Source organism: Longimicrobium sp. (assembly GCF_048594345.1).
Classification (GTDB): domain Bacteria; phylum Gemmatimonadota; class Gemmatimonadetes; order Longimicrobiales; family Longimicrobiaceae; genus Longimicrobium.
The window spans coordinates 1-88733 of the sequence record NZ_JBMDXM010000188.1; the positions used below are offsets into that span (position 1 = coordinate 1).

An 88733-nucleotide genomic window follows, 5' to 3' on the forward strand; every position below is an offset into this window, starting at 1 on the left:
GCTTTCGCACGCTGGACGACCTGCCGCGCAGCGAGGAGCTGCCGGTGGTGCTGGCGCGGCGGGAGCAACGGAAAGAGGCAGATGGCCAGGCAGCCGGGGTTTCTGAAGCGGGGTGAGCCGGTGCGGTTGCAGGCGTTCCTGGCACGGTCCGGGATCGCCTCGCGGCGCGCGGCGGAAGAGATGATCGTGCACGGCCGCATTGCGGTGAACGGCGAAACCGTCACCGCGATGGGGCTGACCGTCGTCCCCGGCGTGGACCGGGTAGAGGTGGACGGCGACGAGGTGAAGGTGGCGCCGACCATGTGGCTGGCGCTGCACAAGCCCAAGGGCTTCGTCACCACGCGCATCGACCCGTACGACCGGCGCACCGTCTACGACCTGCTGCCGGAAAAGTACCACGGCCTGTTCCACGTGGGCCGGCTGGACCGCGACAGCGAGGGGCTGCTGCTGCTGACCAACGACGGCGAGCTGGCCAACCGCTTTCTGCACCCGTCGTTCGGCATCACCAAGGAGTACGAGGTGGTGGCCACCGGCAAGCCCACGGACGCGGCGCTGCGGCAGCTGGTGGAGGGGGTGGAGCTGGAAGACGGCATCGCCCAGGCGGAGAGCGCCAGGCTGATGGGCCCCGCCGGCAACGGCCACTCGCGCCTCAAGCTGGTTCTGCGCGAGGGAAAAAAGCGTGAGGTGCGGCGGATGCTGGCCGCGCTGGGGCACGACGTCACCAGCCTGGTGCGCCTGCGCTTTGGACCTATCGAGCTGGGCGAGCTGCCCAAGGGTAAGTACCGCATCGTTCAGCCCGAGGAGCTTTCCCACGTGCGCACCCCGTCCAGCAAGAGCAAGGCGCGCGACACGCACGGCGCCTACGACGCCGAGTCCGAGAAGCCGCGCGGCAAAACCGGCAAGAAGGCTCCCGGCGCGAAGTCCGCCGCCGACCGTCCCGCGCGTTCCGGTGCCGCGGCTCGCGGCGGCGGCGCGCGCTCCGCCGCCACCACGGCGGATGGCGAGCGCCGTCCTCGCGGCAAGGCCGGAGCCGAGGATCGTCCGGCGCGCTCCGGCACCGGGGCGCGCGCCGGAACAAAGCTGGGCACCGGCTCTCGTTTCGATGCCGACGATCGCGCCAACAAGCGCCGTTCTGGCCAGGAGAAGCGCGGCCGTCCGGTGGATCTCGACGCGCCGCCCAAACGCCCCCGCGCTGAACCCGCGCGCAGCGACAACGAGTGGGATGACGCTCCCCCGCCGCGCAGCCGTCCCGATCGCGAGTACGAAGAACGTGGTCCCGCGCGCGGCGCCCGCGCCGGTGGCGCCCGGGCCGGCGGCACGCGCAGCGGCGGCACACGTCCCGCATTCGGTGGCGACCGCGGCCGCTCTGCCGATCGTGAGGATCGTCCCGCCCGCTCTGGCGCCGGCGGACGTGACGGATCGCGCGGCGGACGTTTTGCTGGCGAGGAGCGCGGCGGCGGCTCGCGTGGAAGCCGTTCTGCCGGCGAGGACCGCGGTGGATCGCGCGGAGGCCGTTTGGACGGCGAGGAGCGCGGCGGTGGTGCGCGCGGAGGTCGCTTTGGCGAGGAGGAGCGTGCCGGTGGCTCGCGCGGCGGTCGCTTCGGCGGTGAGGAGCGTGCCGGCGGCTCGCGCGGAAGTCGTTCGAGCGGTGAGGCGCGCGGCGGTGGCTCGCGTGGAGGCCGCTTCGGTGGCGAGGAGCGAGGTGGCGGTTCGCGCGCCGGCCGATTCGGGGGCGGAGAGCGCGACGGTGGATCGCGTGGGAGTCGCTTCGACGGTGGCCAGCGGGGCGGCGGATCGCGTGGGAGTCGCTTTGACGGCGAGGATCGCGGATCACGCGGCGTGAGGCCTGGTGCGACGCGCACGCCGCCTCCGGCTGATGGAGATCGGGACGAGCTGGACGAGTGGTCGACGGCGCCGCGGCGTACGCGCCCTGGCGCGACGGGCGGTGCGCGTGGCGGCCGGCCGGGGGGCGCGAGGTCCGGCGGCGCTGCCGGTGCCCGGGGTGGCGGAAGCCGTGCGGGCGGTGGCCGGTCCGGGGCCCGCGGTGGCGGCCGGCCCGGTGGAGCCCGCGACGCTGAAGGCGGCGGCGGTGCCGGCGGCGCGCGTGCCGGCGGCGGTCGTCCGGGTGGAGCCCGCGGTGGCGGCGGCAGGCCGGGTGGCGCGGGTGGTCGCTCAGGCGGCGGTCGGCCGGGAGGCGGTGGCCGTGGAGGTGGAGGTGGAGGTGGAGGTGGAGGTGGAGGTGGAGGCCGGCCCGGCGGTCGGTCGGGTCCGCGCGGCGGCGGTGGCGGACGGCGCGGGTAGCGGACGCGTCTCGGGAGGTTGCAGCCGTTGGAGAGTGGCGCGTTCCAGAGGAATGGGGCGCGAGTCCCCTCCAGGAGCGAATGAATTCGCCGCTGGAAATTCGCGAAATCCGCCTTCGCGGATTGTTGCCGCCGGTGATGAGTGTTGTCGGCCGGCCGCGAGCACGCCGAACCTGCGGAAACGTCGGTTGCTGACGCGCCGGAGGGTGGCGCGTTCAGGAGCATGGGGCGCGAGTCCCCGCCCAGGAGCGAATAAATTCGCCGCTGGAAACTCGCGAAATCCGCCTTCGCGGATTGCTGCCGCCGGTGATGAGCGTTTCCGGCCGGCCGCGAGCACGCCGAACCTGCGGAAACAGCGGTAGCGGACGCACCGGTGCATGGAGCTCCGCACACCGCCGGGCCGCCGAGTCCGCGCAGGCGGATTTTGCGATGTTGTAGCGGCGAATCCATTAGCTCCTGCGGCGGACTTCGTGTCGTTGTTGCCGCGAATTGATTCGCCCAGGCAGGCGGGCGCCGCGTTGGTTGTTTCGCGGTTCATCCGGCCTGACCGGCGACCAGGTACATTGCAGGGCGAAATCGGCCAGACCCCTGCTCCATCCGAACACAGCGGAGAGCGCGTCACGCGCTGAAGAAACCCGCCATGGCCACACCCAACACGCCCGGCCGCCTGCTCGTAGACCTCGCCAAGGCGTATGCCCTGAGCGAGTTCTACCCCCTCACGCACCCCACCCACACGCAGGCGGTGCTCAATCTGGCGCAGGCGCTGCTTTCGTCCGGCGAGCCGCTGGCCATGCGCTGCAGCCCCACCGGCATTCAGCTGGCCGGCGCCACTCCGCCGCGTTCCGGGCACGTGGACCGCTTCGTCGCGCGGCTCTGCGAGCACGGAGTAACCAGCGTCGTCCTGCGCCACGACGTGGGAAGCGAGTCGATGGGCCGCTTTCTCTCGGCGGTGACGCTTCCCGCGCGGGTGGTGCGGGCCGCGGGCGGGCTGAGCACGGCGCTGGCGGCGGCGGGCGCGGGGCGCGTTTCCATCGACGGAACGTGGGTGCAGCCGGCCTACGCGGCGCATTCCACGTTCGAGCAGGACACGTCGGGACGCGTCAGCGGGCTGGACAACGGCGGCATTCAGATGTGGAACGCGCACGACATGTACGAGCAGGTGCGCGACTCCGCCATCCGCGTGGAAAGCGAGGACACCGAGGAACTGCGCCGCCTGCTGCGCCAGGGGAGCGACGGCGAGCGGCTGACGGTGATGAACCGGCTGGAGTTTCTGGCGCAGTACTGCCTTACGCACGGGATGGTGGACCGCGGCATCGGCCTGGTGCAGGACCTTCGCCGCGACGCGGAAGAGATGCACGGCCGCAACCCCGCCACCCGCGCCATGGTGATGCTTGCCATCCACCGCGTGAGCACCCGCCCCGTCATTGAGGAACTGGTGCAGCGCCTGGGCAAGGCGCGCACGGAAGAGGAGCGCACGGGCCTGCGCTCCACCCTGCTGCACGTGGGCGCCGACACGGTTACGCCGCTGGTGCGCGAGCTGGTGGCCGCGACGGACGTCTCGGCGCGGCGGGCCTACCGCGACGCGCTGGTGGCGCTGGACCACGTGGGCGTGTCGCTGCTGGAAGACATGATCGGCGACGAGCGCTGGTTCGTGGTGCGCAACATGGTGGGCATCCTGGGCGAGATTCGCAGCGCCGACGCGGTGGAGCACTTTCGCCGCACCGTGGAGCACGGCGACGCGCGCGTCCGCCGGGAAACGATCCTGGCGCTCTCCAAGATCGGCGGCGAAGAGGCCGTGCCGCTGCTGGCGAAGGGATTGAACGACCGCGAAGCCAGCCTGCGCACCGCCGCCGCCCTGGGACTGGGGCTGACCAAGCTCGCCGTCGCCGTGGGGCCGCTGCTGAACCGCCTGCCGCAGGAGTCCGACGCGGAGGTGGAGATGGAGATCGTGCGCGCGCTGGGCCGCGTGGGTGATCCGCGCGCGGTGCCGGTGCTGGCGGAGCGCGCGGCCAGCGGCGGATTCTTTTCGCGCACTCCCACCGCCATCCGCGTGGAGGCCGTGCGCGCGCTGGGCGAGCTGGGCGGCGAGCCGGGCCGCGCCGTGCTGCAGCGCCTGCTGCGCGACCGCAGCCCCGAGGTGCGCGAGGCCGTGCTCAAGGCGCTCTCCCACGCCTGATCCGCCGGCCGCGCCGCCGCGGCATTCTTCTGGCGACGACTGGCGCCGCGGTCCGCACGGATCCGCGGCGCTTCGTGCATTCGCCGAAACATCTGCTACCGAAGCAGTGTAGGCGAGCAGCAACTTGGGGCTGGCGTCGGCGCGACTCGTAGGGGCCCTCTCCCCCGACCGGCCTTTTGCTCGTTCCTCGCAACGGCGGTCGACCCCTCCCCCAACTTCGGGGGAGGGGTGGTGGAGAACGCACGATCGCGTGTCGCAGCGGGATCGAATTCTCCCCTTTCTCCCGCGCAGCGGGGGAGAGGGGCCGGGGGAGAGGGGGCCGGTCGGCCGCCAGTTCGATCTTCGTCGACGAGCCCCGGATCCATCGGCAACGACCTCCCCTCTCCGCGAGGCACGAGCGGGGAGGGGCCGGGGGAGGGGCACCACGTCAGGCGCCAGTTCGATTTCCGTCGCCGAGCCGCCATCCGTCGGAAATCCCAACCTCCCCCAGGGGTTTTTGGGGGGAGGTGGGCGAGTGGTGCTCGCCCGGAGGGGGCGCCGCGGCGCGCGATGAAACACGCCACGCCGAGCGATGCCGGCGATCACATCCTGTCGATCCACCGAACCACAACCGATGACGCAGCCCTCGCCGTACGCCCCGCCCGCCGCGCCGCCGCGCGCGGATTTTCTGCAGCGCATCGCCGCGGAGGTGCACCGCCGCGTGGTGGGGCAGGACTACATGGTCGAACGGCTGCTCATCGGCCTGCTGACGGGCGGGCACGTGCTGATGGAGGGGCTGCCGGGGCTGGCCAAGACGCTGGCCGTGCGCACCCTGGCGGACTGCATCGACGGCTCGTTCCAGCGCATCCAGTTCACCCCCGACCTGCTCCCCGCCGACGTGGTGGGGACCACCATCTACAACCAGCGCACGGGCGAGTTCGTCCCGCACCGGGGGCCCATCTTTGCCCACATCGTGCTGGCGGACGAGGTGAACCGCGCACCCGCAAAGGTGCAGGCCGCGCTGCTTGAGGCCATGCAGGAGCGCCAGGTCACCATCGGCGGCGAGACCTTTCCGCTGCCGCAGCCGTTTCTGGTTCTCGCCACGCAGAACCCCATTGAGCAGGTGGGCACGTATCCGCTGCCCGAGGCGCAGGTCGACCGCTTCATGCTCAAGGTGCGCGTGGGCTACCCCACGCGCGACGAGGAAAAGGAGATTCTGCGGCGGATGTCGGCCGGCGCCGACATCCCCGTGTCCCCCGTCGCCACGCCGGACGAGATCCTGGCTGCGCGCGAGCAGATGGCGGGATTGTACCTGGACGACCGCATCGCCGATTACATCCTCGACCTCGTCCATGCCACGCGCGAGCCCAAGAAGTACGGCGCGGCGGAGCTGGCGCCGCTCATCGAGTACGGCGCGTCGCCGCGGGCCACGCTGGCGCTGGCGGCGTGCGCGCGGGCCCACGCCTATCTGCGCGGACGCGGCTACGTGGTGCCCGAGGACGTAAAGGCCATCGCGCCGGACGTGCTGCGCCACCGCATCCTGACCACCTACGAGGCCGAGGCGGAGGAGGTCACGCCGGACGACGTGGTGCGGCGCGTCCTCAAGGCCGTCCGCGTACCCTGAGCGTCCCGCCGATGCCGCTCTTTTCACGCTGGCGGCGTCCCGCCCCCGATGCCGAACCCGCCGCGCCACCCGGCCTGGCGGACGTGATGCGCCAGGTTCGGCGCATTGACCTGCGCACGCGCGGGCTGGTCGCGTCGCAGTTCACGGGCGAATACCACTCCGTCTTCAAGGGACAGGGGATCGAGTTCGTGGAGGTGCGCGAGTACGTGCCGGGCGACGACGTGCGCACCATCGACTGGAACGTGTCGGCCCGAACGGGCCAGACGTTCGTCAAGAAGTACGTGGAAGAGCGCGAGCTCACCGTCATCCTGGCCGTGGACCTTTCCGCGTCGCAGCGGTTCGGAACGCGCGGGCGCTTCAAGAGCGAGATGGTGCCCGAGGTGGCGGCCACGCTGGCGATGTCGGCCGTGCGCAACAACGACCGCGTGGGGCTGCTCGTCTTTACGGATCGCGTGGAGGCCTTCGTTCCGCCGCAAAAGGGGCGGCGCCACGCGCTGCGCATCCTCCGCGACCTGCTCGTCTTTCGCCCCGCGGGGGTCGGGACGGACTTGGCCGGGGCGCTGGAGCACACGCGGCGGGTGCTGCGGTCGCGCTCCATCGTGTTCCTGGTCAGCGACTTTCAGCTCTCGGGGGATGCGCGGTCCCGGTTTGAGCGCGCGCTGGGCGGCGTGGCCGTGCGGCACGACGTGATCCCCGTCGTGCTGGCGGATCCGGCGGATGCGGAGATGCCGGAAGTGGGCGTGCTGCGGCTGGTGGATCCCGAGACGGGGCGGATGACGTACGTGGATACCGACGCGGCCGTCGAGCGCTTCGGAACGTCGGCGAAGAAGGAGCGGGCGGAGCTGGCGCGCGTCTTCCGCCGGCTGGGGATGGACGAGATCGAGCTGCGTACCGATCAGCCCGTATCCAGCGCCGTCGTCTCCTTTTTCCGCCGCCGCGAGCGCCGGCTGCGGCGATGAGCACCGACAGTCATCGAATGGCGGAGGAGTGTGCTTCGACCAGCATCGAACTGCGCCCGCGGGGTGCCCCTCCCCCGACCCCTCCCCGCTCGTTCCTCGCGGAGAGGGGAGAATTCGATCCCGCTCCGATCAGGATCGAACTGCGTCCGCTGGGGCCCTCACCCGCTCGCTTAGGCTCGCACCCTCTCCCGCAAGCGGGAGAGGTTATAAACGTCACGTCTGCCTCCGGCGCGCGCTCCCGAAGCGGGCGTGGGGGTCGCGTCGGCCGCGATTCGATCCACGTCGCCGAGCCCCGATCTGTCGGCAACCCAACCTCCCCCAGTCTTTTTGGGGGGAGGTGCGAGCCTAAGCGAGCGGAGGGGGCGCTCCTCCGGATCTCCCGCAGCGCGCCCCTGCTTCTCCTCGCGCTCTTCCTCGTCCTCCCCGCCGCCGCGCAGACGGCCGACACCGTCGCGGTCGCCGGGATCAGCGTGTCGCCGGACACGGTGACCGTGGGCGACCGGTTCCGCGCGGCGGTGTTCGTGCGGGCGCCGGCGGACGCGCGGGTGGAACTGGTCGTGCCGGCGGCGGGGGATGGAAGCTACCAGACGACCGATTCCGCGCGCGTGTATCCGCCGGATTCCGCCGGGCTCGTCCGCATCGTGGCGACGATGGTGATGTGGGCGACGGAAGGCCCCAATGCGGCACGCGCGGAGACGCGGATCACGCTGGCGGATGGCGCCGTGCGGACGCTGCCGATCCAGCTTCCGCTGCCGTTCGTCCGCTCGGTGCTCCCGGCGGATTCCGCGCAGCCGCGTCCGCCAAAGGACATCATCCCCAACCCGCGCCGTGCGTGGCCCTGGGCGTGGATTGCCGCGGGCGTGCTGCTCGTGCTGGCGCTGCTCGCGCTGTGGTGGATGCGCAGGCGCCGCGGGCCGCGCGTCGTCATCGAACGTGATCCGCGGAAGCATGCGCTGGCGGAGCTGGACCGGCTTCGCGGCGCCGGCGTCATCCACCCCGACGGCGTGGAGGCGTTCAGCGCGGAGATCAGCCGCATCCTGCGCGAGTTCGCCGCGGCGGCGGACGCGCGGCTGGGGACGGACCTGACCACGGAGGAACTGGTCGATCTCCTGCGCCGCACGGGCGTACGCGAGGAGGACGTCGGCAGCGTGGCCGGAGCGCTGGCGCACGCGGACCTGGCCAAGTTCGCCCGCGCGCGCCCTTCCGCCGATCGCGCGCTGGAGGACTGGGAGGCGGCGCGGCGCTGGGTGCAGACCTTCCGCGCGGACGACGCCGAGCGTCCCGAATCGGTGGGGGCGGGGGGATGAGGATTGCCTTCGCCAACCCGTGGGCGCTGCTCCTGCTGCTGCTGATCCCTCTCTGGATGGTGTGGCTGCGCCGCGCGCGGCCGGGCGCGGTGGCGTTCGCGCGGGCGGACGCGGTGGCGGAGGCGTCACGGGGGCGCGGGCAATGGGCGGGTGCGATGCCGGACGTGCTGCGCGCGCTCAGCTTTGCGCTGCTGGTGCTGGCGCTGGCGGGGCCGCGGACGGGCGCGCGGGTGGTGGAGGAACAGTCGGAGGGGATCGCCATCGTGCTGGCGGTGGACGTGTCGCAGTCGATGCTGGCGGAGGACCTGCGCCCGCGGAACCGCCTGGGCGCCGCCAAGCAGACCGTCGCCCGCTTCATTGCCGGGCGCGACAACGACCGCATCGGCCTGGTCGCTTTCGCCGCGGAGGCGATGACGCGGGTGCCGCTTACGCGCGACTACGAGGTGCTGGCGGAGGCCGTCAGCGGGCTGCAGTCCGGCGGCCTGGGCGAGGGAACGGCGATCGGCGACGGGCTGGCCGCGGCCGCCGCCCGCCTGCGCAAGGCGGAGGAGCGGTCGAAAGTAGTCGTGCTGATGAGCGACGGTGCCAACAACCGCGGCGACGTGGACCCGCGCCAGGCGGCGCGCGCCGCCGCCGTGCTGGGGATCCGCGTCTACACCATCGCCATGGGGAGCGACACGGTGGCGCGCATCCCCGTCGCAATCACCCGCGTGGGTGTGCGCTACGCCGTCGCGCGCACCACGGTGGACGAAAAGCTGCTGGCGGAGATGGCGACGGTTTCCGGCGGCCGCTACTACCGCGCGAAGGACACCAACGCGCTGCGCGACGTCTGGACGGAGATCGACCGGCTGGAGCGCACCCCCGTCCGCGTGCGCCGCTACGTGCGCTACAGCGACTGGTATCTCCCCTTCCTTCTCGCCGGCGCCGTGGGGCTGATCCTGGAATGGCTCTTTCGCGCCACCCGCTGGGGGAGGGTGCCGTGACCGAGATCCGCTGGGAAGATCCCTTTCTGCTGCACCTGATCGCGCTCTTTCCCGCGCTGCTGCTGGCCGCGCTGCTGCTCTGGTGGCGCCGCCGGCGCGAGGTGGCGCAGGCGCTGGGCGACCCCGCGCTGGTGCGGCGGCTGACGGCGACGGACCTGCGCCGCTTTCCCCTGATCCGCGCCGCGTTCCTTCTCCCCGCCGGCGCGCTGCTGGGCGTTGCCGCCGCGGGGCCGCGCTGGGGAGCGGCGGAAACCGGCGCGCCCGGACGCGGCGACGTCGTTCTCGTGCTCGACGCGTCCAACTCCATGCTGGTGGCGGACGTGGCGCCGTCGCGGCTGGAGCGGGAGCGCGCGCTGGCCCGGGCGCTGGTGGATCGACTGGCCGGGTCGCGGGTGGGGTTGATCGCGTTCGGCGGCAGCGGGCACGCGCTCTCGCCGCTGACCTCCGACCGATCCGCCATCCACCTGTACCTGGACGCGCTTTCTCCGGAGATCGTGAACCAGGGCGGCACCTCGCTGGATTCCGCGCTGCGCCAGGCGCTTGCGCTCCTCGGCGGGGCGGGCGAGGGGGCAGGGCCGATCGGCGGCTCCATCGTGCTGGTGAGCGACGGCGAGGCGCTGGAGCCGCCGGAGCTGCTTGGCGCGGCGATCGGCAACGCGCGGCGGCGTGGCGTGCCGGTGCACACGGTGGGCATCGGCACGGCGGCGGGCGGGCAGGTGCCGGACATCAACCCGGAAACCGGCGAGCGCGAGGGCGTCAAACGCGAGCTGGATGGCACGCCCGCCGTCTCGCGGCTGGACGAGGCGACCCTGCGCCGCATTGCGCAGGAAACCGGCGGTACCTTCCGGTTGATGCCCGACGCGCAGGGTGTCGCCGCCCTCGCCAGCGCCGCCGCGCAGGGTGGGCGCGCGCAGGGCGGCCGTGGTACGTCGCTCCCCGACAACCGCTACGAGTGGTTCCTGGGCCTCGCACTGGTGCTGATCGCGCTGGATTCGCTCGCCGAACGCGGGCGGCGGAGGAGTGAGAGATGAGGGTGGACGAAAAGTGTTGCGCCAGGATGTCGTCCGCATGATTCTGAGGCCGTCCCGCGGATCCGCGTCGCCTTCATAATCGAAAGACATCCGATGCCCTTCAATGCCGTTCCGTTCGCAGTGTCGGTGGGCCCTGGAGACGCGATGGTCTTCTCTGACCGCGCGCTCTACCAGACGTACAACTTTCATGACCCGGAAGACCTGGACCGGCTGGCGGAATGGCTGGGCCGGGATGAGGACTGCGACGGTTCCGGCGTGGCGGTGGTGGCGGGACGGCCCGGCGCAGGCCGCGACTATGTCGTCCGCGCGGCGGCATGGCTCGCGGGGGAGCGGGGCGTCCGCGTACGGCACGCGCGGCTGAGCTTCGACGGCTTCGATCCCGACCGCGCGGGGTCGCTGGCGGAGTTTGCCGACCACCAACTGCGGATGCGCTTTGCGCCCGGCGGCGGCGACCTGCCGCCGAGCCTCTATGACCGGCGAGGGGCGCTGCTGGGGCTGGCCGGCAGCCTTCCCGCGACGTTCCTGTCCGCCGCCGGGCTGTCCTTCCTGGCTGCCGTCGCCCTCTCGTTCGTGGATCTCCCGGCGGTCCTGCGCTCCGGCGTGCCCGTCCTCGCTGGACCGCGCACCGCGCCCGAAGACCACCTTCGCGCCATCCTGGACTTCGCGACGCGCGCGGAGCGGCTGGTGCTGGTACTCCCGGCCGACGAGCTCCCCGAAACCATAGTGCAGTGGTTCGTCCACGAGCCCCGTCGCAACCGCCGGCTCTCCGTGGTGCTGGGGATGGCATCTGTGCCAGCTGCGGAAGCGCTCCATGGAGAGCCGCTGGCGCAGCGGGTGGAATTGCGGCAGATGACGCCGGAGGTGCTGCGGGAGCGTATGGACCTGCGCTTCGAGCCCAACGAATTTCCGGATCGCTTTTTCTCCGGGCTGTGGAAGCGCACACAGGGGGTGCCCGGGCAGGTGGCGCTGGCGATGGTCGACCTAGACCGGCTCGAGCTCGTCACGCGCGGCAAAGGCGGGGCGTGGCACTTGGCGGTTGCGGTGGACGACCAGCGCCTCGTGGAATATTTTGCCTCGCACTTCTACGATCAGCTCAACCAGATTCGCAATCAACGGGGCGCCATGGACCTGCACCTGGTGCGGTTCGTGGAGCTGGCCGCGCTCTGCGGCTCCATCGTGCCGCCGCGCCTGATCGCGGCGTACATGGGGCTGACCGACGCCGAGCGTGACGACCTGCTTGATTGCCTGGACGAGCTGTTGGACGCGGGAAGGGCGGTGTTCACCAGCCTGGACTACCGCCACCCCACCTTCCGCATCGAGCAGGACGCTCCGGAGCTGGTGTACCGGTTCGCGGATGAGAGCAACCGCCTGATCGTGCTGCGCCGGATGATTCACCGGGCGAAAGAGGCCAGGGGGTTGCTGGAATACCTGTCCTCCCGCGCGCACGTCCCTACGCGCGGGACGGCTGAGCTATTCGCGCAGCTTGTCGCGTATCTGCCGGAGGATTCGCGCGAGCGGGAGGTGTACACGCGGCCGCTGCGCTGGTGGACCACAGCGGAAGAGGTCGAGGCGCTTACGGAATTCCTTTCCGACGAGGTGCGGGCGCACCGCCTGGATGCGCAGACGCTGTGGGATGCGGTGCAGTATCATCCTGAATGGCCGCCGGTTCGCAAGCTGGCTCTGCTCGACGCGATGCTCGCGGCTTCCGAGGGCATACCGCTGGACCTTCTTCGCCTGTTCTATGCAACTCGCGGAAACCTTCTGACCGACATGGGCCGGTTCGCGGACGCGTTGCTCGACTGTCGCGCGGGTCTGAAGCTGGTGTCCGCGGACGACTACGCATCGCTGGCGTGGCTCCATGAGCGGGCGAGCTTCTGCAGTCTCTGGGCGTCGACCAAGGAGGACGTTCTGTCACACGCGCGCGAGAACTATCGCGTAACGCTGCTCCGATCCGGGCCCGACAGCCTGGACATCGGGCATGCCGCCGGCCTCGTGGCGAATGGTCTGATCGGGGTGGGAAACCGTGACGAGGCAGAGCGCTATCTCATGGAAGCAATGGTAATCGCTTCCCGGGAGATCAGTCCGACGGAGGGTGTTCATCAACGCAGTGTGTTGATGAACATCCTCGGCGTCATTCTCCAGCAGCTGAACAGGCACGACGAAGCCGCCGAATGTCATCAGCAGTCGCTGCGTCTCGACGACGAATCGGTAGGGCCGCTCGAACACAAAAGTCCGGCCCGGTTGATGAAGCTCTACGCTCTGGCCACGTCACTCGACGATGCCGGGCGCATCGGCGAAGCGCGTTCCCCTTTCGAAGCGGCGGTAAACCTGGCCACGGAGCTGTCCATCCCTGCTCATCCGGGCTACTGGGGAGCACTCCTCAGGCTTTTGATGATTGCGTTGAAGCAACAGGATGATGAAAAGGCCGAGGAGTGGGCAGAGTTGCTCTGCACGCTGGCGGGAACAGAATCCCCCGATCTTGCGTCGCGGGTGATCGCGAATGTGAGAATTCTCTACAGGAGCGAGCGCGTGCGGAACGAACCCGCAACGCTCCCCGCATCCGTACGGCAACTCCTGTGGATGCTGGAGAATTTCGATGAAGCGGAGCAGGATGAGCCCGGCCATGCTGATTCGTGACCTGCTCCCCTCCCGCCGCCTGCTCGCGCAGCTCACGGCGCTTGCCCTGATGATCGGTGGCGGGGGCGTGCTGGCGGATGCGGAGCGCGCGTACCGGCGCGGCGACTACCAGGCGGCGGCGCGGGGGTACGCGCGCGCGCTGGCGGAGGGCGATTCGTCCGCAGCCGTGCGCTACAACCTGGGGACCGTGCTGCTGCGCCTGGGCCGCCCCGACGAGGCGCGCCCGCACCTGGAAGCCGCCGCCCGCGCCCGCGCGTCCGCAGACACCCGCTTTCGCGCGGAGTACAACGCAGGCAACGCGAACCTGCAGCCCGTCGCGGCGGGGCGCGTCCCGGCGGAGCAGCGCCGCGAGCGGCTGACGCGCGCCATCCGCCACTACCGCGGCGCGCTGCTTCGCAATCCCGACGACGCCGACGCCAAGTGGAACCTGGAGCTCGCCAACCGCCTGCTCCGCGACCAGGCTGGCGGCGGCGGTGGGGATGATGAGGAGGAGAACGAGAGCCCCAGCGGCGGTGGCGGCCAGAACCCGCCCTCTCCCGCCACCCCGCAGCCCCGGCCCGCCGGCGGCGGCGAAGGCGCCGGGCGGCCGATGACCCCCGAGCAGGCGGAGCGCATCCTGGCCGGCGCCGAAGCGCGGGAGCAGCGCATCCAGCGCCAGCAGCTCAAGCAGGACCAGACGCGCATCCACGGTGTTCGCGACTGGTAGCGCAGCTGGTCCGGGCAGCGCACCGATCTTGCTCTACCGGCGCCGCATGCCGGCATCTCCCGCCTTCCCGCGCCGATCGTGCTGATGCACCGCGGCCTGCGCCGCCAGCTGCTGGCCGCGGACCCGGGCCTTCAGCGCACCCTCGTCGCCGGCCGCACCACGCTCGCCGTCGCGGCTGCGCTGGCGGCCGCGTTCCCGCTGGCCCGCGCCGCGGCGCAGCCCCCCACCGTGCCCCTGCTCGCCGTTTCCGTTGCCATGGTGACGGCCACCGCCATCGCCGGCGTCGGCCGCGCCGCCCAGGCGCGCGCGATGGGGCTGGCCGCGCTGGTCGCCGCCGCGGCGGTGTCGCTGGGCGCGCTGCTGGCCGGACATGCGCTGCTGGGCTTCACCGCGTTCGTGGGCGTGATGTCGATGGCGGCGTGGGCCGGCGGGTTCGGTCCGGGCGGGCGCGGGCTGGGGATGGTGGGATTCATGACCTTCTTCTTCGCGCTCTTCACCGCCGCGACGGTGGATCGCCTCCCGTGGCTGCTGCTGGCCGTCTGCCTGGGCGTCGCCGCCGCGGGGCTGATGCGCATCGTCGTCCTTGCCGACCGCCCGGAGCGCACGCTGCGCCACCTGCTCTTCGCGCTGCGCGCGCGCACGGAGACGCTTGCCGCGCACGCGGAGCAGGTGCGCGGAGGCGCGTCCGGGCGCGCGGACGCACGCGCGCGGCTGACCGACGATTCCACCCGCGTGGACGAGGTGGTGCTGCCGCTGCACGACCTGCTGCGCGACGCGCCGGGCACCATTCCCCGCGAACCCTCGTTCCAGCGGCACCTGTTCGCGGTGGTGACGCTCAGCCACCTGCTGGTGCTGCGCGCGCTGGAGGGTCCGGCCGCGCCCCGTGCCGCGCTCGCCGCTCCGCCGGTGGATCCCGCCGAGCGGCTCCGCGCGCACCTGGACGCGCTGGAAGCCGCCGCCGCGGGCCGACCCGAGCCGCCCATCGCCGGCGCGCGTGCGCTGGCGGAGGATGACGACGGGGATGAGCCCGAGCCGCCGCCCGCGGATGCCGAACCGGTGCCGCTCTGGGCGCGGGGCTCCGGCCGCACGGCGCTGCAGGTGGCCGTCGCGGGCGCCGGGGCCATCGCCCTGGGGCACCTGCTTTCGCCGCACCGCTGGTACTGGGCGGCCATCAGCGCCTTTATGGTCTTCGTGAACAGCGGGTCGCGCGGGGCCACGCTTCGCCGCGCGGTGGAGCGGACGCTGGGCACCGCGGCGGGGATCGCGGGGGGAATGCTGGCGGGCTACCTGCTGGCCGGGCGCAGCGCGCTGGAGCTGGCGGCCATCTTTCCCCTCCTGTTCGTGGGATACTGGATGCTGCAGGCGTCGCCCGTGGCCATGGTGGGGATGATCACCATCCTGTTCGCGCTGATGTACGACCTGATGGGGATGCTGACGCTGCACGTGATGCTGCTGCGCCTGGCGGAAACGGTCGTTGGCGCGGCGGCGGGCGCCGGCGCCGCATACTTTGTGCTCCCCGAGCGCTCCCGCACCGCCGTGGACGAGGCGTTCGCCGGCTACTTCAGCGCCATGGACACGCTGCTCGCGGCCGTCGCCGACGCGCCCTCGCAGCGCGGCGGCGCCGATCGCGCCATGCTGGCGGGCGTGCAGGGGCTGGACCGCGCCGTCGGTGCCCTGCGCGCCGGCATGCTGCCGCTGATCGCCGCCGTCCCCGGCGGCCGCGCGCGCGACCTGAACCGCCAATTGGTGCTGGCGCTCACGGCCCGCTACTGGGTGCACCGGCTGGTGGCGCGCATGCTCTTTCACCTGCACGCGGTGGATGCGGACGCGCTGCGGCGGCGGGTGGCGTGCGTGCGCGAGCGGATCGCCGCCCTCCAGGAGCGCCGCGCCGGCGACGAGCTTTCCGCCGCCGGCGCCATGGCCGACGCCGCGCAGACGGAGGAAGCCGCCCCGCTGGTGCGCGCCGAATCCGTGCTCGCCGAGCTTGCCCGCGCCCGCGCGCAGCTCACGTGAACAGGAGTCCGATCATCGGCGGGCGGGCTGAACCTGGGGATGAACCGTGCATCGCCACCTGTCATTTCGAAGGAGCGCCGCCCATCCTCGTACGTACGCCATGAACCCTGCGTGCGACTGATACCATTTCTCTCAGTTCGTTGTGCAATCAGAGGAACAACGGAAAAGCATCACGCGGAGCCGCGGAGGAACTGATGAGGCGCGGAGGCGTTTTGGGCGTTCCCTCCGCGCCTCTTCTGTTTTCTCCGCTCCTCCGCGTGAAAATGGTTCCCTTCACGGCACGGAACTCCGGGGATGGTATGAGAAGCCTGCCGTCGGCGTTTCCGTGGCCGGCTCGTGCGCGAAGGTGCCGCGGCTACAGTCCACGCAGGTGGACTTCGTGCTCTTCCAGACGCGATTTCAATCGCCCCAGACCCAGCGCCGGTGTCGCGCCTCACTCGCTCCTGCACGACAACCGCCCGCCGCCGGTTGACACGAGCCGGGGGGCGGGGCTAGATTACCGCGCGAAATTGCTGGAAAGTGGGGACCGGCGGGTCCTCCACCTGTTCGGCTCGGCGCCTTTCGGGGCCCGATGCTGCCAGGTCCGCGCGAGGCGCGAGCGGCCGTCCCCCGGGACCGGTCCGTTCGTGCAGCGCATGGACGGACCTGAACGAATGCTTCAGGTCCGTCTTTTTGTTTCCGGCACCAACCCGACCAAGGGAGAGCGGCGTATCAACGAGAAGATGCGTGTGAACCGGCAGATCCGGATCAGCCCCGTCCGCGTGATCAGCACGGATGGTGAGCAGCTCGGAATTCTGCCGATCGAACGGGCGATGGAGATCGCGGAAGAGCAGGGGCTTGACCTGGTAGAGGTCGCGCCGCTTGCCCGGCCGCCGGTCTGCCGCATCATGGACTACGGCAAGTTCAAGTACGAGGAGCAGCGTCAGGCGCGCGAGGCGCGCAAGAAGCAGCACCACGTGCAGCTGAAGGAAGTGAAGATGCGCCCGGGGATCGAGGAGCACGACTTCGACTTCAAGGTGCGCCACGCCAAGCGGTTCCTCGAAGAGGGGAACAAGGTCAAGCTCACCATGATGTTCCGTGGCCGCCAGATGGCGCACCCGGAATACGGGCGAAAGGTGCTGGACCGGGTGTTCCAGGAGCTGCAGGACGTTTCCAAGGTGGAAGCCCACCCCATGCTCGAAGGACGCAGCATGGTGATGGTGCTTGCCCCCGTGGCGGCCAAGCCGCAGCCGCAGCAACAGACCAGCCAACCCACCGCGGCCGCGACGGCCGCGGACGAAAGGTAGTATACGATGCCCAAGATGAAGAGCCATCGCGGCTCCGCCAAGCGCTTCAAGGTCACGGCCAAGGGCCGTGTGAAGCGTGGGAGCGCGTTCCACAGCCACATCCTGACCAAGAAGTCGCCGAAGCGGAAGCGGGCGCTGCGCGGCACCACCATGCTCGCCAAGGCCGACGAGAAGCGCGTAAAGCGCCTTCTGGCCTCCTGACCGCAACCTGACGACATCTGTAACGGGAGGCTGAAATGCCGCGTGTAAGCACCAACGTTGCGCGACTCAAGCGCAAGAACCAGATCCTCAAGCAGGCCAAGGGCTACTTTGGCCGGCGCAAGAACCTGTACAAGACGGCCAAGGAGGCCGTGGAGCGCGCACATAAGTACGCGTACCGCGACCGCAAGAACCGCAAGCGCGAGTTCCGCCGCCTGTGGATCATCCGCATCAACGCGGCGGCCCGTCAGAACGAGCTTTCGTACTCGCGCCTGATGGACGGCCTGAACAAGGCCGGCATCGAGATCGACCGCAAGGTGCTCGCCGACCTGGCGGTGCGCGATCCCAACGCGTTTACGCAGCTGGCCAGCGCCGCCAAGTCGCAGCTGGCTGCCTGAGCGCAGCACGCTCCAGACTTGCGCAAGCGGCGCCGGGGTTGATCCTCCGGCGCCGCTTTCGTTTGCGGGTAGGAGACGAGGGAATAGGGAGCAGGGAATAGGGAATAACCAACCTGCGTCGGGAGATCCGGGACGTGTCGGGGCTGGGGACCGCGTCTTTTTGTCCCCATGTCTACCTGTCCGCCTCCCTGCGGGGTAGCCAAAGCGGGGCCGGTTCGCTCAATTCAGAGGGTGCAGGGAACGCGCATTCATCCGGAACGAAGCATCATGCCGCGATCGCTCATCCTTCTGTCCATCCTGCTGTGCCTTCAAGCCGCGTGCACGCAGCCCGACGAAGGGGAATGGATCGAGCCCGGCGTTGCGGCTGCCGGGCGGACGGTGAACGGGGTGGGGATGGGGGAGATTCCCCTGGCGCAACTGGTACCGGACGTGGAGCAGGGCGAGTGCGAGATCTCGCACCGCCAGCCCAGCGGGTTCGGCATCGTGCAGATGGGCTGGCCCGCCGCGGAGGGTGACATGCGTACCGCCACGGTGATGCTGGATCGTGCCGGCCGGCTGATGAGCTATGGCGAGATGCGCAGGGCGGGGGCGGCCACCACCAGCGTCGTGGTGGACATGACCGACGGAACGGGCGGCGCCACCAACGTCACCGACGGCGGGGCGGTGATGACGATCGGGCGGGGAACGGCGGACGAGGCGCTGCGCAGCGAGGTGCTGGGCGTTCCCTCGCGCAGGATAGAGAGGATCCTGGCCCGCTGCGGGCGGCCGGGGACGAAGAGCCCACAATCCTGAACACGTACGGGGCGATGGCGGTCGACGAGCTGATTGGGCAGTTGAAGGCGCTTGAGGCGGAGGGGCTGGACGCCGTGCGCGCCGGCGGCGACGCCGCGGCGCTGGAGGCGCTGCGCATTGAGTACCTGGGCCGCAAGGGACGCCTTACCGGCATCCTGCGCCGCCTGGGCGAGCTCAGCGCCGAGGAGCGTCCCGCGGTGGGCGCGGAGGCCAACCGGGTCAAGGAAGCGCTCAACGTGCTGCTGGAGGAGCGCGAGGCGGGCTTTGCCGGCGCGGCGGACCAGGGGCCGCGCATTGACCTCACCCTTCCCGGCCGGCGGCGCTGGGAGGGCGGCGTGCACCCGGTAACGCTGGTGATCGACGAGATCTGCGACATCTTTCGCGACCTGGGCTTCAGCCGCGTGGCCGGCCCGGAGGTGGAGACGGTCGACTACAACTTCAGCAAGCTCAACACGCCGCTGGACCACCCCGCGGCCGACATGCACGACACCTTCTACCTGGCCGACGGCGTCGTCCTGCGCACGCACACGTCGCCCGCGCAGGCGCACGTGATGGAGAACTTTCAGCCGCCCGTGCGCGTGGTCGTTCCCGGGATGGTGTACCGCCGCGACCCGTTCGACGCCAGCCACGCGCCCGGCTTTGCGCAGCTGGAAGGGCTGGCGGTGGACGAGGGGATCACCTTCGCCGACTTCAAGGCGACCATCGGCGAGTTCGTGCGCCGCTTCTTTGGCGCCGACGCCAAGACGCGCTTTCGGCCGTCGTTCTTCCCCTTCACCGAGCCGTCGGCGGAGGTGGACGTGTCGTGCCGCATCTGCAAGGGCGCGGGGTGCAGCGCCTGCAAGCAGACGGGGTGGATGGAGATCATGGGGAGCGGCATGGTGCATCCCAACGTCTTCGAGGCCGTGGGCTACGATCCGGAGAAGTACACGGGATACGCGTTCGGCATGGGCCCTGGCCGCATCGCCATGCAGCGCTACGGTTTGCCGGACATCCGGCTGCTGTACGAGAGCGACATGCGGTTCTTGAAGCAGTTCGCGTGAGGTAGAAGAAGGGAATAGGGAATAGGGAATAGGGAATAGCCTGCAGGGGAAAACTGCACGGCATCCCTGATTCCCATCCTTATCCCTTGTTCCTGAGAGGCCGAAGCAACGACAAAAAACCGGGAAGGGGCAGGGACCCCGCGGACGCACCGAATCCATCGCCCGCTATTCCCTATTCCCTATTCCCTATTCCCTGTCAGTCATGAACATCTCCTATCGCTGGCTCCAATCCATTGCCCCCGGCCTGCAGGGCACCCCGCAGGAGCTCGCCGAACGCCTGGCGATGCTGGGCGCGCCCGTGGATGAGATCGTGGACCTGGGCGGGCAGATCGGCGACGTGGTGATCGCGCGCGTGGACGAGGTGCGCCAGCACCCCAACGCCGACCGCCTGCGCATCTGCACCGTCAACGCCGGTGGCGACGCGCCGCTGCAGGTGGTGTGCGGCGCGCCCAACGTGGAGGCGGGCGGGCTGTATCCGTTCGCGCCGGTCGGGGCCACGCTTCCCGGCGGGCTGGAGATCAAAAAGGCCAAGCTGCGCGGGGAGGAGTCGCAGGGAATGCTGTGCTCCGCGCGCGAGCTGGGGCTGGGGCGCGACCACGCGGGGCTGATGGCGCTGCGCGGCGACTTTTCGCCCGGCACCAACTTTCGCCAGGCGCTGGGGCTGGACGACTGGCAGCTGGTGGTGGACGTGACGCCCAACCGCGGCGAACTGCTGTCGCACCTGGGCGTGGCGCGCGAGCTGGCGCCCGGTGGCGAGGACGGCATCAAGCTGCCCAAGTTCCCCGGCGACCGCGGCCACGCGTGCCCCGTTAAGCAGGGGCGCCGCGAACTCGACGTGGGCGGGGTGGAGGTGCAGATCCAGGACGACCAGGGGTGCACGCGCTACATGGGCGCCGTCATCCGCGGCGTCGCGGTGGCGCCCTCGCCGGAGTGGCTGGCGACGCGGCTGCGCGCCGTCGGCGTGCGGCCGATCAACAACGTGGTCGATGCCACCAACTACGTGCTGCACGAGCTGGGGCAGCCGATTCACGCCTTTGACCTGGCGCTGCTGCGCGGCGGGCGCGTCGAGATCCGCGGCGCGCAGAACGGCGAGCGGCTGACCACGCTCGACGGCGTGGAGCGCGTGCTGGAGCCCACCGACGTGGTGATCGCGGACGGCGAGGGCGCGGTGGCGCTGGCCGGGGTCATGGGCGGCGCCAACAGCGAGGTCAGCGAGACGACGAGGGACCTGTTCGTGGAAGTCGCCCTCTTCGATCCAAAGGCGGTGCGCAAAGCGGCGCGGCGGCTGGGGCTGAACACCGACGCCTCGCACCGCTTCGAGCGCAGCGTGGACCCCGAGGGGCAGCCCGCCGCCATGAAGCGCGTGATCGAGCTGATCCTGGCCGTCGCCGGCGGGGAGGCCGTGGGCGCGGTGGACCTGGTGCCGCACCCCTTCGAGCGGCTGAAGGTGGGCGTGCGCGAGGAGCGGGTGGAAAAGGTGCTGGGCGTGCCGATCAGCGCCAAGGAGATCGCCGAGCTGCTGGAGCCGATCGGCTTCGAGGTCAACACGCGGCCGCGGCCCATGCGCGTGCTGGTTCCCGGATTTCGCCCGGATGTGACGGCGGAGGTCGACGTGATCGAGGAGATCGCGCGGCGCCGCGGCTACGGCTCGTTCCCCGAGGCCATGCGCCCCTTCCGCCCCACCGCCGTTCCGGAGCATCCGTCCGTCGCCGTCGAGCGGCGCGTGCGCGACCTGCTGGCGCGCTGGGGATTCCTGGAGTCGGTGACGACGGGGTTCGCGCCGGAGTCGCCGGGCGCGGTGCCGCTGCTGAACCCGCTTTCGGCGGAGGAGGGTTTTCTGCGGACGTCGCTGGTTCCCGGGCTGCTGCGGCGGCTGGAGCACAACCTGGCGCACGGCGTCCGCGACGTGCGGCTGTTCGAGGTGGGCACGGTCTTCACCGCGGGTGATGGCGGTGGGCTGCCGCGCGAGGAGCGGCGGGTGGCGGCGGCCTTCACCGGCACCAGCCGACCCGCGCACTGGTCCGGCCCCGCGCCGGAGTGGGACGCGTGGGACCTGAAGGGGCTGATGGAGGAACTCGCCGCCCAGCATCCGGGCGCCGTGGTGGATGCGGCGGATGGCCGGTTCACGGTTTCGGTGGATGGACACGACAAGGGCAACGGCCGCGCCGCCGCGGAGGGCGAGGTGGACGTGCCCGCGTGGGCGGGGACGGTGTTCGTGCTGGAGGTGCGGCTTCCGGATGCGGTCGCGTCGCGGCGGGCGGTGACGTACCAGCCGCTGCCGGTGCATCCCGGTTCCGAGCGCGACCTGGCCCTTATCGTCCCCACGACCATTCGTGGCACGGACGTGTCGGGGACGATCCGGCAGGCGGCGGGGGCGCTGCTGGAGGACGCGTATCCCTTTGACCTGTACGAGGGGAAGGGGATTCCGGAGGGGACGCGCAGCCTGGCGTTCCGGCTGCGGTTCCGGGCGCCGGAGCGCACCCTGACGGACGCGGAGGTAGACGGCGCCGTGACGAGCGTGCTGTCGGCGCTGGAGGAGCGGCACGGTGTCCGGCGTCGCTGATCCCCCCGTACTCCCCGCGGACGCGCCCGCGCCGGCCGAGACGCCGGCGTGGGAGCGGCTGGAGCACGCCGCCCGCGGTGCCGTGTCGGCGCTGGGCGAGTGGCGCCGCCGCGCGCTGGAGGCCGAGCACGAGGTGCAGCGCCTGCGCACGGAGCTGGAGCAGCTGACCTCGCTGGGCCCGATGCCCTCCGACGAGGCGGGGGACGAGCTGCGGCGCCTGCGCGCGGAGAACGCTCTGCTCACCAGCCGCGCCGCCGAGGCGCGGCAGCGAGTCAGCGGCCTGCTGGCGCGCCTGTCCGTGCTGGAGAATCGCCCGTGAGCCGCCGCAAGGCGCCGCCCCCGCGGCAGTCCGTTACGGTAGAGATCGCCGGAGAGCGGCACGTGCTGCGCTCCGACATGCCGCCCGAGTACACGCGCGCCGTCGCCCAGCACGTGGACGACACCCTGCGCGCGCTTCCCAGCTTTCCCACGCTGGAGCCCGTCCGCGCGGCAATCCTGGCGTCGCTCTCCATCACCGACGAGCTGTTCCGCGCCCGCCAGGAGGTCGACCGCCTCCGCGCCGAGATCGAGCAGAAGACCGCCGATCTCGCCGCGATCCTCGAAGAAGCGCAGACGCCGGGCTGATTTTCCTGCCTCACCTGACGTCGACTTTCGCTCCCCCGGGCCCCCACTGTCATCCTGAGGGAGCGCACGCCCATAACTTGCCTGACCACAGTAGCTTGCGCGCGACCGAAGGATCTTTGTCGGGTCGCGCGAGACCCAGCCCCCGGGAGCCGTTCAAGTGGCTGAGACGCGTAGGCAAGATTCTTTGGTCGGCGCCTCCCTCAGCCTCAGGAAGTCACGCTATTGTACGGTGTAGCAACACCCTCCGAGGACCCTGGGCGTAAGGCAGGGCTCGTCGCGCATCGGATAGAGATCCTTCGGTCGGCGCACGGGCTGCCGCGTGTCCCCGACAGTTCGGGAGGCGCCTCTCTCAGGATGACAGGTGGGGCGGACGGAGGTGCACGGAGAGGTGTTGGCAAGCTTCGCTTCCTCCGATTGAGGCACGCTGTTGTCGCACGGCAGGGCCCGGACCGAGAAGTACTCTCGTTTCTCCTGAACGGAGGGCTCGGGCCGAATCGGCGGAGTCAACCTCGTACGAACTCCGTTAACTCCGTTGACTCCGTGTGAGGCAATTTCTTCGTGGTTCCGGCCGGTGCACAGGGTCTGGTGCTCTTGCCACGGTCACGTAACTGAGCGTATGTTTTCCCGTTGCGGCCCTCTCCCGCCGCACGGCCTGAGCAGGGCTCAGCAGTCCAACGGTGGCGGGGTGATCGGGCTCGGCCACCGTTTTCATTTGCACCGGCCGCGGGTACGCCCGCGCTGAGAATAAAGACACACGATGGAGATTCTGCTGATCGTCGCCGCGGCCGTGGTCGCGGGCGCAGTCGGCTTCTTTGCAGGGAAGTCGGTCACCGATTCGCGTACCCAGGCCCGCCTGACCGCGGCGAAAGCCACCGCGCAGGACGAGGCCGGCCGCATTCTCGCCGCCGCCCAGCAGGAGGCCGAGAGCCTGCGCAAGGCCGAGGTGCTCAAGGGGCGCGAAGAGGCCATCCGCTCCCGCGAAGCGTGGGAGCGCGAAGAAGCCAAGCGCCGCGACGAGGTGGACCGCCTGGAGCGCCGGCTGCAGGAGCGCACCGAGACGCTCGATCGCAAGCTGCACCAACTGGACGAGAAGGGCGAGGCGCAGGAGCGCCGTGCGCAGAAGCTGGGCGAGCGCGAAAAGCAGGTGGAGCAGCAGTCCGTGGAGCTGTCCAACCGCATCGGCGAGGCGCAGCACCGGCTGGAGACGCTCGCCGGCCTGAGCGCCGACGAGGCGCGCCGGCAGCTGATGCACGACATGGAGGAGCAGGCCCGCGCGGCGGGCGCCCAGCGCGTCCGCGAGATCAAGGAAGAAGCCAAGCGCGACGCCGAGCGCGAGGCCAAGAAGATCATCTCGCTGGCCATCCAGCGCATCGCCGCCGACCACACGGCCGAGACCACCGTCTCCGTCGTCGCGCTGCCGTCGGACGAGATGAAGGGGCGCATCATCGGCCGCGAGGGGCGCAACATCCGCGCGTTCGAGCAGGCCACCGGCATCGACGTCATCATCGACGACACGCCGGAAGCGGTGGTGCTGAGCGGGTTCGATCCCGTGCGGCGCGAGACGGCGCGCATCGCCCTGGAAAAGCTGGTGTCCGACGGGCGCATTCACCCCGGGCGCATTGAAGAAGTGGTGGGCAAGGCGCGCAAGGAGGTGGAGAACGGGATGCGCGAGGCCGCCGAGGAGATCCTGTACGAGCTGGGGATCCACGGCGTGCACCCCGAGATCGTCAAGGTGCTGGGGCGGCTGAAGTTCCGCACCTCGTACGGGCAGAACCAGCTGCTGCACGCCAAGGAAGTGGCCATCCTGGCGGGCAACATGGCCGCGGAGATGGGCTTCGACGCCACGCTGGCCAAGCGCATGGGCCTGCTGCACGACGTGGGCAAGGGGATGACTCACGAGCACGAGGGCACCCACGTGGAACTGGGCTACAACCTGTGCAAGAAGTACAACGAGCCGGCGCAGGTGCTCAACGCCATCAAGGCGCACCACGACGAGGAGCCGCACCTGTATCCCGAGAGCTTCCTGGTCACCGCGGGCGACGCCATCAGCGGGTCGCGCCCGGGCGCGCGGCGCGAAATGTTCGAGACGTACGTCAAGCGGCTGGAGAAGCTCGAGGAGATCGCCACCAGCTTTCCCGGTGTGGAGCGCTGCTTTGCCATCCAGGCCGGCCGTGAGCTGCGCGTGCTGGTGACGCCGGAAGCCGTGTCGGACGAGGAGATGACGCGCCTGTCGGAAGAAACGGCGCGCCGCATCGAGGCCGAGCTGCAGTATCCGGGGCAGATCAAGGTCGTGGTCATTCGCGAAACGCGCGCGGTGGATTTCGCCCGCTGATCCTGGCCCTGACGCAGTGCAAGTTGGGCCCGCGCCACCCGATACAGGGAGCGCGGGCCCTTCGTGTCTGATTGTGTCCGATGGACAGCCGGAGGTGTTTCGGTTTATTTTCGGATAAGGGTCGCGCGAGCGGGCCTGGCGATGTAGACTTCGGCGCGCGGCGGGCGGGCCCTCTCCCCCGACCGGCCTTTTGCTCGTTCCTCGCAACGGCGGTCGACCCCTCCCCCAAACGGCGGGGGAGGGGTGGTGTGGGAGCGAGGTCTGTCGCGCGGGATCGAACTCTCCCCTCTCCGTGAGGAACGAACGGGGAGGGGCCGGGGGAGGGGCACCCCCGCGGACGCAGTTCGGTGCCTTTCGGCGACGCTCGTTACGTGCGGCGTCGCCTGTTCAGGTCTTCATCAACATCGAAAGATCACGTGCGGATTCTCTTCGTGGCGGACGTCATCGGCTCACCGGGGCGGCGGGTGCTCAAGCAGCTGGTGAGGCTGGTAAAGGCGGACGTGCGCGCCGACGTCGTCGTGGCCAACGGCGAAAACTCGGCGGGCGGGTTCGGCATCACGCCCGAGACGGTGGCGGAGTTCAAGGAAGCCGGGGTGGACGTGATCACCACCGGCAACCACGTGTGGGACAAGAAGGAGATCCTTCCGCTGCTGGACAAGGAGCCGCGCCTGCTGCGCCCCGCCAACTACCCGCCCGGAAACCCGGGGCGCGGATCCGTCGTCATCAACGTGGGGACGACGCGGCTGGCGGTGATGAACCTGCAGGGACGCACCTTCATGTCCCCCATCGACGATCCCTTTCGCGCCGCGGACGCCATGATCGCCGAGCTCAAGGACCAGGCGGACGTGATCGTCGTCGAGTTCCACGCCGAGGCAACGAGCGAAAAGCAGGCGTTCGCGCGCTACCTGGACGGGCGCGTGGCGGCCGTGGTGGGCACGCACACGCACTGCCAGACGGCGGACGAGTGGGTGCAGCCGAAAGGAACCGCGCGCATCACCGACCTGGGGCTCACGGGCGGGCTGGACGGCATCATCGGGATGAAGGCCGACATCAGCATCGAGCGGCAGCTCAAGGTGGCGCGCGGCGAGCGGATGCAGCCCGCCGACGGCGACCTGCACCTGCAGGGCGCGGTGGTGGATGTAGATGAGGCCACCGGACTTGCGCGCTCCATCGAGCGGGTAAACGTTCCCTACGAGCGGGTGCTCCAGGGCGAGTTCAAACGGAAATAGGGCATGGCGGCAAGGATCATCGATGGGGCGGCGGTAGCGCGCGACATCCGCGCCGAGGCGGCGGCCGAGGTGGCGCAGCTGCGCGCCGAAGGCACGGTGCCGGGCTTGGCCGTGGTGCTGGTGGGCAACGACCCCGCCAGCGAGGTCTACGTGCGCAGCAAGACGCGCGCGTGCCACGAGGCGGGAATGCACTCGCGCCTGGTGCAGCTTCCGGCGCAGAGCACCGCGGACGAGCTGTTCGGCACCATCGACGGGCTGAACGCGGACCCCGGGATCCACGGGATGCTCGTTCAGCTTCCGCTCCCCCCGCACCTGAACCCCAAGCTGTTCCTGGAGCGCGTCAGTCCCGCCAAAGACGTGGACGGGTTCCATCCCATGAACGTGGGCCGCGCCTTCGTGGGCGATCCCAACGGCTTTGTCCCCGCCACGCCGGAGGGGATCATGGAGCTGCTGCGGCGCGAGCGCATCGACACCCACGGCAAGCACGCGGTGATCGTGGGCCGCAGCCTGATCGTCAGCAAGCCGCTGGCGAGCCTGCTGATGGCGCCGGGGCCCAACGCCACCGTCACCCTGTGCCACCGCCACACCGCCGACCTCGCCCAGCACACGCGGATGGCCGACATCCTGGTCGTCGCCGTGGGCAAGCCGGGGCTGATCACGGGCGACATGGTCAAGCCCGGCGCCGCCGTGTTCGACGTAGGCGTCACGCGCGTGGACGATCCCGCGGCGCCCAAGGGTTACCTGATCAGGGGGGACGTGGATTTTGACGCGGTGTCGCAGGTGGCGTCGGCCATCACCCCCGTCCCCGGCGGTGTGGGGCCGATGACGATCGCCATGCTGCTGCGCAACACCATCACCGCGGCCCGCCGCGCGCACGACCGCACCCACCGCCGCACGCCGGCCGTCGCGCGGTGACCTGGGATCTGTTCTCCGCCGCCGCGGCTTCCACACCCGAGCCGCTGAACGAGACGCGCAACGAGGACGTGGCGCGCCTGGTGGCCGCGCAGCAGGCGGACGCGGGCTTTCCGGACGACCCCATCGAGGCGGTGGTGGAGTTGGAGACGCCCGCGAAGCCTGGTATCCTGGGCCTGCTCCCGGTCAAGCCGAAGCGCGGGAAACGTTCGGCGAGCAAGGCACAGGCGGAGGCGCCGGAGGGCGGATGGACGCCGTCGACGCTGAACTCCGCTGCGCGCCACCTGATCGAGGGGATGTTCCCCGCGCTCTGGGTCTCGGGCGAGGTGAGCAACTTTACCCGCGCGCGCTCCGGGCACTGTTACTTCAGCCTGCGCGACCGCGACGCGCAGATCCGCTGCGTGATGTGGCGCGAGGAGGCCAAGCGCCTCCCCACGCAGCCCGCCGAGGGGATGGAGGTGCGCGTCCTCGGCAGGTTGACGATTTACGAGGGGCGCGGCGAGTTCCAGCTCTCCGTTTCGGAGCTGGAGGCCAAGGGCGAGGGGCTGTTCAAGCTGGCCATCGACCGGCTGCGCACCAAGCTGGAGACGGAGGGGCTGACCTCGCCGCACCGCAAGCGGCCGATCCCGCCCCATCCGGCGTGTGTGGGGGTGGTCACCAGCTCTGCGGGAGCGGCGCTGCGCGACGTGATCTCCGTCATCCGCCGCCGCGCGCCGTGGACGCGCATCGTCCTCAGCGCCGCGCGGGTGCAGGGCGAGGGTGCCGCCGCGGAGATCGCGGAGGCTATCCGCCGCATCGGCGCGGCGGGGTGTGCGGACGTGCTGATCGTGGGGCGGGGCGGGGGATCCATCGAGGACCTGTGGGCGTTCAACGAAGAGATCGTCGCCCGCGCCATCGCGGAATCGCCGGTGCCCGTGATCAGCGCCGTGGGGCACGAGACGGATTTTACCATCGCCGACCTGGTGGCGGACCTGCGCTCGCCCACGCCCTCCGCCGCGGCGGAGGCGGCGGTGCCGGATGCCAACGCGGTGCGCCGCGAGCTTTCGGACCTGCGCGAGCGAATGGCGCGCTGCACGCGCGACCAGGTCGACCGCGGCCGCGATACGCTGTTCAACGCGCGCCTGGACCTGCGCGACGCAGGCGACCGCCTGATCCGCCGCCGCCGTGAGCAGGCTGCCTCCCTCGCCGCCCGGCTGAACGCGCTGTCGCCGCTCTCCACGCTGGCCCGCGGCTTTGCCGTGCCGCTGGACCCCGCCGGCCGCGTCCTGCGCCGCACCGCCGACTTCCGGCCGGGTGAGCCGTTCCGGCTGCGAGTGGTGGATGGGACGGTGGAGGCGCGGGTGGAGGGGATGGGGGGGACGGCGGAGGGGGTGGAGTAAGAGCAGGCGGTGGAGTGTTACCGCCGCGCCCCCTCCGGGCTCGCACCACTCGCCCACCTCCCCCAAAAAAGACTGGGGGAGGTTGAACTGCGATGCTGCGTGGTGGGGGCAGGTGTGGCGTGCCTGGCCAGCGCCCCCTCCGCTCGCTTAGGCTCGCACCTCCCCCAAAAAGGACTGGGGGAGGTTGAACTGCGATTCTGCGTGGTGGGGGGGCAGGTGTGGCGCGCCTGGCTAGCGGCCCCTCCGCTCGCTTAGGCTCGCACCTCCTCCAAAAACTGGTGGAGGTGAATCACGGTACGGTGCGGATGGAGAAATCCGATGCGCAGAACGATTCGTGGCACTTCGCGTGAGCTGGAGGAGGCGGCGCGCAGCATGCGTCGCCAGCCCACATGGCCGAAGAGGTGTTGTGGGGTGCGCTGCAGAAGAAACAGGTGGCCGGCCTGAAGTTCCGACGCCAGCACCCGGTGGACCGCTTCGTCCTGGACTTCTACTGCCCGTCGCACAAGCTGGTGATCGAAGTCGACGGCGGGGTGCATGACCAGCAGGCGGAGCGGGACGCGGAGCGAACGAAGGTGCTGCAGGCATACGGCTACCGAGTTCTGCGCTTCCGCAACGAGCAGGTGCTGCACGAACTACCGAAGGTAGTGCAGGAAATTGCGGCCGCCGCTGCATCACAAGTCCACACAGCGCAGCCTGCATAACCCCAACCTCCCCCAGGGTTTTTTGGGGGAGGTGCGAGCGGAGGGGGCGCGGAGGGTCGCGTTGGATTTGGCCCCTCGCACCAGACCGAATCAAATCGTCGTAGTAGAAGATATGACCATCACATCCCCATCCACCGACCCGCACGCCGGCTGGACGCTGGAGGCCGCGCTCGACCGCCTGAACGAGATCGTGGGGCGCATCGAGGGCGAGTCGCTGGAATTGGACGAGTCGCTGGCCCTGTTCGAGGAGGGCGTACGGCTGCTGCGCTTTGCCGAGGGCGTGCTGCAGGGCGCCGACGAGCGTATCCGCCAGCTGCTGGACGACGGCAGCGGCGGCTCGCGCCTGGAAGACTTTCGCGAAGAGCCGTGACCCCGCTCGCCGTGACCGATCCGCCAGCCTCGTTCGACGTGGAGGCGTTCCTGGGCGCCGAGCGCGGCCGGGTGAACGCCGCCCTCTCCGCACTCGCGTCGTCGCGCGTGGAGGGCGCGCCTACCGTGCTGCGCGAGGCGATGCAGTACGCGCTCGCCACGCCCGGCAAGCGGCTGCGCCCCGCGCTCTGCATTACCGCATACCGCCTGCTGCGGCCCGGGCCCGCGCCGGACGCCGTGTACCGCCTGTCGTGCGTCGTGGAGATCATCCACACCTACTCGTTGGTGCACGACGACCTGCCGTGCATGGATGACGACGAACTGCGCCGCGGCCGGCCTACGGTGCACGTGGTTTTCGATCCCGGCACGGCGGTGCTGGCGGGCGCGGCGCTCATCCCCGCGGCGGTGCGGGTGCTGGATGACGCCGCGCGCGAGTTGGGGCTGGACGCGCCGGCGCGCGGCCGCATGATCGGCGAGCTGTGCCGGGCCGGCGCTGCGCAGGGGATGGTGGGCGGGCAGTGGCTGGACCTGATCGGCGAGCAGCCCGGCGCGACGGTCGATGCGGACGGGCTGGAGCGCATCCACCGCCTGAAGACGGGTGCGCTGCTGGCCGTGTCGCTGCGCATGGGCGCGATGGCCGCCGGGGCGGATGAGGCGCGGCTGGAGGCGCTGACGGCGTACGGCAACGAGCTGGGGCTCGCCTTTCAGATCGTGGACGACGTGCTGGACGTCACGCGCACGGCTGAGGAGCTGGGGAAGACGGCGGGGAAGGACGTGGACGCGGGCAAGGCGACGTATCCCTCGCTCTTCGGCCTCCAGCGGGCGCGGGAGATGGCGGTGGAGCGCACCGGACACGCGGTGGATGCGCTGCGCGCGGTGGACATCCACTCGCCGGAGCTGGAGGCGCTGGCGGCGTACGTGCTGGAGCGCGGCCGGTGAACGCGCTGCGCGAGCTGTTCGCCCCGCTGATTGCGTGGAACCCGCCGCTGGCGCTCGCCTTTCTGGCGATGCTCACGGCGCAGGGCTTCAAGTTCATCCGTTCCATCTTCCGCCGCCGCCGGCCGGACTTTACCCGGCTGATCGGCACGGGGGGGATGCCGTCGGCGCACTCGGCGTCGGTTACGGCGCTGAGCGTGGGGGTGGGGATCGGGCACGGGTGGGGCTCGCCGCTCTTCGCGGTGGCGGCGTTCTTTTCCGTCATCACCATGTACGACGCCACGGGGATCCGCCGCGCGGCCGGCAAGCAGGCCCGCATCCTCAACCGCCTGGTCGAGGACCTGCACGAGCACCACAAGATCACCCCCGAACGCCTTGCCGAGCTGCTGGGCCACACCCCGCTCGAGGTGCTGGTAGGTGCGCTGTACGGCGCCGTTCTGGCGTTCCTGCTGCATCCGTAGAAGATCATCCCGCGGTCGTGGTGCGGCGACGGCACCATGACCGCCCGGAATCAACGGTGCCCGACAGGTTCTACGCGCACCGCGAGTCTGGCGGAGGTCGAGGCACTGGCGTTGCTTCAGGGACCTTCATTAAGCTTGTGATCGAACTACCCGCCCCCAGACCCAGGACACACCCATGGTTGCTCCGTCGATCGCCCCCGAACAGTTGAAAGACGCGCTGAAGGCGGCCCTTGTAGAGGTGCTCGAAGAGCGGTCCGACCTGCTGCGCGACGTGCTGGCCGAAGTACTCGAAGACTTCGCGCTTACGCGTGCCATTCAGGAAGGTGACACTGGCGAGCGCGTGTCCCGGGAGGAAGTGTTTCAGGCCCTGGACGCCCTGAAGTGAAGACGGAGTTCACGCCTGCGTTTCTCCGGGATCTCCGCAAGCTCCCCGACGCAGTCGTGGGAGAGCAGGTCCGTAATGCGATCCTCACTGTCGAGCAGGCAGTCGACCTGCGGAGCGTGCCAAACCTCAAGAAGATGACCGGCGTGGGACCCTACTACCGAATCCGCACCGGTGAATACCGGATCGGGCTGCGAGTAGAAGAGCAGACGGTCGTCTTCATTCGCGTCCTGCCTCGTGGCGATATCTACCGGTACTTTCCGTAATCGTCCCCCCTCACCCACTTGTCGATTCTGCGTTGTAGTTGACGCACAGGTGTCCGCTTTATACTATAAAGCGGAATCGCGCGGCGGTGTTACCGCTCTGCGCGACAGATGATTGGACGAGTGGCGCTCAGTGCGGTAAGTTGACGGTGGCGCGGACCATGCTGCCCCGCGCCTGGACACGAGTGGAACCGAGGACGAGCCTTGTCGCTTCTGGATACCGTCAGGACCCCCGAAGACGTGCGCGCGCTGCCCGAGGCGCAACTGCCGGAGCTGTGCGTGGACGTGCGCGACCGCGTGATCGACGTGGTATCGCGGCACAAGGGCGCGCACTTTGGCAGCAACCTGGGCACGGTAGAGCTTACCGTGGCGCTGCACCGCGTCTTCGACACCCCGCGCGACCAGCTGATCTGGGACGTGGGGCACCAGGCGTATCCGCACAAGATCCTCACCGGGCGCAACGAGCGGATGGACAGCATCCGCAAGCGCAACGGGCTCAGCGGTTTCCTTCGCCGCGACGAGAGCGACTATGACGTCTTTGGCGCGGGGCATGCGGGGACATCCATCTCCGCCGCCGTGGGCGTGGCCGCCGCGCGCGACCTGAAGGGCGAGGACTTCGAGGTCATCGCCGTCATCGGCGACGGATCCATGACGTGCGGGCTGCCGTACGAGGCGCTGAACAACGCCGGCCACACCGACCGCGACCTCATCGTCATCCTGAACGACAACGAGATGTCCATCTCCCCCAACGTGGGGGCGCTGCACAAGTACCTGGGCATCCACAAGACGCTCACCGACGTCCGCACCTCGTCGGTGTACAACCGGCTGCGTGAGGAGATCAAGAAGCTCATCCACGCGGCGCCCAGCCGGCTGGGCACCATCGGCGAGATGATGGAGCACTTTGCGGTGCGCGCGGACGACGCCATGAAGGGGATGTTCGTCCCCGGCATGCTGTTCGAGCAGCTGGGCTTTCGCTACGCGGGGCCGGTGGACGGGCACGACGTCAACGCGCTGATCCGCACCCTGGAGGGCGTCAAGAACATGAAGGGCCCGCGCCTGGTGCACGTGCTGACCAAGAAGGGCAAGGGCTTCGCGCCGGCCGAGGCGGACCAGGTGAAGTGGCACGCGGCGGCGCTCTTCGACAAGGAGACGGGCGCGCCGCTCAAGAAGCCGTCCGGCGCGGTCGCCATGCCGCGCTACCAGCAGGTGTTCGGCGAGGCGCTGACGGAGCTGGCGAACACGGACGAAAAGGTGGTCGCCATCACCGCGGCCATGGCCGGCGGCACGGGGACGGACATCTTTGAAAAGGCGCACCCCGGCCGCTTCTTCGACGTGGGGATCGCCGAGGGGCACGCGGTGACCTTCGCGGCCGGGCTGGCGACGCAGGGGATCAAGCCGGTGGTCGCCATCTACAGCACCTTTCTGCAGCGCGCGTACGACAACATCGTGCACGACGTGGCGCTTCAGGACCTGCCGGTGACGTTCGTGATGGACCGCGCCGGCATCGCGGGCGACGACGGGCCCACGCACCACGGCGGCATCGACATCGGCTACATGCTTGCCGTGCCGGGGATGACGATCACGGCGCCCCGCGACGCGGACCAGCTGATCGGGCTGATGCGGACGTCGCTGGGGCACACGGGCGGCCCCTTCTGCATCCGCATCCCCCGCGACGGCGTGCCCGCGCTGCCGAAGCCGGTGGCGGAGATCGAGGCGATCCCGGTCGGCACCTGGGAGACGCTGCGGCAGGGCAAGGACGTCGCCATTCTGGCCACGGGGACGATGGTGCTGCCGGCGATCGCCGCGGCGGAGGCGCTGCAGCGCGAGGGGGTGCAGGCGACGGTGGTGGACTGCCGCTACATCAAGCCGCTGGATGAGCGCACGCTGGAGCGGCTGTTCCCCGGCCACGGCTACGTGCTGACGGTGGAGGAGGGGACGGACGCCAACGGCTTTGGCGCGTACGTTCGCCGCTTCATCAACGACCGCTGGCCGGGCGTGCGCGGCGCGACGATGGGGCTGCCGGACGGCTTCGTGGAGCACGGCGAGCGCGCGGAGCTGCTGGCGGAGCTGGGGCTTACGGCGGAGGGGATCGCCGCGCGCGCCCGTGAGCTGCTGGGCAAGCCGCTGCGAAAGCTGGCCGAGACCGCCTGATGGCGGAACCGCGCCGCATCGGGGTCGTCGGCCACAGCAACTACGCAATCCTGGGCGAGACCGTCGCCCGCCTTCAGGCGTTCGCCGGGCGGGAGGCGGTCTCGCTATTCTTTGAGCCCGACCTGGCCGGGCACGTGGGCGACGGCGCGCACGAGCTTACGCCGGACATCTGCCGCGAGCTGGACCTGCTGGTGACGCTGGGCGGCGACGGCACGCTGCTGCGCGGGGCGCGGATGGTGGCGGCGGACGGGGTGCCGGTGCTGGGCATCAACCTGGGGCACCTGGGCTTTCTGACCAGCGCGCCGCCCGACGCGGTGGAGGAGGCGCTGGCGCACTGGCTGGCCGGCGACTTCGACATCGACGCGCGGATGGTGCTGGCGGTGCACGCGGAGGACGGCGACGGACGCGCGGGGAAGACCCACCTGGCGCTGAACGACGCGGTGCTGCACAAGACCGGCGCCGCGCGCGTGATCCGGCTGAGCATGCGCGCCCAGCGGGACGTGGTGGGCAGCTACAGCGCGGACGGGATCATCCTGGCCACGCCCACGGGCTCCACGGCCTACTCCCTCTCCGCTGGCGGGCCCATCGTCTCGCCGTCGGTGGACTGCATCATCGCGACCCCCATCTGCCCGCACACCCTGGGCGTGCGCCCGCTCATCCTTCCCGCGGACGAGACGATCACCGTCGAGGTGCTGTCGCCCACCGAGGAACTGATCCTGACCATCGACGGCCAGGAGCACGAGCGCCTGGTCCCTGGCCAGAAGGTCGTCGCCCGCCGCGCCGAGCAGCCCGTGCGCCTGGTACGCTTCGCCGGCCAGACCTTTTTCCAGACCCTCCGCCGCAAGCTCAAGTGGGGCGACCTGGCCGAGCGGGAGTAATAGATCCGCTACGTACCTCTAGGTAAAAACAGTGTCATCAGAATACGACAACTTCCCGGAGCATCGACAGTACCTTCCGGCTTTTCGGGCATTTGCTGCTGGTCATGTCGAGGAATTCATTGTAACTCGGAACAGAGCACAGACGCTGCTCGGGAATAAACAACCCTACATTTTGGGAGCTGCACGCGAGGAACTCGTCCGTGAGTTTTTACGAAAAGTCCTGCCCGCCGGTGTCGGAATTGATTCAGGAGTCGTATATGGGTTTGAGCGAAAGCCTAATAGTAAACAGATTGACGTGCTTGTTTGGGATGCTATACACTATCCAGCGGTATTTCGGGCAGAGTCGTTCGTGATAGTACCACCCGAGGCAGTGATTGCCGCTATTAGTGTCAAATCGGGTGCAGCCCGTAGGGACTACAAAGAAACTATCGACAATCTTCTTTCGCTCACAGAGCTTGATCTCGCATACCGCGAACCCGCAGATCTAGCACCAATTTATAAGTTCGGGCTCTTCTACGATGTGCCAAGAAGTCCCGGAAGCGTCCACCAGTTGATTGTTGACACATTGAGGAACAACTTGCTTGGCAGGATTGATTTGCATTCTCGGCTAGTTGAAGTCATGGAATCAATCGACCCGGGAGATCCCTCGACGGAGGCAACGTGGTATTTCGACCGGCTACTCCCGAAGTCGTTTGTTCATCTTAAGCCTAAGGCTTTGACGATTGGTCATAACTGGGGACCTCCGTTAGTTCCAGTTTACAAGGCCAATCGTGAACGGTTTAAGCGGCGTCCTTATATGTATCGGCAGCATTCGAACCTGACGTCATCTTTGGAAAAACTCGTTTACCGGCTCTTGGGTGCAACATTGAGGCACTTCGGTCGCCGGGGTGGTGCACTACTTTCTGCTTGGGGTGATTTCGATCCAGAGTACCACTATCGAGAGGGAGATGCTGAAGAACTGGATGAGCACACGGGCCTAGCAATTCTCCTTGAAAATGACTTCACCTAAAGCGGTAATGCGGGAAGTCTGCAGTACGCGTAGCCCCGTCATTCCTCCCCTCCCAGACGTCTCAACAACTCCGCTGGCACAGTGCCAAGCGCTTCCGCCAAGCGCACAATGTTCACCAGCGCTACGTTCCGCTCGCCTCGCTCCGCCCCACCCACATACGTGCGGTCGATGCCCGCTTTGGCCGCCAGCTTCTCTTGTGAGAGGCCGGCGCGCTGACGGTGCTCGCGGAGGGTATCGCCGAAACGCTTGAGGATCTCGGCTCGGGAGAGGGCGCCCAAGATACACCATCGTTGATAGTGGACAGAGTAGCGTCGCATGGAAGATGCGGCCCTTGACGACGATGTGTCCACGGACTATACGTATCGTACACTGATGACTATGAGCATCAACATACGATGAGAGAGACAGCTATGAGGATGGATGGATCGCCCGCGCGGCTGCTGGAGATGCTGTCGGACCGCTTTGCGGCGTTCGAAGCAATCGCGACATCCACGGTTAAGCTCGCCCGCTTCGTTCCGGAGGACGAGCTTGCGATGGAGCCGGGTGTGGCTGAGGCGGTGTTGGAGTTCGGAGAGGATTTGCGGGAGGCGGCGGCGTCGGCAGCGGAGTGGGCGCGCTCGGATGCGCCTGTCGCGACGTAGCCGCATCAGTTAGCGTTACACTTTGATGGCGGCGACGCTTCGCTCGCGGATTCACGAACCTCGAAGACAACCAGCCTCGCTCCGATGCACCGCATTCGTCACGAGGATCTGCCCCACCGGGGCAGTTCGCACCGCTTCGTCGGGGCGGATCAGGGGGACACCGGGATCTCCGTCTTCCTCTTCAACGGGCAACCGGGGAGCGGGCCGGGGCCGCATCGCCATCCCTACGACGAGGTGCAGTTCATCCAGTCGGGGCGCGGCCGGTATACGGTCGACGGAGAGACGTTCGAGGCCGGGGCCGGCGACATCCTGGTGATCAAGGCGGGCGAGGTGCACAGCTTCACGTGCATCGGCGATGCTCCCCTGGTGCAGATGGATGTGCATCTGAGTCCCGACTTCATCCAGGAGAACCTGGACCCGGAAAGCCCCTGACGTCGCGCGCATCTGGACTGTTCTACCCCACCCTCCCACCGCTACCGGGCACCATGTACCGTCTCCCGATCCTGGCCTGCGCCGCGCTCTGCATCGGCGCCTTGCCGGCCGCCGCACAGCAGCCCATGAACGACAGCACGCGCGTGGCGCTGAACCGCGTCTTCGCGGCGTGGAGCGCCGCCGACGGGCCGGGATGCGCGGTGGGCGTCAGCCGCGGCGGGATCCTCGTCTTTCAGAACGGCTACGGGCTGGCCAACCTGGAGACGGAGAGTCCCATCACCCCCGCGTCGGTTTTTCACGTGGCGTCCGTCAGCAAGCAGTTCACGGCGGCGGCGGTGATGCTGCTGGCGCGCGACGGCAAGCTGTCGCTGGAAGACGACGTGCGGCGCCACCTGCCGGAACTGCCCGACTACGGGCACCGCATCACGCTGCGCCACCTGCTCACGCACACCAGCGGCCTGCGCGACCAGTGGGACCTGCTGTCGATGGCGCGGGGGCGGTTCGAGGAGAACCGCATCACGGAAGACGACGTGCTGGAGATCGTCGCGCGCCAGAAGGCCCTGAACTTTGTCCCCGGCACGGAATACCTGTACAGCAACACGGGCTACACCCTGGCGGCGGTGGTGGTGCGGCGCGTGAGCGGCAAGTCGCTGCGCGAGTTCGCGGACGAGCGGATCTTCAAGCCGCTGGGGATGGGCGACACGCACTTTCACGATGACTACACCGAGGTCGTGAAGGGGCGGGCGGCGGGGTACGCGCGGCGGCCGGCGGGCGGGTGGCGCGTAAGCCTGCCCAACTACGACACCTACGGGGCCACCAGCCTGTTCACCACCGTGGGTGACCTGCTGAAGTGGGACGCCAACCTCTTCACGCCCCGGGTGGGGGACGAGGGGATGTGGCGCGAGATGATGGCCAGCGCCGTCGTGGCGGGCGGCGACACTACCGGCTACGGGCTGGGGATCGCCACGGAGGAGTACCGCGGGGCACGGCTGGTGGGCCACGGCGGCGCGGACGCCGGGTATCGCACCTATCTGGGCCGCTTTCCCGAGCACAATCTGTCGGTGGCGCTGTTGTGCAACGCGGCCCAGGCCAATCCCTCGGCCCTGACCCGGAGCGTGGCGGACGTGCTGCTGGGCGACCGTCTGGTGCCCGCTCCCGCGCCGCCGACGGCGCGTGCGACGCTGGCGCCGGAGGAGCTGTCCGCGCTGGAGGGCGTGTACGTGCACCCGGTGACCGGCGGACCTTTCTTTATCACGCGGCGCGGTGACACCCTGGTGGCGGGCCGTACCAACGGACCGGCGCTGCTGCCGATGGGGGAGCGCCGGTTTCGCGTGGGCACGCAGCCCGTGGAACTGGAGTTCACGCCCGATGGCGGTCTGGTGCAGACGGTGCTGGCGTGGCCGCGGCGGACGCCGGTGACGCTGCGCCGCCAGGAACGGTCCCAGCCATCGCGCGCGCAGCTGGAGGCGTACGCCGGCACCTGGTACAGCGAGGAGCTGGGCGCGACGTATACCGTTGTGGCGACGGACAGCACGCTGGTGCTGCGGACGCGGGGAGGTGCGGAGCGGACGGTGTATCCGGCGTACGGCGACACCTTCGCGGGAGATTTTCTGCTCGCGTTCACCCGTGGACGCGGGGGCCGTGTCGAGGTGATGCGGATGAGCAGCGGGCGTACCCGTGGCGTGCGCTTCGAGCGGGTTCGGCGGTAAGGGGCTGAGGCACACCATGAACGCCACCGAAATCGCCGGCTACATCATCGAATCCTTTCCGGGCGTGGAAACCACGGAGGCGTACAGCTACACCTTCTTCTTCTACGGCTCCGAGCGGATGCTTCCGTTCGCCACGCTCGCCATGGCCGACAACGAGCATGATCGCGTGTCCGAACTGGATCGCGACGGCGCGTACCGGCTGAACATCGGGGTGAGCCGCGACACGTATCGCTCGCTGCTTGGCGACGAGAAGCCGCGGCTGGGCTCCGCCGGCATCATCGACGGTGATCACGATTTCACGCTGCGGGACCAGATTCTTCCCCATCCCCACTACGCGCCGCAGTCGTGGATCTGCGTGGTGAGCCCCGGCGCGGAAACGTTCGAGGTCGTCCAGGGCTTGCTGCGGGAGGCGTACGAACGGGCCGTGCTCCGGGCGAACCGTAGAGAACCATCGGAGTGAATGGGTTCTGATGATGAAGCCCGAGGTCGGCATCTGTATGCACGCGAGACGCCGAAGCAATACGGCACCCTCATGGTCTCGCCGCTGGGTGGCTGCGGCCGCTTCAGAAGGGGTGTGGCCTGACCGCAGTGGGACGCGCTACTCTGGAAATGCCGCTCGTTGCACCGCAGCCCACTCTTCGTCGAGCCTGAGCTCTGTTACCCAGTGCTCCACGTACGTCCGGTCGATTCGCTCAGACCCCACGCGGAGCATCCTCGCCGCATCCTCAATCTGGCGCGCTGATTGGCCCATGCGCGCCCATTCCCTTTTGGCGATCAGGATGTCTTCCGGCGTGGCTACCGGAACATGGGCCCCTTCGATCGCTACCAGACTCCGCCGTTCGAACTCCTCGCGGCTGAACGGCCGGGACTTCCGGATGATCAGGTCGACCTTCCAGCCCGTTCGCAGGTCGATCAGGTTGAACAACCCTTCCAGGCGCAGCGCCTCGCGTGCGGCTCCTTCATCAACATAGAACTGGTCGCGGGGAAGGAGCGCCACGAAGTTACGAAGCTGTTCAGCTGTCGGCGCGATGACAAAGTCCACGTCCTGGGTCGCCCGTGGTGCGCCATGATAGGAATTCGCGAACGAGCCCGTCAGCATTACCGGAATCCCCGCCGCTTCAAGCGCGCCGAGCACCCGGGTAAAGAGATCCTGCGTAGTCAACGGAGAGGCAGGGGCCAGGGTTCTGCCCCGAACGCGTAGCGCAGAAGCTCACGTTTAAGTTCCCAATCCGTCCAGTCGGGATGCTCCGTGCGCAGCCGGGTGAGCGCGAAGTTCCGGGCCATGTCGCTCATATCCATGGCCAGCTTCAACTTTTCCTCGCCCGGCATGCGGCGATGGATCTCGTCCTGAACGGCTTGTGCGGCTGGGCTGGTATCGCTCATCGCGGGTTGCTTGCGAGCATGTGCTGGTTCCGGCTCCGGGTCACGCCTGAGTATATTCGGGCCGCAGGATGACATCAACGTAATACCACCAGCGACGTCCCGCCCAACCCCCCAATGTCATACTCGCAAGCAGCCTACCCGCTCATCGACCTGGCGCTGGCGCGCAGGCTGGAGCGCGTCGAGGCGTCGGCCAACGCGGCGTTCGTGGCCGCACGCGCGCGGCTGCAGCCGGAGAGCGGCGCCGCGTGGATCGAGGTGGCGGGCGCGTACGCCATGTTCGACGGCGTGGGCTCGCCGCTCACGCAGACGTTCGGGCTGGGGCTGTTCGCCAAAGCTGGCGAGGCGGAGTTCCAGGCGCTCGAAGCGTTCTTTCAGCAGCGCGGCGCGGGCGTAGACCACGAGATCAGTCCGCTGGCCGCACCCGCCCTGCTGCCGCACCTCAACGGCCGCGGCTATCAGCCGATCGAGTTCAGCAGCGTGATGTTTCGCCCCGTCACCGGTGCGCTATCCACCGTCCCCGTCAGTGGAGGGCTGCGGGTACGGCGCATCGAGGCGGATGAGGCGGATCTGTGGGCCAGGGTTGCGGCGGAGGGGTGGAGCACGGAGTCGCCCGAACTGATGGACTTCATGCTGGAGATGGGAAAGATCAGCGCACGCGCGGAGGGCGCCTCCGCGTTTCTGGTCGAGCTCGACGGCCACCCGGTGGGCGCCGGCGGCCTGAACGTCAGGGATGGCGTGGCGCTGCTGGCGGGGGCGAGCACGATCGCCGCCGCCCGCCGCCGGGGTGCGCAGCGGGCCCTGCTGCAGGCCCGGCTGCGTTTCGCGGCCGAGCGGGGGTGCGACCTGATGATGATCGTCGCGCAGCCCGGCAGCGCATCGCAGCGCAACGCGGAACGCCAGGGTTTCCGCGTCGCCTACACACGCACCAAGTGGCAGCTGCGGCCGGCGGACGCGCGACGAGAGCACTGAGATGCCCCGCGACGACCTCACGCCCACTCCCTCGCCGCTGGACAGCATCAGCTTTCGTCTGAACCCGCCGCTCTCAGAGAACGAACTGAACGCGCTGTTCGCGGCTGCCTGGCCCAACCATCAGCCGCGTGCGTTCGCCGGCGTGCTGGCGCGCAGCATGGCGTGGATCGGCGCGTTCGCGGGTGGCGAGCTGGTTGGATACGTGAACGTGGCGTGGGACGGCGGCGCGCACGCCTTTCTGCTCGATCCCACGGTTCACCCGGACCGTCGGGGGCGCGGGATCGGGACGGAACTGGCGCTGCGGGCGGTCGAAGCGGCGCGCGAAGGCGGGGCCGAGTGGATGCACGTGGACTACGAACCGCACCTCGACGGCTTCTATCGAAGCTGCGGCTTCAGGCCTACCACAGCCGCGCTGATGCGCCTGCGGTAGGCTGCCGATGCGCCGCGCCGGGATCACGCCGTGAACGTGATCTGGCCCAGCTCGCAGGCAAAGATGCTCTCGGGAAGGCCGGCGTGCTCGTGGCCGGGGATCTGCGGCGCGAGCTGTGCCCACGCCACGGGCATGGAGACGCCGCGGAACATCAGGCCGAACAGCTTGCCAAAGAACGCCGGGAACGCATCACCCTTCCGCTCCAGTGCCATCACCAGGTTGGCGGCGCCGTACCCGGCAGGCTGGGCGGCCTCCATGTAGCGCTCCGGGTCGTTCTCCGCCGCAACGATCACCACGCGGGCCCCGGCGTCACGGATGATCTGCCGCAGCGAAAGCGGCGATCCGCCCACCTTTCCACCCGTCTCGATCTCACAGTACAGCAGCAGCACGTCGCACGTGGGCGGTGCGCCGTCGGACTCCACCACGGAATTGAACAGCGGACCGAGTGCGGTGCGGTCCTCGCTGGCGAGCGAGCCGAAGCGGGCGCGGTCCAGATCCAGAATCCCCAGCACCGGCCCGGTGATGGTGGGTGCGGACGTCCGCCGCGAGCGCATCAGCAGCCCGGCGCCGCCGACCGCGACGACGACAAGAATCGTAATCCAGCTCATTGGAGGTTGAGTGGGGTGGGTGAAGAGGGCGCGGCCGCCAGCGGCAGGGCAACCGCGCCTGCATGTTATCGTCCATACGAACGATCCGTCTACCCCACCCGCGTGGCGATCCACCAGGTGGTGCCGCCGGCGTCCTTGATGCCGCCGCGCTTGTCTTCGTCGCCCTTCTGAACCGGCTCCTGGACGGATTCGGCGCCGGCGGCAAGGGCGCGGCGCCAGGTGTCGTCCACGTCCGCCACGTAGACGTGCACGTGCGCCGGGATCGGCGGCCAGCCTTCGGCGCCATCCGCCACCATCACCACGGTGTCGTCGATGCGCACCTCGCCGTGCATCACCTTGCCGTCATCCGTGCCAAAGACGCGAAGCTCCTGCGCGCCAAAGACCTGCTTCAGAAAGTCGATGGTGCCGCGCGCGCCGTTGACGATCAGGTACGGCGCAACGCTGGGGTAACCGTCGGGTTTGTGGCTGGCTGGCATGGTCTGGATGAGGTCTGGTGGATGGAGTACGCGGACGCAGCCTGGCGGGCTACCGCCGGGGGCGGCGCTTGCGGGTCGGCCGGTGAAGGACGGTGACAAGTTCCTCCATCTCCGCTTCGTCCAGTTCGTCCCGCAGGGAGTTTGCCTGGCCGAGAAGGTTCAGCACAAAGTTTACGCTGACGGACAGTGCCAGCACGCCGATGAGGATGCCGGTTCCCAGCCCCACATCCGGGAGCAGCCGGTCCAGCAGCATGCCCACACCCGTTGCTCCGGCGAGCAGAAGCGTGATCGTGAGCGCGACGAGCAACAGGGCGAACATCAGGGTGCGGACGGCGTTCATGGATCGGTGATCCTGGATGCGGACGGCGTTTCCGGAGGCGCAAGTCAACAGAATGCACACTTCCGCCGTCTTCCGCAACGCGCAGCGTGACGTGTCGAGGAGATCCGCCCCAACTGGACATGATCGGCCTCGTTGTGGCTCTCCGTCCGAGCCGTGTCAGTGCTCCCTGGCGTCGGCCGTCAGTGCGCGGAACGCCTCCAGCGCGGCGCGCTCGGCCCAGCACTCAGCCAGGCGTCCGTCCTGCACCCGCCAGATGGCGATGCCGGTGAAGGCTACCGCGCGCCCATCCGCCGGCAGGCCGAAGATGCCGTTGTTGCGCCCCGTGCACAGCCAGCGGGAAACCACCCGCTCGCCCGATCCATCGGCGAACACCTCCAGGATCTCGTTCTGCGCACCTTCCAGCACCGTCTGAAAGCTCGCCACCCACGCCTTAGGTGTCGCGCCCGCGGATGATGGAGCCGGCGGAGTGGATGGCGTAATCCTCTGTCATCAGCTCGTCGATGGCGTCCAGGTCGTGCGCGGGGCCCCACACGCGCGACAGGAACTCGATCGCCAGCCGTTCGGCTTCCGGGCGGGAGGCGGGTTCGGGTGTCATCGTCATGGGAGGAGATGATGTGCGTGAAGGGCCCCCCTCGCAGGTGCCGTGGGAGTCTGGGACGACACTATGCTCTGGGCCTTCGGATTCGAAGATTCCAACGAGGCACTTGTACCTCATCAGGGCGCTATCTCACTGTGCCGCGCCGGATGCTCTGTAGTTTGACTGGCGCACCGGTGAAGGAAATTCCTGCAGTTCCGTCTTTGTTGACTACGACTACGCGATCACCGCGTCTCGAAGTCAGAAGGACGTATGCTTGGTCGGTTTCAAGCAGCAGGTAATATACGTGAGCCTGTTTGATCGCCGCCGTTACCCGGTTCCGCAACGGGATGGAGTCTGCGTCTTCCGGAAGCATGACCACTTCGACTGGTGCGCCGCCTCCCAGAACGGCGGGAATATGTGGGTATGCCGACGTAGAAAAATGCATGATGTAGCCTATTGAAAGCATGAAAGAGAAGCTTCCAAACGCTATACCCCAGAGCAAGTCGTTCGCTGATGCGCGCAAGTGCTCGCCGTCAACGTCACCCAAGAATAGGAATGTGCTGTAAACAGTGCTCGCCATCAATGTTCCATATGCCAGAATCACTCCGGCATACTTTATTAGTGAGACGGCCTCTATGCTTTGCCAGTGAACGCGGAATTCGGGGGCTGAGAATACGAACATTTGCCCGGCAACGTTTAACCACCCAATCGCAACCGCCAAGGCAAAGAGGAGTTTTTTGGCATGAAACACGATCCGCTTCACACGTCCGTGCTGAATGACTTTCTTTTGCTGGTACTCATTGTGTAGAACCGCGGCGACCCAAATCAGGGGAACCACCACCGTCGCGAGTGGAACGAGCACCCAGATGCCAGCGAGCAGATACTGAACGCGTAGCAGCCCGAAGGGAAGGACGTGGTACTGGCTCAGGTGAAGAGTGACAACGAGAAATCCGAGCCCGTACAGAACACCAATGATGAGCCCACCCGCCTTTACCAAGTCGAGCGGCTTCGTAACGGAGGTGGTTGTGACGGGCAAAGCCTCAGAATCAGTCATTGCTCAATAGGACTTATCCCTGGAAGGATCTCCGCCACACTCGATTCGGGCAGGATTTGGCGACGTGGCAAAGGCCTCCTCGCTGCCCGAATTAGGTGGCGGTTGACTGGCGTTTAGGTAAAAACCGGGTTTCCGAGCACGCCTGAACGTGGTGTCTATACTGGCGAAGCACACACCAAGGGCGTTCGCGGCCCCTGCAGTCTGCCATGACCATCGCGCCGGCGCAACGTTCTTGCGAAACCCGCCGCAGCTCGTCATCCGACTTCTGGCGCGGCGCGAGCATACGATCCAGCAACCGTATGGGTTCGGCTGATCGTCACGCCGGGTGCCTCAATCTGCGTTGCCGCCACCGCAGCACGGACCACACGAGCGTGATAGAATCCAGCAGGATGCGGATGGTCAGCAGGACGGCGGGGCAAGCCGCAGGAGCCTCATCATGTCGTCCGTCGCGTGGCGTTCATGCGGCGGATGCGGCGCGCGGGCCAGTCGCGAAGGCGCGTCACCGGACGGCTGGGGCCAGGTCGGATCCGCAGTAGCGGCACTTGATGGCTTCGCGGCGAATCCATTCGGCGCAGTACGGGCATTTGCGCAGATCCGGCGATCCCGCGCTCCCCGCGTCCGCGCCGGTGAACCACGGTGCTGCCTTGCGGCTGAACATCGACACCACGGCGAGGGCCTGCAGCACGAGCTGGATGATGCCCAGCAGCGCGGAAAACGGCGACGTCCCCAGGGACTCAAGCAGAGGTACGATGGTAAAGGGCGCGCCCAGGATGAACAGGACCAGGAACACGATGCGTGCCCAGTTGCGCCCCCGCGACACACGCGACGCCAGCCACACGACCAGCGCGTACCCGGCGAGCGTCGAGATCATCAGCACGTCCGTCGGGACCCCCTGCGAGACTTCCGGCCACTCCAGGATCAACCGGACCACGCCGATGGCCAGCGTGACGTAGATCAGGGTGACCGCCGATGAGACTGCCTCGGGCGGCTCCGCGTGGTAGGCGGATGTCATGGATGCGGAACGGATCGGGGTGAGGGGGGGATCGAGGTGCACGGTGCGCCGGATTGTCACACGCCAGACGCGGATGGTGGGGTCCTTGCCGCCGGGAATCGCCTGCGCGCGGCCGGACAACGACGGGGAAGGGGATGCGGATCCCGGGAGACGGACCGCCGGTTGCGCCCCGGCGGTCCTCGCCCGGCCTACTGCACGGCCGGTTTGCGGCCGGGCCGGGGGGGAGCCATGCGCGGATCGCCCACCCTGTCGGGCGGCGGCGGGGGGAGCCGGGTGATGACGGAGTCCGCCATCTCCGCGGGCCGCGGCGGCGGCACCTGACCGTCGGGCGTCGTGGGCGCGGGCGGCGGCGGCACGGTGGGGTTGCTCAGGCTGTCCAGGCGGAAGGCGATCTGCTCCCACGCCTTGGCCAGCGTCTCGGGATCGCGGGCGTGGCCGTTGACCCACGCCTTGAGCTGCACCTCCGTCACGCCGTGCTTGCGCAGCACCGCCGCGCGCTCCCGGGCAGACGCGTCGTCGGGCAGCGACCGCACCGCCACGTTGGCCGCCACGAACTTTTCCGGCGGAATCACGCCCGCTGGCTGCTCGTCGTTGCCGCACGCGGCCAGCAGGAGGGCGGTGGCCAGGATCAGGCGGGGGCGGCGGATGGTCGTCATCGGGTTCAAACTGCGTAAACGTCTGGATACCGCCAGGGCGACGGAAGCGCGCCGGACGCCGCGGGGAAAGCGCCCGCGCGACGGTTTTCCGGAACCGGAGCGTACCGGCGCCGTGCGTTTGTGTCAAGTCACGCGTTGCGCCGCCCGCGGCCGCCGGATAAGCTACGGGCGGGTCACCCGTTCACCCACGAAACCAGTACCGGCATGGCACGCCCCAACCTTCGCAGATCCTACCGCCACGCGGCGGCCGCGGCCTTTCTCGCCCAGGCGCTGGCGGCGGGCGCGGCCGCCGCGCAGCAGGCGCCCCCGTCGCCCGCCGAGGTGCTGGGGCACCAGCTGGGCGAGCGCTTTACCTCGTACGCGGGGGTGCAGCAGTACGCGCGCGCGCTGGCCGAGGCCTCGCCGCTGGTGGACTACCGGCCGTACGGCACCACGCCGGAGGGGCGCGAGCTCATCCAGCTGGTCATCGCCACCCCGCAAAACCTGCAGCGGCTGGACGGCATTCTGGCCGCCAACGCCGAGCTCACCCGGCCCGAGACCTCGGCCGAGCGCGCGCGGCAGATCGCGGAATCCAACCCCGCGATCGTCTACTTCAGCTACGGCGTGCACGGCAACGAAAGCTCGTCCAGCGAGGCGGCGCTCTACACCGCGTGGGACCTGGCGCGCAACGCGCCCGAGGTGGCCGGTGTGCTGGAGTCGCTGGTCGTCATCATCGACCCCTCCGCCAACCCGGACGGCCGCGACCGCTACGTCAACTGGTTCAGCTCCGTCGTGGGCGCCGAGCCCAACGTGAACCCGCAGGCCCGCGAGCACCGTGAGCCGTGGCCGGGCGGCCGCTTCAACCACTACCTGTTCGACCTGAACCGCGACTGGAGCTGGGGCACGCAGCCCGAGACCCGCGCGCGGCTGGCCACGTGGTGGCGGTGGAACCCGCAGGTGCACGTGGACTTTCACGAGATGTTCTACAACAGCAGCTACTTCTTCTTTCCCGCGGCCGCGCCCATCAACCCCATCTACCCCCAGCACGTGCTGGACTGGGGCAAGCGGTTCGGGCAGAGCAACGCGCGGGCGTTCGATCAGTTTGGCTGGGACTACTACAGCGGCGAGGCGTTCGACCTGTTCTACCCCGGCTACGGCGACAGCTGGCCCAGCCTGACCGGCGCCGTGGGGATGACGTACGAGCAGGCCGGCCACAGCGCCGCCGGCATCGCCATTCAGCAGGAGAGCGGCGACACGCTTACGCTGCACGACCGCGCGCAGCACCACCGCACCAGCGGCCAAGCCACGCTGCGCACCGCCGCCGCGGAAAAGACGCGGCTGCTGACGGACTACGCCGCCGGCCAGCGCACCGCGGGCGCCGGCGAGCAGGACTTCCTGCTGGTGCCGGGCGACGACCCCACGCGCATCGAGGCGCTGGTGACGCACCTGCGCCAGCAGGGGATCGAGGTGGAGCGCGCCTCCAGCGGCTTTGGCGCCCGCGCCACGGCGTACCCGGGGTGGCCGTCGGCGTCGTCGTTCCCGGCGGGGACGTACCGCGTGCGCGCCCGGCAGCCGCTGGGGCGCCTGGCCGTGACCCTGCTGCAGCCGGAGACGGAGCTCAAGGCCGAGTACTCGTACGACGTGAGCGCCTGGTCGCTGCCGTACGCGTACGGCGTGGCGGCGTACCGCGCGCCGGCCGGGGCGGGGGCGGGGTGGACCCCCGTGCAGGCGCCGGCGGGGCGGCAGGCGAACGTGGCCGCGCCGGCCCCGGGCGTGGGCTACCTGGTAGCCCCGGGCGACGCCGCCTCCGCGCCGATGGTGCGCTTTCTGGCCGGCGGCGGCCGGGCGCGGGTGCTGGGCAGGCCGTCGACGTTCGGCGGGCGCACCTGGCCGGCGGGCACGTGGTTCATCCCCGCGCGCGGCAACGACACGGTGCAGGCGCGGATCACCGCCGCGGGGCTGGGCGGGCTGGTGCGCCCGGTAGCCACCGGGATGGCGGAGAGCGGCATCGACCTGGGGAGCGAGAACGTGGCGCGTGCGGAACTGCCGCGCGTGGCGGTGATCGCGGGTGAGGGGGTGAGCCCCACCTCGTTCGGCGGGCACTGGTATTTCCTGGAGCAGCAGCTGGGGATGCCGTTCGATGCGCTGATGGCGTCGGACCTGACCGCCGCCGACCTGTCGGAGTATGACGTGATCGTGCTGCCGGACGCGTCGCCGCGCGCCATCCGCGGCGCGGACGAGGCGCTCAAGAGCTGGGTGCAGGGCGGCGGCCGGCTGATCGCCGTGGCCGGCGGCGCGGAGGCGGTGGCGGGGATGGCCGAGGTCAAGGTGCGCGAGGGCGCGCGCGGCGACAGCGCGGCCAACGACCGCGCGCGCTACCTGGCCGGGCGCGAGGAGCGGCAGCGGCGGGAGTGGAGGCAGGAGGTGCCCGGAGCCATTTTCCCCCTGCGCCTGGACCCCGCGCACCCGCTGGCGTACGGCGCCGGGATGGACGGCCGCCCGGCGGAGACGTACGCGCTGCATTCGGGCACCACGGTGTTCGAGCCCGCGGAAGGCGTGGAGACGGTGGCGTACTTCCCCGAGCGGCTGCAGCGCATCTCCGGCGTGATCAGCCCCGAGAACGTGCGGCGCCTGGAGCAGGGCTCGTGGCTGGTGACCAAGCGACTGGGCGGCGGCAGCATCGTCCTCTTTGCTGACGACCCGCTCTTCCGCCTGTTCTGGCGCTCCACGCACCCGCTGTACGTGAACGCGATTCTGCTGGGTCCGTGATGTCGTTGAGGTCCTGAACAGATGGGCCTCACACGGAGTCAACGGAGTTAACGGAGTTTTGCTGGATGGATGATGACGCGCCCCGAGGCCTCTGCGGCTCCGGGGCGTTCGTCATCATCTCAAGAAAAACAAATCCTCACGCAGACGCAGAGTCACCAGAGTTAGCAGAGTAGACATTGCCCTGTCCATCCTTGTCCCCTGGGAGAAAAGAGGATACGGCACGGGATCCGTCGAAGCACCTCGAACAAACTCTGCTAACTCTGGTGACTCTGCGTGAGGCCATTCTTGTGAAGCTTGTGAAAGCGCTCAGTGCCAGCGAAAACGGCACGAGAAAACTCCGTTGACTCCGTTGACTCCGTGTGAGACCATTCTTCTCGTTTCGGATCGGATGATACACGGGGGTTGATGCTTCATCCGTTTCGAATATGTTTGTCGCTCTCCAACGGGCACGGCGAAAGGGATCTCGCCGCCCCGCGTTTCTTCCCCAGCAGGCTCACGGAGTCGATGATCGTTTGCTGATCGGGTAGGGTTGCAGCCTCCGGGAGGCCCTCCCTCCGCCCGCGTCCAGTGTGACGCACCGCGCGCCTATGTGCGTGCTTTTCCTCCCGGCACCCTGTTCTGATCACCTCCCCGTCCGCGTCCGCCGGAGCGCTCCTTCGCTCGCGTGGATGCAGGGGAAGCAACCGCATCGACCGAAATGTCAAGCCATCTCGAGCTGTCTCCCGCCACGGAGACGGGCGCACATCCGCCGCCGGGCTTCTGGAGCTCGGTGCGCGAAGCACTGCGCGGCTCGCACCAGGACTACACCGACGGGCCGGTGGGCCGCTCCATCCTTCTCCTTTCCGTGCCCATGGTGCTGGAGATGGCGATGGAGAGCGTGTTCGCCGTCGTCGACATCTTCTTCGTCTCTCGCCTGGGCGCGGACGCGGTGGCCGCCGTGGGGCTTACCGAGTCGCTGCTGGCCGTGGTCTACGCCCTGGCCATGGGGCTGGGGATCGGCGCCACGGCGCTGGTGGCGCGCCGCATCGGCGAAAAGAACCCGGAGGGCGCCGCGCACGCCGCGGGACAGGCCATCATGCTGGCGCTCGTCATCTCCGCTATCCTGGGCATCATCGGGTCGCTGCTGGCGCCGCGGCTGCTGGCGATGATGGGCGCGTCGCCAGAGGTCATACGCACCGGAACGGGATACGCGCGGGTGATGCTGGGCGGCGAGGCGGCCATCATCATCCTGTTCGTGGTGAACGCCATCTTCCGCGGCGCGGGCGACGCGGCCATCGCCATGCGCGTGCTGTGGCTGGCGAACCTCATCAACATCGTCCTGTGCCCCTGCTTTATCTTTGGCCTGGGGCCGTTTCCGCAGCTTGGGGTGACCGGCGCGGCGGTGGCGACCACCATCGGCCGCTCGACGGGCGCGGCGTTCGCCCTGTGGCGGCTGACGCGCAAGGACGGGCGCATCCCCGTGGGGCGGCGGCACCTGGCGCCGGACTTCGCGGCGATGGGGCAGATCCTTCGCCTGTCCGGCACCGCCACGCTGCAGATGCTGGTGGGCACGGCCAGCTGGATCGGGATGGCGCGCATCGTGGCCGCGTTCGGCAGCCCGGTGCTGGCCGGGTACACGGTGGGGATGCGCGTGGTGATCTTTGCGCTTCTCCCCAGCTTTGGCCTGAGCAACGCCGCGGCCACGATGGTGGGGCAGGCGCTGGGCGCGGGCAAGCCGGACCGGGCGGAACGCGCCGTGTGGAAGGCGTGCGTCTACAACCTGGTGTTCCTGGGCGTGGTGGGGCTGGCGTTCGTGGTGCTGGCGGGGCCGATCATCCGCCTGTTCTCCACGGACCCGGAGGTCATCCGCCACGGCTCCGCCGCCCTGCGCGTGGTCGCGGCCGGGTTTCCGCTGTACGCGTTCGGGATGGTGCTCACCCACTCGTTCAACGGCGCGGGCGACACCTGGACGCCCACCTGGATCAACCTGGCCGTGTTCTGGGCCTTCGAGATCCCGCTGGCGTGGCTGCTCTCGCGGGCGATCGGTCCGCTGGGCGCGTTCCTGGCGATCACCATCGCGTTCTCCACCCTGGCGGTGGTCAGCGGCCTCATCTTTAGGCGCGGCAGATGGAAGACGAAGGTGGTGTAGGCGAGGGAATAGGGAATATTGGGAATAGGGAATAGCGGGAAACTGCACTCGTGCGTTCGTACCCGTACCTTCGGACGCACTTTCGTACCTTCGTACTTTCGTACCTTCGTACCTTCGTACCTTCGTACCTTCGTACCTTCGTACCTTCGTACCTTCGTACCTTCGTACCTTCGTACCTTCGTACCTTCGTACCTTCGTACCTTCGTACCTTCGTACTCTCGTACTTTCACACCGCGCTCACGCCGAATGCCCGTCCCAGACCGTCCCATCGTCATCGCGCACCGCGGCGCCAGCGGCTACCGGCCGGAGCACACGCTGGAGTCGTACGGCCTCGCGATCGAAATGGGGGCCGACTTCATCGAGCCGGACCTGGTGTCGACCAGCGACGGCGTGCTGGTGGCGCGGCACGAGAACGAGATCGGCTGGACCACGGACGTGTCGGATCGCCCGGAGTTCGCCGACCGGCGCGTGGTCAAGGCGGTGCGCGGCGTGGACGTGGAGGGGTGGTACACCGAGGACTTTACGCTCGCGGAACTCAAGACGCTGCGCGCCCGCGAGCGCCTTCCGCAACTGCGGCCGGCCAACACGGCGTACGACGGCCGGCTGGAGGTGCCCACGCTGGACGAGATCATCCAGCTGGCGCAGCGTGAGTCCGCCGCCCGCGGCCGCACCATCGGCATCTATCCCGAGACCAAGCACCCCGGCTGGTTTCAGTCCATCGGACTGGGATTGGAGGAGCCGCTGCTGGCCGCATTGGAGCGGGCAGGATGGACGGAGCGCGACGCACCGGTGTTCATCCAGTCGTTCGAGACGGAGAACCTGCGGATGCTGCGGGGGATGACGCGCGTGCCCCTGGTGCAGCTGCTGGAGTCGTCCGGCGGCCCGCGTGACCTGGCCCTGCGCGGCGATCCGCGGACCTACGCCGACCTGGCCACGCCCGCGGGGCTGGCCGAGATCGCCACCTACGCGGACGCCATCGGCCCGCACAAGGACCTGGTGATCCCCCGCGGCGCGGATGGACGTCTTGCCGCGCCTACTCCGCTGGTCGCCGACGCCCATGCCGCCGGCCTCGCGGTGCATCCGTGGACCTTCCGCAGCGAGAACTTCTTCCTCCCCGCCGATTTTTACGTCGGCGATCCCTCCGCCGCCGACTTCGCCGGCACCCACGGCGACGCTGAGGCGGAGCTCGCCGTCTTTTATGCCGCCGGCGTCGACGGCGTTTTTGCGGATTTTCCGGATGTCGCGGTGAGGGTGCGCGCGGCGCTCGCATAACGCGCGCTCCGGATGCGCCACAGGTGTTTTTCAGGCGAGGCCTTGCTTTTTTGCGGGGCTTTGACCAGTTTTGTGCCTGTTCAATCCGTTTGCTTTATCGTGTGTCCCGCACCCCCAAACGCCACCGATGGCCCGCTATTACTACGGCACCGTTCCGGTTCTCGCGTGGATCATCAACCACTACTTCTACGCGCGCACGCACTACGCGTGGCTGGCCGCCGCCTTCCATCCGCACGGAGAGAACCCCGGATCATCGAATCCCTACGCGTTGTATGGGCACTTCTATGAACCTTGGGCCGAGCGTGACAGGTACTCGCGCTTCATCAATGACTATCGCCGGAGCCTGGCCGCGGGCGTGGCTGAAAAGGAAGCTGCCGGTACACTGGATAACATCACTGCCGCGCGGCTGCGACGCCTCTGTCGGCTCGGCAGCATTGAACTGTTCTATCCAGTGCTCTATCGTGTGGATATCAATGCGATTCCCCCCGCCCGCAGAACGCTTCAGAACTCGGGTTTGGAGGGATCGCACGAAGTGCTGGTGAAGGATCTGCGCGAGTCCGAGTTCGAATTGCTGTTCACGGACAACCAGCGTGACGACTACTTCCCCAGCCTGGTGCTCGGCGAACTGGAGGGAACGGTCCGGATGCATCCGATGACGACGCTGGCGATGCTGGAAACAAAGGTTGTGACATGAATACACCTGCGTACCATCCGCTCTCGCGTGCCGAGGTGGCGCTGCTGCTCGCGCCTGAGAACAAGGAGCTTGAACTGGCCTGGGACCGGGTGGCGGGTGCGCTCCATGGCGTCGTGGCCATGCTGAGCATCACTTACCCCCGGCCGCTGTACTACTACGAGGATGCAGCGCGGCGCACCTTGGCCGAAGAGCCGGAGCGGCTGCGCGGCACGCCGTTCCATGCCGCGGCGGTGAGGAACGTGCAGGCTGCCGAGGAAATCGAGCGCATGTTCCAGGAGCAGGGGCATACTCCGGAACTGCACCAGATTGTGGATCGCTATCTTGATACGCTGCTCGACGAATTCGACTCCATGCGCCTGTATCCCGACGTCCCGCCGCAACGGGCGCTGGACGAGGAGAACGGGCTCGCGGGGTACCCCCGCGCCGTCGCTGGACGCTGAGCGTGCACGGACTCTCGTCATCTACCTCGTTACGCTCCTGGAGGAAGCGCCGGGGCAGGCAGCCGCTGGTGCAGCGTCTGAAACGCGACGCGGCAGAAGCAGCGCACCTCCGCGCGTAGCGACTCGGCTCCAAACACCAGCGCCGTGCCCACACCGGCTGGGAACAGCGCCCTTCGCGGCTTCGTCATGCGTCCAGCAATCCGGACCTCCGGTTGATAGGGTAGACACCGCGCCGATCGGGTTCGCGGCAAGGATGCGGCTACAGCTTCTGGTACGAGGGGCTGCCATCTCAGTCGTCCTGAATACGAAACCGCCACCCGGGTGAGCCCTGGTGGCGGTTCCGTTACTCCGTCCGGTGGCAACTGCTCAGGTTACCTGTGGCGGGCAGGGCTTCGGCACCTCGACGCAATTCATGCTGCCGTTGCTACCGACGGTACATACCACATCCCAGCAGCGGACCGTTTGGGCGCTCAGCAACTGCGTGCCGTGGACGCCGCCCCCCACCAGAACCAGGGCGGCCAGAAGGACCAGTACGAGCTTCGATTTCTTCATGTCGGGATGGTGCGTTGGAAGGATGGATGCACCGGCACGATATTGTGCGGCGGTTACGGCGGGGATAGTGAGTATTTCACGACCATCTGGCGATCGTCGGCATCTGTCTCTGCCACGAGTATCCAGCCATTACCCACCTGCAGCACGCGATTGCGCCCCGGGATCTCGACGCTGCCGCGTAGCGTTCCATCTGGGGCAAAGACAAGCCATCGGCTGCTCACGCTCCATTCCGACGGACGTGAGGGGAGGCAGATCCAGGTGTCACCGCCAGAGGCAACGCGCAGGTCGGTATACGGTGGAAAGTACCTGGGGTATTCGATGCCGGCGGGTGCAGCCGCGGACGACCGCGAACCGGTGACGACGAGCCGAGACCAGAATTCGTCGATGTCTTGCCGTGTCACGGGTACAGGCGGGGTAAGCACGCGCGCGACGGTATCCCAGGTGCGTCCATCGGAGGCCGCGACGATCACGGGTGAATCGGCAGTCCCGAGGTACACGCGTTGGCCATGTACAGCGACGACGGTGCGCCGGCCGAACGGCAGAGTGGTCGTTTCAGACACACGCCCGTTCTGTGATCGCGTTCCGAATTGATCGTCACCGGGCGCGGTGGCTACCGTGTCGCGCCGTCCGTCGGGCCACATCCACAGGATCAGCAGCGAATCCCGGTATGTGCCCGCCCGCCATTCTCCCGATACGGAGGCAATCGTGAGAAGCGATCCGTCGGCGCGCTGGCCGGCGACGCGCGGGAAGCTTCCAAGATCGGTGACGGGAGGGTCCGTGCCGATCAGGATTCCCGCGGTGTCAAAGCGCGTCAGCCGCGATTGCACAATGTCCCACACCAGCAGCGTGTCTCCGCGCACCCCCAGCCATGACGGCGAGGAGAACTCTCCCGGTCCGCGTCCTTCACGGCCGATGCTACGAACCTTCCGCCCCTTGGAATCGAATACGTCAACGCGGTGGTTCCCGGCGTCCGCAATGGCGATGTCGCCGTGTGCCAGACGCTCACCCGCCACGGGGAAGACCAGGGCATCGGATCCGGTTTCAGAGGCGCCGATGCGCAGATCCGCCGGCGCAACAACCGTCCATGCGGGTCTTGCTTTCCCGGACCCGCTGTCGTGTCCGTCTGCGGCTTCCGCCCCACATCCTGTTAAAACCAGCAGGGGAAGCACGCGTCCGCGAACCATGATCCTTCGTAACGGGCTCACTTCGCCGTGGGCTTCGCTGCGGGAGAAATGGGACTGCACGCCGGGAAGCAGTGCGGGAGAGTGTCAGTTCCGCTTGCCTCGGCGTTTCGGTTCACAATCGCGAGAATCGCCTCCAACTCGCCCGGGCCGAACCAACTCCGTGCATCCTCGAGGTCGGCACGAGTGGCCGGGCGACCCGCGGCGGCTTCCGGCGATACGGGTTGCATCAGCAACTGCTGCTGGAGCGGAGTCAACTCCCATTCAGATGGTGCGGGCGCCACACGGTGCTGTGCCGCGCTGGCCACCAGATTGTCGCCGCAACCGGCCGCTCCAGCCGTGAGCAGCGCCAGCAGAACCGCCCGTGAGGCGACGTTCTGTCGGATTGTTCTGATTCGCGCAATCACTGGATGTTCACCTGACTGCAATCCACCTGTGTATACTGGCAACTAGCGGTGCCGTCGGCAAAAATCACACATTTCTTCTTGAAGCAGACGACGGTTTGGGCAGCGATCTCCCGGGCTGTTGGGGCGAGCACAACGCCTGAAAGGGCGAGCCAGAGTGTAGCACTAGCCATGCGTCTCATCATGCGAAGTCCCGTTGAGAAGTTTAGCGTCACTTTTCACAGGATAAGAAGGGATTGGTCTTCACGCAATATTGTCGTTAACGAGCGCGCTTCTCAGGGCGTCGTTCGGCTGCAACGCGATCAACGTACGGTGCACGGAGGTGCACGTCAGTAGAACTGCAGGCCCCGGAGGCCCTCCAAGACCATTGGAAGGCACCCTGACTGGATGGCAGGGCGGGGGCGGTATGGAACTTGTTTTTATCGGGCGCAGCAACGCCCGGCGGTACTTCGGTGAGATGGTTGTGAATCCACCAAACTGGTGCCGCTGCTGGCGAATGGGTTACACGGTGAATTTCTTCAGTTTAGAGGAGCGATGATCAACTTCGATCGACTTACCGTCAAATCGGCAGAGGCCGTGCAGGCGGCTGCGGGCGAGGCGCGCAAGGCGGGGAACCCCACCATCGAGGATCTGCACCTGCTTTCCGCCCTGCTGGAGCAGGAGGAGGGGATCGTCGTCCCCATCCTGCAGAAGGTGGGGCTGAACGTGGCCCGGCTCCGCAGCGAGGTAGACGCGGCGCGGGCGCGGCTTCCGAAGCAGTCCGGCGGCGCCAACGCCACCATCAGCCGCGAGCTGAACGAGGTGCTGGACCGCGCGGAGAAGGAAGCGCGCGATCTGAAGGACGAGTACATCAGCACCGAGCACCTGCTCCTGGGGCTGGTGGAGAAGGGCTTCAGCGTGCGCGACCTGCTGCGCGCGCAGGGCGCCACCCGCGAGGCGCTGGTGCAGGCGCTGGAGCAGGTGCGCGGCAGCCACCGCGTGACCGATCAGAATCCCGAAGAAAAGTATCAGGCGCTGCAGCGGTTTTCGACCGACCTTACCGAGCGGGCACGCCGCGGCAAGCTGGACCCGGTGATCGGCCGCGACGAGGAGATTCGCCGCGTGGTGCAGGTGCTTTCGCGCCGCACCAAGAACAACCCCGTGCTCATCGGCGAGCCGGGCGTGGGCAAGACGGCGATCGCCGAGGGGCTGGCGCAGCGCATCGTGAACGGCGACGTGCCCGAGGGGCTGCGCGACAAGACGCTGGTGTCGCTGGACATCGGCTCCATGCTGGCCGGCGCCAAGTACCGCGGCGAGTTCGAGGAGCGGCTCAAGTCCGTCCTCAAGGAGCTGTCCGATTCGGACGGCAAGTTCATCGTCTTTCTGGACGAGCTGCACACCATTGTGGGCGCGGGAAAGACGGAGGGATCGCCCGACGCCGGCAACATGCTCAAGCCGGCGCTGGCCCGCGGCGACCTGCGGCTGGTAGGCGCCACCACGCTGGACGAGTACCGCCAGTACATCGAGAAGGACGCGGCCCTCGAGCGGCGCTTTCAGCCCGTCTTCGTGGGCGAGCCCAGCGTGGAGGACACCATCGGCATCCTGCGCGGGCTCAAGGAGCGCTACGAGGTGCACCACGGCGTGCGCATCACCGATCCCGCCATCGTAGCGGCGGCGACGCTCTCCAACCGCTACATCGGCGACCGCTTTCTTCCGGACAAGGCCATCGACCTGATCGACGAGGCCGCCAGCCGGTTGCGCATCGAGATCGACTCGCTGCCGCAGGAGATCGACGAGGTGGAGCGTCGCATCATGCAGCTGGAGATCGAGCGGCAGGCGCTGGGGCGCGAGAGCGACGCCGAATCGCGCGAGCGGCTGCAGCGGCTGGAGCAGGAGCTGGCGGAGCTGCGCGAAAAGTCTTCGGGGATGAAGGCGCAGTGGCAGTCGGAAAAGGCCGTCATCCAGGAGTTGCGCGAAAAGAAGGAAAAGCTGGACGAGCTGAAGGTGGAGCTGGACCGCGCCAGCCGCACGGGCGACCTGAACCGCGCGGCGGAGCTGCAGTACGGCACCATCCCCCAGCTGCAGAAGGAGATCGAGGGCGGCGACGGGCGCCTGGCAGAGCTGCAGAAGACGTCCCGCTTTCTCAAGGAAGAGGTGGACGTGGACGACATCGCCGAGGTCGTCTCGCACTGGACGGGGATCCCGGTGAGCCGCATGGTGCAGAGCGAGCGGTCGCGCCTGGCGAAGCTGGATTCGCACCTGAACGAGCGCGTGATCGGCCAGCCGGAGGCCACGGTGGCGGTGGCGAACGCCGTGCGCCGCAGCCGCGCGGGGATGCAGGACCCCAACCGCCCCATCGGCTCCTTTATCTTCCTGGGCCCCACGGGCGTGGGCAAGACGGAGACGGCGCGCGCGCTGGCCGAGTTCCTCTTCGACGACGAAGAGGCGATGGTGCGCATCGACATGTCGGAGTACATGGAGAAGCACGCCGTCAGCCGTCTCGTCGGCGCCCCTCCGGGGTACGTGGGCTACGAGGAGGGCGGCCAGCTGACGGAGGCGGTGCGCCGGCGACCGTACAGCGTGGTGCTGTTCGACGAGATTGAAAAGGCGCACCCGGACGTGTTCAACATCCTGCTGCAGATCCTGGACGACGGCCGGGTGACGGACAGCCAGGGGCGGGCGGTGAACTTCCGCAACGCGGTCATCATCATGACCAGCAACATCGGCAGCCCGCTGATCCTGGAGCGCGCGGCCGAGCTGCAGGAGCGGTCGACGGCCGAGGCGGTGGAGAACGCGGTGCTTGGCGAGCTGCGGCGGCACTTCCGTCCCGAGTTCCTGAACCGCGTGGACGACGTGATCGTCTTCCGCCCGCTGGGCCGGCCCGAGCTGAAGACCATCGTAGACCTGCAGCTGCGGCGGCTGGAGAAGCTGCTGGCGGATCGCAAGCTGACGCTGCGGGTGACGGACGCGGCCAAGGCGCTGATCGCGGAGGAGGGCTACGATCCCGCGTACGGTGCCCGTCCGCTCAAGCGCGCCATCCAGCGCTTGGTGCAGAACCCGCTGGCGCTGCACGTGCTGGAGGGTGAGTTCGACGACGGGGACACAGTGATCGTGGACCGCGATTCCGGAGGCGGCGCGCTAACGTTCCGGCCGGGCGGGACGGGGGCGGCGGATGCCCAGCCGGATGCTGCGGCGCCGTCGGCGGAAACCGTGGCGGCGTAAGAGCGGTACGGAGTACGAGGGTACGAAGGATGAACAGCGGGCGTGTCGTGGCGATGAATCGCGGCGCGCCCGTGGGGCCTCACCCGGCTCGTTCCTCGCCTGCCCTCTCCCACAAACTGCGTGGGAGGGGGAATATACTTCGACAGATCTCATTCGGCGGGGCGGAGATCCGGGCAGCTGCGGCCTGGAAACCCGCTCGGACTGCGTCCTTCCTAGCCTAGCCTAGCATCCCGCGTTCCATGCAGATTCCTCCAATCGAGCGATTCCGGCAGGATGCCGGGCGCTACGGCACAACGTGGTCGGCTGATCCGGAGCGCGCCGACTTTACGCTCATGCTTCCGGACGGTGAGCCGGTCTGGGAGGATGGCGGCTGGGACGCGCGCCCGCACGAGCCGTCGTACCAGATGGCGCTCGCCGTCATCCCGGAAACCGATGCGCTCAAGCGGGAGGCATTGGACTTCCTGGCCAAGATCGTGGCCTTCGACAAGCTTGCGATGGAGGGCGAGCCGTTCGTGATCGGCGTCCACTGCGATGCGCGAACGGGCAAGGTCATCGTCGAGCTGGAGTGGACGAAGGAGCTGTACTGCCGCTTTTCGGTGACGTTTTCCTGGCGGATGAATCATCCGCAGCTTCCCGACTACAGGACAGCGGTAGGCATGGCGTTCTGGGGACGCTGAGCAGGGCGGTCCGCTGAGTTCCCTCGGGAAGCTGGCACTGGGGGTGACGGACGCGGCGAAGGCGCTGATCGCGGAGGAGGGCTACGATCCCGCGTACGGCGCCCGCCCGCTCAAGCGCGCCATCCAGCGCCTGGTGCAGAATCCGCTCGCGCTGCACGTGCTGGAGGGCGAGTTCGCGGACGGCGACACGGTGGTGGTGGACCGGGACCCGGCCGGCGGCGGGCTGGTGTTCCGGTCAGGGGGCGGGGACGCGTCGGCGGATGCGTCCGCCGACGCCCCCGAGCCGCAGACGGCGGGGGTGTGACGCACGGGGGAGACACACGTACAGGACGAACTGCAGCAACAAAGGCCGCTCCCGTGCGCAAAGCACGGGAGCGGCATTCCCCATAGGTGATGCGGCGGCCTAACCCTAACGTCCGGTACAGCGGCGGCCGCGCAGCCGATCAGCTGCAACCGCTGCTTGGTCGCTCATGCTTTGAAAGCGTGGCGCGAGAGAGCACTCATTGGTCACGGGCCATGAGCCGTTCAACAAGTGCGCGGCTGATGGCTACGTCACGTTGCCAAGTGACATTTGTTGGATCAAGTGCGGACAATCTCTCATCAATCGCGAGACTCTCCTGCGCGAGTGCTAAGCCCGCCGCTACGTCGCCTTGCTGTGCAAGGAGCTCAGCGAGGTGGGTCAAATCGGCAGAAAGATCTCGCTGCCATCCCGCGTTTGACGGATCGGCCTCGGCCAGACGTCGACTCACCGCCAGGGACTCGCGATATGCCGCCAGCGCCCCGGCGAGATCGCCTTGGTCCTGCAGTACGTTGCCCACCTTGCTGTGGCTTACGCTTAGATCCCGCTGCCACCCCGCGTTCGACGGATCAGCCTCGGCCAAGTGTCGACTCACCGTCAACGACTCACGGTAGGTGGTCAGCGCCCCAACCAGATCGCCCTGGTCCCACAGCACGTCGCCGATGCTGTTAAGACTCACGCCCAGATCCCGCTGCCATCCTGCGTTTGCCGGATCGGCCTCGGCCAAGCGTCGACTCACCGCCAGCGATTCCCCGTAAGCCGTCAGCGCCCCGACCAGATCGCCTTTGTCCCGCAGCACGTCGCCCACCTTGATGTTGGCTACGCTCAGATCCCGCTGGAGCCCCGCCTTCGACGGATCGGCCTCAGCAAGGGGCCTAATCCTCGCCAGTGACTCGCGGTAGGCCGTCAGCGCCCCAGCCAGATCGCCCTGAGCCCGTAGCACGTCGCCAATCCTATTCTGCCTCACGCTCAGATCCCACTGCCACTCTCCGTCCGAGGGATCGGCCTCGGCCAAGCGTCCAATTACCGCCAGTGACTCGCGGTAGGCCTTCAGCGCCCCAGCCAGATCGCCTTGGTCCCGCAGCACGTCGCCAATCCGCTCTTGGCCCAGGCTTAGATCTCGCTGCCACTCCGCGTTCGACGGATCGGTCTCGGCCAGGCGTCGACTCACCGCCAGCGACTCGCGGTAGACGGTCAGCGCTCCGGCTAGATCACCTTGGTCCCGCAGCACGTCACCCACCCTATTATGGCTCACGCTCAGATCCCGCTGCCGCTGCGCGTTCGACGGATCAGCCTCTGCCAAGCGTCGCAGTACCGCCAGCGACTCGCGGTAGGCGAGCAGAGCGTCCGCGACACTACCGAGTTTTCGCCGGGTGTCTCCTTGGAGGATCAGCGCACCGCTGAGCACCCTCTGCTCGGTGGCATCCCCCGGTTCGAGTTGGACACGGCCGCGCACCTTGGAGACCGCTGAGCGCGCCATTTGATCGGCGAAAGTTACCTTCCCGCCACGCAGCCCACCTTCCGCCAATTGGAGCAGAAGCTCGATCATCGTCAAAGATTCAGCGCCGTTCGTCTCGGCTACCTGACTTATCGCCGCTTCCCGAGCTTGGTCGTCCAGCACCAGTTCGTCGATCTCAGCATCAGTCGTGTGAGCAGGATCGAACGAGGGCCGATAGCCCGGCTCGATGATCCTGCCAGCATCCGCGAATCCGCTGGCAAGGAGTTCCGCCAGGAGTTCATATGCAAGCCCTGGCCGATCGGGATCAGAGAGGCTGTGGGTGAGTACCGGAAGCGGCTCGCCGAAGCTGAAGCGTGCAACGTGCGGGACCCGGAGTCTTTCCAGCATTCGCCGGACAGGCAGATCTCTAGGGAGCCACGTCTCGACAACGGGTGCGATGAGCGGCTCCATCCGCTCAAGCCAGCTGTCCGCGAGATCTACTTCCCGATCACCTTCCCACCGGGCCAGGAGTGGAACGACCGTCAGTGGTGCACGCTCGAACGCAAAGGCAGCGCGTGCTTGGTGGACGCCGCTCAGGAAGGTCAGCCCGTCCTCGAGGGATTGGGTGTTCGCGGTGAACACCAGCACCAGTGCATCCGGCATCTGAACGGTGCAGACACCGCCGCTGTCCGTCAGTCCGGTCCGGCTGTCGATCAAGACAACGTCATACGCCTCCCGCCATTGACCTCGAAGTTGCTCCAGCCACTGACCTCCGTTGCTATCAGCGAAGAACGACCCCCAAGAAAAATCCTGCAGTCGTGTGGCGTAGGCGCTCGACCCAAGTCCCGAACCCAGCAGATGAAGTGGCTCCGGATGAGGAGTCGCAGAAGCCGGCCGCAGTGGCCGTGGCAGTGGCGGCAATTCGACGCGAGTACAGCGGCGAAGCCACGCTTCAGGACGCAGCTGTGACTTCTCAGCGCCAGCATCGCTCAGAAGACCCAGCAGACCGGTCCTGTCCGACGGATCTTTCACTGACAGCAGCGATTTCGTGGCGTGGTCCGAAGGCTGGAAGTAGCGATCCAGTCCGGGTGCCTCCAGATCCCAGTCGACCAGAAGCACGCGCTTCCCGCGCCGAGCCAGCTGCACGCCGACGTTGCCCATTGCCATCGTACGCCCGACGCCGCCCTTCCAGGAATAGAAGGTGAAGACCCGGCCGCTCATAGCGTTACCCTCGGCGGTGCCGCCGGAAAAGGCATGGGCTTTCGCGTTAACGACGTGACAGAGGCTGGAGGGCCTCCGCAATGAGCCTGGTAGACCTGATCGAATCGGGTTTGGCACTCCTCCAACCAGGAGGGATCAAAGCCCGGTGCTGAACCGATTGCGGCTGCTACATGGGGCGCCAACTCTTTGACCGAATCAGAAAACTGCTCGAATCTTGGTGTCCTGCGCTGGATATCGGTATTCCGAAACTCGGACAGGTCGAATGACTGAAGTCGTGCGATTTCATCGGGGATTAGGTCGCCGTCGTGTCCAATTACGGGAATGATGAGGCGGCTAGCCGGGAATCGACGCGACCGATCGTGCATCAGGTCGAGTTCGTGGATGCACCAGTCGCTGCCGAAATAATCCCTGGAAAATACGGGGAGCAGGACGCGAGCGCGGCCAAGCGCTGCCGCGAGTCTGTCCGGCCAGTCGACACCAGGTTCGATACGTTCGTCGATGAAGATTGCGGGCGATCTCCCCAGTTCCTGGGTGAGGTAGGCATCCAGCAAACCGTAGATATGTTCACGCGTCCAGGGCGTCCACTCGCGATGGCGCCTGTAGCTGATAAAAACGTCGTAGATATAGTCCATCATCGACTCTGGTGCGGAAGCAACGACGAAGGTCATGATCAGCGAACGAAGCCCCGCGCAGTTCGCGGGGCTTCCCGCTGTTCCAGCCGCGGATTCATCCGCCTGTGGCAATGGCCGGCGGATTAACCCCTGTCAGTCCTCGCCCGCGCCCGTGCCCGCGGGCGCGCCTTCGCCGTCCTTGCGCAGCGTGAGCTTGTAGACCTCGGCGGGGGCGTTGGGCTTTACGCGCACGGACTTGGCAGGGATGCCCACGTTCACGTGGTACGGGCGCACGTCCTTGGTGGCGAGCGCCATGGCGCCCACCATTGCGTTGTCGCCCACGTGCGTGCCGGCCAGCACGGTGGCGTGGTAGGTGATGCGCACGCCGTCGCCGATGACCGTCTTGAGGTTGCTGACGTCACGCTGGTCGACGATGGAGTGCGTGTGCGAGTAGATGTTGGCGTAGTCGCTGATGCTCACGCCGTTCCCCAGCACGATGCCCCCGCGGTCGTCCAGCAGCACGTTGCGGTGCACCACCACGTCGTCGCCCACTTCCATGTTGTAGCCGTAGCTGAACTCCACGAAATGGAACGCCTTGAAGTTGCGTCCCACGCGCGCAAAGATGAACGGCGCCAGCGTCCGGCGGAACCGCACGCCCACGTGGATGTTTCCCCCCAGTGGGCTGCGGTCGAACATCTGCCACATCCACAGCAGCGGCTTGCGCTCGTTAAACCTGGCCTCGTCCACCTCGGCGTAGTATTCGGGCTCGAGCGTGATGTTGCGCGCGTCCATCTGCGCCAGCGCGGCCCGGGCGGCCAGCGACAGGTTCTGCGGATTGGCGTCCGCGTGGTGCGGATAGAACAGTCCCGTGAGCGTGCGGCGGCACAGCTCCCAGCGGTCCTCGCCGGCCTCCAGCTGCTGGCGGATCTCGTCCAGCCACTCGTCGTACAGCGCCGTGGCTTCGGCCGCGGGGTCCAGCTGCTTCAGCGGATATATGGGCATGGATCAAGGCTCATCGTCGGGGTGGATACGTGCTGCCGGCCCGGAAAAAGTATCCGCGCCCATCCCCGCCCGCAAACGACGTGGGACGAACGGTTGATCACGTCGTCGGCCTCTCGTTTGCAGACACATTGAATCAAGATGGGTTGAGGCTCCTGCCCATGCACCTTCCGCGCAGCCATCCCGGGGACCGTGCCGGCGTGGTGAGGCGGATCCACAATGCTTTACGGGAGGCAGAGATGAAAGGCATGACTCACCGCTGGCGCACCGTTCTGCTCGCCGCTCCGGTCGTCGGGGCGCTGGCATTCGGAGGCACCCAGGCGCTGGCTTCGCCCACCGAGTCCAGCCCCAGCGCGGGCCGGTGTCTTCCGGACGCACGCTGTGATTCCCTCTGTCCAAACGGCGGGTTCGTGGTCAGCTCCACCGGCGTCTGCCGCTGCTGCCCGACCTCGCCCATCGTGCCTGGCCAGTAGGGAATCGGGTAAAAGGGCTCGCCGTCACGCACGGCGGGCCCGTTCGTCCGTCACGACACTGGATCGTGCGATCAGGGCAGGGGACGCGTCCAGCGACGGCGAGGCATGTCGGTAAAGCCGTGGCGGCGGTACAGGTGCTCCGCGCGGGCGTGGCTGGTCTCCACCTCCAGCTCCACCGTGCGGCAACCGTCCTCCGCGGCGGCGGCGATCACGCGCCCCAGCAGTTCGTTTCCGATGCCGTGCTCGCGGCGCGCGGGGACCACGTACAGCTCGTCCAGCCACGCCACCTTCCCACCGCGCTCCACCGTCCACGAGTACGAGACGCACGCCGCGGCCACGGCGCCTTCCCGCGCCACCGCCAGCAGCACAAAGCCGCGCTCCGGCACGCGCAGAATGCCCTCCGCGGCGAACGCCAGGTCCGCGCGGGCGATGGGAATGTCGTGCTCCGCCAGCTGCGCGGCCAGCAGATCGACCACCTGGTCCAGGTCGGCGGGGGTGGCGGGGCGGATCTCGATACCGTCGGTCATCGGGGTCTTTCGATGGGGATCAGCGGAGGTGGATGCGGACGGCGATCACGCCCGGCGCCACGGTGACGAGGGGCGGATCGGCATCATCCTCTCCGGCGCGATGCAGCAGGCGGACCGTGGAGCGCCCGGCCAGGATGCCGACCAGCGCCCCGGCGGCCACGTCGCTGGTCCAGTGCTTGTCGTCGTACACGCGGCTCCAGCCAACCATGGCCGCGCCGCCGTACGCCAGCGCTGTGACCCAGGGCGTCCGCGCCTCTTCCGACAACGCGGAGGCAAGGGAAAAGACGACGACCGCGTGGCCGGAGGGAAACGACTGCCAGCGGTTGCGTCCGTTGAGCGGCCGAAAGCGCAGCGGATCCGCGGTGGTGCTGGGGCGTTCGCGGCCCACGGAATATTTCAGCAGGCCGTTCGCCACGCCGCCGGCGGCCAGCGCGGCGGTCACGTGCAGCGCGGCATCGGCCACCTCGCCGCGCCCCGCCAGCGTGCCCGCCGTCCACGCGCCGCCCAGCAGCACCAGCGCGTATTGCGGCCGCCCGCCGTAGTTCAGCGCGGCGGACGCGCCCTCCCACCGCGTGCCGCCGCCCGTTGGCACCATCCCGTGCACCGCGTCATCCAGCAGCAGCGCCCCCGCCATCACCACCACGCCCGCCGCCGCCTCGCCCCGCGACACCAGCGGCTGCGCATCCACCGAAAGCGGCAGGGCGGCGAGGGCGAGCACCAGGGTGATGGATCGATACGACAGCGGCATGCGATGCGGATCGTCAGCGGGCGGACGGGGGAGGCGCAAGTGTATCCGCGGCACTCCGTCTCGGCAACGATCCGCGAGAAAATTCCGACTCGCGACGTATGGACGTATGGACAGAGCCGGCGCACAGACGGACGAAGCGCGGCGCATGCCGCGGAGGGATAAATCCGGGTTTGGGATGCCGCGGCTCAGCGGAAGATGCCCAGCCCCCAGATCGCCATCACCAGGTACGCGATAATCAACACTGCATAGTAACCGTAGGACCATGCCCGGATTCGTGCCATGCGAACCCGGGTGGCCGAATTCGTCGTGCTCTTCCGTTTTTTGTAAAAATAGGTCTCGAAACCGAATTTGCCGTCGTTCGGGCGCTCCGGACCGATTTGCGCCTCCACGTGGACTCGCAGGTACTCATTCGTGAGGTCGAGAGTATCGTTGATCGCTAACGTTTTCAGGAAGAAAACCGCGACGATGAAAAGGGGCACGAAGAGCACCACATCTGGCGGAGGCGTGGCAGCGGCGGTTTCTGTCGCCGCCGACGAGGCTGCAGAGGCCGCGCTGAGCAGCATGGCGGGGTGCTTCGTCAGGATCCACGTCCAGACTGCGGCAGTCGTGACCAGCACCCACCTGTCCAGAGTTCGGAGTTCCCCGACAGCATTGTCCACCGATGTCCGCAGCAACTCGAACTCCTTCATCAGAAAGGCGTGTGCGGGATCGACCGTTGCGGAATCCTTTACATCATTCGTCATTGTTCGCTCCTGATCAACAAGTTCAGCGCGATAAAACGGGTGAGTGCCGGCGCCATCCATGAACCTTGTCCTGCACGGAATCGGGCGCAACGCTTTGATTCAGAGATCCTGCCTCGCTCGCCCGTAGCCGAGAGGCCGGTACGAAGTACGCTCCACATCCCGCATCATTGCCCTGCGTCCCGCTGCCCGGCAGATTCAATCTGCGAAACCGCAGGGGCGGCGGATGCGTAGCCATCAACAGAGCACATCCCCCCGAACCGCACCGGACGGCACGACGGTTGCCCACCGGTTCCGTTTCATACAAGGCGAGGCCCCGATGCACGACGTTCTTCGCGACCGCATTCTGCGCCACCTGGAGTCGCTGCCAGAGACGCAGCAGTACCAGGTGCTGGACTACATCGAGTTCCTGTCGTCCAAGTACAACCGCTCCGTGCGCCAGCCGGGCGGGGTGCAGCGCTTTGGCGAGCTGCTGGAAGACAAGATGCGCGCGCAGGGCGTGGCCCTGGGCACCATCCGCGGCGCGCTGGGCGTGGTGGGCACGGCGGGGCGCGTGGTAAGCGGGATTACCGAGGCGGGACGCACGGTGCTGCGCGAGGTGGAGAACGTGGTGCTGCCGCGCGAAACCGGCAACGGCGCGCCGCAGCTTCCGCCAGGCGGCATCCAGCAGCCCGGCGGCACTCAGCAGCCCGGCGGCGACCCCCGCGGCGGACCGCCCTATCAGCCGTAGCCGCAACCTGAACGGAAGGCTTTCGTGCACTACAGCGACGACGACGACCTGGTGGGCCCGCGCCGCGGCGCCCCCCGCCCCCGCGATGAGAACGACGAGGACCTCGTAGGCCCGCGCCGGGGCAGGGGAGGGCGATCTGCATCGGCGGACGCGGAGGACGGCCAGGAGAAGGTCGGCCGTGCCCGCCGCAGCATTCTGGACGACGACGAGTACGACGGCCCGGACCGCCGCCCCGCCCGCCGTCCGCAGGGGGGCGCGGAGTACGAAAAGGGGGGCCGGGACGCGGCGTCGCTGATGTCCATCGTGCGCGACGTGCCGTCGTACCTCAAGCTGCTGGCGCGCCTGGCCCGCGACCCGCGCGTGTCCAAGGCGGACAAGGCGATCGTGGCCGCCGTGCTGGTGTACGTGGTGAGCCCGGTGGACCTGGTGCCGGACTGGGTGTTCCCGGTCGTGGGCCAGATCGAGGACATCTACCTGCTTGCCCTGGCGCTCAGCCGCCTGCTGAACAACGCGGGGATGGACGTGCTGCTGGACCACTGGGACGGCGACCCCGCGTCGCTGGGGATGGCGCTCGACGCGCTGGACGGCGCCTCCGCGCTGCTCCCCGGCCCCATCCGCTCCATCCTGGGCCACCGCGGCTGAGGCGCCGGATCCGCATCGGAAAACGAGAGGGTGCCGTGAAGCGATCACGGCACCCTCATCGTTTACGTTGCTCGCGTCAGCCGAACTTTTGCGCGGCTGCGATGTTGGCTGCCTCATCGGCGCAGATCCCGATCGTTCGCTGCATGGCATCGTCGTCGATGTCGATGAAGAGCGTATACGGCAGCCTTGCCACGATCGGTCGTGCGCGTCCTCGCTCCACCGCGTTGCCCACCAGCAGCGCGTCCAGTCCGGGATCCGTTTGCATGAGGTCCGCGACCATCCCGCGGAAACGGTCCCGAATCACCGGCTCGTCCGCCTGATTAGCATCGTGGTCAGGCCGCGTGAGAATGGCGTGCAGATCAACATAGTCGCGCGGCTCGTACCGGTCGCAGATCGCGTGGAGCTTGCCTGCGCACAGATCGCGGTAGGACGACACCTGAATGCCTTCCGCGGCGACATCTCTCTCCTCCAGGTGGAACGGTGACGCGGCTGCGAAATCCAGCTGCACCTCGATACCCGCCTCGGGATCGCGGGCGATGAACTGCGCGAAACCCATGCTGCGCGCACGCGTCGGACGCATCTCGAATCCACGCTCCTCCGCTACCTCGCGCACGACCTCCGCGAAGGCCGCCGCGTTCACCTGGTAATCGGCGAAGAAGTCCAGGTCCTTGGATACGCGGTGGCCCAGGTGGAAAGCGGCCAGAGCCGTCCCCCCGTCCAACCGCAGGTTCGGGGCGCCGTATCGCGCATCCGCCGCGGCGACCACCTGCATCAGGCGCACGTGCGTCGCGGTGACGACCCGCGGGTCTGCGTGCAGCAGAAAATCCTCTCAGGTATTCAGGTTCAGGGGCTGGCGTTCCGCGATCTTCCGAAGCAGCAGGGTCCAGAAGCGGCGGATGTTGGCCGGAAGCTCCAGGTGGTCGAACTCGCGCGCCAGCACGTCCATCCGCACGATTTTTTGCACGTGCGACAGGTTCCCCTCGCGAAGGACACGGGTGATGATGAGCGGATCATCCCCATCCACCACCGCATCCGGATCCAGGTCCTGGAAGAGCTCGGGGAAATCCCGGTAGTGATAGATAACGCGCTCTTGCGTGGACATGGCGGATGCTCGCGTGTGAAAGTCGCCTGGAAATTGGTCACGCGGGGACGGATCGGCAATCCTCCCGTGCCGGGTCATCGATCGTCTCTCGAAAGCTCCAGCCCATGCCGATCCTCATCCTCCTCGTCCATGGGATCTGCGGCGGGCAGTGGCGTCCGGGGACTGTAGTAGCGCTTGAGCCATGCGCTCAGGCCGTCCAGCCCGGGAAACAGCACGCGTTCGGTGACGTTGGCCTGGTCCAGCTTGTCGCGCACCTCCCACTTGAGCTGCGCGGGGATCACGATGCGGCGCACGAGGTCAGGGTGCGACCGGAGCCACGCCTCCAGGTGTGACTCGGGGCACGACATCACCGAAAACAGGGCGAACTGGTTGACGATGCGGTCGTCCAGCGACGGCGGCTCAAAGAAGAGGACGAACGGCTCGTCGTCCAGCGCGTCGAAATCTTCCAGCGTCCCCGCCCGCCGCGCCAGCATCTCCACGGTAAAGACGTCGGCGGATTCGGACTCCATCTCCTCGCGCAGCGGCCGGGGGAGCAGCGCGTGCGCCCTGACGAAATCCACCGTCCAGATGACGGCGTCGCGCTCGAACTCGCGCAGGCGCGCGGTGGCAAAGTGCATGGCTACTTGAGGGGAGAACGTCCAGTCCAGCAGCCGCGTGGGAAGGCCGTGGTGCTGCGCGACGGCCAGCCAGTTCCACACGGAGTCCGTCTGCACGTCGCCGCGGCGCGCGTACTTGCGAAAGTTGCGCAGCAGGTGCTGCTCCATCTGCCCGTACGCCCCGCCCAGCCGGCTCAGGCTGGTGGTGAGCGGATAGTCGGCGCTGGACACGCCGCGGAAGGCAAAGGGGGAGCGGATGCGCCCGATGCTGGGGTTGAACGAGTCGCCGTAGAGCTGCTCATTCAACTCGTTCCAGTTCGATACCCTGATCTCCTTCATCCGCCCCTGCATCCCTCGCTGGGTCCCGCCGTCGTCGTCGATCCACATCGTTGTAGTGGGCAACAAGCGTACACGCGCTGTCTCAGCACATCCAACGAGACACCTCCATTGGATAGAGGCGGGCATCTATTCATGCGAAGTGGTGCCCCCGCCGTGGCGCCCCGCCGGACGTCGTTCAGGCCCAAGCGGGCGGCTGGCAACGGCTTGCGCGGGGAACGAACGGGGGAATAGCCCTTGCTCTTTCCGCCGCATCCTGAGGGAACGGATGCGGGCCCGATGGTCCTCCGCTCCCCCGGGAACGGCTCTCCGCGCGACGTGTCCGCCCCCCCACGACGCGACGGAGCCGCGCGCCTGCACCCGCTCCCCCACGGGCCGTTGCCGCTGCCTCCGTCCGCCCCCGCCGCGCGCCTTGCCGCGCCCACCTTTCGCCGCGGCGCCGCGGCGGGATGGCTGGTCGCGGCGCTCGTGCTTGCGCCGGGGCTGGCCGCGCAGGCGCCCGGGCTGACGCTGGACGACGTGCTGCGCACCACCCTGGCCGCCAACGCCGAGATCCAGACCGCCGCGTGGGAGGTGCAGCGGCAGGCGGCGGCGGTGCAGGTGGCGCACGGCGCGTTCGATCCCGCGCTCGCGGCCACGCTCTCCAGCATCGAAGAGCGCAACCCGGGGCTCAACGCGCAGAACGTGGCCGGCATCAGCCAGTCGCGCACACTCACCTACAGCCTGGGGATGGACCAGCCGTTCCGCTCGGGAGTTGTGGTCTCGCCCGCGCTCTCGTTCTCGCGGCTGGACGCGGCGGGGCAGGTGAGCGGGGCCCGTAATTCGGCCGCCGCCACGCTGGGCGTCTCCGTGCCGCTGCTGCGCGGGCGCGGCGGCGGGCTGGCGGTGGCGGGCGAGCGCGCGGCGGCCATGCTGCACTCCGCCAGCCAGGCCACGCTGCAGCACCGCCGCGCCGCCGCGCTGCTGCAGGCGGTGGAAGCGTACTGGGAGTACGCCGCGGCCCACGCGCGGCTGGAGGTGCTGCGGCGCACGGAAACGCGCACGGAGCGGCTGCTGGAGCAGACCCGCACACTGGTGGCCGCCGATCAGCGCCCGGCGGTGGACCTGCTGCCGCTGCAGGCCAACCTGGCCTCGCGCCGGGCGTCGCGCATCTCCGGCGAGCGTGCGGTGATCACGGCGCGGCAGGGGCTGGGGCGGGCGATGGGGATCGCGCCGGAGGCGGTGCGCACGCTGCCGCCCCCGGCCACGGCGTTCCCCGCCGGGCTGGGCGCGGAGGGCGCGCCGGACTTCCAGTCGCTGGTGGACGCGGCGCTGCGGGCGCGGCCGGACCTGGAGGCCGCGCGGCGCGAGCGCGACGCCGCGCGCGACCTGCTGACGGGCTACCGGCGCGAGGCTCGTCCGCGGCTGGATCTTAACCTGACGCTGGGATACCAGGGGCTGGAGTCGGGGGACGAGCTGGGTCGGCTGGTCTCGCCCTTCTACAGCGAGCTGGGGGGGATGCACACGCGCCTGGAGGTGGCCTACGGCTTTCCCGTGCGCAACCGGCTGGCCGGCGGGCAGGCGATGCAGAGCGCCGCGCAGGAGCAGCAGGCCGCGCTGGCGTACGCCGAGCTGCGCCGTCAGGTGTCGCTGGACGCCGCCGCCGCCGTGGAGACGCTGCAGCGCACCGCCGAAGAGCTGGCCCAGTTCGGCGAGGCCGCGCGGCTGCACGCCACTTCCGTGGAAAGCGAGCAGTTGAAGTACCAGCTGGGCACCAGCACCATCTTCGACATCATCGCCGCCGAGGACGGCCTGACCAGCGCCACGCTGGCGGAGATCGACGCACGCGCCCGCTACGCCGCCGCCCTGGCCCGCCTTCGCTACGAGACCGGAACGCTGGGGGATGCGGACGGGACCGATCCGTCCGCGCTCACCGCCTGGGAGAACCCATGAGCGCCGCCACGCAGACGCCGCCGCGGGAGCCGCAAAAGGCGGAGTCCAAGCAGATCTTTCGCTCCGTGGCGCTGGAGCGGCTTTCCTCGCCCGAGCAGCTTGACCAGCTGATGCAGGTCACCACGCCGCGCGGGTGGCTGCTGCTCGTCGGCGTGGGGGCGCTGCTGGCGACGGCGCTGGTGTGGGGGACCCTGGGGAACGTGCCGGAGCGGATCGCGGGGCGGGGGATCCTCATCCGCAGCGGCGGCGTGCTGGACGTGGAGGCCTCTGGCGAGGGCCGCGTGACCGACGTGGCCGTGCGCGTGGGCGACGTGGTGTCCGAGGGGCAGGTGGTCGCGCGGATCGCGCGGCAGGACCTGGTGCTGCGCATTCAGCAGGCGCGCGGCGAGGTGGGCGAGCTGCAGCGCCGCCACCAGCAGCAGCTTCGCTTTGGACAGCGCGACGTGCAGCTGCAGGGCGCGTATCGGGGCCAGCGCCGCGAGCAGCTGCGCGCCGCCATCGAGGCGGGGGAGAGCACGCTGCGCGCGCTGAACGAGCGCATCGCCAGCGAAACCCAGCTGGTGCAGCAGGGGCTGATCACCCGGCAGACGCTGCTGTCGACCACGCAGGAGCGCGACGGCGTGGAAGAGCGGGTGCGGCAGAACCGCAGCGAGCTGGTGCAGCTGGATGCCGAGGGCGGCCAGGTGGCCAACCAGAACCAGAAGGCAGTGCAGGAAAGCCAGGCCGCGGTCACGGAGGCCGAGCGCGAGCTGGCGCGGCTGGAGAACGAGCTGCGGACCACCTCCGAAGTCACCAGCCCCTACACCGGCCGCGTGCTGGAGGTGATGGCGGAGCAGGGAAGCATGGTGGACCGCGGCCAGCCGATCCTGACCGTCGACCTGACCGGCAAGGCGGTCAAGGGGCTGGAGGCCGTCGTCTTCATCCCCTCCGTGCACGGCAAGAAGATCAAACCGGGGATGGAGGTGCAGATCGCCCCGTCGACGGTCAAGAAGGAGGAGTTCGGCTACCTGCTGGGCACGGTCACGTACGTCAGCGACTTTCCCGTGACGCCGCAGGGGATGACGCGGGTGCTGAAGAACGAGCAGCTGGTGACCACGCTGAGCGGCGACGACGCGCCGTACGAGGTTCACGTGGACCTGCTGCCGGACCCCGACAACCTGAGCACCTACCGCTGGACCTCAGCGGAGGGGCCGCCGCTGCGCATCCAGAGCGGCACCCTGGCCACGGCGGGGATCGTCGTCGAGCGGCGGCGGCCGATCCTGATGGTGATCCCCCAGCTGCGCAAGCACACCGCCGCGCCCACCTCGTCCTCGGCGCTCGCCTCCGGTTCCGCGCCCGTCGCGCGCGGGTCACCGTGAGTGCCGGCGTCGCTCGCCGGATGAAAGGTGCCGTCCACGCGATGCGCGGGCGGCTGCGGCGGGGTGCGGCTACGGCTGCCCCTCGCCGCGCGCGCGTCCCCACGGTCCTGCAGATGGAGGCGGTGGAGTGCGGCGCGGCCTGCCTGGCCATGGTGCTGGCGTACCACCGCAAGCTGGTGCCGCTGGAGGAGGTGCGGATGGCGTGCGGCGTGTCGCGCGACGGCAGCAAGGCCAGCAACGTGGTCAAGGCGGCGCGCGCCTACGGGCTGAACGCCAAGGGGTTCAAGAAGGAGCCGGCCGATCTGCGCGGGCTGCCGGTGCCCATGATCGTCCACTGGAACTTCAACCACTTCGTGGTGCTGGAGGGGTTCGGAAAGGGGCGGGCCTTTCTGAACGACCCCGCCCACGGGCCCCGCCAGGTAGGCGAAGACGAGTTCGACCAGTCGTTCACCGGGGTGGCGCTGACCTTTGAGCCCACCCCGGAGTTCGTCCCGGGCGGCGAGGGCCGCAGCCTGGTGGCGTCGCTGGGGCGCCGGCTGGCGGGGCTGCGGATGGCGGTTCTCTACGTGGTCCTGGCGGGGCTGGCGCTGGTCATCCCCGGCCTGCTGGTGCCCACCTTTTCGCGCGTGTTCGTGGACGACGTGCTGGTAAAGGGGATGGGCGACTGGGTCAAGCCGCTCACCTGGTTCATGGCCGGCACCGCCGCGGTGATGGCGCTGCTGACCCTGCTGCAGCAGCGCTACCTGCTGCGGCTGGAGACGCGGCTGGCCATCAGCACCTCCGCGCGCTTTCTGTGGCACGTCCTGCACCTTCCCCTGCAGTTCTTTACCCAGCGCTTTCCCGGCGAGATCGCCTCGCGCGTGGGGATCAACGACCGCGTGGCTTCGCTGCTGTCCGGCGAGCTGGCGACCACCATGCTGGCGGCGGTGATGGTGGCGTTCTACGCCGCCCTCATGCTGCGCTACGACCCGCTGCTGGCGGCGGTCGTGGTCGCCACGGGGGCGCTGAACATGCTGGCGCTGCGCTACGTGGCGCGGCGGCGCACGGACCTGAGCCAGCGGCTGCTGCAGGACCGCGGCAAGGCCATCGGCACGGCCATGGGCGGGCTGCTGAACATCGAAAACCTCAAGGCGACGGGCTCGGAGTCCGACTTCTTCGCCCGCTGGAGCGGCTACTACGCCAAGGCCGCCAACGCGCAGCACCAGCTGGCGCTGCAGACCACGCTTCTCGCCACCGTCCCTCCGCTGCTGCTGGCGTTGAGCACGGCGCTGCTGCTGGGGATGGGCGGGCTGCGGGTGATGGACGGCGAGCTGAGCATGGGGATGCTGATTGCGTTCCAGGCGCTAATGATGGCGTTTCTGGCGCCCGTAAACTCGCTGGTGAACATGGGGAGCACGCTGCAGGAGGTACGCGGCGACATGAACCGGCTGGACGACGTGCTGCGCGCGCGGACGGAGGGAATGGACGCGGCCGAATCGCCGGCGCCGATGACGAATGGCGCATCGTCGGAGGGCGTATCGGCAAACGAGGTGTCGGCGGACCATGCGGACGAGGCGCCCCTGTCGCGGCTGTCGGGGCACCTGGAGCTGCGGCGCGTCTCGTTCGGCTACAGCCGGCTGGAGCCGGCGCTCATCCAGGACTTTACGCTCATGCTCAAGCCGGGGGCGCGGGTGGCGCTGGTCGGCGGGTCGGGATCGGGAAAGAGCACGGTGGCGCGGCTGGTGAGCGGGTTGCACGAGCCGTGGGCGGGCGAGGTGCTGCTGGACGGCGTGCGCCGCGACCACGTGCCGCGCCCGGTGATGACCAGCAGCTTTGCCGTGGTGGACCAGGAGGTGTTCCTGTTCGAGGGCACCGTGCGCGACAACCTGACCATGTGGGACCCCACCGTCCCCGAGCCGGACCTGGTGGAAGCCGCGCGCGACGCCTGCATCCATGACGACGTAAGCGCGCGCGCCGGCGGATACGCCAGCCGGGTGGAGGAGGGCGGGCGCAACTTCAGCGGCGGGCAGCGGCAGCGGATGGAGATCGCCCGCGCGCTGGTGAACCGCCCCAGCGTGCTGGTGCTGGACGAGGCGACCAGCGCACTGGATCCCGCGGTGGAGCAGGAGATCGACGACAACCTGCGCCGCCGCGGCTGCACCTGCCTGATCGTGGCGCACCGGCTCAGCACCATCCGCGACTGCGACGAAATCGTGGTGATGGATGCCGGCAAGATCGTGCAGCGCGGCACGCACGACGAGCTGAAGGACGCCGACGGCCCGTATCGCGACCTGATCGCGGCGGAGTGAGGCTTCCGGTGACGCTTCGACGAGCCCGCTCTGGATGAGTGGGTGCGAGATGGTGGGCCGCCCCCCTCCCCGGCCCTCCCCCGCAAACTGCGCGGGGGAGGGAGGTGCGACGCACCTTTTCGCAGCGGGATCGATGTTCCCCACTCTCCGTGAGGAACGAACGGGGAGGGGCCGGGGGGGCGCCCGCGGACGAAGTTCGATGCTGGTCGTCGAGCTACGACCGGGATCTGACCCCGATCCTTCGAAACCGGGATCGAAGTTCTCCCCCCGCGGGGAGCCACGAAGGGGGCGGGGCCGGGGGAGGGCCACCCCGCAGACGCAGTGAGATCTGCATCGAAATGCGTGAAACCGGTATGAACCTGTGAGCATCCTGGACGCGGCCGCCGCGCTGGCGGGGGGACGACCGCTGGCCGCCGTGGGCAACCGCCCGCTGCGGCTGGACGCGGACCGCGTCTGGATCGTCCGCAGCGGGCGCGTGGACGTGTTCGCCACCCGGCTGGTGGACGGCGAGCCCGACGGCCCGCGCCGCCACCTGTTTCGCCTGGAGGCCGGCGACCCCGTCTTTGGCGTGGGGGAGGATCCGGCCGCGGACCGCGCGCTGCTGGCCGTCGGCTCGCCGGGGACCCTGCTGGCGGAGTTCGGGCTGGCGCAGGTGGAGGCGCTGGCGGCGGATCCGCTCACCCGTCCCGCCTTCGCGGAGCTGGCCCAGCGCTGGTGCGAGCGGGTGTGGGACGGCCTGGTGGGCCGCGCGACGGTGCGCCGGGCCACGGGCGGCGTGGCGGGGGAGGAGATCCAGCTGGCGCAGGGCGCCAGCCTGCGGCCGGAGGCGCCGCTGGCGTGGGTAGAGCCGCTGGAGGGCACCCTGTGCCTCCTCGGCCGCCGCGCCGCGGCCGTGGAAACCGGCGAGCTGGCGCCGGTGACGCGGCGCGGGTGGGTGGAAGCCGTGGATGACGCGCGGGTGCGGCTGCTGGACACGGACGCGGTGCTGAACGCGCACGGCCCGGCCGCCGTGCTGCGGGCGCTGGCGCTGCTGCACGACGCGGCCGTGGCGCTGGCGGACGACCGCGCCCGCGCGGACGAGGCGGCGTACCAGGCGCGGATGGTGGCGCGCGAGCAGGCGCAGGCGCAGGGGATGGCGGGCGGTCTGTCGCGGCTGGCCGGCACCCTGGCCAGCGCGGGCCGGCGGCTGGAGATGCGGATGCGCCCGCCGGAGGGCGCGGCCGAGGACACGCTGTTCGCCGCCTTCCGGCTGGTGGCGGGCGCCGCCGGCGTGGCGGTGGAGCCGCCGGCCGGCCGGCCGAATACGAAAGATCCCATCCAGGCGCTGGCCCGCGCCTGCCGCGTGCGCGCGCGCCGCGTGGTGCTGCGCGACGCGTGGTGGCGCGCGGATAACGGGCCCCTGCTGGGGCGCTGGGCGGATCATCCCGCTCCCCTGGCGCTGCTCCCCGCGCGCGGCGGATACGAGGCGTACGATCCCGACGCCCGCACCCGCGTGCCGGTGGACGAGGCGGTGGCGGCCAGGGTGGGGCCCACCGCGTACATGCTGTACCGCCCATTCCCGTCTGAGCCGCTGCGGCCGCTGCAGGTGCTGCGCTTCGGGCTGCAGGGTTGCAAGCCGGACCTGCTGACGGCGCTGGCCGCGGCCACGCTGGGCGCCGTCCTGGGACTGGTGCTGCCGCTGGCGACGGGGATGCTCTTCGAAACCATCATCCCCGGCGCCGACCGCGGGCAGCTGGTGCAGATGACGCTGGTGCTGGTGGCGGTGGCGCTGGCCGGCGCGCTGTTCACCGTCGTCCGCGGCGTCGCCGTGGTGCGCGTGGAGACGCGTACGGCGGGGGCCATTCAGGCGGCGGTGTGGGACCGGCTGGTGGCACTGCCGCTCCCCTTCTTTCGCGACTACTCCGCGGGCGAGCTGGCCACGCGCGCCATGGGCGTGGAGGAGATCCGGCGGCTGATGACGGGCGCCGTGGTGACGGGGCTGCTGGCGGGGCTCTTCTCGCTGAGCAACCTGTTCCTGCTCTTTCACTACGACGTGGTGCTGGGCGCGGTGGGGACGGGGCTGATCGCCATCTCCCTCCTCGTCTCCGTGACCGTCGGCATCCTTCAGCTGCGCAGCCAGCGGGCGATCCTGACGCTGCGCTCGCGCATCAGCGGGCGAATGCTGCAGTTCCTCACGGGCATCTCCAAGCTCAAGCTCGCAGGCGCGGAGCCGCAGGCGTTCGCACTGTGGGCGCGGGACTTCGGAGAGCAGCGCGACCGGCAGTTCCACAACCGCGTGCTGGGGGTGCGGCTCTCCGTTTTCAACGCCGCCTATCCCGTGCTCTGCTCCATCATCCTCTTCACCCTGGCCGCGCGGTCGCTGGGGACGGAGGAGGCCATGGGGACGGGCGAGTTCCTGGGATTTACCGCCGCCTTCGGGCTCTGCCTGGGGGCGGTGCTGTCCACGAGCACGGCGGTGATCCAGGCGCTCTCGGCCGTGCCGCTGTACGAGCAGGTAAAGCCGATCCTGCACACCAGTCCCGAAGTGCGGCCGGGGAAGGACGATCCGGGTGAGCTGTCCGGCGCCATCGAGCTGCAGCACGTCTCCTTTCGCTACGGCGATGGGCCGCCGGTGCTGCGCGACGTCTCCGTCCGCGTTCGCCCCGGCGAGTTCGTGGCCTTCGTGGGGCCGTCCGGATCCGGAAAATCGACCATCTTTCGCCTGCTGCTAGGCTTCGAGACGCCGGAGGTGGGGTCCGTCTCGTACGACGAGCAGGACCTGGGTGGGGTGGACGTGGAGGCGGTGCGGCGGCAGATGGGCGTGGTGCTGCAGAGCGGGCGGGTGATGACGGGCGACCTGTTCACCAACATCGTGGGCTCGTCGTCGGCCACGCTGGACGACGCGTGGGAGGCGGCGCGGATGTCGGGGCTGGACGAGGACATCCGCCGCATGCCCATGGGGATGCACACACTGGTGAGCGACGGCGGCGGCACCCTGAGCGGCGGCCAGCGCCAGCGGCTGATGATCGCGCGCGCCATCGTCAACCGCCCGCGCATCCTGCTGATGGACGAGGCGACCAGCGCGCTGGACAACCGCACGCAGGCCATCGTCAGCGCCAGTCTGGACGCCCTGCGCGCCACCCGCGTGGTGATCGCGCACCGGCTCAGTACCATCCTGCACGCGGACCACATTCACGTCCTTGTCGCCGGCGCCATCGTGGAGAGCGGCACCTACGATGAGTTGATGGCCCGCGACGGCGTGTTCGCGGCGATGGCCCGCAGGCAGATGGTGTGATGGTGTGATGGTGTGATGGTGTGATGGTCAGGGGAGGTCCATTCCTGGCGCTACACACCAGCAATCCTGTCATTCCGAAGGAGGCGCCGCACGTCAGCGCCCCCCTTGCTCCGCACTCTGGCGCCGACTGAGAAATCTACTGTCGGATGCTCGTGGCTGGTCGGCAGCCACAGACTGGCAGACGCGTGGTTCGCAGCGCGATACAAAGGACCGACGTCTGAGCCTGAGACCGGAGCGCGAGACGGACTACGAGCAGCAGCGAGTAGATATCTCAGTCGGCGCCATGGTTTCCGGTCACGGCATGACGCAGCGCGGCGCCTCCTTCGAAATGACAGGTTGTCAGCATGCGGACGACCGCTCCGTCCGTCGACGTGAGGCAGCGACTCCGTTGGAAGAGAGAAATCCACGTGCGCCAGCCGGAAATGCGCACCGAAGCATGATTCACCCACGCAGCACCGGGACACGATGACGTACGCGAAGCAGCGCATCAGCAGCCTTCTAACGCTCATCCTGGCCGCCATGGTGGTGGCGGGGTGCGGAGGGTCGGACGATCCCATCGCGCAGCGGATCAAGCGCGCGCGCGGCGGAGGGGAGATCGTGATCGGCGCGGCGTGGCCGTGGGAGGCGCGCGGCGGGCAGATCATGTACGGCAAGGGGCTGGACCTGGCCGTGGAGGAGCTGAACGCGGCGGGCGGCGTGCTGGGCCGGCCGGTGAAGCTGCTGCGCCTGGACGACCAGGAATCGGTGGACCGTGGCCGCATCATCGCCCAGGAACTGGGCCGCAACCCCGACGTGGTGGCGGTCATCGGCCACCTGCATTCCTACGTAACCGTCTCCGCCGCGCCCATCTACGACCTGTCCGGCCTGCTGCTGGTGAGCGCCACCTCCACCACGCCGGAGCTCACCAACAAGGGATACGGCCGCGTCTTTCGCACCGTCTTCAACGATACGGAAGTGGGGCGGCAGATGGCGCAGTACGCGCGCGACCGGGGCTATCGCCGCACCGTGATCTACTACGCGCGCAACGAGTACGGCCGCGAGCTGGCCAACGCCTTCGAGGAGCACCTGGTGGCGGGCGGAGGCCAGGTGGTGAACCGCGAGTCGTTCGATCCCAACCTGTCCGCCAACCCCGTGGCCGCCGAGCAGACGGTGAACAGCTGGACCAACTGGGAGTTCGATGCCGTGTTCATCGCGGGGGAAGACAAGCAGGCGGCGCTGCTGGTGAAGGAGTTGCGCAGCCGCGGGATCGGCGTTCCCGTGCTGGGCAGCGACGTGCTGGCGACCCCCGACTTTCTGCGGATCGGCGGCCCGGCGGTGGAGGGGACGGTGATCGCGACGGCATTTCACGACGAGGCGCCGGATCCCGAGGTGCAGCGCTTTAACCAGGTGTTCCGCAAGCGCTACGGCGGCGATCCCGACGTGGGGGCGGCGCTGGGCTACGACGCGGTGCGGGTGCTCGCACAGGCCATGCGCGAAGCCCAGAGCACCGAGCCCGACAAGGTGGCCGCCGCCATGCGCGGGCTGCGCGGCTTTCAGGGCGTGACGGGCGCGTTCAGCTTTGACGCCAGCGGCAACCTGGTGGGGATGCCCATCCGCAGGATCGTCGTCCGCCGCGGCGAGTTCCACTACCTGGACGAGGCCGCGGCCGCCGCGCCGCGGTAGAGCGGCAGGGCGGCGGGATAGAATCCGGCGGCGATTCCGTAGGAACCGGAGACACGAACGCGCGACGGAATCCGCACGTGTGGGGAGCAGTCGCAACGAATTGCGCGATGTGAAAAATGGCATGTCGCGTGCTCTGTACGAGCACATCATCATGCCTTCATTTCTTGCCAGGAGCGTTTCCATGGCCGACGGCGTTGTCCCGTCCGATGCTGAGGACGACGAGCTGGACGTAGAAGAACTGGAAGACGCCGCCGGAGGCATCGTGGCGCCGCTGGAAGACATCAACTCGGGGTGCACGATCAACGGCAACTGCGGCTGCTCCTCGCTCGCCGGCGACTGATAACGTCGATATCCCGCTCTTCTTGCCCCGCGGCGTCATCCGGTACGCCGCAGGCCCCGTCCTTCTGCCCGCCTCCGCCGCCATGGACGTTCAGACGCTTCCCATTCCCGCGGTGCACCGGCCGGAGCAGTCATCCCGCGATCGCGCCCGCGCCGACACCCTCCGCGCGTTCGGCGCCGGTCCGGCGGAGGTCGAGGAGCTGCTGGACTACAACCGCCCGCTCTTCGCCATCCCCTCCGCCCTCGACCTCCCTCTCGCCGACGAGCCGTTCGTCGAAACCTGGGTGCGCTATGCGGCGGATGCAAAATCGCGCGGCGTGCTCCCCGTGCTGCGCGAGCACCTGGTGCAACTGCGCTTTCCCGTCGCGGCGGGGATCAGCGAGACGGAGGCATACCAGGCCGCCACCCGCAAAGGTGTGCTCCCGGCCGGGACGGCCGATCTGCGGCTGGAGAACGCGGACGGGCTGCGGCTGTTGATCCACCCCACCCCCGCCGGCGCCGTCCCCGTGCTGCTGACCCCCTGCCGCGCGGACTTCGAATCGCTCGTCCGTGCGCTGACGCGAAAGAACGAGCCCGCGCCGTTGCCTGCGTCGATGGGCGCGTGCATGGTGGCGGGCTACAACAACTGGGGCCGCGTGGCGGAAGTGCGCCGGCGCTGGGAAGCGGGTGAGGTGGACGCGGGCGGGGCGCGCGACTGGTCCACCGCCTTCGCCCGGCTCAAGCCGCGGAAGGAGCTGTACCAGGACCGCTTTGTCCTGCTGAGCAGCGGCCCGTACAGCGGCGTCCCCGCGGAGGCGATGGAGATGGAGCCGGAGGAATGGAGCCGGGCCTCCATCACCATCCGCCTGGAGCACGAGTGTACACACTACTTCACCCGCCGCGTGCTCGGCTCCATGCGCAACAACCTGCTCGACGAGCTGCTGGCCGACTACGCCGGCATTGTCGCCGCTACCGGCCGCTTTCGCGCCGACTGGTTCCTGCGCTTCATGGGTTTGGACGTGGAGGACGGCTGCCGCGCCGACGGCCGCATCTGGACCTACCGCGGCGACCCCCCGCTCTCCGACGCCGCTTTCGCCGTGCTGCAGCGGCTCGTGCGCGCCGCCGTGGCGCGGGTGAAAGAGGTGGATGGGGGGCTGGATGATGGATTTCGCGCGCCCTTGGGCCGCGCGCGGGTGCTGCTGGCCCTGGCGGAGCTGACGCTGGAGGAACTGGCGCTACCAGCATAATCGCCACCATCGCCACGTCATCCAATGCTTGGTGCATCTCGAAGGGTTGGACTAACGTAATGAAGTATAAGGAGCTTCTATTTGTAGAGGCTGACCACCCTCAGATAGAGATAACGGACTACTATATCTAGCTAGGTCGAAAAATGCAGGTGAGAATTTGCGGGTAACTGCGCTAAGAATAATGCATTAGAAGAAAGTCGTGAAGCGGCATGTTCCCTGCCTTGTAGCAGGCTGCAGGACAATCCCATCCTTCCCCTCCATCAAGGAGAACCACCATGTCAGAGCAGAACAACGCTCCCGCGCAGAACAGCGACGAACTCGACGTCGAAGAACTCGAGCAGGTGGCTGGCGGCGGCGGAGAACTCGGCGATTCGGAGCAAGTGAGCGTGAACAACGGCTGCACCAATTACGGCTGCTGATGAGCTCTAAAGGGATGCCGCCGGGAAGGACGTCCGGCGGCATCCCGCACTCGCGGTGACCCGAGCCAGCTGCTTCGGCTAACCATTGAACCTGCTAATCCCCTGCTGGTGCTGCCACCACGAGGAGTTATGAGGATTCTGCCGACCCCCGACATGCAAACGTCTCCGCTGGACCGCGATCCGTCGGTCAGGCAGCCGTCCCTCGTCAAGCTGGGCTATACTCCTAAAGCCCGCTGGGTACCCTCGCGCTACAACGCGCGTACCGTGGGCCACGACGGACGGTTGATCCTGTGGAACACGTACACGGGCGCCATCAGTGTCTTTCAGCCGAAAGACCGTGATCGGGTGCTGGCCGCTCTCTCTGTCTCAGGCGTGGAGGAGCCTCTTGGCTCCACGGCAAGCTACCTGGTACGACGGGGTTACCTCGTTACGTCGAGTGTGAGCGAGCTGGACAAGTTTCGGTACCGGTACGGAAGGGAGCAGTTTCGCACGGACATACTGCAGCTCATCCTTCTCGCCAGCGAAGATTGCAATTTCCGCTGTGTCTACTGCTACGAGAAATTCCAGCGCGGTACCATGAGTCCTGAAGTGCGTCATGGCCTGCGCGAGATGGTGACGAAGCGCGCGCCCCGCCTGAATGAACTGGATATCTCATGGTTCGGGGGCGAACCCCTTTACGGGTGGGAAGCCGTCGAGGAACTGGCCCCGTTTTTCAAGCGCGTCGCCGATGAGCATGGCATTCGTCATCGACAGAACATGACGACGAATGCGTACCTCCTAACTGAAGAACGTGCCACCAGGCTGCTGGAGTGGGGCTGTCGTACGTATCAGATCACCATCGATGGGCTACCCGATCAGCACAACTGCAAGCGCGTGGGCCGGGACGGCAGTCCGACGTACCATGTGATTCTGGACAACCTGCGCTCACTCAAGGCGCGTGATGATGTCTTCTCGGTCATTGTCCGCGTGAACTTCGATCGGGACAACGTGATGGCGCTTGGCGCCTTCCTCGAGGCGCTGAGTGAGGATTTCGGAGGCGACCCGCGCTTCAAGCTGCGTTTCCGTGCGGTGGGCAAATGGGGCGGTTCCAACGACCAAAATCTGGATACGTGTGGGCTGGATGAGCAGAAGGCTGTACTCGCACAGCTTCGCGAAAAGGCCGGCGAAGTGGACTTGGGCTTGGAAGCCGGGGTACGTCGCATGGCGTCCTTTGGCAGCGAAGTTTGCTATGCGGCGCGCCCCTACAACTTCATCGTGGGCGCGAGCGGCAAGCTCATGAAATGTACTGTAGTCCTGGAGGAACTGGAGAGCAACGTCGTGGGTCAGATCCTGCCTGACGGGACTATGGACTTAAAGGACGAGTACATGGCACAGTGGGTGAAACCCTATTTCGAGACGGACCCACTCTGCCAGAAGTGCTATGTCCTACCCATCTGTCAGGGATCGCACTGCCCGCTGCCGCGCATCACGGAGAACAACACCCGGCAGTGCTCGTCCGTCAAGAAGGAACTCAAGTTCGATATGCGCTTCACCCTGGCCGGGAGTGACCGCAGTCGCGCGACGGACGCTGCGGCCGGGCTGGTGGTGTCGGACTGAAAAAGACACTGGAGCCGTCCGATGCCCGCCACCCCCCAACCTGTCCTTTCCACGGGGCTGCTGATGCCCGGTGATCGCGTCGCGCGGTCTTCGGTCCCCGTTTGGGCCGCACGGCTGCGCAAGCGAGTAGCCCAAGTGAGTGCAGGCGTGCGGCGCACGTGGGACCTTGCGGAAGGCGTGGGGCGTGTCGCCAACAACGCGGCCCTGATCGCCGCGCTGCAGGGCAACGTGGATCGAGCTGCGTCACTGTGCCGCGCGCAGATCCGCTGGCAGGACCGCACGAGCCGCCGCGCCGGAAACACACGAATCGCCAGACTTGGCGTGCAGCCCTGGGTGAACCTCGGGCGCCTGCAGGCCCAAGCCGGGGACTGGGAAGGTGCCCTGGAACGATTCGCCCGCCTTGCGTACCCCGGTGCCGACGGATGGCTGTGCCTGGGCACCCTCCGCGTTCCACCCACGGGGGCGGAGGGCGCACCAGAGGGCTTCGACGGCTTTCTTCACAGCGCGTACGTGGCGGATTCACTCAAGGCCCTGCTCATTAACGGGCGCTACGCCGAGACAATGGCGTTCGCTGCTCGCCAAGCCGCCGATCACGGCGACAACCCCGTGCTGCACGAAGCACGCGTGGTGGCCGCAGGCCGCCAGGGCGAGAGCGATGCGGCCGCAGCGCTCGCGCGCGAGGGGCGGACCCGATGGCGGGGGTGGGCGCGGGCAGTGTTCTCGGTGCGGCTCGCGGAGGTGCTGGCTTGTGCCGGCCAGAGGGAAGAGGCGTGCTCGGAGCTTGCGAGGGTTGCCGCCACGTTCGGCTCGCTGTCCCACAAGGTGCGGAGCCGGCTGGAGCACCTGTTCATCATCGTGCGTGCCGCGCAGACCTGTGCCGAGTTGGGGATGCGGGAGGAAGCCGCCGGGCTCGCGAGTGCCGCGGCGGAAGGTGCGCTTGTGGCGGAGGATGAGATTCTGCGGATCGAGTCCCTTCGGGTGGTCTGCGCCGCGCGGCCCGGCGAAGACACCGCCGCGTGGCGGACTCTGGAAGCATTGCAGACGGGCACCGGATACGCTCGCTACCGTCGGAACGCTCAGCCCCCTATGCACGACGAAGAAGCCGACCAGCTGTTTGAAGAGCTGGACGTGTTGTTCGCGGACTGAGGCTCCGCACTCCGCGTCGTTAGCGTTCTGGCTTGAGCCGGTGGTGGCGCAGGAAGTCCATGAACTTGAGGTAGTCGTCCGGGGCCACGCCAAAGACGCAGAGGGCGCGCTTGTAGCTCCAGTTGCTGCGGCGCAGCCCTTCCTCGATCACGGCGCGTACCTGGCAGCGGTTGAGCTCGCGGTCCATGAAGGGCTCGTGCACCAGATCCCAGAACGTCCCCGTGCCCTCCACCATCCGCTCGACCAGCGACCCGGCCGCCGCGGGGGCGGTCGACATCGACACGGCGGTGGCACCGACGCCGGCGGCAAAGCTGGGAAAGCCGCCGCAGGACCCGTCGCACTCCAGCTGCTCCTCGAATGCGGAGGGCTCGATGAGTTCGGCGCCGGAGGTGAGGGAGTGGCTGGTCTCCACCACCGCGCGCAGCTCGCGGACGTTGCCGGGCCAGGGATAGCTGGCCAGCCGGTCCAGCGCGCGCTCCGAAAAGCGCCGCTGCGTCCCCGTCTGCGCGTTCAGCCGGCGGACGTAGTGGTCGGTCATCAGCTGCCAGTCGCCGCCGCGGTCGCGCAGCGGGGTGATGTGCAGCTGCATGTGGCGCAGGCGGTAGAGCAGGTCCTCGCGAAAGCGGCCCTGCGCCACCAGCGCGCGCAGGTCGCGGTTGGTGGCGGCGATCACCCGCACGTCCACGCTGCGCACGCGGGTGTCGCCCACGGGCACCAGCTCGCCCTCGCTCAGCACGCGCAGCAGCATGGCCTGGGCGGCAAGGGGAAGCTCGCCCACCTCGTCCAGGAACACCACGCCGCCGTCCGCCTCGGTAAAGACGCCGCGATGCTCCTCGAACGCACCCGTAAAGCTGCCGCGCTTGTGGCCAAACAGCTCGCTGGCGATGAGCTGGCTTTCCGTGTACTGGGCGCAGTTGACGCTGAAGAACGGCTTACGGCCGCGGTTGCTGAGCAGGTAGATGGAGCGGGCGAACAGCTCCTTTCCCGTCCCCGTCTCACCGGTGATGAGCACGGGCCCGGACGCCTGCGCAAAGCGGTGCACCCGCTCCTGCAGCGCCAGCATCGAGGCGTGCTGGCCAACGAGCATCGTCTCGCGCCGCTCGCCCCACCGCTCCAGCGACATCAGGCGGATGCGCCGGGCCAGTTCCGTCTCGTCGACACCGCTGCTGGCAGATCGCTGGATCACGGCGCTTCCTTCCTTGTGGAGGACCGAGAACCTGGTTCATCCCCCCTCCGCACCTTTTGTGGAATCTCGTTGACAAACGGACGCCATCGGACGCGGAAGCGGAAACCGGCGTCGCGGAGGCACACCGCCGTCGCACGCAAGCGGGGGCGTGCCGCGCCGAAACGCGGGGAATACTCTCGAATTGTAACGGCGGGTGGGGCAGGGCTGCCTGGTGAAGCGTTCCCTACTTTATGGTGCGTTCGGTGCGGTGTCAACCACTTTGACGCCGTGCCAGTGTTTGCCTCATCCATCCTTTACAGCCGAGTCCTGTGGAATCGCACGCGGAGGCCGCGATAACCTTCGCGGCGGCGCGCCCGCGGGGGGCCGGGCGCTTTCCACTGGCGGGAACGCTGGGGCTGGCCGCGCGTCACGCGGGGTTGGAGCTGGTCCCCGAGGCGGCACGCGAGCGGGTGATCTGGGTGGCCGGACGCATCCCCGCGGCGCTCACCCGTGCCGCGTACCTGGAGTGCCGGCTGCGCGACGGCCCGGATCCGGTCGATCTCATCTTTCGCGTGGAAAAGACAGGCGCGGAGATCCTGGCCGGGCGCAACCCGATGATCGGCGCGGGACACCTGCGCGGCGGCGGGCCGGCGTGGAACGCGGTGGCGGCGCTTTGCGGCGCCTGGCTGGACGGCGGCGACTCCGTCTGGGCGCTGGTGCGGCACCTGTGGCTGGAACTGGATCTGGACGCGCCCGCCGCTCCGGGCGCCCCGCCCGTGCCGGCTCCGTCCGTCTTCCTTGCGTTCGACGACGACGCGACGTCAGGGATGGACGCTGACGCGCTTCTCTCGATGCTGGACGTGGTGCTGGCGCCGCTGATCCCCGGCGGCATGGACGCGGCGTCGCGCACCCGCCTTCGCGGCGTGCTGCTGCGGCGCCCGCCCGGCGCGGCGATGCCCTACGCGGGGATCATGTTCTCCCGCGCGCGCCAGGCGGTGCGCGTGTACCTGTCGCGCGTTCCGGGCGGGTCGGTGCCAGGGCTGCTGGACGAGGTGGGCTGGCCGGAGGAAGAGACGCGCGACGCGGCCCGGGTGCTGGGCGAGCTGCACGCCGGCGTGTCTCCGGAGCTGGGGATGCTGCACCTGGACGTGCTGGACGGCGCGCTGCTCCCCCGGCTGGGGCTGGAGTACACGCTGCAGCGCGCGCCGCAGGTCAAGGGTCAGGTGGCGGAGCGGGCGTTTGTCGACCGGCTGGTGGAGTGCGGCCTGTGCCGGCCGGAGCGCCGCGACGCGCTGCTGGCGTGGCCCGGCTACGAGGTGCGCACGCTGCGGCACGAGCTGTGGCCCAGCTGGCTCATCCGCCGCGTCAACTGCATCAAGCTCGTGCACGAGCCTGGGCGCGAGGCGCAGGCCAAAGCCTACCTGCTGGCGTTTCACCAGCCCTATCTGCGCCGTGCCCCCGCGGCGGAATCGGGGCTGCGATAGAGGCGGGCATCTAGCGGGTAGAGCGCGGGCGCGCCGGGCACGCCGCCGCAATCGGCGCGGATTGCGCATTTATCCAGTAACGGTGCGGGCTTTTGGAGGATGGGTGGGCGGCATCCGAGTTGCCCAGCGAGGGCTCTTGGGCCCCCCTTCTCACCTCCGTGACAGGAACTGGACCGATGCCTGACTCCAGGAAGCAGGACGACCTCCTTCGCGAGGTCATCGACCGTGCCTCCACCGACCGTGAGTTTCGCGCCCGGCTGCTCGCCGACCCGGCGTCGGCTATCCGCCACGCGTTCGGCGTGATCCTGCCGCACAATTACCGCATCCGCTTCATCGAGCGCCCGCGGGAGCTGGATGCGCTGATCGTGCTGCCGTCGCTGGAGCACGAGCTGGACGAGGAGGACCTGGAGCAGGTTGCCGGCGGAGCCGAGACCGACGAATGCGGAAAGTGGTAGGATGAGCCTCCTGGGCCGCATCCGCCTCTTTCCGCCCGAGGAAGCTCCGGCGCCTCCTCCGCCCGCGGTTCCCGTCGCAGCCGCCGGGCCGGAGCTTGGCGAGGACGACCTGGAGCAGGTGGTGGGCGGATTGGAGCGCATCTACATCTCCCGGGTGTCCGCGGACTGACAGCCGCCACCCCACGGGTCGATTCAACGCCAGCGTGGCCATCCGCCGCGCTGGCGTTCGTGCATCGTCCACCTGTCTCACCTCCCGGATCCCGCGATGGGGCCAGCATTTCCGCAGATGCGCCGCAGACCTCCGATCGCGGGGTGGTGCATGGTTCTATAGATCGCGCATCAGGTGGTGCGGACCGCCTGCTCCGGTGGCGCTCCGGATACGCCTCGACGATCCGCATCCCTCTCAAAAAAAATTTCCATGGCATCCTGCCGCTCTTCCATCCCTCTACCGTTTCCGAGGCTTTTCAAGAAGTCCGAAGCGCTCCCGACCAGGAAAGCCCGCCGACACTGCGGAGGCGCTCGATGGACCCTTCCTGAAAGGGATGCGCTCGATCGCAGGTCACGCGGCACGAGAAAACTCCGTTAACCCTCGGTTATTCACGTAGCTCCAGGTATGCCGTCGCGGAGCTTTGCGGCTACGCGCGGCGAGGTGCACAGCTGGTCGATGGCTCTCGCGGGCACGTGGCCCCTTTCCCCACAGGTATCCGGGAGGAATCGTGGCGTCTC

Annotated in this window: 85 protein-coding genes; 61 read left to right on the forward strand and 24 right to left on the reverse strand. The window is 68.5% G+C overall.

Going from position 1 to position 88733, the window contains the following annotated elements; translation table 11 throughout:
• Window positions 1–81 precede the first annotated feature (81 nt).
• The 31 genes from ACOJUJ_RS20330 (at window position 82) to ACOJUJ_RS20480 (ending at window position 35618) form a co-directional block, all read left to right on the forward strand.
• Window positions 82–2301 carry a pseudouridine synthase gene (locus tag ACOJUJ_RS20330; RefSeq protein WP_420128737.1) on the forward strand — a complete coding sequence of 740 codons (2220 nt, stop codon included), beginning with the start codon at window positions 82–84 and terminating at the stop codon, window positions 2299–2301.
• 639 nt (window positions 2302–2940) lie between these two features.
• Window positions 2941–4476 (forward strand): HEAT repeat domain-containing protein, encoded by a 1536-nt coding sequence (locus ACOJUJ_RS20335; protein WP_420128738.1) that lies wholly within the window; start codon window positions 2941–2943, stop codon window positions 4474–4476.
• 613 nt (window positions 4477–5089) lie between these two features.
• On the forward strand, window positions 5090–6079 hold the full coding sequence (locus ACOJUJ_RS20340; protein ID WP_420128739.1) for an AAA family ATPase: 990 nt from the start codon (window positions 5090–5092) through the stop codon (window positions 6077–6079).
• A gap of 11 nt (window positions 6080–6090) precedes the next feature.
• Window positions 6091–7038, forward strand: coding sequence for a DUF58 domain-containing protein (locus ACOJUJ_RS20345; RefSeq protein WP_420128740.1), 948 nt, complete (start codon window positions 6091–6093; stop codon window positions 7036–7038).
• A gap of 470 nt (window positions 7039–7508) precedes the next feature.
• Window positions 7509–8345, forward strand: a complete 837-nt coding sequence (locus ACOJUJ_RS20350) for a DUF4381 family protein (protein WP_420128741.1) — start codon at window positions 7509–7511, stop codon at window positions 8343–8345.
• Window positions 8342–9328 (forward strand): vWA domain-containing protein, encoded by a 987-nt coding sequence (locus tag ACOJUJ_RS20355; RefSeq protein ID WP_420128742.1) that lies wholly within the window; start codon window positions 8342–8344, stop codon window positions 9326–9328. The genes ACOJUJ_RS20350 and ACOJUJ_RS20355 overlap by 4 nt, the downstream gene beginning before the upstream one ends.
• Window positions 9325–10359: a vWA domain-containing protein gene (locus tag ACOJUJ_RS20360; protein WP_420128743.1), complete on the forward strand. Its 1035-nt coding sequence runs from the start codon at window positions 9325–9327 to the stop codon at window positions 10357–10359. The genes ACOJUJ_RS20355 and ACOJUJ_RS20360 overlap by 4 nt, the downstream gene beginning before the upstream one ends.
• Window positions 10360–10452: 93 nt before the next feature.
• Complete coding sequence (locus ACOJUJ_RS20365; RefSeq protein WP_420128744.1) at window positions 10453–12996, forward strand: hypothetical protein; 2544 nt, start codon at window positions 10453–10455, stop codon at window positions 12994–12996.
• Complete coding sequence (locus tag ACOJUJ_RS20370; protein ID WP_420128745.1) at window positions 12956–13702, forward strand: tetratricopeptide repeat protein; 747 nt, start codon at window positions 12956–12958, stop codon at window positions 13700–13702. Before ACOJUJ_RS20365 ends, ACOJUJ_RS20370 begins: the two co-directional genes overlap by 41 nt.
• Before the next feature lie 84 nt (window positions 13703–13786).
• Window positions 13787–15715 carry an FUSC family protein gene (locus ACOJUJ_RS20375; RefSeq protein ID WP_420128746.1) on the forward strand — a complete coding sequence of 643 codons (1929 nt, stop codon included), beginning with the start codon at window positions 13787–13789 and terminating at the stop codon, window positions 15713–15715.
• A 635-nt stretch (window positions 15716–16350) separates the two neighbouring features.
• Window positions 16351–17001, forward strand: coding sequence for a translation initiation factor IF-3 (gene infC, locus ACOJUJ_RS20380; protein ID WP_420128819.1), 651 nt, complete (start codon window positions 16351–16353; stop codon window positions 16999–17001).
• Between the two features lie 6 nt (window positions 17002–17007).
• Window positions 17008–17202: a 50S ribosomal protein L35 gene (gene rpmI, locus ACOJUJ_RS20385; protein WP_420128747.1), complete on the forward strand. Its 195-nt coding sequence runs from the start codon at window positions 17008–17010 to the stop codon at window positions 17200–17202.
• A 35-nt stretch (window positions 17203–17237) separates the two neighbouring features.
• Window positions 17238–17597, forward strand: a complete 360-nt coding sequence (gene rplT / locus ACOJUJ_RS20390) for a 50S ribosomal protein L20 (protein ID WP_420128748.1) — start codon at window positions 17238–17240, stop codon at window positions 17595–17597.
• Between the two features lie 267 nt (window positions 17598–17864).
• Entirely contained in the window at window positions 17865–18389 is a 525-nt protein-coding gene (locus ACOJUJ_RS20395; RefSeq protein WP_420128749.1) for a hypothetical protein, read from the forward strand.
• Window positions 18390–18403: 14 nt separating this feature from the next.
• On the forward strand, window positions 18404–19429 hold the full coding sequence (gene pheS, locus ACOJUJ_RS20400) for a phenylalanine--tRNA ligase subunit alpha (protein ID WP_420128750.1): 1026 nt from the start codon (window positions 18404–18406) through the stop codon (window positions 19427–19429).
• Between the two features lie 202 nt (window positions 19430–19631).
• On the forward strand, window positions 19632–21992 hold the full coding sequence (gene pheT / locus ACOJUJ_RS20405) for a phenylalanine--tRNA ligase subunit beta (protein WP_420128751.1): 2361 nt from the start codon (window positions 19632–19634) through the stop codon (window positions 21990–21992).
• Window positions 21976–22311, forward strand: coding sequence for a hypothetical protein (locus ACOJUJ_RS20410; RefSeq protein ID WP_420128752.1), 336 nt, complete (start codon window positions 21976–21978; stop codon window positions 22309–22311). Before pheT ends, ACOJUJ_RS20410 begins: the two co-directional genes overlap by 17 nt.
• Window positions 22308–22616 carry a cell division protein ZapA gene (locus ACOJUJ_RS20415; protein ID WP_420128753.1) on the forward strand — a complete coding sequence of 103 codons (309 nt, stop codon included), beginning with the start codon at window positions 22308–22310 and terminating at the stop codon, window positions 22614–22616. Before ACOJUJ_RS20410 ends, ACOJUJ_RS20415 begins: the two co-directional genes overlap by 4 nt.
• Window positions 22617–23373: 757 nt before the next feature.
• Entirely contained in the window at window positions 23374–24948 is a 1575-nt protein-coding gene (gene rny, locus ACOJUJ_RS20420) for a ribonuclease Y (RefSeq protein ID WP_420128754.1), read from the forward strand.
• A 416-nt stretch (window positions 24949–25364) separates the two neighbouring features.
• A complete protein-coding gene (locus ACOJUJ_RS20425; protein ID WP_420128755.1) occupies window positions 25365–26177 on the forward strand; it encodes a TIGR00282 family metallophosphoesterase in 813 nt (270 codons plus the stop codon).
• A gap of 3 nt (window positions 26178–26180) precedes the next feature.
• Entirely contained in the window at window positions 26181–27092 is a 912-nt protein-coding gene (locus ACOJUJ_RS20430; protein ID WP_420128756.1) for a bifunctional 5,10-methylenetetrahydrofolate dehydrogenase/5,10-methenyltetrahydrofolate cyclohydrolase, read from the forward strand.
• On the forward strand, window positions 27089–28468 hold the full coding sequence (xseA, locus tag ACOJUJ_RS20435) for an exodeoxyribonuclease VII large subunit (protein WP_420128757.1): 1380 nt from the start codon (window positions 27089–27091) through the stop codon (window positions 28466–28468). Before ACOJUJ_RS20430 ends, xseA begins: the two co-directional genes overlap by 4 nt.
• A gap of 389 nt (window positions 28469–28857) precedes the next feature.
• Window positions 28858–29169, forward strand: a complete 312-nt coding sequence (locus ACOJUJ_RS20440) for an endonuclease domain-containing protein (protein WP_420128758.1) — start codon at window positions 28858–28860, stop codon at window positions 29167–29169.
• A 112-nt stretch (window positions 29170–29281) separates the two neighbouring features.
• The gene (xseB, locus tag ACOJUJ_RS20445) at window positions 29282–29539 is read left to right on the forward strand and encodes an exodeoxyribonuclease VII small subunit (RefSeq protein WP_420128759.1); all 258 of its coding nucleotides are present in this window, start codon (window positions 29282–29284) and stop codon (window positions 29537–29539) included.
• Complete coding sequence (locus tag ACOJUJ_RS20450; protein WP_420128760.1) at window positions 29536–30477, forward strand: polyprenyl synthetase family protein; 942 nt, start codon at window positions 29536–29538, stop codon at window positions 30475–30477. The genes xseB and ACOJUJ_RS20450 overlap by 4 nt, the downstream gene beginning before the upstream one ends.
• Window positions 30474–30935: a divergent PAP2 family protein gene (locus ACOJUJ_RS20455; protein WP_420128761.1), complete on the forward strand. Its 462-nt coding sequence runs from the start codon at window positions 30474–30476 to the stop codon at window positions 30933–30935. The genes ACOJUJ_RS20450 and ACOJUJ_RS20455 overlap by 4 nt, the downstream gene beginning before the upstream one ends.
• Before the next feature lie 175 nt (window positions 30936–31110).
• Window positions 31111–31320 carry a hypothetical protein gene (locus tag ACOJUJ_RS20460; protein ID WP_420128762.1) on the forward strand — a complete coding sequence of 70 codons (210 nt, stop codon included), beginning with the start codon at window positions 31111–31113 and terminating at the stop codon, window positions 31318–31320.
• On the forward strand, window positions 31317–31583 hold the full coding sequence (locus ACOJUJ_RS20465) for a type II toxin-antitoxin system RelE family toxin (RefSeq protein ID WP_420128763.1): 267 nt from the start codon (window positions 31317–31319) through the stop codon (window positions 31581–31583). The genes ACOJUJ_RS20460 and ACOJUJ_RS20465 overlap by 4 nt, the downstream gene beginning before the upstream one ends.
• Before the next feature lie 201 nt (window positions 31584–31784).
• Window positions 31785–33731, forward strand: coding sequence for a 1-deoxy-D-xylulose-5-phosphate synthase (gene dxs / locus ACOJUJ_RS20470; RefSeq protein ID WP_420128764.1), 1947 nt, complete (start codon window positions 31785–31787; stop codon window positions 33729–33731).
• Window positions 33731–34609 (forward strand): NAD(+)/NADH kinase, encoded by an 879-nt coding sequence (locus tag ACOJUJ_RS20475; protein WP_420128765.1) that lies wholly within the window; start codon window positions 33731–33733, stop codon window positions 34607–34609. The genes dxs and ACOJUJ_RS20475 overlap by 1 nt, the downstream gene beginning before the upstream one ends.
• A 31-nt stretch (window positions 34610–34640) precedes the next feature.
• On the forward strand, window positions 34641–35618 hold the full coding sequence (locus ACOJUJ_RS20480; RefSeq protein ID WP_420128766.1) for a DUF6602 domain-containing protein: 978 nt from the start codon (window positions 34641–34643) through the stop codon (window positions 35616–35618).
• 38 nt (window positions 35619–35656) lie between these two features.
• Here ACOJUJ_RS20480 and ACOJUJ_RS20485 read toward each other — a convergent pair whose 3' ends face one another.
• Window positions 35657–35935 (reverse strand): helix-turn-helix domain-containing protein, encoded by a 279-nt coding sequence (locus ACOJUJ_RS20485; protein WP_420128767.1) that lies wholly within the window; start codon window positions 35933–35935, stop codon window positions 35657–35659.
• 99 nt (window positions 35936–36034) lie between these two features.
• Here ACOJUJ_RS20485 and ACOJUJ_RS20490 point away from each other — a divergent pair, with 99 nt between their 5' ends.
• The 4 genes from ACOJUJ_RS20490 to ACOJUJ_RS20505 all read left to right on the forward strand — a co-directional run bounded on the left by ACOJUJ_RS20490 (window position 36035) and on the right by ACOJUJ_RS20505 (window position 38860).
• The gene (locus ACOJUJ_RS20490; protein WP_420128768.1) at window positions 36035–36259 is read left to right on the forward strand and encodes a hypothetical protein; all 225 of its coding nucleotides are present in this window, start codon (window positions 36035–36037) and stop codon (window positions 36257–36259) included.
• 84 nt (window positions 36260–36343) lie between these two features.
• On the forward strand, window positions 36344–36691 hold the full coding sequence (locus ACOJUJ_RS20495; RefSeq protein ID WP_420128769.1) for a cupin domain-containing protein: 348 nt from the start codon (window positions 36344–36346) through the stop codon (window positions 36689–36691).
• Window positions 36692–36744: 53 nt separating this feature from the next.
• Window positions 36745–38400 carry a serine hydrolase domain-containing protein gene (locus ACOJUJ_RS20500; RefSeq protein WP_420128770.1) on the forward strand — a complete coding sequence of 552 codons (1656 nt, stop codon included), beginning with the start codon at window positions 36745–36747 and terminating at the stop codon, window positions 38398–38400.
• A 16-nt stretch (window positions 38401–38416) separates the two neighbouring features.
• On the forward strand, window positions 38417–38860 hold the full coding sequence (locus tag ACOJUJ_RS20505) for a DUF6194 family protein (protein ID WP_420128771.1): 444 nt from the start codon (window positions 38417–38419) through the stop codon (window positions 38858–38860).
• Between the two features lie 138 nt (window positions 38861–38998).
• Here ACOJUJ_RS20505 and ACOJUJ_RS20510 read toward each other — a convergent pair whose 3' ends face one another.
• Both ACOJUJ_RS20510 and ACOJUJ_RS20515 read right to left on the reverse strand, forming a co-directional pair.
• The gene (locus ACOJUJ_RS20510; RefSeq protein ID WP_420128772.1) at window positions 38999–39562 is read right to left on the reverse strand and encodes a hypothetical protein; all 564 of its coding nucleotides are present in this window, start codon (window positions 39560–39562) and stop codon (window positions 38999–39001) included.
• Window positions 39559–39783, reverse strand: coding sequence for a hypothetical protein (locus ACOJUJ_RS20515; RefSeq protein WP_420128773.1), 225 nt, complete (start codon window positions 39781–39783; stop codon window positions 39559–39561). Before ACOJUJ_RS20515 ends, ACOJUJ_RS20510 begins: the two co-directional genes overlap by 4 nt.
• Before the next feature lie 114 nt (window positions 39784–39897).
• Here ACOJUJ_RS20515 and ACOJUJ_RS20520 point away from each other — a divergent pair, with 114 nt between their 5' ends.
• The gene (locus ACOJUJ_RS20520) at window positions 39898–40752 is read left to right on the forward strand and encodes a GNAT family N-acetyltransferase (protein WP_420128774.1); all 855 of its coding nucleotides are present in this window, start codon (window positions 39898–39900) and stop codon (window positions 40750–40752) included.
• 1 nt (window position 40753) lies between these two features.
• Window positions 40754–41182 carry a GNAT family N-acetyltransferase gene (locus ACOJUJ_RS20525; protein ID WP_420128775.1) on the forward strand — a complete coding sequence of 143 codons (429 nt, stop codon included), beginning with the start codon at window positions 40754–40756 and terminating at the stop codon, window positions 41180–41182.
• A gap of 23 nt (window positions 41183–41205) precedes the next feature.
• Here ACOJUJ_RS20525 and ACOJUJ_RS20530 read toward each other — a convergent pair whose 3' ends face one another.
• From ACOJUJ_RS20530 to ACOJUJ_RS20565, 8 genes are all read right to left on the reverse strand, one after another.
• The gene (locus ACOJUJ_RS20530; RefSeq protein WP_420128776.1) at window positions 41206–41790 is read right to left on the reverse strand and encodes a hypothetical protein; all 585 of its coding nucleotides are present in this window, start codon (window positions 41788–41790) and stop codon (window positions 41206–41208) included.
• 89 nt (window positions 41791–41879) lie between these two features.
• Complete coding sequence (locus tag ACOJUJ_RS20535; protein WP_420128777.1) at window positions 41880–42266, reverse strand: VOC family protein; 387 nt, start codon at window positions 42264–42266, stop codon at window positions 41880–41882.
• Between the two features lie 49 nt (window positions 42267–42315).
• On the reverse strand, window positions 42316–42606 hold the full coding sequence (locus ACOJUJ_RS20540) for a hypothetical protein (protein ID WP_420128778.1): 291 nt from the start codon (window positions 42604–42606) through the stop codon (window positions 42316–42318).
• Between the two features lie 156 nt (window positions 42607–42762).
• Window positions 42763–43029, reverse strand: coding sequence for an ester cyclase (locus tag ACOJUJ_RS20545; RefSeq protein ID WP_420128779.1), 267 nt, complete (start codon window positions 43027–43029; stop codon window positions 42763–42765).
• A 7-nt stretch (window positions 43030–43036) separates the two neighbouring features.
• Window positions 43037–43201 (reverse strand): nuclear transport factor 2 family protein, encoded by a 165-nt coding sequence (locus tag ACOJUJ_RS20550; protein ID WP_420128780.1) that lies wholly within the window; start codon window positions 43199–43201, stop codon window positions 43037–43039.
• 127 nt (window positions 43202–43328) lie between these two features.
• Window positions 43329–44237, reverse strand: a complete 909-nt coding sequence (locus ACOJUJ_RS20555; protein WP_420128781.1) for a hypothetical protein — start codon at window positions 44235–44237, stop codon at window positions 43329–43331.
• Window positions 44238–44736: 499 nt separating this feature from the next.
• Window positions 44737–45369 carry a zinc ribbon domain-containing protein gene (locus ACOJUJ_RS20560; RefSeq protein WP_420128782.1) on the reverse strand — a complete coding sequence of 211 codons (633 nt, stop codon included), beginning with the start codon at window positions 45367–45369 and terminating at the stop codon, window positions 44737–44739.
• A 68-nt stretch (window positions 45370–45437) separates the two neighbouring features.
• Complete coding sequence (locus ACOJUJ_RS20565) at window positions 45438–45905, reverse strand: hypothetical protein (RefSeq protein ID WP_420128783.1); 468 nt, start codon at window positions 45903–45905, stop codon at window positions 45438–45440.
• A 204-nt stretch (window positions 45906–46109) separates the two neighbouring features.
• Here ACOJUJ_RS20565 and ACOJUJ_RS20570 point away from each other — a divergent pair, with 204 nt between their 5' ends.
• The 5 genes from ACOJUJ_RS20570 to ACOJUJ_RS20590 all read left to right on the forward strand — a co-directional run bounded on the left by ACOJUJ_RS20570 (window position 46110) and on the right by ACOJUJ_RS20590 (window position 53187).
• A complete protein-coding gene (locus tag ACOJUJ_RS20570) occupies window positions 46110–48653 on the forward strand; it encodes a M14 family zinc carboxypeptidase (protein ID WP_420128784.1) in 2544 nt (847 codons plus the stop codon).
• A 697-nt stretch (window positions 48654–49350) separates the two neighbouring features.
• Window positions 49351–50781: an MATE family efflux transporter gene (locus ACOJUJ_RS20575; RefSeq protein WP_420128785.1), complete on the forward strand. Its 1431-nt coding sequence runs from the start codon at window positions 49351–49353 to the stop codon at window positions 50779–50781.
• 246 nt (window positions 50782–51027) lie between these two features.
• Window positions 51028–52053, forward strand: a complete 1026-nt coding sequence (locus ACOJUJ_RS20580) for a glycerophosphodiester phosphodiesterase (RefSeq protein WP_420128786.1) — start codon at window positions 51028–51030, stop codon at window positions 52051–52053.
• A 127-nt stretch (window positions 52054–52180) separates the two neighbouring features.
• Window positions 52181–52747 (forward strand): hypothetical protein, encoded by a 567-nt coding sequence (locus ACOJUJ_RS20585; protein WP_420128787.1) that lies wholly within the window; start codon window positions 52181–52183, stop codon window positions 52745–52747.
• Entirely contained in the window at window positions 52744–53187 is a 444-nt protein-coding gene (locus ACOJUJ_RS20590) for a hypothetical protein (RefSeq protein WP_420128788.1), read from the forward strand. The genes ACOJUJ_RS20585 and ACOJUJ_RS20590 overlap by 4 nt, the downstream gene beginning before the upstream one ends.
• A gap of 29 nt (window positions 53188–53216) precedes the next feature.
• Here ACOJUJ_RS20590 and ACOJUJ_RS20595 read toward each other — a convergent pair whose 3' ends face one another.
• The 3 genes from ACOJUJ_RS20595 to ACOJUJ_RS20605 all read right to left on the reverse strand — a co-directional run bounded on the left by ACOJUJ_RS20595 (window position 53217) and on the right by ACOJUJ_RS20605 (window position 54908).
• Entirely contained in the window at window positions 53217–53375 is a 159-nt protein-coding gene (locus ACOJUJ_RS20595; RefSeq protein ID WP_420128789.1) for a hypothetical protein, read from the reverse strand.
• Window positions 53376–53553: 178 nt separating this feature from the next.
• Complete coding sequence (locus ACOJUJ_RS20600) at window positions 53554–53739, reverse strand: hypothetical protein (RefSeq protein ID WP_420128790.1); 186 nt, start codon at window positions 53737–53739, stop codon at window positions 53554–53556.
• A 53-nt stretch (window positions 53740–53792) separates the two neighbouring features.
• Window positions 53793–54908: a 6-bladed beta-propeller gene (locus ACOJUJ_RS20605; protein ID WP_420128791.1), complete on the reverse strand. Its 1116-nt coding sequence runs from the start codon at window positions 54906–54908 to the stop codon at window positions 53793–53795.
• 950 nt (window positions 54909–55858) lie between these two features.
• Here ACOJUJ_RS20605 and clpB point away from each other — a divergent pair.
• The 3 genes from clpB (at window position 55859) to ACOJUJ_RS20620 (ending at window position 59506) form a co-directional block, all read left to right on the forward strand.
• Window positions 55859–58525 carry an ATP-dependent chaperone ClpB gene (gene clpB / locus ACOJUJ_RS20610; protein ID WP_420128792.1) on the forward strand — a complete coding sequence of 889 codons (2667 nt, stop codon included), beginning with the start codon at window positions 55859–55861 and terminating at the stop codon, window positions 58523–58525.
• 239 nt (window positions 58526–58764) lie between these two features.
• Entirely contained in the window at window positions 58765–59202 is a 438-nt protein-coding gene (locus ACOJUJ_RS20615) for a hypothetical protein (protein ID WP_420128793.1), read from the forward strand.
• 43 nt (window positions 59203–59245) lie between these two features.
• Window positions 59246–59506, forward strand: a complete 261-nt coding sequence (locus ACOJUJ_RS20620; RefSeq protein WP_420128794.1) for a hypothetical protein — start codon at window positions 59246–59248, stop codon at window positions 59504–59506.
• Window positions 59507–59702: 196 nt separating this feature from the next.
• Here ACOJUJ_RS20620 and ACOJUJ_RS20625 read toward each other — a convergent pair whose 3' ends face one another.
• From ACOJUJ_RS20625 to ACOJUJ_RS20635, 3 genes are all read right to left on the reverse strand, one after another.
• Window positions 59703–62159: a KGGVGR-motif variant AAA ATPase gene (locus tag ACOJUJ_RS20625; RefSeq protein ID WP_420128795.1), complete on the reverse strand. Its 2457-nt coding sequence runs from the start codon at window positions 62157–62159 to the stop codon at window positions 59703–59705.
• On the reverse strand, window positions 62156–62827 hold the full coding sequence (locus ACOJUJ_RS20630; protein WP_420128796.1) for a toll/interleukin-1 receptor domain-containing protein: 672 nt from the start codon (window positions 62825–62827) through the stop codon (window positions 62156–62158). The genes ACOJUJ_RS20625 and ACOJUJ_RS20630 overlap by 4 nt, the downstream gene beginning before the upstream one ends.
• Before the next feature lie 96 nt (window positions 62828–62923).
• Window positions 62924–63772 (reverse strand): acyltransferase, encoded by an 849-nt coding sequence (locus ACOJUJ_RS20635; RefSeq protein WP_420128797.1) that lies wholly within the window; start codon window positions 63770–63772, stop codon window positions 62924–62926.
• 236 nt (window positions 63773–64008) lie between these two features.
• Here ACOJUJ_RS20635 and ACOJUJ_RS20640 point away from each other — a divergent pair, with 236 nt between their 5' ends.
• Entirely contained in the window at window positions 64009–64242 is a 234-nt protein-coding gene (locus ACOJUJ_RS20640) for a hypothetical protein (protein ID WP_420128798.1), read from the forward strand.
• A 71-nt stretch (window positions 64243–64313) separates the two neighbouring features.
• Here ACOJUJ_RS20640 and ACOJUJ_RS20645 read toward each other — a convergent pair whose 3' ends face one another.
• The 3 genes from ACOJUJ_RS20645 to ACOJUJ_RS20655 all read right to left on the reverse strand — a co-directional run bounded on the left by ACOJUJ_RS20645 (window position 64314) and on the right by ACOJUJ_RS20655 (window position 66320).
• On the reverse strand, window positions 64314–64769 hold the full coding sequence (locus tag ACOJUJ_RS20645; protein ID WP_420128799.1) for a GNAT family N-acetyltransferase: 456 nt from the start codon (window positions 64767–64769) through the stop codon (window positions 64314–64316).
• Between the two features lie 19 nt (window positions 64770–64788).
• Window positions 64789–65517 (reverse strand): phosphatase PAP2 family protein, encoded by a 729-nt coding sequence (locus ACOJUJ_RS20650; protein WP_420128800.1) that lies wholly within the window; start codon window positions 65515–65517, stop codon window positions 64789–64791.
• Between the two features lie 185 nt (window positions 65518–65702).
• The gene (locus tag ACOJUJ_RS20655) at window positions 65703–66320 is read right to left on the reverse strand and encodes a hypothetical protein (protein WP_420128801.1); all 618 of its coding nucleotides are present in this window, start codon (window positions 66318–66320) and stop codon (window positions 65703–65705) included.
• A gap of 256 nt (window positions 66321–66576) precedes the next feature.
• Here ACOJUJ_RS20655 and ACOJUJ_RS20660 point away from each other — a divergent pair, with 256 nt between their 5' ends.
• Both ACOJUJ_RS20660 and ACOJUJ_RS20665 read left to right on the forward strand, forming a co-directional pair.
• Complete coding sequence (locus ACOJUJ_RS20660; protein ID WP_420128802.1) at window positions 66577–66987, forward strand: DUF2281 domain-containing protein; 411 nt, start codon at window positions 66577–66579, stop codon at window positions 66985–66987.
• Between the two features lie 24 nt (window positions 66988–67011).
• The gene (locus ACOJUJ_RS20665) at window positions 67012–67629 is read left to right on the forward strand and encodes a YkvA family protein (RefSeq protein WP_420128803.1); all 618 of its coding nucleotides are present in this window, start codon (window positions 67012–67014) and stop codon (window positions 67627–67629) included.
• 76 nt (window positions 67630–67705) lie between these two features.
• Here ACOJUJ_RS20665 and ACOJUJ_RS20670 read toward each other — a convergent pair whose 3' ends face one another.
• The 3 genes from ACOJUJ_RS20670 to ACOJUJ_RS20680 form a co-directional block, all read right to left on the reverse strand.
• Window positions 67706–68401 (reverse strand): nucleotidyl transferase AbiEii/AbiGii toxin family protein, encoded by a 696-nt coding sequence (locus ACOJUJ_RS20670; RefSeq protein ID WP_420128820.1) that lies wholly within the window; start codon window positions 68399–68401, stop codon window positions 67706–67708.
• A gap of 57 nt (window positions 68402–68458) precedes the next feature.
• On the reverse strand, window positions 68459–68731 hold the full coding sequence (locus tag ACOJUJ_RS20675) for a hypothetical protein (RefSeq protein WP_420128804.1): 273 nt from the start codon (window positions 68729–68731) through the stop codon (window positions 68459–68461).
• Window positions 68732–68805: 74 nt separating this feature from the next.
• The gene (locus ACOJUJ_RS20680; RefSeq protein WP_420128805.1) at window positions 68806–69666 is read right to left on the reverse strand and encodes an FRG domain-containing protein; all 861 of its coding nucleotides are present in this window, start codon (window positions 69664–69666) and stop codon (window positions 68806–68808) included.
• Between the two features lie 375 nt (window positions 69667–70041).
• Here ACOJUJ_RS20680 and ACOJUJ_RS20685 point away from each other — a divergent pair, with 375 nt between their 5' ends.
• The 10 genes from ACOJUJ_RS20685 (at window position 70042) to ACOJUJ_RS20730 (ending at window position 84903) form a co-directional block, all read left to right on the forward strand.
• On the forward strand, window positions 70042–71595 hold the full coding sequence (locus ACOJUJ_RS20685) for a TolC family protein (protein WP_420128806.1): 1554 nt from the start codon (window positions 70042–70044) through the stop codon (window positions 71593–71595).
• Window positions 71592–72953 carry an NHLP bacteriocin system secretion protein gene (locus ACOJUJ_RS20690; RefSeq protein WP_420128807.1) on the forward strand — a complete coding sequence of 454 codons (1362 nt, stop codon included), beginning with the start codon at window positions 71592–71594 and terminating at the stop codon, window positions 72951–72953. Before ACOJUJ_RS20685 ends, ACOJUJ_RS20690 begins: the two co-directional genes overlap by 4 nt.
• A 41-nt stretch (window positions 72954–72994) precedes the next feature.
• The gene (locus ACOJUJ_RS20695; RefSeq protein ID WP_420128821.1) at window positions 72995–75241 is read left to right on the forward strand and encodes an NHLP family bacteriocin export ABC transporter peptidase/permease/ATPase subunit; all 2247 of its coding nucleotides are present in this window, start codon (window positions 72995–72997) and stop codon (window positions 75239–75241) included.
• A 361-nt stretch (window positions 75242–75602) separates the two neighbouring features.
• The gene (locus ACOJUJ_RS20700) at window positions 75603–78515 is read left to right on the forward strand and encodes an NHLP bacteriocin export ABC transporter permease/ATPase subunit (protein WP_420128808.1); all 2913 of its coding nucleotides are present in this window, start codon (window positions 75603–75605) and stop codon (window positions 78513–78515) included.
• A 465-nt stretch (window positions 78516–78980) separates the two neighbouring features.
• Entirely contained in the window at window positions 78981–80177 is a 1197-nt protein-coding gene (locus ACOJUJ_RS20705; RefSeq protein WP_420128809.1) for an ABC transporter substrate-binding protein, read from the forward strand.
• 181 nt (window positions 80178–80358) lie between these two features.
• The gene (locus tag ACOJUJ_RS20710) at window positions 80359–80517 is read left to right on the forward strand and encodes a hypothetical protein (RefSeq protein ID WP_420128810.1); all 159 of its coding nucleotides are present in this window, start codon (window positions 80359–80361) and stop codon (window positions 80515–80517) included.
• Between the two features lie 82 nt (window positions 80518–80599).
• Window positions 80600–81742: a DUF7005 family protein gene (locus ACOJUJ_RS20715; RefSeq protein ID WP_420128811.1), complete on the forward strand. Its 1143-nt coding sequence runs from the start codon at window positions 80600–80602 to the stop codon at window positions 81740–81742.
• Between the two features lie 275 nt (window positions 81743–82017).
• A complete protein-coding gene (locus ACOJUJ_RS20720) occupies window positions 82018–82161 on the forward strand; it encodes a hypothetical protein (protein ID WP_420128812.1) in 144 nt (47 codons plus the stop codon).
• A 129-nt stretch (window positions 82162–82290) separates the two neighbouring features.
• Window positions 82291–83757, forward strand: a complete 1467-nt coding sequence (locus tag ACOJUJ_RS20725) for a radical SAM protein (RefSeq protein ID WP_420128813.1) — start codon at window positions 82291–82293, stop codon at window positions 83755–83757.
• A 21-nt stretch (window positions 83758–83778) separates the two neighbouring features.
• Window positions 83779–84903, forward strand: a complete 1125-nt coding sequence (locus tag ACOJUJ_RS20730; protein ID WP_420128814.1) for a hypothetical protein — start codon at window positions 83779–83781, stop codon at window positions 84901–84903.
• Between the two features lie 19 nt (window positions 84904–84922).
• On the opposite strand, the gene ACOJUJ_RS20735 is transcribed toward ACOJUJ_RS20730, so the two are convergent.
• Window positions 84923–86089, reverse strand: coding sequence for a sigma 54-interacting transcriptional regulator (locus ACOJUJ_RS20735; protein ID WP_420128815.1), 1167 nt, complete (start codon window positions 86087–86089; stop codon window positions 84923–84925).
• A 308-nt stretch (window positions 86090–86397) separates the two neighbouring features.
• Between ACOJUJ_RS20735 and ACOJUJ_RS20740 the strand changes: the two genes are divergently transcribed.
• The 3 genes from ACOJUJ_RS20740 to ACOJUJ_RS20750 all read left to right on the forward strand — a co-directional run bounded on the left by ACOJUJ_RS20740 (window position 86398) and on the right by ACOJUJ_RS20750 (window position 88176).
• Window positions 86398–87552, forward strand: coding sequence for a hypothetical protein (locus ACOJUJ_RS20740; protein ID WP_420128816.1), 1155 nt, complete (start codon window positions 86398–86400; stop codon window positions 87550–87552).
• Window positions 87553–87728: 176 nt separating this feature from the next.
• Window positions 87729–88007 (forward strand): NHLP leader peptide family RiPP precursor, encoded by a 279-nt coding sequence (locus ACOJUJ_RS20745; protein WP_420128817.1) that lies wholly within the window; start codon window positions 87729–87731, stop codon window positions 88005–88007.
• Window position 88008: 1 nt separating this feature from the next.
• The gene (locus ACOJUJ_RS20750) at window positions 88009–88176 is read left to right on the forward strand and encodes a hypothetical protein (RefSeq protein ID WP_420128818.1); all 168 of its coding nucleotides are present in this window, start codon (window positions 88009–88011) and stop codon (window positions 88174–88176) included.
• Window positions 88177–88733: the final 557 nt, after the last annotated feature.

Bases quoted from the DNA above. Each gene is read 5' to 3' on its own strand.
- ACOJUJ_RS20330 (WP_420128737.1), top strand. From the start codon at position 82: ATGGCCAGGCAGCCGGGGTTTCTGAAGCGGGGTGAGCCGGTGCGGTTG.
- ACOJUJ_RS20335 (WP_420128738.1), top strand. From the start codon at position 2,941: ATGGCCACACCCAACACGCCCGGCCGCCTGCTCGTAGACCTCGCCAAG.
- ACOJUJ_RS20340 (WP_420128739.1), top strand. From the start codon at position 5,090: ATGACGCAGCCCTCGCCGTACGCCCCGCCCGCCGCGCCGCCGCGCGCG.
- ACOJUJ_RS20345 (WP_420128740.1), top strand. From the start codon at position 6,091: ATGCCGCTCTTTTCACGCTGGCGGCGTCCCGCCCCCGATGCCGAACCC.
- ACOJUJ_RS20355 (WP_420128742.1), top strand. From the start codon at position 8,342: ATGAGGATTGCCTTCGCCAACCCGTGGGCGCTGCTCCTGCTGCTGCTG.
- ACOJUJ_RS20365 (WP_420128744.1), top strand. From the start codon at position 10,453: ATGCCCTTCAATGCCGTTCCGTTCGCAGTGTCGGTGGGCCCTGGAGAC.
- ACOJUJ_RS20370 (WP_420128745.1), top strand. From the start codon at position 12,956: ATGAAGCGGAGCAGGATGAGCCCGGCCATGCTGATTCGTGACCTGCTC.
- ACOJUJ_RS20375 (WP_420128746.1), top strand. From the start codon at position 13,787: ATGCACCGCGGCCTGCGCCGCCAGCTGCTGGCCGCGGACCCGGGCCTT.
- infC (WP_420128819.1), top strand. From the start codon at position 16,351: ATGGACGGACCTGAACGAATGCTTCAGGTCCGTCTTTTTGTTTCCGGC.
- rpmI (WP_420128747.1), top strand. From the start codon at position 17,008: ATGCCCAAGATGAAGAGCCATCGCGGCTCCGCCAAGCGCTTCAAGGTC.
- rplT (WP_420128748.1), top strand. From the start codon at position 17,238: ATGCCGCGTGTAAGCACCAACGTTGCGCGACTCAAGCGCAAGAACCAG.
- ACOJUJ_RS20395 (WP_420128749.1), top strand. From the start codon at position 17,865: ATGCCGCGATCGCTCATCCTTCTGTCCATCCTGCTGTGCCTTCAAGCC.
- pheS (WP_420128750.1), top strand. From the start codon at position 18,404: ATGGCGGTCGACGAGCTGATTGGGCAGTTGAAGGCGCTTGAGGCGGAG.
- pheT (WP_420128751.1), top strand. From the start codon at position 19,632: ATGAACATCTCCTATCGCTGGCTCCAATCCATTGCCCCCGGCCTGCAG.
- rny (WP_420128754.1), top strand. From the start codon at position 23,374: ATGGAGATTCTGCTGATCGTCGCCGCGGCCGTGGTCGCGGGCGCAGTC.
- ACOJUJ_RS20430 (WP_420128756.1), top strand. From the start codon at position 26,181: ATGGCGGCAAGGATCATCGATGGGGCGGCGGTAGCGCGCGACATCCGC.
- ACOJUJ_RS20440 (WP_420128758.1), top strand. From the start codon at position 28,858: ATGGCCGAAGAGGTGTTGTGGGGTGCGCTGCAGAAGAAACAGGTGGCC.
- xseB (WP_420128759.1), top strand. From the start codon at position 29,282: ATGACCATCACATCCCCATCCACCGACCCGCACGCCGGCTGGACGCTG.
- ACOJUJ_RS20460 (WP_420128762.1), top strand. From the start codon at position 31,111: ATGGTTGCTCCGTCGATCGCCCCCGAACAGTTGAAAGACGCGCTGAAG.
- ACOJUJ_RS20475 (WP_420128765.1), top strand. From the start codon at position 33,731: ATGGCGGAACCGCGCCGCATCGGGGTCGTCGGCCACAGCAACTACGCA.
- ACOJUJ_RS20485 (WP_420128767.1), bottom strand. From the start codon at position 35,935: ATGCGACGCTACTCTGTCCACTATCAACGATGGTGTATCTTGGGCGCC.
- ACOJUJ_RS20490 (WP_420128768.1), top strand. From the start codon at position 36,035: ATGGATGGATCGCCCGCGCGGCTGCTGGAGATGCTGTCGGACCGCTTT.
- ACOJUJ_RS20495 (WP_420128769.1), top strand. From the start codon at position 36,344: ATGCACCGCATTCGTCACGAGGATCTGCCCCACCGGGGCAGTTCGCAC.
- ACOJUJ_RS20500 (WP_420128770.1), top strand. From the start codon at position 36,745: ATGTACCGTCTCCCGATCCTGGCCTGCGCCGCGCTCTGCATCGGCGCC.
- ACOJUJ_RS20505 (WP_420128771.1), top strand. From the start codon at position 38,417: ATGAACGCCACCGAAATCGCCGGCTACATCATCGAATCCTTTCCGGGC.
- ACOJUJ_RS20515 (WP_420128773.1), bottom strand. From the start codon at position 39,783: ATGAGCGATACCAGCCCAGCCGCACAAGCCGTTCAGGACGAGATCCAT.
- ACOJUJ_RS20520 (WP_420128774.1), top strand. From the start codon at position 39,898: ATGTCATACTCGCAAGCAGCCTACCCGCTCATCGACCTGGCGCTGGCG.
- ACOJUJ_RS20525 (WP_420128775.1), top strand. From the start codon at position 40,754: ATGCCCCGCGACGACCTCACGCCCACTCCCTCGCCGCTGGACAGCATC.
- ACOJUJ_RS20530 (WP_420128776.1), bottom strand. From the start codon at position 41,790: ATGAGCTGGATTACGATTCTTGTCGTCGTCGCGGTCGGCGGCGCCGGG.
- ACOJUJ_RS20535 (WP_420128777.1), bottom strand. From the start codon at position 42,266: ATGCCAGCCAGCCACAAACCCGACGGTTACCCCAGCGTTGCGCCGTAC.
- ACOJUJ_RS20540 (WP_420128778.1), bottom strand. From the start codon at position 42,606: ATGAACGCCGTCCGCACCCTGATGTTCGCCCTGTTGCTCGTCGCGCTC.
- ACOJUJ_RS20550 (WP_420128780.1), bottom strand. From the start codon at position 43,201: ATGACACCCGAACCCGCCTCCCGCCCGGAAGCCGAACGGCTGGCGATC.
- ACOJUJ_RS20555 (WP_420128781.1), bottom strand. From the start codon at position 44,237: ATGACTGATTCTGAGGCTTTGCCCGTCACAACCACCTCCGTTACGAAG.
- ACOJUJ_RS20565 (WP_420128783.1), bottom strand. From the start codon at position 45,905: ATGACGACCATCCGCCGCCCCCGCCTGATCCTGGCCACCGCCCTCCTG.
- ACOJUJ_RS20570 (WP_420128784.1), top strand. From the start codon at position 46,110: ATGGCACGCCCCAACCTTCGCAGATCCTACCGCCACGCGGCGGCCGCG.
- ACOJUJ_RS20575 (WP_420128785.1), top strand. From the start codon at position 49,351: ATGTCAAGCCATCTCGAGCTGTCTCCCGCCACGGAGACGGGCGCACAT.
- ACOJUJ_RS20580 (WP_420128786.1), top strand. From the start codon at position 51,028: ATGCCCGTCCCAGACCGTCCCATCGTCATCGCGCACCGCGGCGCCAGC.
- ACOJUJ_RS20585 (WP_420128787.1), top strand. From the start codon at position 52,181: ATGGCCCGCTATTACTACGGCACCGTTCCGGTTCTCGCGTGGATCATC.
- ACOJUJ_RS20590 (WP_420128788.1), top strand. From the start codon at position 52,744: ATGAATACACCTGCGTACCATCCGCTCTCGCGTGCCGAGGTGGCGCTG.
- ACOJUJ_RS20595 (WP_420128789.1), bottom strand. From the start codon at position 53,375: ATGACGAAGCCGCGAAGGGCGCTGTTCCCAGCCGGTGTGGGCACGGCG.
- ACOJUJ_RS20600 (WP_420128790.1), bottom strand. From the start codon at position 53,739: ATGAAGAAATCGAAGCTCGTACTGGTCCTTCTGGCCGCCCTGGTTCTG.
- clpB (WP_420128792.1), top strand. From the start codon at position 55,859: ATGATCAACTTCGATCGACTTACCGTCAAATCGGCAGAGGCCGTGCAG.
- ACOJUJ_RS20615 (WP_420128793.1), top strand. From the start codon at position 58,765: ATGCAGATTCCTCCAATCGAGCGATTCCGGCAGGATGCCGGGCGCTAC.
- ACOJUJ_RS20625 (WP_420128795.1), bottom strand. From the start codon at position 62,159: ATGAGCGGCCGGGTCTTCACCTTCTATTCCTGGAAGGGCGGCGTCGGG.
- ACOJUJ_RS20630 (WP_420128796.1), bottom strand. From the start codon at position 62,827: ATGACCTTCGTCGTTGCTTCCGCACCAGAGTCGATGATGGACTATATC.
- ACOJUJ_RS20635 (WP_420128797.1), bottom strand. From the start codon at position 63,772: ATGCCCATATATCCGCTGAAGCAGCTGGACCCCGCGGCCGAAGCCACG.
- ACOJUJ_RS20640 (WP_420128798.1), top strand. From the start codon at position 64,009: ATGAAAGGCATGACTCACCGCTGGCGCACCGTTCTGCTCGCCGCTCCG.
- ACOJUJ_RS20645 (WP_420128799.1), bottom strand. From the start codon at position 64,769: ATGACCGACGGTATCGAGATCCGCCCCGCCACCCCCGCCGACCTGGAC.
- ACOJUJ_RS20650 (WP_420128800.1), bottom strand. From the start codon at position 65,517: ATGCCGCTGTCGTATCGATCCATCACCCTGGTGCTCGCCCTCGCCGCC.
- ACOJUJ_RS20655 (WP_420128801.1), bottom strand. From the start codon at position 66,320: ATGGATGGCGCCGGCACTCACCCGTTTTATCGCGCTGAACTTGTTGAT.
- ACOJUJ_RS20660 (WP_420128802.1), top strand. From the start codon at position 66,577: ATGCACGACGTTCTTCGCGACCGCATTCTGCGCCACCTGGAGTCGCTG.
- ACOJUJ_RS20670 (WP_420128820.1), bottom strand. From the start codon at position 68,401: ATGCAGGTGGTCGCCGCGGCGGATGCGCGATACGGCGCCCCGAACCTG.
- ACOJUJ_RS20675 (WP_420128804.1), bottom strand. From the start codon at position 68,731: ATGTCCACGCAAGAGCGCGTTATCTATCACTACCGGGATTTCCCCGAG.
- ACOJUJ_RS20680 (WP_420128805.1), bottom strand. From the start codon at position 69,666: ATGAAGGAGATCAGGGTATCGAACTGGAACGAGTTGAATGAGCAGCTC.
- ACOJUJ_RS20690 (WP_420128807.1), top strand. From the start codon at position 71,592: ATGAGCGCCGCCACGCAGACGCCGCCGCGGGAGCCGCAAAAGGCGGAG.
- ACOJUJ_RS20695 (WP_420128821.1), top strand. From the start codon at position 72,995: ATGCGCGGGCGGCTGCGGCGGGGTGCGGCTACGGCTGCCCCTCGCCGC.
- ACOJUJ_RS20705 (WP_420128809.1), top strand. From the start codon at position 78,981: ATGACGTACGCGAAGCAGCGCATCAGCAGCCTTCTAACGCTCATCCTG.
- ACOJUJ_RS20710 (WP_420128810.1), top strand. From the start codon at position 80,359: ATGGCCGACGGCGTTGTCCCGTCCGATGCTGAGGACGACGAGCTGGAC.
- ACOJUJ_RS20715 (WP_420128811.1), top strand. From the start codon at position 80,600: ATGGACGTTCAGACGCTTCCCATTCCCGCGGTGCACCGGCCGGAGCAG.
- ACOJUJ_RS20720 (WP_420128812.1), top strand. From the start codon at position 82,018: ATGTCAGAGCAGAACAACGCTCCCGCGCAGAACAGCGACGAACTCGAC.
- ACOJUJ_RS20725 (WP_420128813.1), top strand. From the start codon at position 82,291: ATGAGGATTCTGCCGACCCCCGACATGCAAACGTCTCCGCTGGACCGC.
- ACOJUJ_RS20730 (WP_420128814.1), top strand. From the start codon at position 83,779: ATGCCCGCCACCCCCCAACCTGTCCTTTCCACGGGGCTGCTGATGCCC.
- ACOJUJ_RS20745 (WP_420128817.1), top strand. From the start codon at position 87,729: ATGCCTGACTCCAGGAAGCAGGACGACCTCCTTCGCGAGGTCATCGAC.
- ACOJUJ_RS20750 (WP_420128818.1), top strand. From the start codon at position 88,009: ATGAGCCTCCTGGGCCGCATCCGCCTCTTTCCGCCCGAGGAAGCTCCG.